96 protein-coding genes and 1 pseudogene (2 of these 97 cut by a window edge) are annotated in these 113,095 nt (G+C 63.7%); 40 read left to right on the top strand and 57 right to left on the bottom strand.

The window, feature by feature from the left end; all coding sequences use genetic code 11:
• From ACZ9C1_RS12865 to ACZ9C1_RS12855, 3 genes and pseudogenes are all read right to left on the bottom strand, one after another.
• Positions 1-454, bottom strand: a pseudogene (locus ACZ9C1_RS12865) (siderophore-interacting protein) (it extends 309 nt beyond the left edge of the window).
• Positions 451-984, bottom strand: a complete 534-nt coding sequence (locus ACZ9C1_RS12860; RefSeq protein ID WP_046854428.1) for a PadR family transcriptional regulator — start codon at positions 982-984, stop codon at positions 451-453. Before ACZ9C1_RS12860 ends, ACZ9C1_RS12865 begins: the two are co-directional and overlap by 4 nt.
• Before the next feature lie 103 nt (positions 985-1,087).
• On the bottom strand, positions 1,088-4,207 hold the full coding sequence (locus ACZ9C1_RS12855) for a biosynthetic peptidoglycan transglycosylase (protein ID WP_277501766.1): 3,120 nt from the start codon (positions 4,205-4,207) through the stop codon (positions 1,088-1,090).
• 426 nt (positions 4,208-4,633) lie between these two features.
• On the opposite strand from ACZ9C1_RS12855, the gene ACZ9C1_RS12850 reads away from it, so the two are divergent.
• Both ACZ9C1_RS12850 and ACZ9C1_RS12845 read left to right on the top strand, forming a co-directional pair.
• A complete protein-coding gene (locus ACZ9C1_RS12850; protein WP_110701926.1) occupies positions 4,634-6,052 on the top strand; it encodes an amino acid permease in 1,419 nt (472 codons plus the stop codon).
• Positions 6,053-6,370: 318 nt separating this feature from the next.
• Positions 6,371-7,867, top strand: coding sequence for a glycosyltransferase family 39 protein (locus tag ACZ9C1_RS12845; protein ID WP_198755493.1), 1,497 nt, complete (start codon positions 6,371-6,373; stop codon positions 7,865-7,867).
• 57 nt (positions 7,868-7,924) lie between these two features.
• On the opposite strand, the gene ACZ9C1_RS12840 is transcribed toward ACZ9C1_RS12845, so the two are convergent.
• Positions 7,925-9,535, bottom strand: coding sequence for an FMN-binding glutamate synthase family protein (locus ACZ9C1_RS12840; protein WP_476254046.1), 1,611 nt, complete (start codon positions 9,533-9,535; stop codon positions 7,925-7,927).
• Between the two features lie 181 nt (positions 9,536-9,716).
• On the opposite strand from ACZ9C1_RS12840, the gene ACZ9C1_RS12835 reads away from it, so the two are divergent.
• A complete protein-coding gene (locus tag ACZ9C1_RS12835; RefSeq protein ID WP_102685177.1) occupies positions 9,717-9,974 on the top strand; it encodes a type B 50S ribosomal protein L31 in 258 nt (85 codons plus the stop codon).
• An 11-nt stretch (positions 9,975-9,985) separates the two neighbouring features.
• Here ACZ9C1_RS12835 and ACZ9C1_RS12830 read toward each other — a convergent pair whose 3' ends face one another.
• Positions 9,986-14,269: an Lhr family helicase gene (locus tag ACZ9C1_RS12830; RefSeq protein ID WP_476254045.1), complete on the bottom strand. Its 4,284-nt coding sequence runs from the start codon at positions 14,267-14,269 to the stop codon at positions 9,986-9,988.
• A 163-nt stretch (positions 14,270-14,432) separates the two neighbouring features.
• Here ACZ9C1_RS12830 and ACZ9C1_RS12825 point away from each other — a divergent pair, with 163 nt between their 5' ends.
• Positions 14,433-14,846 carry an NUDIX hydrolase gene (locus ACZ9C1_RS12825; protein ID WP_139669247.1) on the top strand — a complete coding sequence of 138 codons (414 nt, stop codon included), beginning with the start codon at positions 14,433-14,435 and terminating at the stop codon, positions 14,844-14,846.
• Here the strand turns inward: ACZ9C1_RS12825 and metR are convergent.
• On the bottom strand, positions 14,830-15,747 hold the full coding sequence (gene metR / locus ACZ9C1_RS12820) for a transcriptional regulator MetR (RefSeq protein WP_110701935.1): 918 nt from the start codon (positions 15,745-15,747) through the stop codon (positions 14,830-14,832). The genes ACZ9C1_RS12825 and metR overlap by 17 nt on opposite strands.
• 117 nt (positions 15,748-15,864) lie before the next feature.
• Positions 15,865-21,255, bottom strand: coding sequence for a hypothetical protein (locus tag ACZ9C1_RS12815; RefSeq protein ID WP_476254044.1), 5,391 nt, complete (start codon positions 21,253-21,255; stop codon positions 15,865-15,867).
• 197 nt (positions 21,256-21,452) lie between these two features.
• Here ACZ9C1_RS12815 and ACZ9C1_RS12810 point away from each other — a divergent pair, with 197 nt between their 5' ends.
• Positions 21,453-22,442 carry an alpha/beta fold hydrolase gene (locus tag ACZ9C1_RS12810; RefSeq protein WP_476254043.1) on the top strand — a complete coding sequence of 330 codons (990 nt, stop codon included), beginning with the start codon at positions 21,453-21,455 and terminating at the stop codon, positions 22,440-22,442.
• Between the two features lie 17 nt (positions 22,443-22,459).
• Here ACZ9C1_RS12810 and ACZ9C1_RS12805 read toward each other — a convergent pair whose 3' ends face one another.
• The 7 genes from ACZ9C1_RS12805 to ACZ9C1_RS12775 all read right to left on the bottom strand — a co-directional run bounded on the left by ACZ9C1_RS12805 (position 22,460) and on the right by ACZ9C1_RS12775 (position 29,335).
• Positions 22,460-22,795: a GlpM family protein gene (locus tag ACZ9C1_RS12805; RefSeq protein ID WP_102685429.1), complete on the bottom strand. Its 336-nt coding sequence runs from the start codon at positions 22,793-22,795 to the stop codon at positions 22,460-22,462.
• A gap of 27 nt (positions 22,796-22,822) precedes the next feature.
• Positions 22,823-24,151 (bottom strand): two-component response regulator AauR, encoded by a 1,329-nt coding sequence (gene aauR / locus ACZ9C1_RS12800; protein WP_476254042.1) that lies wholly within the window; start codon positions 24,149-24,151, stop codon positions 22,823-22,825.
• The gene (gene aauS / locus ACZ9C1_RS12795) at positions 24,148-26,052 is read right to left on the bottom strand and encodes a two-component sensor histidine kinase AauS (protein WP_476254041.1); all 1,905 of its coding nucleotides are present in this window, start codon (positions 26,050-26,052) and stop codon (positions 24,148-24,150) included. Before aauS ends, aauR begins: the two co-directional genes overlap by 4 nt.
• Before the next feature lie 68 nt (positions 26,053-26,120).
• Positions 26,121-26,855 (bottom strand): amino acid ABC transporter ATP-binding protein, encoded by a 735-nt coding sequence (locus tag ACZ9C1_RS12790; protein ID WP_038706667.1) that lies wholly within the window; start codon positions 26,853-26,855, stop codon positions 26,121-26,123.
• Complete coding sequence (locus ACZ9C1_RS12785) at positions 26,852-27,523, bottom strand: amino acid ABC transporter permease (RefSeq protein WP_023629013.1); 672 nt, start codon at positions 27,521-27,523, stop codon at positions 26,852-26,854. Before ACZ9C1_RS12785 ends, ACZ9C1_RS12790 begins: the two co-directional genes overlap by 4 nt.
• Entirely contained in the window at positions 27,524-28,270 is a 747-nt protein-coding gene (locus tag ACZ9C1_RS12780) for an amino acid ABC transporter permease (protein WP_110701949.1), read from the bottom strand. It lies immediately after the preceding gene.
• A gap of 147 nt (positions 28,271-28,417) precedes the next feature.
• A complete protein-coding gene (locus ACZ9C1_RS12775; protein WP_277501759.1) occupies positions 28,418-29,335 on the bottom strand; it encodes a glutamate/aspartate ABC transporter substrate-binding protein in 918 nt (305 codons plus the stop codon).
• Positions 29,336-29,670: 335 nt separating this feature from the next.
• On the opposite strand from ACZ9C1_RS12775, the gene ACZ9C1_RS12770 reads away from it, so the two are divergent.
• Entirely contained in the window at positions 29,671-33,993 is a 4,323-nt protein-coding gene (locus ACZ9C1_RS12770) for an NEL-type E3 ubiquitin ligase domain-containing protein (protein ID WP_476254040.1), read from the top strand.
• Between the two features lie 27 nt (positions 33,994-34,020).
• On the opposite strand, the gene glpD is transcribed toward ACZ9C1_RS12770, so the two are convergent.
• From glpD to ACZ9C1_RS12750, 4 genes are all read right to left on the bottom strand, one after another.
• Entirely contained in the window at positions 34,021-35,559 is a 1,539-nt protein-coding gene (gene glpD / locus ACZ9C1_RS12765; RefSeq protein ID WP_476254039.1) for a glycerol-3-phosphate dehydrogenase, read from the bottom strand.
• 235 nt (positions 35,560-35,794) lie between these two features.
• Complete coding sequence (glpR, locus tag ACZ9C1_RS12760) at positions 35,795-36,550, bottom strand: DNA-binding transcriptional repressor GlpR (RefSeq protein ID WP_023629017.1); 756 nt, start codon at positions 36,548-36,550, stop codon at positions 35,795-35,797.
• 148 nt (positions 36,551-36,698) lie between these two features.
• Positions 36,699-38,198, bottom strand: a complete 1,500-nt coding sequence (gene glpK / locus ACZ9C1_RS12755) for a glycerol kinase GlpK (protein WP_277501756.1) — start codon at positions 38,196-38,198, stop codon at positions 36,699-36,701.
• Between the two features lie 79 nt (positions 38,199-38,277).
• Positions 38,278-39,129 carry an MIP/aquaporin family protein gene (locus ACZ9C1_RS12750; RefSeq protein ID WP_102684758.1) on the bottom strand — a complete coding sequence of 284 codons (852 nt, stop codon included), beginning with the start codon at positions 39,127-39,129 and terminating at the stop codon, positions 38,278-38,280.
• 305 nt (positions 39,130-39,434) lie between these two features.
• On the opposite strand from ACZ9C1_RS12750, the gene ybaK reads away from it, so the two are divergent.
• Together ybaK and ACZ9C1_RS12740 are read left to right on the top strand one after the other, a co-directional pair.
• Positions 39,435-39,905: a Cys-tRNA(Pro) deacylase gene (gene ybaK / locus ACZ9C1_RS12745; protein WP_139669261.1), complete on the top strand. Its 471-nt coding sequence runs from the start codon at positions 39,435-39,437 to the stop codon at positions 39,903-39,905.
• A 98-nt stretch (positions 39,906-40,003) separates the two neighbouring features.
• Positions 40,004-40,783 carry a PhzF family phenazine biosynthesis protein gene (locus ACZ9C1_RS12740; RefSeq protein WP_476254038.1) on the top strand — a complete coding sequence of 260 codons (780 nt, stop codon included), beginning with the start codon at positions 40,004-40,006 and terminating at the stop codon, positions 40,781-40,783.
• A gap of 77 nt (positions 40,784-40,860) precedes the next feature.
• Here ACZ9C1_RS12740 and ACZ9C1_RS12735 read toward each other — a convergent pair whose 3' ends face one another.
• Both ACZ9C1_RS12735 and argF read right to left on the bottom strand, forming a co-directional pair.
• Positions 40,861-41,970, bottom strand: a complete 1,110-nt coding sequence (locus ACZ9C1_RS12735) for an ABC transporter ATP-binding protein (protein WP_476254037.1) — start codon at positions 41,968-41,970, stop codon at positions 40,861-40,863.
• A complete protein-coding gene (gene argF / locus ACZ9C1_RS12730; RefSeq protein ID WP_476254036.1) occupies positions 41,967-42,887 on the bottom strand; it encodes an ornithine carbamoyltransferase in 921 nt (306 codons plus the stop codon). The genes ACZ9C1_RS12735 and argF overlap by 4 nt, the downstream gene beginning before the upstream one ends.
• Positions 42,888-43,251: 364 nt before the next feature.
• Here argF and ACZ9C1_RS12725 point away from each other — a divergent pair, with 364 nt between their 5' ends.
• Together ACZ9C1_RS12725 and grxD are read left to right on the top strand one after the other, a co-directional pair.
• A complete protein-coding gene (locus tag ACZ9C1_RS12725) occupies positions 43,252-45,360 on the top strand; it encodes a molybdopterin oxidoreductase family protein (RefSeq protein WP_476254035.1) in 2,109 nt (702 codons plus the stop codon).
• A gap of 91 nt (positions 45,361-45,451) precedes the next feature.
• Positions 45,452-45,787: a Grx4 family monothiol glutaredoxin gene (gene grxD, locus ACZ9C1_RS12720; protein ID WP_139669271.1), complete on the top strand. Its 336-nt coding sequence runs from the start codon at positions 45,452-45,454 to the stop codon at positions 45,785-45,787.
• 70 nt (positions 45,788-45,857) lie between these two features.
• Here grxD and bfr read toward each other — a convergent pair whose 3' ends face one another.
• Positions 45,858-46,331 carry a bacterioferritin gene (bfr, locus tag ACZ9C1_RS12715; protein ID WP_046854451.1) on the bottom strand — a complete coding sequence of 158 codons (474 nt, stop codon included), beginning with the start codon at positions 46,329-46,331 and terminating at the stop codon, positions 45,858-45,860.
• Between the two features lie 201 nt (positions 46,332-46,532).
• On the bottom strand, positions 46,533-46,754 hold the full coding sequence (locus ACZ9C1_RS12710; protein ID WP_046854452.1) for a bacterioferritin-associated ferredoxin: 222 nt from the start codon (positions 46,752-46,754) through the stop codon (positions 46,533-46,535).
• 213 nt (positions 46,755-46,967) lie between these two features.
• On the opposite strand from ACZ9C1_RS12710, the gene ACZ9C1_RS12705 reads away from it, so the two are divergent.
• Positions 46,968-47,570, top strand: a complete 603-nt coding sequence (locus ACZ9C1_RS12705; protein ID WP_003254945.1) for a peroxiredoxin — start codon at positions 46,968-46,970, stop codon at positions 47,568-47,570.
• Positions 47,571-47,639: 69 nt separating this feature from the next.
• Here the strand turns inward: ACZ9C1_RS12705 and rnt are convergent, their stop codons facing one another.
• Entirely contained in the window at positions 47,640-48,251 is a 612-nt protein-coding gene (gene rnt, locus ACZ9C1_RS12700) for a ribonuclease T (protein WP_225933324.1), read from the bottom strand.
• A 59-nt stretch (positions 48,252-48,310) separates the two neighbouring features.
• Positions 48,311-49,357 (bottom strand): dihydroorotase, encoded by a 1,047-nt coding sequence (gene pyrC / locus ACZ9C1_RS12695; protein WP_198755605.1) that lies wholly within the window; start codon positions 49,355-49,357, stop codon positions 48,311-48,313.
• A 130-nt stretch (positions 49,358-49,487) separates the two neighbouring features.
• On the opposite strand from pyrC, the gene ACZ9C1_RS12690 reads away from it, so the two are divergent.
• Both ACZ9C1_RS12690 and ACZ9C1_RS12685 read left to right on the top strand, forming a co-directional pair.
• Positions 49,488-50,468 (top strand): flagellar protein MotY, encoded by a 981-nt coding sequence (locus tag ACZ9C1_RS12690; RefSeq protein WP_476254034.1) that lies wholly within the window; start codon positions 49,488-49,490, stop codon positions 50,466-50,468.
• Positions 50,469-50,596: 128 nt separating this feature from the next.
• Entirely contained in the window at positions 50,597-51,814 is a 1,218-nt protein-coding gene (locus tag ACZ9C1_RS12685; RefSeq protein WP_102684766.1) for an argininosuccinate synthase, read from the top strand.
• A gap of 43 nt (positions 51,815-51,857) precedes the next feature.
• On the opposite strand, the gene ACZ9C1_RS12680 is transcribed toward ACZ9C1_RS12685, so the two are convergent.
• Positions 51,858-52,193, bottom strand: coding sequence for a hypothetical protein (locus ACZ9C1_RS12680; protein WP_476254033.1), 336 nt, complete (start codon positions 52,191-52,193; stop codon positions 51,858-51,860).
• 500 nt (positions 52,194-52,693) lie between these two features.
• Between ACZ9C1_RS12680 and ACZ9C1_RS12675 the strand changes: the two genes are divergently transcribed.
• Positions 52,694-53,320, top strand: a complete 627-nt coding sequence (locus ACZ9C1_RS12675; protein WP_102684768.1) for a response regulator transcription factor — start codon at positions 52,694-52,696, stop codon at positions 53,318-53,320.
• 45 nt (positions 53,321-53,365) lie between these two features.
• Here ACZ9C1_RS12675 and ACZ9C1_RS12670 read toward each other — a convergent pair whose 3' ends face one another.
• The 7 genes from ACZ9C1_RS12670 to metG form a co-directional block, all read right to left on the bottom strand.
• Positions 53,366-53,542 carry a PA3496 family putative envelope integrity protein gene (locus ACZ9C1_RS12670; protein ID WP_023630757.1) on the bottom strand — a complete coding sequence of 59 codons (177 nt, stop codon included), beginning with the start codon at positions 53,540-53,542 and terminating at the stop codon, positions 53,366-53,368.
• A gap of 104 nt (positions 53,543-53,646) precedes the next feature.
• Positions 53,647-54,285 (bottom strand): endonuclease III, encoded by a 639-nt coding sequence (gene nth / locus ACZ9C1_RS12665; protein ID WP_102684769.1) that lies wholly within the window; start codon positions 54,283-54,285, stop codon positions 53,647-53,649.
• A 4-nt stretch (positions 54,286-54,289) separates the two neighbouring features.
• A complete protein-coding gene (locus tag ACZ9C1_RS12660; protein ID WP_102684770.1) occupies positions 54,290-54,814 on the bottom strand; it encodes an Rnf-Nqr domain containing protein in 525 nt (174 codons plus the stop codon).
• A complete protein-coding gene (locus tag ACZ9C1_RS12655; RefSeq protein WP_102684771.1) occupies positions 54,811-55,422 on the bottom strand; it encodes an RnfABCDGE type electron transport complex subunit G in 612 nt (203 codons plus the stop codon). Before ACZ9C1_RS12655 ends, ACZ9C1_RS12660 begins: the two co-directional genes overlap by 4 nt.
• Entirely contained in the window at positions 55,419-56,390 is a 972-nt protein-coding gene (locus ACZ9C1_RS12650) for an RnfABCDGE type electron transport complex subunit D (RefSeq protein WP_102684772.1), read from the bottom strand. Before ACZ9C1_RS12650 ends, ACZ9C1_RS12655 begins: the two co-directional genes overlap by 4 nt.
• A gap of 78 nt (positions 56,391-56,468) precedes the next feature.
• Entirely contained in the window at positions 56,469-57,017 is a 549-nt protein-coding gene (locus ACZ9C1_RS12645; RefSeq protein ID WP_476254032.1) for an Rnf-Nqr domain containing protein, read from the bottom strand.
• A 101-nt stretch (positions 57,018-57,118) separates the two neighbouring features.
• Entirely contained in the window at positions 57,119-59,161 is a 2,043-nt protein-coding gene (gene metG / locus ACZ9C1_RS12640; protein ID WP_102684774.1) for a methionine--tRNA ligase, read from the bottom strand.
• A gap of 158 nt (positions 59,162-59,319) precedes the next feature.
• Between metG and apbC the strand changes: the two genes are divergently transcribed.
• Positions 59,320-60,414, top strand: coding sequence for an iron-sulfur cluster carrier protein ApbC (gene apbC / locus ACZ9C1_RS12635; RefSeq protein ID WP_102684775.1), 1,095 nt, complete (start codon positions 59,320-59,322; stop codon positions 60,412-60,414).
• Between the two features lie 123 nt (positions 60,415-60,537).
• On the opposite strand, the gene ACZ9C1_RS12630 is transcribed toward apbC, so the two are convergent.
• Entirely contained in the window at positions 60,538-60,747 is a 210-nt protein-coding gene (locus ACZ9C1_RS12630) for a cold-shock protein (protein ID WP_012273869.1), read from the bottom strand.
• 327 nt (positions 60,748-61,074) lie between these two features.
• On the opposite strand from ACZ9C1_RS12630, the gene dcd reads away from it, so the two are divergent.
• Both dcd and ACZ9C1_RS12620 read left to right on the top strand, forming a co-directional pair.
• Entirely contained in the window at positions 61,075-61,641 is a 567-nt protein-coding gene (dcd, locus tag ACZ9C1_RS12625; RefSeq protein ID WP_023630764.1) for a dCTP deaminase, read from the top strand.
• Between the two features lie 97 nt (positions 61,642-61,738).
• Positions 61,739-61,981 (top strand): hypothetical protein, encoded by a 243-nt coding sequence (locus ACZ9C1_RS12620; protein ID WP_102684776.1) that lies wholly within the window; start codon positions 61,739-61,741, stop codon positions 61,979-61,981.
• A gap of 6 nt (positions 61,982-61,987) precedes the next feature.
• Here ACZ9C1_RS12620 and ACZ9C1_RS12615 read toward each other — a convergent pair whose 3' ends face one another.
• From ACZ9C1_RS12615 to ACZ9C1_RS12590, 6 genes are all read right to left on the bottom strand, one after another.
• Entirely contained in the window at positions 61,988-63,103 is a 1,116-nt protein-coding gene (locus ACZ9C1_RS12615; protein WP_102684777.1) for a succinylglutamate desuccinylase/aspartoacylase family protein, read from the bottom strand.
• A gap of 170 nt (positions 63,104-63,273) precedes the next feature.
• Positions 63,274-65,709: a penicillin acylase family protein gene (locus ACZ9C1_RS12610; protein ID WP_476254031.1), complete on the bottom strand. Its 2,436-nt coding sequence runs from the start codon at positions 65,707-65,709 to the stop codon at positions 63,274-63,276.
• 192 nt (positions 65,710-65,901) lie between these two features.
• Complete coding sequence (locus ACZ9C1_RS12605; RefSeq protein ID WP_029613223.1) at positions 65,902-66,099, bottom strand: SEC-C metal-binding domain-containing protein; 198 nt, start codon at positions 66,097-66,099, stop codon at positions 65,902-65,904.
• 7 nt (positions 66,100-66,106) lie between these two features.
• On the bottom strand, positions 66,107-66,583 hold the full coding sequence (locus ACZ9C1_RS12600; protein WP_476254030.1) for an LEA/WHy family protein: 477 nt from the start codon (positions 66,581-66,583) through the stop codon (positions 66,107-66,109).
• A 2-nt stretch (positions 66,584-66,585) separates the two neighbouring features.
• Positions 66,586-67,062: a YchJ family protein gene (locus ACZ9C1_RS12595; protein WP_102684780.1), complete on the bottom strand. Its 477-nt coding sequence runs from the start codon at positions 67,060-67,062 to the stop codon at positions 66,586-66,588.
• Positions 67,063-67,066: 4 nt separating this feature from the next.
• Positions 67,067-67,561, bottom strand: a complete 495-nt coding sequence (locus ACZ9C1_RS12590; protein WP_198755598.1) for a DUF6231 family protein — start codon at positions 67,559-67,561, stop codon at positions 67,067-67,069.
• 160 nt (positions 67,562-67,721) lie between these two features.
• Here ACZ9C1_RS12590 and ACZ9C1_RS12585 point away from each other — a divergent pair, with 160 nt between their 5' ends.
• The 4 genes from ACZ9C1_RS12585 to ACZ9C1_RS12570 all read left to right on the top strand — a co-directional run bounded on the left by ACZ9C1_RS12585 (position 67,722) and on the right by ACZ9C1_RS12570 (position 70,346).
• Positions 67,722-68,414 carry a PA1041 family peptidoglycan-binding anchor lipoprotein gene (locus tag ACZ9C1_RS12585; RefSeq protein ID WP_457378807.1) on the top strand — a complete coding sequence of 231 codons (693 nt, stop codon included), beginning with the start codon at positions 67,722-67,724 and terminating at the stop codon, positions 68,412-68,414.
• An 89-nt stretch (positions 68,415-68,503) separates the two neighbouring features.
• Positions 68,504-69,223, top strand: coding sequence for a PA1041 family peptidoglycan-binding anchor lipoprotein (locus ACZ9C1_RS12580; RefSeq protein WP_102684783.1), 720 nt, complete (start codon positions 68,504-68,506; stop codon positions 69,221-69,223).
• 96 nt (positions 69,224-69,319) lie between these two features.
• Entirely contained in the window at positions 69,320-69,595 is a 276-nt protein-coding gene (locus ACZ9C1_RS12575; protein WP_102684784.1) for a DUF1145 domain-containing protein, read from the top strand.
• Positions 69,588-70,346, top strand: a complete 759-nt coding sequence (locus ACZ9C1_RS12570) for a collagen-like protein (RefSeq protein ID WP_476254029.1) — start codon at positions 69,588-69,590, stop codon at positions 70,344-70,346. Before ACZ9C1_RS12575 ends, ACZ9C1_RS12570 begins: the two co-directional genes overlap by 8 nt.
• A gap of 914 nt (positions 70,347-71,260) precedes the next feature.
• Here the strand turns inward: ACZ9C1_RS12570 and ACZ9C1_RS12565 are convergent.
• The gene (locus ACZ9C1_RS12565; protein ID WP_277501744.1) at positions 71,261-71,725 is read right to left on the bottom strand and encodes a CopD family protein; all 465 of its coding nucleotides are present in this window, start codon (positions 71,723-71,725) and stop codon (positions 71,261-71,263) included.
• A gap of 98 nt (positions 71,726-71,823) precedes the next feature.
• Between ACZ9C1_RS12565 and dinG the strand changes: the two genes are divergently transcribed.
• The 5 genes from dinG (at position 71,824) to pdxH (ending at position 79,252) form a co-directional block, all read left to right on the top strand.
• Complete coding sequence (gene dinG, locus ACZ9C1_RS12560) at positions 71,824-73,968, top strand: ATP-dependent DNA helicase DinG (protein ID WP_476254028.1); 2,145 nt, start codon at positions 71,824-71,826, stop codon at positions 73,966-73,968.
• An 81-nt stretch (positions 73,969-74,049) separates the two neighbouring features.
• Positions 74,050-76,266 carry a beta-galactosidase gene (locus ACZ9C1_RS12555; RefSeq protein WP_277501742.1) on the top strand — a complete coding sequence of 739 codons (2,217 nt, stop codon included), beginning with the start codon at positions 74,050-74,052 and terminating at the stop codon, positions 76,264-76,266.
• 97 nt (positions 76,267-76,363) lie between these two features.
• A complete protein-coding gene (locus ACZ9C1_RS12550) occupies positions 76,364-77,509 on the top strand; it encodes a serine hydrolase domain-containing protein (RefSeq protein WP_457378862.1) in 1,146 nt (381 codons plus the stop codon).
• 99 nt (positions 77,510-77,608) lie between these two features.
• Positions 77,609-78,586 carry an OmpA family protein gene (locus ACZ9C1_RS12545; protein WP_102684678.1) on the top strand — a complete coding sequence of 326 codons (978 nt, stop codon included), beginning with the start codon at positions 77,609-77,611 and terminating at the stop codon, positions 78,584-78,586.
• 18 nt (positions 78,587-78,604) lie between these two features.
• Positions 78,605-79,252, top strand: a complete 648-nt coding sequence (pdxH, locus tag ACZ9C1_RS12540; RefSeq protein WP_476254027.1) for a pyridoxamine 5'-phosphate oxidase — start codon at positions 78,605-78,607, stop codon at positions 79,250-79,252.
• A gap of 30 nt (positions 79,253-79,282) precedes the next feature.
• Here the strand turns inward: pdxH and ACZ9C1_RS12535 are convergent, their stop codons facing one another.
• Positions 79,283-79,513: a hypothetical protein gene (locus ACZ9C1_RS12535; protein ID WP_139669330.1), complete on the bottom strand. Its 231-nt coding sequence runs from the start codon at positions 79,511-79,513 to the stop codon at positions 79,283-79,285.
• Positions 79,514-79,659: 146 nt separating this feature from the next.
• On the opposite strand from ACZ9C1_RS12535, the gene ACZ9C1_RS12530 reads away from it, so the two are divergent.
• On the top strand, positions 79,660-80,124 hold the full coding sequence (locus ACZ9C1_RS12530; RefSeq protein WP_023632818.1) for an outer membrane lipoprotein: 465 nt from the start codon (positions 79,660-79,662) through the stop codon (positions 80,122-80,124).
• A 75-nt stretch (positions 80,125-80,199) separates the two neighbouring features.
• Here the strand turns inward: ACZ9C1_RS12530 and ACZ9C1_RS12525 are convergent, their stop codons facing one another.
• From ACZ9C1_RS12525 to ACZ9C1_RS12490, 8 genes are all read right to left on the bottom strand, one after another.
• Entirely contained in the window at positions 80,200-81,813 is a 1,614-nt protein-coding gene (locus tag ACZ9C1_RS12525) for an NAD(P)/FAD-dependent oxidoreductase (RefSeq protein WP_139669332.1), read from the bottom strand.
• A 103-nt stretch (positions 81,814-81,916) separates the two neighbouring features.
• Positions 81,917-82,594 carry a COG3650 family protein gene (locus tag ACZ9C1_RS12520; protein WP_046854484.1) on the bottom strand — a complete coding sequence of 226 codons (678 nt, stop codon included), beginning with the start codon at positions 82,592-82,594 and terminating at the stop codon, positions 81,917-81,919.
• Between the two features lie 136 nt (positions 82,595-82,730).
• A protein-coding gene (locus ACZ9C1_RS12515) for an IS3 family transposase (protein WP_476254026.1) occupies positions 82,731-83,950 on the bottom strand; the annotation gives its coding sequence in 2 pieces (ribosomal slippage) (positions 82,731-83,602 and positions 83,602-83,950; 1,221 coding nt in all).
• Between the two features lie 91 nt (positions 83,951-84,041).
• Positions 84,042-84,743, bottom strand: a complete 702-nt coding sequence (locus ACZ9C1_RS12510; RefSeq protein ID WP_102684682.1) for an ABC transporter ATP-binding protein — start codon at positions 84,741-84,743, stop codon at positions 84,042-84,044.
• Positions 84,744-85,511, bottom strand: a complete 768-nt coding sequence (livG, locus tag ACZ9C1_RS12505) for a high-affinity branched-chain amino acid ABC transporter ATP-binding protein LivG (protein ID WP_023631159.1) — start codon at positions 85,509-85,511, stop codon at positions 84,744-84,746.
• Positions 85,508-86,764: a high-affinity branched-chain amino acid ABC transporter permease LivM gene (locus ACZ9C1_RS12500; RefSeq protein WP_102684683.1), complete on the bottom strand. Its 1,257-nt coding sequence runs from the start codon at positions 86,762-86,764 to the stop codon at positions 85,508-85,510. The genes livG and ACZ9C1_RS12500 overlap by 4 nt, the downstream gene beginning before the upstream one ends.
• Entirely contained in the window at positions 86,761-87,684 is a 924-nt protein-coding gene (gene livH, locus ACZ9C1_RS12495) for a high-affinity branched-chain amino acid ABC transporter permease LivH (RefSeq protein ID WP_046854487.1), read from the bottom strand. Before livH ends, ACZ9C1_RS12500 begins: the two co-directional genes overlap by 4 nt.
• Positions 87,685-87,921: 237 nt before the next feature.
• A complete protein-coding gene (locus tag ACZ9C1_RS12490) occupies positions 87,922-89,037 on the bottom strand; it encodes a branched-chain amino acid ABC transporter substrate-binding protein (RefSeq protein ID WP_476254025.1) in 1,116 nt (371 codons plus the stop codon).
• Between the two features lie 359 nt (positions 89,038-89,396).
• Here ACZ9C1_RS12490 and ACZ9C1_RS12485 point away from each other — a divergent pair, with 359 nt between their 5' ends.
• Positions 89,397-89,702, top strand: a complete 306-nt coding sequence (locus ACZ9C1_RS12485) for a DUF2288 domain-containing protein (RefSeq protein WP_046854488.1) — start codon at positions 89,397-89,399, stop codon at positions 89,700-89,702.
• Positions 89,703-89,862: 160 nt separating this feature from the next.
• On the opposite strand, the gene ACZ9C1_RS12480 is transcribed toward ACZ9C1_RS12485, so the two are convergent.
• Positions 89,863-91,944, bottom strand: a complete 2,082-nt coding sequence (locus tag ACZ9C1_RS12480) for a hypothetical protein (RefSeq protein WP_371918144.1) — start codon at positions 91,942-91,944, stop codon at positions 89,863-89,865.
• 295 nt (positions 91,945-92,239) lie between these two features.
• On the opposite strand from ACZ9C1_RS12480, the gene ACZ9C1_RS12475 reads away from it, so the two are divergent.
• On the top strand, positions 92,240-93,127 hold the full coding sequence (locus ACZ9C1_RS12475) for an NAD(P)-dependent oxidoreductase (protein WP_277501729.1): 888 nt from the start codon (positions 92,240-92,242) through the stop codon (positions 93,125-93,127).
• On the opposite strand, the gene ACZ9C1_RS12470 is transcribed toward ACZ9C1_RS12475, so the two are convergent.
• The gene (locus ACZ9C1_RS12470) at positions 93,027-95,291 is read right to left on the bottom strand and encodes a putative bifunctional diguanylate cyclase/phosphodiesterase (RefSeq protein ID WP_102684687.1); all 2,265 of its coding nucleotides are present in this window, start codon (positions 95,289-95,291) and stop codon (positions 93,027-93,029) included. The genes ACZ9C1_RS12475 and ACZ9C1_RS12470 overlap by 101 nt on opposite strands.
• A 257-nt stretch (positions 95,292-95,548) precedes the next feature.
• Entirely contained in the window at positions 95,549-98,395 is a 2,847-nt protein-coding gene (gene rapA / locus ACZ9C1_RS12465) for an RNA polymerase-associated protein RapA (RefSeq protein ID WP_277501728.1), read from the bottom strand.
• Between the two features lie 124 nt (positions 98,396-98,519).
• Between rapA and ACZ9C1_RS12460 the strand changes: the two genes are divergently transcribed.
• The 7 genes from ACZ9C1_RS12460 (at position 98,520) to ACZ9C1_RS12430 (ending at position 103,362) form a co-directional block, all read left to right on the top strand.
• Positions 98,520-99,212 (top strand): M949_RS01915 family surface polysaccharide biosynthesis protein, encoded by a 693-nt coding sequence (locus ACZ9C1_RS12460; RefSeq protein ID WP_277501727.1) that lies wholly within the window; start codon positions 98,520-98,522, stop codon positions 99,210-99,212.
• A 112-nt stretch (positions 99,213-99,324) separates the two neighbouring features.
• Complete coding sequence (locus tag ACZ9C1_RS12455; protein WP_198755480.1) at positions 99,325-99,651, top strand: aspartate-semialdehyde dehydrogenase; 327 nt, start codon at positions 99,325-99,327, stop codon at positions 99,649-99,651.
• A 59-nt stretch (positions 99,652-99,710) separates the two neighbouring features.
• Positions 99,711-99,872, top strand: coding sequence for a hypothetical protein (locus tag ACZ9C1_RS12450; RefSeq protein WP_172670873.1), 162 nt, complete (start codon positions 99,711-99,713; stop codon positions 99,870-99,872).
• Between the two features lie 135 nt (positions 99,873-100,007).
• Entirely contained in the window at positions 100,008-100,124 is a 117-nt protein-coding gene (gene ccoM, locus ACZ9C1_RS12445; RefSeq protein ID WP_023629476.1) for a cytochrome c oxidase subunit CcoM, read from the top strand.
• Positions 100,125-100,308: 184 nt separating this feature from the next.
• On the top strand, positions 100,309-102,297 hold the full coding sequence (locus ACZ9C1_RS12440) for an FUSC family protein (protein ID WP_476254024.1): 1,989 nt from the start codon (positions 100,309-100,311) through the stop codon (positions 102,295-102,297).
• Positions 102,284-102,490, top strand: coding sequence for a DUF1656 domain-containing protein (locus ACZ9C1_RS12435; RefSeq protein ID WP_102684692.1), 207 nt, complete (start codon positions 102,284-102,286; stop codon positions 102,488-102,490). The genes ACZ9C1_RS12440 and ACZ9C1_RS12435 overlap by 14 nt, the downstream gene beginning before the upstream one ends.
• A gap of 11 nt (positions 102,491-102,501) precedes the next feature.
• Positions 102,502-103,362: an efflux RND transporter periplasmic adaptor subunit gene (locus tag ACZ9C1_RS12430; RefSeq protein ID WP_457378865.1), complete on the top strand. Its 861-nt coding sequence runs from the start codon at positions 102,502-102,504 to the stop codon at positions 103,360-103,362.
• A 123-nt stretch (positions 103,363-103,485) separates the two neighbouring features.
• Here ACZ9C1_RS12430 and ACZ9C1_RS12425 read toward each other — a convergent pair whose 3' ends face one another.
• Positions 103,486-104,214 carry an SDR family oxidoreductase gene (locus ACZ9C1_RS12425; protein WP_277501723.1) on the bottom strand — a complete coding sequence of 243 codons (729 nt, stop codon included), beginning with the start codon at positions 104,212-104,214 and terminating at the stop codon, positions 103,486-103,488.
• 101 nt (positions 104,215-104,315) lie between these two features.
• Here ACZ9C1_RS12425 and ACZ9C1_RS12420 point away from each other — a divergent pair, with 101 nt between their 5' ends.
• Positions 104,316-105,095: a LysR family transcriptional regulator gene (locus tag ACZ9C1_RS12420; RefSeq protein ID WP_476254023.1), complete on the top strand. Its 780-nt coding sequence runs from the start codon at positions 104,316-104,318 to the stop codon at positions 105,093-105,095.
• Between the two features lie 21 nt (positions 105,096-105,116).
• On the opposite strand, the gene ACZ9C1_RS12415 is transcribed toward ACZ9C1_RS12420, so the two are convergent.
• Complete coding sequence (locus tag ACZ9C1_RS12415) at positions 105,117-105,875, bottom strand: SDR family NAD(P)-dependent oxidoreductase (RefSeq protein ID WP_457378867.1); 759 nt, start codon at positions 105,873-105,875, stop codon at positions 105,117-105,119.
• 113 nt (positions 105,876-105,988) lie between these two features.
• On the opposite strand from ACZ9C1_RS12415, the gene ACZ9C1_RS12410 reads away from it, so the two are divergent.
• A complete protein-coding gene (locus tag ACZ9C1_RS12410) occupies positions 105,989-106,906 on the top strand; it encodes a LysR family transcriptional regulator (protein ID WP_102684696.1) in 918 nt (305 codons plus the stop codon).
• On the opposite strand, the gene ACZ9C1_RS12405 is transcribed toward ACZ9C1_RS12410, so the two are convergent.
• Positions 106,845-108,059 (bottom strand): GAF domain-containing sensor histidine kinase, encoded by a 1,215-nt coding sequence (locus ACZ9C1_RS12405; RefSeq protein WP_476254022.1) that lies wholly within the window; start codon positions 108,057-108,059, stop codon positions 106,845-106,847. The two genes, ACZ9C1_RS12410 and ACZ9C1_RS12405, sit on opposite strands and share 62 nt — an antisense overlap.
• A gap of 183 nt (positions 108,060-108,242) precedes the next feature.
• Here ACZ9C1_RS12405 and ACZ9C1_RS12400 point away from each other — a divergent pair, with 183 nt between their 5' ends.
• Complete coding sequence (locus tag ACZ9C1_RS12400) at positions 108,243-108,563, top strand: DUF2025 family protein (RefSeq protein ID WP_110704414.1); 321 nt, start codon at positions 108,243-108,245, stop codon at positions 108,561-108,563.
• A gap of 16 nt (positions 108,564-108,579) precedes the next feature.
• On the opposite strand, the gene ACZ9C1_RS12395 is transcribed toward ACZ9C1_RS12400, so the two are convergent.
• Entirely contained in the window at positions 108,580-111,162 is a 2,583-nt protein-coding gene (locus ACZ9C1_RS12395) for a bifunctional diguanylate cyclase/phosphodiesterase (protein ID WP_476254021.1), read from the bottom strand.
• A gap of 52 nt (positions 111,163-111,214) precedes the next feature.
• The gene (locus tag ACZ9C1_RS12390) at positions 111,215-112,291 is read right to left on the bottom strand and encodes a diguanylate cyclase (RefSeq protein WP_139669353.1); all 1,077 of its coding nucleotides are present in this window, start codon (positions 112,289-112,291) and stop codon (positions 111,215-111,217) included.
• 125 nt (positions 112,292-112,416) lie between these two features.
• Here ACZ9C1_RS12390 and ACZ9C1_RS12385 point away from each other — a divergent pair, with 125 nt between their 5' ends.
• Positions 112,417-113,095: the 5' portion of an MBL fold metallo-hydrolase gene (locus ACZ9C1_RS12385; protein ID WP_277505484.1), read on the top strand. The gene runs 416 nt beyond the window's last position; the window shows 679 of its 1,095 coding nt (coding positions 1-679); the start codon lies at positions 112,417-112,419; the stop codon falls past the right edge of the window.

Here is a 113,095-nt window from a genome sequence, read left to right as displayed (position 1 = left end):
GGGCGATGGCCGGGATTGCGGTTTCGTCACCGATCAGCAGGTAGCTGTCGAAGATGTCCGGTACCACCATCGACGCGCGTGGGCCGGCAATGTCCAGGGTCTGCCCTGGCGCTGCCTGCGCGGCCCAGGTGGAGGCGGGGCCGTCGCCATGCAGGACGAAGTCGATATCCAGTTCAAGGTTCGCCAGGTCGATACGCCGTGGCGTGTACTCGCGCATGGTTGGTCGGGCGCCGCCGTCGCGGCCGAGGTTGCGGGCGTCGATGGCCTGCTGTTCTTCGGGCGTGCAGGCGAACAGCAACTTGATGTGGTCGTCGCTGCCGACGCTGGCGAAGCCCGCCAGCTCCGCGCCACCCAGGGTGATGCGGCGCATGCGCGGGGTCAGGTCGGTGACCCGCAGCACGTCGAGGCGGCGTTGGCGGATCTCGTGGTTGACGCGATGGATCGTGGCACTCATGGGGTGTTCTCCGTAACAGGGATGGCCGGCCCGGAGGCGATGGCCTTGGCGGTGTCGTTGAGCAGGTTGCGCACCCGCTCGATCTCTTCGGCGCTCCAGCGGCCGCTGTGCATGTGCAGGGCATGGCGCAGGTTGCCGACGGCTTCATGGATTTCTGCGGGGCGGTCATGGCCGCGCAAGGCACGCTTGCTCACCTCGATGCGCATGCGCACGCCGTCGAGGGCGACGGCCTGTTCTGCCAGGGCGCTGCGACCGGCGTCGGTGATGGCGTAAAGGCGCTTGCTGCCCTGGATGGCGCCGGTGACCAGCTCGGCTTCCTCGAGGTAGCTGAGGGTCGGGTAGATCACCCCGGGGCTGGGGCTGTAGCTGCCGTCGAAGAGGCTCTCGATCTGACGGATCAGGTCGTAGCCGTGCCCCGGTTGCTCGGCCAGCATCGACAGCATCAGCAGTTTCAGGTCGCCCGGGGCGAATACCCGTGGGCCACGTTCGCCGCGGCCGGGGCGGCGTTCGAAGGGATCATGGTCACGCATGGAGAGGGCTCCGTCTGTTTAGATATATCGCAAGATATTACTCAAGATATATCTTAAGACAAGCCTTCAAATGCAGATGATTATCATCTAATTTTTTGATGATTCACGACTGGCCCGCCACCTGTGGCGCCTTGCAGGCGGTTGGGTTGCCTGGTTCCAGGTACGGCATGAGGATCGGCGCCATGCCCTTGAGCACCTGCACCGGCAGTGCCGAAGTGAAGGTGAAGGCTTCGGCCGTGCGCCCTGGAACGAATGCGGTGAGGGTGCCGAAGTGGTTGTCGCCGAGGAAGAACACGAAGGTGGCGGTGCGGTTCAGCGAGCGCGAGCCGATCAGCCGGCCGCCGGCGCCGAAGCTTTCGATGCGGTTGTCGCCGGTGCCGGTCTTGCCGCCCATCACCAGTGGCGTGCCGTCGTGCAGTTTGAAGCTGCCGGAGATACGACGCGCGGTGCCGGCATCGACCACTTGCGACATCGCGCCCTTGAGCGCCCGGGCGACCTCGACGGGCAAGATCCGCTGACCGCGGTCCGGGTCGCTGATCAGTTGCGTTTCGTACGGGGTGTTCTGGGCGAAGTGCAAGGTGTCGATGCGCAGGGTCGGCAGGCGCACGCCATCGTTCTGGATGATCCCGACCAGTTCGGAGAGGGCGGCCGGCCGGTCGCCGGAGCTGCCGATGGCAGTGGCTAGCGACGGTACCAGGTGGTCGAACGGATAACCCACGCGCTTCCAGCGCTGGTGGATGTCGGTGAACGCCTCGATCTCGACCATGGTGCGGATGCGGCTGTCGCGAGCGCCCTGGTGGCGGCTCTTGAACAGCCAGCTGTAGACCTCCTGGCGTTCGAAGCGGCTGGCGTTGAGGGCGTCCTTGAGCGAGGCGCCAGGGTTTTTCAGCAGGTAGCCGAGCAGCCACAGGTCCAAGGGGTGGACCTTGGCGATATAGCCCTGGTCGGGCAGGTCGTACTTGCCCGGACCATAGGCCTCGTACATCTCCACCAGGCGGCCGTCGGTGAGCTTGGCCATGGCCTTCTTGTCGTCCTTGCTGTGGGCGCGGACGAAGGCGTTGAAGGTTTCCTGGCCGGCCTCGGGGAACAGGTAGCGGTGCACTGCAGCCAAGCGCTGCGGGGTCACGCGCATGCTGTCGAGGAAGGTGTCCAGGCGCTGCTGCGAGGTCTTGCGCTGGTATTTCTTCCAGAAACGCATGGTGTAGTTGGAGCCTTCGCGGTCGGCGAAACGCGCCAGGTATTCCTGGCGGCGTGGGTCGCTGTCGTCCCTTAGCAGCGGTTCGCGGTTGAACGGCTGCTGGTAGGTGACGTAGCGCACGATGTCGCGCATCAGGCGGATGAACGGCAGGTTGATCGATTCGCGCAGGGCGTCCTTGAGGGTCGGGTTGCGGTTGTTGTCTTCCTTGCGGAAGTTGTTGAACACATGCATGCCGCCACCGGTGAAGAAGGCCTCGCCGGTGTTGGCCGAGTACTTGCGCTCAAGGGCGGCGTCGAGCATGGCGTCCAGGCTCTGGTTCTTGCCATTTTGCATCAGCCATTCGAGTGACCACTGGCTGATGCGGTCGAGCTCGGCCACCGGGACTTTCTTCAGTTCGGCGGCGGGTTTGCCAGCGTACTTGTCGTGCAGCTCGGCAACGATTTCCAGGTAGGTGGTAAGCACCCGCAGCTTGGCGGTGGAGCCCAGCTCGAGCTTGCTGCCTTCGTTGATGTCGAAGGGCTGGTTGGTGCTGTCGGTCTGCACCCGCACCCGCGAGCCGTCGGCGGTGCGTTCGAACAGGGTGAAGCTGTAGCTGACCTGGTCGGTGGTCTTGCTGGTCAGCAGGCGTTCGCCGATCAGGCCAAGCTGTGCGGCGAACGCCGGGTCGGCGAGGTTCTTCAGGTACTGACTGACCTGCACCTGCAGGTCGGCCTGCAGGGTGCTGGTGGCCGACAGGTCGAGGCGGTCGAGGTCGTACAGCGGCCGGTTGAGCATCGCCGCCAGGCGGTTGCGGGCCAGGCTGATGCCCTTGTTGGTGATGATCGGCACTATGGTCGGTTGGGCCACCCAGTCGCGGTACACCGCCTTGCTGGCCAGGGCGGCGTCGGCCAGTGGACGGTCGATGACAGCGTTGGCGGCGAGTACCCGGATGTGCGAATCAGTCAGTTCCGCCAGTTCGATGCGGCCCTTGGACAGGTAATGCGAAGGGCGGCGCTGGGCGATCATCAGCGACAGCACCTGGCGCAGGGCCAGGCCGCGCTCGGCCATGCTCTTGTCATCGGTGGCCGTGGAGGTGAGCGCCTGGTTGACCTGATCGAAGTCGGCGCCGTACCACACCCGCAAGCCTTCGGCCATGCCGTGCACCTCACCGTGGCCGGGGACCGCCGACAGCGGCACGCTGTTGAGGTAGTCGCGCACGATGCGCTCGCGGGCCTCGGTGGTGTCGGGGCCGCCCTGGTAGGCGCGCACACTGGCGGAGATCATCTGGCGGATTTTCTCGGCGCCGGAGACGGTCAGCCCGTCCGGCGAGTGGCGATATTTTTCCAGCTGGGTGGCCAGGGTGCTGCCACCGGCCGACTGGCCGGGCAGGGCCAGGTACTTGGCCACCTGGCTGTAGGCCGCCTTGGCGAAGCGTGGCCAGTCCACCGCCGGGTTGTTTTGCGGGTCCTTCGGGTCGAGCAGGTCGCGGTTCTCGATGAACAGCAGGCTGTTGACCATCACCGGCGGGATCGCTGCGAAGTTCGGGTACAGGTGCTGCGGGTAGTTGTACTGGTAGAGCATGTCGCCGCGGCAGTCGGTGATCGACAGGCCGGCCTGGATTTTTTCCACGTATGGCACGAACAGGCCGTGATCGACGTAGTTCATCAACGCCGGGGAAAAGCGCACCTGCTGGTTGATCAGGTAGTCGCGCTTGAGCAGCCGTGGCAGGAACTCGCCCAGGGCGCTGTAGCCCAGGCGTTTGTCGAACGGGCCGTCGCCCGGGTAGACGATGGCATCGCTCGGGCCGGGCTCCAGGGCATAGGTCAGGGTACCGGCCAGGCGGCTGAATTCACGGGACTGCAGGCGCGAGGTCTGGAATTCGTCGTAGGCGGCCATACCTATCGCCACCAGTGCCACCAGCAGGATAAGCAGGATCAGGCGCCACCACAGACGGCGCTGACGTGGGGTCTTGGACAAGGGGGCTTCAGCCTGAGCTTCTTTGGGTGCTTCCGTTCTGGTTGGTTCCGATTGCCACAGTGCGCCCATAGTCTTGAGTCCGGCCAGGTGTTTTCGCGTTGCTTGTCTGAAGCTTAGACGGTGGCCGAGTTTGGTGAAAAATTTGTAAGAAGCTTCGGGGAATCACGCATGAACATGCGCCTTTGGTGCGGCTTCCATTCTTCGGCAATGTTGCTAAGGTAGCTGCCCCATTCCTGTGCATGGGCGGAGCGAGGCTAGGATGCCCCTCCGGTAAAGGCTATCTGGCCGAGAATTCTCGCCAAATTTCCTGCTGTATATAGTGAAAAGCCCTGCAAGCGGCTTCCTATACTGCTCGCCCCCTTCGACCCGTCGGCGCCCTTGGCCCCGGTGGACAGGCCGGTCCACAAGGCCGCCTGGCAAGACGACGCCCCGCCTATCGGCAGGGCCGGTGCTGCACGAAGGTCAAATCCAATAACAAAATGAGGTTGTATTGCTATGCCAGTCGGCAACCACCCTGCCCAAGGCGAGTCCGCCCAGGGCGGCCCGCTCAAGCGCGAGCTGGGCGAACGGCACATCCGTCTGATGGCCCTCGGCGCCTGTATCGGCGTCGGCCTGTTCCTCGGTTCGGCCAAGGCCATCGAAATGGCCGGCCCCGCCATCATGCTCTCCTACATCATCGGTGGCCTGGCCATCCTGGTGATCATGCGCGCCCTTGGCGAGATGGCCGTGCACAACCCGGTCGCCGGGTCGTTCAGCCGCTACGCCCAAGACTACCTCGGCCCGCTGGCGGGCTTTCTGACCGGCTGGAACTATTGGTTCCTGTGGCTGGTGACCTGTGTCGCCGAGATCACCGCGGTGGCCATCTACATGGGCATCTGGTTCCCCGACGTGCCGCGCTGGATCTGGGCGTTGATGGCCCTGGGCAGCATGGGCGCGATCAACCTGATCGCGGTCAAGGCGTTTGGCGAGTTCGAGTTCTGGTTCGCCCTGATCAAGATCGTCACCATCATCGCCATGGTGCTCGGCGGCATCGGCATCATCGCCTTCGGCTTCGGCAACGACGGTGTGGCCATGGGCGTCTCCAACCTGTGGAGCAACGGCGGTTTCATGCCCAACGGCGTGACTGGCGTGCTGATGTCGCTGCAGATGGTGATGTTCGCCTACCTGGGCGTGGAGATGATCGGCCTGACCGCCGGCGAAGCGCGCAACCCGCAGAAGACCATCCCCCAGGCCATCGGCTCGGTGTTCTGGCGCATCCTGCTGTTCTACGTGGGCGCGCTGTTCGTGATCCTGTCGATCTACCCGTGGAACGAGATCGGCAGCCAGGGCAGCCCGTTCGTGATGACCTTCGAGCGCCTCGGCATCAAGACTGCCGCCGGCATCATCAACTTCGTGGTGATCACCGCCGCGCTGTCGTCGTGCAACGGCGGCATCTTCAGCACCGGGCGCATGCTCTACAGCCTGGCGCAGAACGGCCAGGCCCCGGCCACCTTCGCCCGCACGTCGAAGAACGGCGTGCCGCGCAATGCGCTGCTGCTGTCCATCGCCGCGCTGCTGCTAGGTGTCCTGGCCAACTACCTGGTGCCGGAGAAAGTGTTCGTCTGGGTGACCTCCATCGCCACCTTCGGCGCGATCTGGACCTGGGTGATGATCCTCTTGGCGCAGTTGAAGTTCCGCGCCGGGCTCACCACCGCCGAGCGTAATGCGCTGAAGTACCGCATGTGGCTGTGGCCGCTGAGCTCGTACCTGGCGCTGGCGTTCCTGGTGCTGGTGGTGGGCCTGATGGCGTACTTCCCGGACACCCGCGTGGCCCTGTACATCGGCCCGGCGTTCCTGGTGCTGCTGACGGCGCTGTACTACACCTTCCGCCTGGCGCCTAAAGAGGCGCAGGGTGCGGTGAGTACCGCCTCCTGATGAACGAAGCCCCGGCCAGTGCCGGGGCTTTGTTTTTGCGGTGGAGTCATCGTGGCGCAACCACGGATTCACTTGCATCGGCATTCATTCGGCCAAGATCCAACCGTCTACTGGCATTTTTGTCAGTAGCTGATCTTCCATGCCCGGCCTAAGGTAGCAGCAGGGCGATGCGAAAGAGCATGGTCGACTCGCAGCCGGACAGCTTTCCTCACGGACTATCGCTTTCTTTTTTTGCCAACTTCCGGTGTGCGTTCAATGCATGCATCGCGCTCGCCCTCGGGCGTTCGTCAAGTACCCGATAATGTTCAAGGAAGACGTATGACCGTTTCGCGACGCTGGCCTGATGCGGGAACAAGGACCTTGGTGGTCCTGGCAATTTTGCTGATCAGCACAGCGTTGCGGCTGCACCATGTCACGCTGCCCGTCATCTGGCTGGATGAAGCATTCAGTGCGTTAATCAGCCGCTTGCCACCTGAGCAGATCCTGTTTCACACCGCCCGGGATGTTCACCCGCCTCTGTATTACCTGATCCTGCATTACTGGATGCAAGGGTTCGGCGATGCTCCCCTGGCGCTGCGCAGTTTCAGCGTTTGCGCGGGAGTTGCCACCGTCGGTATCGGCATGTTGTTGGCGCGACAGTTGGCGTCATGGCGAGCCGCAGTGATAGCAGGGTTGTTACTGGCGTTTTTTCCCATCGGTATACGCTACAGCCAGGAAGTGCGGATGTATGCGTTACTGGGGCTGTTGCTCATGACGGCCCTGTACACACTTTGGCAATGGGTCAATAGGCAAAACATCATCTATTTGATGGCCTACTGTCTGTTGATGGTTGCCGCCATGTATACCCATTATTTATCGATCTTATGCGTGATGGCCAACTGGCTCTACCTGTCGTTGACCAAAGACACGCACGGCAGGCTGCATGTGCTGTCTCGCGCATGGTGGGTCGGGCACCTGGTCATGATCATTATCTACCTGCCTTGGCTGCCGATGCTGTATCAGCAGATGGGGCATCGCGAACTGGTCGGTTGGATTGCCAACTTCCCCACTTCCCTCATGAGTATTGCGCAATCGTTCTGGAGAGCTTTTACACTAAGTGTCGTCTCCCGCTATTCAGATGTTCTGAGCCTATTGCTGGCGCTTTTCATTGCGATGGCTTCATTGCGTGTACTACGACGTGTCGTGAAACCAAGCCAGCCGAGCGTCCTGCTGCTCAGCTACTGCTTTGTCCCCATACTCGTGCTTTGGCTAGCTTCGTACGGCATGCCGCTGTATATCAATCGTTATCTATATTTCGCGTTCTTGGGACTACCGCTTGTCCTGGCGATCGCCATGGACACTCTGCGAAAGCGGGCGTTGCTCCTATCGGTCGCCGCTTGCCTGTCCCTCGAACTGGTCGGCTTGGCTGTTTTTTACGATTATCAGGCCAAGCCAGGCGGTGATCTGGGCACCGTTATGGCGCACGTGAATGAACAGTGGCGACCGGGGGATGCACTGCTGGGTGATCGCAGGAGGTCATACTTGTCGATCGAGTACTACAATGCCACCGGCCGTCCGGCATTTTTCTACACGAAGATTCAACCCGATACGAGCGGCCAGGCAGCAAAGACCTACGGTACATTGACGCTGTTCTACCAACGGTCGAATGAACTCTACGTCGCCACGCCACAGGTGCTTGCCAAGCGCTACAAGCGGCTGTGGCGGGTGACCGAGCCATCCTCGGTGTACACACCCGACATGCCGACCGATGGCTGGGTTAAAGTAGATGAGTTCACCGAAGGCTCGTTCAAGGCAGTGCTTTATACGGTGCCTTGACCAGCCAGTCGGTGGTGTGGTGTTGCTGAAAGACCATTGAAAATCGGGTGGCCGGCTTCAGGCCGCTTGTGGCTCGAAACTGTCCGCTCGTGCCATCTGCCACATCCGCGAATAGAACTGCCCGTTCACCTCGCCGGTGAGCAACTCACCCGGCTTGAGGAACACATGCATCTGCGAGAACAGCTTGATCTCGGTAGCCGAGATGCGCCGCACCAGGTGCTTGGCCTCCAGTTGCGCGGGGTGTTCCAGCCCTGCGGCGGCGAGCATTTCGGCCAGGGCGCGCAGGGTGTTGTGATGGAAGTTGAACACCCGCTGGGCCTTGTCCGGCACCACCAATGCGCGCTGGCGCAGGGTGTCCTGGGTAGCCACGCCGGTCGGGCACTTGTTGGTGTGGCAGCTTTGCGACTGGATGCAGCCGATGGCGAACATGAAGCCGCGCGCCGAGTTGGCCCAGTCGGCGCCGATGGCCAGCACGCTGGCGATGTCGAAGGCGCTGACGATCTTGCCGCTGGCGCCGAGCTTGATCTTGTCGCGCAGGTTCAGGCCCACCAGGGTGTTGTGCACGAACAGCAGGCCTTCGCGCAGCGGCACGCCGATATGGTCGGTGAACTCCACCGGGGCGGCGCCGGTGCCGCCTTCCTTGCCGTCGACGACGATGAAGTCGGGCAGGATGCCGGTTTCCAGCATGGCCTTGGCAATGCCCATGAACTCCCACGGGTGGCCGAGGCAGAACTTGAAGCCCACCGGCTTGCCACCGGACAGTCCACGCAACTGGGCGATGAACTGCATCATTTCGACCGGCGTGGAAAAGGCGCTGTGACGCGACGGAGAAATGCAGTCCTCGCCCATGAGGATGCCGCGGGTCTCGGCGATCTCCTGGGTCACCTTGTGCTTGGGCAGGATGCCGCCGTGGCCGGGCTTGGCGCCCTGGCTCATCTTGATCTCGATCATCCGTACCTGCGGGCTCTGCGCCTGGGCGGCGAAGCGCTCGGGGTCGAAACGGCCATCCGCGGTGCGGCAGCCGAAGTAGCCACTGCCCAGCTCCCAGACCAGGTCGCCGCCGTGTTCGCGGTGGTAGGGGCTGATGCTGCCTTCGCCGGTGTCGTGGTGGAAGTTGCCCAGCTTGGCGCCCTGGTTCAGGGCCCGGATGGCGTTGGCGCTGAGCGAGCCGAAGCTCATGGCCGAGATGTTGAAGATCGACGCGGAGTACGGCTGGGTGCATTGCGGGCCGCCGACCACGACGCGAAAGGCGGCCGGGTCGGCCAGCGGCGCGGGGCGCATGGAATGGCCGATGAACTCGAAGCCCGACTCGTACACATCGATCAAGGTACCGAAGGGTTTGTCCGAGGCCTCGTTCTTGGCCCGGGCATACACCAGCGAGCGCTGGGCCCGGGAGAAGGGCAGCGCATCGCTGTCGGACTCCAGCAGGTACTGGCGGATCTCCGGGCGGATGCCCTCGACCAGGTAGCGGATATTGCCGAGGATCGGATAGTTGCGGCGTACCGCGTGGCGCTGCTGCAGCAGGTCGAACACGCCGATCAGGCTCAGTACGCCGGTGGTCAGGGCGAACGGCCACAGCCAGTCGTGGGCGAGGAAGGGCAGGCTGGCGAAGGTGAACAGCACGCAGGCGGCGAAGAAGGCGTAACGGCTGAGAAGTGACAGGCTCATACGGGGTCCTTGCGGATGGCTCGGTCAGGCTCAGGGGCCTGGGCAAAGGCCGACCATAGCCCGGTTGGGCGGCGTTTTGCCAGCGTGCCGGGCGGCACAAAAATGAAAATTCGGGTATCGAAAATCATTCGCATTATGATATGTTATAAAGTATCTAATGTGCTTCCCAGGAGATTGCGTCATGAAAGCTGGCATTCATCCCGATTATCGCCCGGTGCTGTTCCACGACACGGCTGCCGATGTGTACTTCCTGATCGGCTCTACGGTGAATACCGACCGCACCCAGGTGCACAGCGATGGCCAGACCTACCCCTACGTCGCGCTGGATGTGTCCAGCGCTTCGCATCCGGTGTACACCGGGCAGCAGCGCAAGACCACGGTGGAAGGGCGGGTGGCCGGGTTCAACAAGCGCTTCGCCGGTTTTCAGGCCAAGGGCTGAACCGCCGCTCCCTAGGTTGCTGCATCGCGCAACAGAAGCTGGTGCCAATGGTCCTGTTCGCTGGCCGATGCTTCGACCGCAAACAGGTACTTCCCTGCCACGCGACTGGCGACTGGCACCCCATCGCGGTACAGCAGCCGATTGCCCGCCACTGCCGGCACTTTCGTTCCCGGCAGCAGTGTGCCGACCAGGTTAAGGGGATCGCAGCCGCTGACCACCACCAGTTCCCCGCCCAGCGCGCGGTTGCGCACCTGACGCAGCAATCCTACCGCTTCGGGCAGGGCGAACTGCTCGCCCGCCAGCCCGGCAATGAAGCGCCCCCCGCGGATCTCGCCTCGTGCCTCGAGACGCTGATAGCAGCGCAGCAGTGCGCGCCACGCGGGCAGCACATCGCTCTCGCGCTCCAGCAGGCGCCAACACACCACGCCATAGCGGCGCAGCAGGCTGCGGGCCACATGTTCCAGGCGCTGGTCGCTGTCGACCGTGGTGGCCGAGCGGCGCAGCAAGGCCCAGCGCCCGGCATGGGCCATGCTGCTCGACAGCGCAGGGTGCCCGCGCCGGCTGGTGCGCGGCCTGCGCCTGGCCGCTGGGCTGATGAGGCTGCGCAGGCCGCTGAAACCGTCGGCGCTGGCGAGGCCCGAGCCCACCAGTTCCTGCAGCGCCGATTCCAGTTCACTGGGCAGCAGGCGGGCTTCATGGGCCAGTTCGTCGAAGAACAGCGCGCCTTGCTCCTGCAAGGTCTGCAGGACCCGCTGCGCGCGGGCACCCAGCTGTTCGAAGTCGGGCGTGGGGGTGAGGCTGCGCCACAGCATCAGGTGCTCGCGCGGCAGCAGCACCAGGGGCGTGCTGGCCAGGGTGCTGGCCGCCAGTGTCGCCGCCAGCCGACTCCAGGCCCACTGGCCGCTGCGACAGGCGTCATCGAGCCAGTGGGGGCTGTAGTCCTTGATCCGCGCCGGCAGCAGGTCGCTTTCCCAGGCCCCGGCGGCGGCGGGAAAGCCTTGCAACTGGGCGAGCACCTCGGGTAACGCCTGCGGCCCACGCAGACGGGTTTCGCCGCTCACATGCTGCCAGTCGAACAGGAAGCGCAGGTAGTCCTGCAGGCTGACCGGTTCGATCTCCTGGCGCAGGCGTTTGACCGTGTAGCGATGAATGCGCGCCAGCAGGTGCCGTTCGCACCATTGCAGGCGCGTCTGGCCGGGGCTGAAATGGCCACGCATCACGAGGCCCTGGCCCTCCAGGCGGGCCAGGGCCTGTTCGCAGTCGCCGGCCTTCAGCGCCAGAGGTGTCGCGATCTGCTCCAGCGTCATCGGGCCAAAGCCATCGAGGCGGCAGCGCAGCAGTTCCGTGAGGGCGGTATCGCTATCGACGGGGGCGTCATAGCCCGGCAATAGCGGCATGTCCGGTTCCAGGCGAGCATCCTGGTACAGCGTCAACAGGGCCTGCTGGCGCTCGCGGGCCAGCCACAGACGGTGTTCGCCCGTATCCAGCTGACAAGCCCGGCCCGCCTTGGCCAATTGCTGCAACAGGTCGCGCCAGGCGTCATTGGCATCTACTTCGTCCTCGGTCACGGCCCCCAGGCTCATCAGCGCCTCATGCATTTCGTCGGCGTTGCCGGCACGTGGCCAGGCTTCAGCCCGCACCGCGGCAATGGCGTCGGCGTCCAGCGCGCCCAGGTCGTCGGCGTTGTGTACGTCGCTCCAGCGTCGGTTGAGCACCGCCTGGGTGCGCCGTTCTTCCAGCGGCGCATCGTCGAGGAAGGTGTAGGGGCGGGCATTGAGAATCGCCGAGGCCAGCGGCGAGGGGGCTGGCAGGTCGCGGCTGAGCAGGTCTACTTCTCCGCGCTCCATGCGCCGCAGCAGCGCCAGCCAGCCTTCGCTGTCCATGGCCTCGTGCAGGCAGTCGTCGAGGGTCTGCTCGACCAATGGATGATCGGGGATCTGCCGCTCGCCGACGATGTTCTCCAGGCAGGCGAGCTGGTCGGGGAACACCGAGGCCACCAGGTCCTCGCTTTTCATGCGCTGGATCTGCGGCGCCACCTTGCGACCGCCCACGTAACGCGGCAGGGCCATGGCCACGGCGGCATTCCAGCGCCAGCGCACGCCGAACAGCGGGGCGTCGAGCAATGCCTGGACCAGGATCGCTTCGGCACTGCGGCTGTTCAGGTAGCGCCACACCTCGTCCAGGTCGAAACTGTGGCTGGTGGACAGTGACAGCACGATGGCGTCCTCGCTGGCCGCCGCCTGCAGTTCGAAGTTGAAGGTGCGGCAGAAGCGCTTGCGCAGGGCCAACCCCCAGGCGCGGTTGATACGGCTGCCAAAGGGTGAGTGGATGATCAGTTGGGTACCGCCGGACTCGTCGAAAAAGCGCTCCATCACCAGTGTCTGCTGCGAGGGCAGGGCGCCGAGCACCTGCCAGGTGCGGCCGAGGTAGTCCAGCAGTTGGCTGGCGCAGGCTTCGTCCAGTTCATAAGTTGCCTGGAGCCAGGCCAGCACCTGTTTAGCGTCGCCGGCCTGCAATTGCTGGTCGATGCGCTGCTGCAGCCGGGCCACCGCGGCGGACAGCTCGTCGCTGCGCCCGGGCGCCTCGCCGAGCCAGAACGGGATGGTCGGCGGCAAGCCGTGGGCATCCTCGACCCGCACCCGCCCAGGCTCGACGCGCAGGATGCGGTACGATGCGTTGCCCAGCTGGAAGATATCGCCGGCAATGCTCTCGACGGCGAAATCCTCGTTAACGCTGCCGATGTTCAACGCCTGGGGTTCGAGCAGCACGGTGTAGTCGGCGGTTTCGGGGATGGTGCCGCCGCTGGTCAGCGCGGTCAGCTGGCTGCCGCGACGCCCACGCAGGGTGCCGTTCACCGCATCGCGGTGCAGGTAGGCGCCGCGCACCCCCTGGCGGCCGTTGTAGCCCTCGGCGAGCATGCGCAGCAAGGCCAGGTAATGGCTCTCGTCCAGCTCGGTATAAGGTGTGGCCTGGCGCAGCAGGTCGAACAAGGCGCGCTCGGCCCACGGCTGGTTGCTGACTTCGGCGACGATCTGCTGGGCCAGCACGTCCAGTGGCGCGTGGGGAATGTGCAGTGCGTCCAGCTCGCCCTGGCGCACGCAGTCGAGCAACGCCACGCATTCGATCAGGTCATCCCGCGAGGTGGGGAACAGGCGGCCTTTGGGGATGCCCTCGACCTGGTGGCCGGAGCGTCCGACCCGCTGCAGGAACGCGGCAATCGAGCCGGGCGAGGCGATCTGGCAGACCAGGTCGACATCGCCGATATCGATGCCCAGCTCCAGCGACGCGGTGGCCACCAGCACCTGCAGTTCGCCGGCCTTGAGCCGCTGCTCGGCAGCCAGGCGATGCTCCTTGGCCAGGCTGCCGTGATGGGCGGTGACCGCGTCGTTGCCCAGGCGTTCACCCAGGTGGCGCGTCAGGCGCTCGGCCAGGCGTCGGGTGTTGACGAACACCAGCGTGGTGCGGTGCTCGCGGGCGAGGACCGCGAGGCGGTCGTGGACCAGGCTCCAGACATCGGTGGCCATCACCGCGCCCAGTGGCACGGGCGGCACTTCCAGAGCCAGGTCGCGTTTGCGGACATGGCCGATATCGACAATGGCGCAGGGCCGTTCGTGGCCAACTAGAAACTGCGCCACGCGCTCCACAGGCCGCTGGGTCGCCGACAGGCCGATACGTCTCAAAGGTCGGCCAGCGAGGGCTTGCAGGCGTTCCAGGGTCAGCGCCAGGTGGCAGCCACGCTTGTTGCCGGCCAGGGCGTGGATCTCGTCGACGATCACCGTGTGCACACTGGCCAGCCCCTGGCGGCCGGAGGCCGAGCCCATCAGCACATACAGTGATTCCGGTGTGGTCACCAGGATGTGCGGTGCCAGCTTGCGCATGGCGGCGCGGTCTTTCTGGGGCGTGTCGCCGGTGCGCACGGCGGTGGTGATGCGCGGGGCCTCGAGACCGAGCTGTGCCAACTGGTGGCCAATGCCCGTGAGCGGGGCGTCGAGGTTGAGGCGAATGTCATTGGACAGCGCCTTGAGCGGCGACACATAGACCACCTGGGTTTGCGCGGGTAGCGCGCCGCCGTGTTCCAACCCTTGGCGGAACAACTCGTCGAGCACCGCGAGGAAGGCGCTGAGGGTCTTGCCCGAGCCGGTCGGCGCGGCCAGCAGCATCGACTGGCCGGCATGGATCAGCGGCCAGGCGCCGGCCTGGGCCTCGGTGACCGTGGCAAAGCGCTGGCGGAACCAGGTGGCGACGGCGGGGTGGAACAGGTCGAGCACCGGGTGGAACTGGGCGGGCAGGTTCATGGGTTGGTTATGGCGGGTAAGCAGAGGAATGACAAGGGGCCGTTCGTCTGCCTGTTCTGGCCCTGTCGAGTACTCGTGGGAGCAGCGGTTCGCCGCTGCGACTTGCCCCGCGACAGGGCCCTGTCAGGTATCCTGCGCAACCTCAGTAAACCGAGTGTCCAGCATGCCCAAGACCATCCGAATCGCCGCCGCCCTGCTCATCGACCCCCAAGGGCGGACGCTGCTGGTACGCAAGCGCGACACCCTGGCCTTCATGCAGCCGGGTGGCAAGATCGACCCGGGCGAGTCGCCGGCGCAGGCGCTGGTGCGTGAGCTGCACGAGGAACTGGGGTTGCATGTCGATCCCGCCCAGGCCCTCCACCTGGGCCGCTTCAGCGCCCCGGCCGCCAACGAACCGGGATTTGAGGTCCAGGCCGAACTGTTCCGTGTCGAGTGCCGCGAGGCGGTGGCTCCGGCGGCGGAAATCGAAGAGGTCATCTGGCTGGCCCTAGACCAGGCGAACACGCTGAACCTGGCGCCGCTGACCCGCGACCTGATCCTGCCGCTGTGGCGCGCAGGGCTCAACGCACCGCGCTGACCCCGTCGAGGGTGGCGAACGAGGTGTCCTTGGCGGTCAGCAGGAAGTCACGCATGTACGGCGCATCGAGCATGTCGGTGCGCACCGCTGCATAAAGCGTGGCAAACAACCCTTTGTCGCCCAGTCGTTTGCCCTTCACATAACCCCGCGAGCTGTACTCGTGCAGGGCCCAGTGCGGCATGCCGCATACGCCACGACCGCTGGCCACCAGTTGCATCATCATCACCGTCAGCTCCGAGGTGCGCACCGCGGCCGGCTCGATGTCGGCCGGCTCCAGGAAGCGGGTGAAGATGTCCAGGCGGTCGCGTTCCACCGGGTAGGTGATCAGGGTCTGGTCGAGCAGGTCCTCGGGCACGATGTATGGCTTGCCGGCCAACGGGTGCTGGTTGGCCACGGCGAGCATGGCTTCGTAGGTGAACAATGGCACGTAGGTGATGCCGGCCAGGTCCACCGGATCGGACGTCACCACCAGGTCGAGGTCGCCACGGGCCAGGGCCGGCAACGGGGCGAAAGCAAAGCCCGAGGCCAGGTCCAGCTCCACTTCCGGCCAGGCGTCGCGGAACTGGTCGATGGTCGGCATCAGCCACTGGAAGCAGCTGTGGCACTCGATGGCCATGTGCAGGCGCCCGGCGGTGCCGCCGGCCAGGCGGGCGATATCACGCTCGGCGCCACGTAGCAGGGGCAGGGTGGCGTCGGCCAGTTGCAGCAGGCGCAGGCCGGCGCTGGTGAAGCGGATCGGCTTGGTCTTGCGCGCGAACAGGGGCAGGCCGAGGCGTTCCTCCAGTTCCTTGAACTGGTGGGAGAGCGCCGATTGCGTCAGGTGCAACCGTTCAGCGGCCTCCACCAGACTGTCAGCTTCGCGCAGGGCGTGAAGGGTTTTCAAGTGACGTATTTCCAGCACGGTGAAACTCCAACGATATTCGGGCGCAGACTGCTCAGAAATGTTGAGTTTCCCTCATGTTGATGGTGTCTGTCGATGTATGGCGCGAGGGGCCTGGGCCGGGCCCCTCGCGGTCGATCAGAACAATGCCGTGAAGTGCTTGCGAGCGATGACACGCGTCAGTTCACCGCGCCAGATCTGCTCGACGTGGCTGTCCTGCCATTCCCGCCCAAGGCGCCGTTGAGGGACGGTCTTCAAGTGCGCCTTGACGAAATCGTCGAAGGAGGGATTGGCCTTGTTGAAATGGAAGTGGGCATACCACAGTGGACGTGGCGGGGTTTCACGGGTATCGAGTACCACGAACTCCTGCAGGAAGTCCCTGCGGCCCTCGCTGGTTTTTCGCAGCTCTACCAGTGCGCCCTCCTTCTCGATCCGGACCAGGCCCGCTTCGTGCAAATAATCAAGCTGCCCGCCATTCGGTTGGTGAGTACCCATGATGTAGCTGACGCGCAGTGCCTTGCCATGCCGCGTCGACTCCCGTGCCATGTCGCGCAACCGTTGCACCAGGCTGTCGTCGCTCGCCTGCTCAGCGATTCGCGAGGCCAGGTTTTCCAGGTCGGTAGCCTTGAACTGCATGAGATCGTCAAGACTCGCACCTTCCATGCCTTGATTGGCGTACTGCTGCACCTTGCCTCGATACGCTTGCAGTTCGTCCAGCTGACGCCTGGCCTCGGTATGCAGCTCCTTCAGGGATACGGTACGGCCAACGCTGGGAGCGGTGTCCGGGTTGGTCAGGGTGAATTTTCCCGAGCGATCCTGAAGATAGATTTCGGTCCGCCCGTTGACCCCGGTGATGCGGTACACGTTGGGGCTATGCTGGTCTGGCTCACCGACCAGCAGGCGGTTGTCGGTGGTCTCGAAGACGCGGGGCTGTTGGGTACCTTTCTTGCTGGACAGCGGCGCTGGCTTGGTTTTATTGAGCAGCAGCCCTTTGAAATGCGCTTCATAGGCCGTCAATGATGTCTCCAGGCGCTGCGCGGCAGCGGGTTCGATACACGGAGCATAGCTATCGAGCCAATATTTCAACTGATGACGAAAACGTTCGGAGTGCTGTAGCGACGTCGTCATGATGGCGACACGTTGTACGGCGGAGGCTTTTGTTTCACCCAGCTGATGCAGGGCATACAGTGCGCGGTCCAGTGTTGCTCGCGGTTCTTTCATCAACAATTGCAGATGGATGCCGGCGCCGCTCAAGGCCTGACCCGGTTTGACCAACAACGCAGTCAGTTGGCCGACAGCCATGTAGTTCAGGACAGGATCGGTGAAAGCGCTCAGGGTGCCGTCGATGGTGTTCAGCATGTCCCGATGTTCGCCCACCTGTCGTACCTGCTTGCGCCAGGTTCGTAGATGGGTGACTTGCTCGCGGATATCGTCTACAGCCGCCAGTGCGTTTAGTCGGGCCTGGTTCATGTTGACCCTCAGCGAGGACAACTGCTGGGCGATGATCAGGAACTGCTCGTCGTCGAGGTCCGTCGCGAGTTTGTCGGATTTTTGCTGAAGACGTAGCTTGAGATTATCTACTTCATCCATCGCGAGGGTGAGTTGGGTACCGGCTTCTCTGCTGAGGCGTTGACGACCATTGCAAATGAGTATGGCCAGGTCGTTCGCCTGATCTTGCGCCCTTTTGCGAATCCGCCCGGCGGCAACCTGCTGGAATGCCTGGCAATCACGGTGGATGCGTTCTGCGTCGGCGAGGGTGCTTTTCAGCGAAGCCTTCAGTGGCGCGTCGAGCTTTCCTTGTTGTTCCAAGGCGCGCTTCATTTGCTGATTGAGCTCGTTGGCACGAGGTTGCAGTAACACTAGGTCGCGGCTAATGCTGTCGCGCAAACGGTTGTGCTGGCGATAGGCGTGGTCTCGCCACCAGCGTGGCAAGCGTTCGCGTATCGCCGCGGGCCAGAGTGGTTCGAGCGTATCGGCGACACGCACTAGGGCTTGTCCGCCACCGCTGCCTGCCCCCTGGCGGTGTACACCATAGAGCGCGAAGTGCGTATCCCACTGGCCGTGCTCGTCTTGAGCAATGGCGCGTTTCCACTTGTGGCGGGTGTTGCCATCCAACTGCCAGGTGTGGGCGGTCGTGTCCCAGCTCACTTTGTAGGTTTGCTTGCCGACCCGGATGAAGTTGCCTTCGGTATGCCGATAGATGCCTCGGTATTTGCCATGGGTGGCCGGTTGCAGTCCCTCCAGTGACAGTGGCTGCTCATACTCCAGCCCGGTGAAGCGGTCGAGGCTGCGTTGGGGCGATGAATCCTGGCGCAGGTGTACGGTCCCTTCACCCTGTCCATGGATACGACGCATCCTGGCCGCTCGACGCAGGGATGCGGTATTGAGGCCAATACCGACACCGAGAGCGTCCATTGCGACATCGACCAGCGAGACGATCAAGTCGTTGATAGCTTGCAGGACGTCACTGGGCGAGCCTTTGGAAAGCGCTTTCACCACCTCGGTGGCACTGACGAATGCGTCGTAGGCGCTGATCGGCAGCCCCAGGAACGGGATCGCCCCCAGGGCGATCTTGAACCCTATCAGCACGCCAGCGCTCTGCCCGGCCAAATGCTCGAAGAACAGGTCCAGGTTGGAGCGCGACGTCGCGCGATGTTCCATCACCAGGCGCCCTCGATGGGCCTCGAGCAGGTGGGCGGCCAGTGAGGTGGTGGCGGGCCAGGCGGTACCTACTCCTATCATGCGGTCGAAATGGCGAATGCGCGCTTCGCGCAGCCGTGTGCGATGGGCGCCAGGGTTTCCGCTCAGTGCCCGGCTGACGAGGTAGTCGTCGCGTTCATCGAACAGCGCCAGCCGCGCTTGTTCGAGACTGTCGTACTGGCGCAGCCCGTGGGTCGGGTGATCGGGACGATAGAGCAAGGTGACCTTGCTGGCGCGGTCCTCAATGAACGTCACCCCCGACAGTGTCGTGGATTGCTCGTCGGTATCCTTGCCGCCAGCCGTCAACTGGGCGGGCAACAATTGAATGTCATGGCCGTCGGCCTGGAAGGCCGATCGGCTGTCGGCATCGATTGCCACGCAAAGGATCGCGTGACCGACGCTATCCAAGTCCCCTCGCTGGTGATACAGCAGGTTTTGCAACTTCAGCATCAAACGGTGAGGGGCGATCAGGCACTCTCGGCGGTAGGCATGGGCATATTCCGACTCAGTGGGGTCGCTGAATGCGGCATGGAGCGCCGATTCGTAGCGCCCAGCGAGGTCCAGGCGGTGTGCCAGGCCTTGCAAGTATTTGCGATCGAGGCCTTTCTCGATGGACTGCCCTGGCGGCTGCCCATCGGCGCGCTTGGGTTTGACGAAATTCAGGCGTTCCAGCATGGTGCTGTCGATGTTTTGCAACAGCAGGCTTTCCAGCGTGACCTCCTCGGTCTCAAGGCTTGCGGTCAGCACTGGCCGGGTCGGTGTTCCTGGAGCGCCACTGCCGACGACCGGATGATTGCGCCAGCTTGTCGATAGCGGGAGTTGCAGAAGAATCCGGCCACCGTCGAAACCATCGAAATCCTGTATCAGGGTTTTCGACACCCATTTCTGGCAGAACGCCTCGCGCTCCGGCAGGTCGCGTTCCATCAGCGCCTGGCTGTCGCGCAAGGCTGCCAAGTAGTCATTGGCCATGGTCTTGAAAGAGGTGCGCACCTCTTCGGTCATCTTGGCGAAGGCGGTGGGTGAGCTGCCTAACCTGCTTGTAAGCTGTTGCTCCTCTTTCAGGTGGGAGAGCGCCGCCTCCCGCGTGCCCTGCCAGGACACCTGCAGGTGTTGGCCCAGGGACTGTCTTGCCTGCGGTAGTTCAGCGGCCGCGGCGTCGAGCCCTTTCTCGTTCTGCAGTGTCTGCCAGGCTTGGCGCGCATGCGTCAGTTGCGTGTCGAGTGCGTAGGCAAGGCTGTCGCCGACGATAGGCTCGAAGCGAAGCGACAGCTCTGTGCCATGTTGGAACAGATAACGAGCGAGTACGCCCTGGTCGTTGCACTGCAACAGCCCTCCGTGCCCACCGAGCCAGTAAATGGCGAAGGGTTGGCGGGTATCGGGAGTGTCCAGGAGCGTGCGCCTGGCGATGACAACAACGTCGTGCAGCACCTGTTCGCGAGGGCTGCCTGACGGGGCTCTTGGGGCCGAGCGCAATACGGGTGAAGCCGTCAGCGCGCTGTCGTCCTGCGGGTTGAACAGTGATTCAACCAACGCGAGTACGTCAGGCGCCAGTTCGCCCAGCAACCGTTTCATTCGGGCATGGGCCAGCAGGGCTTGGCCGTGAGCCGCCAACAAAGCGGGTGGGGCTGTGACCGGGCGAGCGTCGGAGTGCCATTTCGCCGAGGCCAGGATGGCCTCTATCTGGGGCTGGGCGGCCTCACGCGCCTTGAGCAGAACACCTTGTTGGCGCTGGTATTCCTCAAGGTCTTGCTGGGAAAGCTCTGCCAACTTTTCCAGTTGTAGAGCGACCAACTGCACGCGCCTTGACCATTGTGCCTCAATGCCAAAGGGGGCCAGCTCGAACAGTGAGTGGTCGCAGGGATCGTCGTCCTCTGCGGATTCAAGGGCAAACGGCATGGCGAAAACCGTTGGATGGCGCCAGTCGCTATACAGTTGATCAGCCAGCGCCAATGCTGTGGCTGCGTTGCCAAGGCTTTCGCCGGGGTCGTGGTCGAGCGTTGCCAGCAGGCGGCTCTCCAGATTATCGAAGAGGGTATCGAAACCTTTGTCGATCGAGTCCAGTGCGTTGTAGGTGGTATGCCCGAGCTTGGACTCCAGAGCCTGGCGTGACACGTGGTAACTGAGGGTTTCGCTGCTACCGGGGGAGTAGACGGTCAGCGCCGCTTCGCCTTCGATGCTGAAGATCAGCGCTCCTGGCTCGCAGGCGGGTGTTTCGATAAACAGTTGGCGATGATCGATCCGCAGCCACTGCGGATTGTCCATGGCACCTAGCACTGGATGGAGCGCCGCCGCGGAGGGATCAATGGCGAACGCGATATCGACGGTGGACTCGAAATGGCGTCGGTACTGTGCGCGTGCCTGTTCCTTTCGACTCATGGGCGTTCCCGCAGCCCGTTCCCCCCAGTAGCGGCTCCAGCACTGCCGAACGAGGCTGGGGAGATTCAGAGTTGCCAGATGTGCCACTAATTTGCTGGGTGGCCGGGGCAGCGCTCCAAGGTTGCCGGTGATGCGTGCGCAACGGTCAATCGTGGGATGTGTGGCGTGATGTCGGGCCCAGGCAGTCAACGCAACGAGATTGATACTTTGTGGTTGCTGCGCACTTTCAAGCACCAGGTCGACTTGCCCGGGGGCGATGGACAGTGTTTCTTTCAACCAAGTGCCAATGATCTGGCGAACGCCGGGCGCCTGGCGCAGCAGTGTATCGAATGTCCGTCGCTGGTCTTCGCACGCTTTACGTGCTCGATGAACAACCGGGACGTCCGGCGGCACGGCGTCCAGTGGCAGGGGCTTAAGGGCAAAGGGAGGGAGGGGGCGTGTCAGCTCGTGCATCGGTCGATCCTTCTTGAGAGTTGCCGGATACGGCAACGCCATTGAAGGAAAGGGGGGCGCTTGCTGGGTCGTAGTTAATTATCGTATCTCGCCATTCGGCAGGATTCATCAAACTGTCACTGTTTTGTGGCAGCGCGCTGGCAAGAGATTCATCAGACTCGCGCTCAATTGGGGATCTGCATTCTGGTGTTTCTTTCATGCGGGCGTTTTTATTTTTCTTCTTTTTACTGGTCGGGCCGGCGAGCTTTGCCGAGAGCCGTTGTGACGTCCATGTGCCTGTGCAACGGGCCGAGCTGGGTGAGTTGAGCCTGGTCTACCAGAGTGTCGGGGCGCCCCGCGATCCTGTGCTTCTGTTGGTGATGGGCCTGGGCGGGCAATTGATCCACTGGCCGGATGATGTGGTCGAGGCCTTGTGTCGCCAGGGCTTTCGGGTGATCCGCTACGACAACCGCGATGTCGGCCTGTCGCGCTGGAACCAAATGCCGGCTTCGGCGAGCCTGACCCTCGAATTGCTGCGCTACAAGCTGGGGTTGCCGGTTTCTGCACCCTACAGCCTGTCGGACATGGCCAATGATGGCGTACGCCTCATGGATGCGCTCGAGGTTCGCCAGTTTCACGTGCTGGGGGTGAGCATGGGCGGCATGATCGCCCAGCATATAGCCGCGATGGCGCCGCAGCGGGTACGCAGCCTGACACTGGTTATGTCCAGTTCGGGCGCCGTTGGCCTGCCAGCCCCGGCCCCGGCCCTGGTACAACTGCTGGCGCGGCGCAGTGCACCGAGTCGTGAGGTGGCCATCGAGCAGCAAGCCGACTTGCTGGCGGCGTTAGGCAGCCCCGAGGTCCATGATGACCGCGCTACCCTGATCGAGCAGGCCGCCTTGGCCTATGACCGGGCGTTCAATCCGGAGGGTGTGAAACGCCAGATCATGGCGATCCTCGCCGAACCCAGCAGGGTCGAGTTGCTGAACCAACTGCGGGTGCCGACATTGGTGGTGCATGGAACGGCCGACCCGTTGTTGCCGGTGATGCATGGGGTGCATCTGGCGGCGCACATCCAGGGTAGCCAGTTGCGGCTGATTCCGGGGCTGGCGCACCGGTTCCAGGAGCCGTTCAAGGCGCCGCTGCTGGGGGCGGTACTGCCTTACCTGCAGTCGAACCGGCAGGATACGCATATCGCCGGGCTTTAGAGCGAATCACGATGGCTTCAGTGCATCCGCACCCACAGGGTCACCAGCACGGTGGCCGCCACCAGCCAGGCCACCGTGGCCAAGGCCAGCGAGGCCTCCAGGCGCATGCGCTCGACCAGCAGGTACAGCGTGGCCAGGTACACGAAATAGGGAATGATTGACCACATCCCGAACAGGATGGTGGTCTTCAGATCCGCCAGTGAGCGGCCCTTGCCGACGATGTAGTGGGCAATCAGGGCGAAGGTGGGGAACAGCGGCACCAGTCCGGCGATGTAGTAGTTACGGGTTTTCGACAGAATCGCCAGGAGCACCACCACGCCGGCGCCAAGGCCCGCTTTGAATACCAAGTCCACGTTGTCTTTCCAGGTTTGGGTTGCAGGTCAGCCGAGGCCGTATTTCTTCACTTTGTCGAACAGCGTGGTCTTGGCCATGCCCAGCTCCTGGCTGGCTTGGCTGAGGTTGCCGCCTGTGCGTTGCAGAGCATCGCTGAGCAGGTTGCGCTCGAATGCCTCCACCGCTTCGGCGAAGCCAAGCCCCTGGCTGGCGCCGGCACTGGTGCCCTTCTTGAATGCGGGCAGGCCCAGGGCATGGCGCTCGGCGACGTTGCGCAACTCGCGCACGTTGCCTGGCCAGTCATGGGCCATGAGCTGCGACAGGGTCTGGCTGTCGAGGGTCGGTGCTTCGCGGTCGAAGCGTAAGGCCGACTGCTGCAGGAAGTGTTCGAACAGCTGCAGGATGTCTTCGCGACGCTCGCGCAGCGGTGGCAGCTCGAGGGTGACGACGTTGAGGCGGTAGTACAGGTCGCTGCGGAACTGGCCGTTCTGGCCCAGGGTGGCGAGGTCGGCCTTGGTTGCGGCGATCACCCGGCAGTCCACCGGGATGCTCTGGTTCGAGCCCAGGCGCTCCAGGGTGCGCTCCTGTAGCACGCGCAGCAGCTTGATCTGCAGGTTGATCGGCATGCTCTCGACCTCGTCGAGGAACAGCGTCCCCCCGTTGGCGTGCTCGATCTTGCCGATGCGGCGCTTGCCCGCGCCAGTGAAGGCGTTGGCTTCGTGGCCGAAGATCTCGCTTTCAAACAGGTTCTCCGGCAGGCCGCCGCAGTTCAACGCCACGAAGGGTTGGCCCTGGCGTCGGCTGAAGTCGTGCAGGCAACGGGCGACCAGTTCCTTGCCGGTGCCGGTTTCACCTTCGATCAGCACGTTGGCCGAGGTGTCGCCGACGTTGGCGATCAGCTCGCGCAGATGTTCCATGGCCGGCGAGCGGCCGATGATGCGACCTTCCAGGCTGCTCTGTTCGGCCAGCTGGCGGCGCAGCGCGAACACTTCGCGGGACAACCCGCGTTGCTCCAGGGCGCGGCGCACCACATCGACCAGGCGCTCCGGCGAGAAGGGCTTTTCCATGAAATCGTAGGCGCCGTTGCGCATGGCGCCGACCGCCATGTCGATATCGCCGTGGCCGGTGATCAGCACCACCGGCAGGCTGCGGTCGCGGGCCTTGAGGCGGTTTAGCAGCTCCAGGCCATCGATGCCCGGCAGGCGAATATCGCTGACGACGATGCCGGCGAAGTCGTCGCCGATGCGCTCGAGGGCCTGTTCGGCGCTGCCGACGCCTTCACAGGCGATATCTTCCAGGGCCAGCGCCTGCTGGCAGCCGAGCAGCACGTGCGGGTCGTCTTCGACGATCAGGACGGTGAGAGGTGCTTGATTCATAGAGGCTCAGCCAATTCGCTAGGGGGCGTGACCAGGGGCAGGGCAAGGACGAACGCGGTGCCGCCACCGCTGGGGTGTTCGACGCTCAGTGTACCCTTGGCCGCGGTGGCAAGGCTTGCCGACAAGGTCAGGCCCAGGCCCAGACCATGCTCGCCCGGTTTGGTGGTGAAGAAGGGTTCGAACAGGTGCTTTCGCGCCTCGGCGTCGATGCCGTGGCCATTGTCGAGCACCCGCAGGCGGTACTTGTCGCCCTGTGTTTCGCCTTCGAGCCACAGTTGCGGCAAGGGCTGGGTGGCCATGGCGTCGAGGGCGTTGCCGATCAGGTTGACCAGGATCTGTTCCAGGCGGGTCTGGTCGATGGCCAGCAGCGGGTCATCGAACTGGCGGTGTAGTTGCAGGTGGCAGGCACTGATGCGGTTGGCCAGCACTTGCAACGTGGCTTCCACGGCCTTTTCCAGAGACGCCTGGCCGCTGTCGTCGCCGCGTCGGGCGAACGAGCGCAGGCTCGCGGTGATGCGGCCCATGCGATCGATCAGGTCGTTCATGGTGCGCAGGTTGGTGCTGGCGGTTTCCAGCGCGCCACGCTCGAGGAAGCGTACCGTGTTGCCGGACAGGGTGCGCAACGCCGCCAGCGGCTGGTTGAGTTCGTGGGCGATGCTGGTGGACATCTGGCCGATGGCCGCCAGCTTGCCGGCCTGGACCAGCTCGTCCTGGGCGTGGCGCAAGGTCTGTTCGGCATGGCGGCGCTCACGGATCTGGCCCTTGAGGCGTTCGTTGCTGGCGCGCAGGTCGGCAGTGCGCTCGGTGATCTTGCGCTCCAGCTGGCTGTTGGCCTCTTCCAGTGCCTCGCGTGCCGCCAGGCGGGTGGCGATCACCTTGCGTCGCTCATTCCAGGCGATGGCCAGGATCGCCAGCAGGGCGAAAGCCACCCCGACCAGAATGCCCTGCACCATCGACTCGCGGCGCAGGTCCTGCAGGGGGGTGAGCAGGGTGAAGTGCCAGGGCGTGTCGGCCAGGCGGCGGGTCTGGGCCAGGTAGGAGACGTCGCGCTGCTTGCCGTGCTCGGTCTCGCTGTTGGCCGGAAAGGTCAGCTTCTCCACGCCATCGGCGAGGGTTTCCCGGGCCAGCGGCTGCAGCTCGTTGAGCGGCCACCAGTAGTACTGCAGGCTGCGCGCCAGGCGCTCCTTGATCTGTGGGTTAAGCGGGCGCACCGATTTCAAGCGCCGGGACGGGTCGCTGGAAAGGATGATGATGCCGTTCTCGTCGCTGACAAAAGCCTCCAGGCGGGCACGCTGCCAGCGCTCCTCGAGGGTGTCGAGGCGCACCTTGATCACGGCCACGCCGATGATCTTGCCGTGTTCCTCCAGGCCGTGGGCCAGGTAGTAGCCGGCCTCGCCGGTGGTGCTGCCGATACCGTAGAACCGCCCGGGTTCGCCGCGCACGGCGACCTGGAAGTAGGCGCGGAATGCCAGGTCCTCGCCGAGGAAAGAGTCGGCGTCGCGCCAGTTGCTGGTGGCCTGGACCCGGCCATTGGTATCGAGGACGAAGATCGCCCGGCTGCGGCTGCGCCGGTTCAGACCTTCGAGGTATTCGTTGACGGCCTGGCGGTCACCGGCATCGGGGTCGGTGAGCAGGCGCGAGACACTGTCTTCCAGCTCGAGCAGGCTGGGCAGGTAGGTGTACTTGCTTATTTCGCTTTCGACGGTGCGCGCATGCAGCTCCAGCTGGCGCTCGCCGTTTTCACTGAGCGTGCGGATACCGTTGCTTTCGCTGATCAGGAAGCCAGCCATCCCTAAACCGACCATCAACAGGATGACCAGGGGGGGGAGGAGCAATTGGCGAATCAGGCGGGTTTTCACGGTGGGCTGGGCGGGGCGAAGGAGCGAAGGGTCGCATTTCATCACAGTGGCCTTGTCACGACCAGCTTCCGCTGCCCGGCAGGTGGCCGGGCAGCGTCACTGTGGCCGACTTAGTGTTGCAGGATCTTGCTGAGGAAGTGCTGGGTACGCTCGTGGCGGCCTTCGGGGTTGCCGAAGAAGTCTTCCTTCTGGCAGTCCTCGATGATGTTGCCCTTGTCCATGAAGATCACCCGGTTGGCGACCTTGCGGGCGAAGCCCATCTCGTGGGTCACGCACATCATGGTCATGCCTTCGTGGGCGAGTTCGACCATCACGTCCAGCACTTCGTTGACCATTTCCGGGTCCAGTGCCGAGGTCGGTTCGTCGAACAGCATGACGATCGGGTCCATCGACAGGGCGCGGGCGATCGCCACGCGCTGCTGCTGGCCGCCGGACAGCTGGCCGGGGTGTTTCTTGGCGTGGGCGCCGAGGCCGACGCGGTCGAGCAGGGCAAGGCCCTTCTTGGTGGCTTCCGCCTCACTACGACCGAGCACCTTGCGCTGGGCGATGGTCAGGTTCTCGGTGATCGACAGGTGCGGGAACAGCTCGAAGTGCTGGAATACCATGCCCACCCGCGAGCGCAGCTTGGGCAGGTTGGTCTTCGGGTCTGCGATGGAGGTGCCGTCGACCACGATGTCGCCCTTCTGGAACGGTTCAAGGGCGTTGACGCACTTGATCAGCGTCGACTTGCCCGAGCCGGACGGGCCGCACACAACCACCACTTCACCTTTCTTGACCTCGGTGCTGCAGTCGGTCAGTACCTGGAAGTCCCCGTACCACTTGTTGACGTTCTTGATGGAAATCATACGGCGATCCTTTTTTGCAGGCGCTTGACCAGCCAGGAAGCGGAGAAGCTGATGAGGAAGTAGACGACACCGGCGAAGATCAGGAACTCGTGGGAGCGCCCGATGATGTCGCCGTTGGCGCGGGCCGAGTTGAGGAAGTCGATCAGGCCGACGGTGTAGACCAGCGAGGTGTCCTGGAACAGGATGATGCTCTGTTGCAGCAGCAGCGGGGTCATCTTGCGAAACGCCTGGGGCAGGATGATCAGGCGCATGCACTGGCCGTAGCTCATGCCCAGCGCTTGCGCGGCGCCCATCTGGCCCTTGGAGATCGACTGCACGCCGGCACGCACGATTTCGCAGAAGTACGCCGCCTCGAACATCATGAACGCCACCACGCAAGAGGTGAACGCGCCCACGGGGGTGTCTTCACCGGTAATCCAGCGCAGCACGAAAGGCACCGCCAGGTAGAACCAGGTGATCACCAGCAGCAGCGGGATGGAGCGGAAGTAGTTGACGTAGGCGCCGGCGACGTTGGCCAGCAGCTTGCTCGACGACAGCCGCATCAGGGCCAGGACGGTACCCAGGGCGATACCGCCAACCACGCCCATGACCATCAGTTGCAGGGTCAGCAGCATGCCGTCCCACAGAGCGGGCAGCGCGGGGATGATTTCGCTGAAATCCATTTCCATTTACTTGCCCCCCACGGAAATCAGGCCAGGCACGGCGACTTTCTTCTCGACCATGCGCATGAGCAGCATCAGGCCCATGTTCAGGGTGAAGTAGATCAGCGTAGCCAGGGTGAACGCCTCGAACAGGTTGGCGGAAAACTCGGCGGTCTGCTTGGTCTGCGCCAGCAGCTCCATCAGGCCGATCAGCGAGGCCACCGAGGAGTTCTTGAAAACGTTCAGGAATTCCGAAGTGAGCGGCGGAATGATGATCCGGTAGGCCTGGGGCAGCAGCACGTTCATGTAGATTTGCGGCAGGCTGAAGCCCATCGCGCGCCCGGCCGACTCCTGGCCGCGGGGCAGCGCCTGGATGCCGGTACGCACCTGCTCGCAGACACGGGCGGCGGTGAACAGGCCCAGGCAGATGACCACGCTGATCAGCGCCGAGGTGGTCGGGTTGAGGTCCTGCTTGAACCACTCCTGCAAGCCTTCGGGCAGCAGGTCCGGCACCAGGAAGTACCAGATGAACAGCTGCACCAGCAGCGGCACATTGCGGAACAGCTCGACGTAGGCGGTGGCGATCCCTGACACCAGACGATTGGGTACGGTACGCATCACGCCGAGCAGCGAGCCCAGCAGCAAGGCGATGATCCAGGCGGTGATGGCGATGGTGATGGTCCAGCCCAGGCCGGTGATGTACCAGTCCAGATAGGTTTCGCTGCCCACGCCGGTGGACTTGAAGAACACGCCCCAGTCCCAGTTGTAATTCATCGGGATTTCCCCTCAGACGGTTGTTTCACGGGCACCTCGATACATCCGGGGGCGTTCGACGCCCTCGGATGTAAAGGTTAGACACTAACTAAGTGGCCTGTCGGATGGATTCGCGCGGATGCGCTTCAGGCCACTATTTGCCGGAGATCAGGACTTCTTCTCGTCCGCTGCCTTGTCGGTCGGCTCGGCGATCAGCTTCTTCAGCTCGTCGCTCATCGGGAACTGCAGGTTCAGGCCCTTTGGCGGAATTGGCTGCTGGAACCACTTGTCGTAGCTCTTGTTGACTTCACCCGACTTGAAGTAGGCGACGATGGCTTCGTCGACCGCTTTCTTGAACGCAGCATCCTCCTTGCGCACCATGCAGCCGTAGATTTCGTACGACTGTGGCGTGCCGGTGATGACCCAGTCGCCAGGCTTTTTGGCCTTGGCCATTTCACCGGCCAGCAGGGCGTCGTCCATCATGAAGGCCACGGCGCGGCCGCCTTCGAGCATGTTGAAGGCTTCGCCGTGGTCCTTGGCGGAGATCACGTTCATCTTCATCTGCTTGTCGGCGTTCATCGCCTTGAGGATGCGCTCGGAGGTGGTCCCGGCGGTGGTCACCACGTTCTTGCCGGCCAGGTCCTGGAAGTCTTTATAGGACGGTTGACCATCCTTGACCTTGGTCAGCAGGCGTGTGCCGACTTCGAAGATGCCTACCGAGAAGCCGACTTGCTGCTGGCGCTCGACGTTGTTGGTGGTGGAGCCGCACTCAAGGTCCACGGTGCCGTTCTGCACCAGCGGGATGCGGGTTTGCGAGGTTACCAGGTTGTACCTGACCTTGATGTCGGTGCCCAGTTGCTTTTTCAGGGCTTCGACGACGGCCAGCTGGATGTCGTGGGAGTAACCGACCGGTGTGGTGCTGCCGGCCAGGTAGGAGAACGGAATGGAAGAGTCACGGTGGCCCAGGGTGATGGTGCCCGAATCCTTGATCTTCTTCAGAGTACCGGTCAGCTCTTCAGCCATGACCGGCGATGCGATGACTGCAGCCGCGATGGCGGCGCCCAGCAATTGACGAACGATACGCATCAAATTTTCCTCGACGTGTTTGTTTTTTTTATGGAGCCGTTGGCGGACTCTTTCGTTCAACGAATACAGCATGAAGCGGTGTGCATTCGGCTTCCAAGTGTAGAGCATGACTCGTGCCAAGCCATGCTGTCGACCTTAAACCACGTGTATTGCTCGCGCTTGACAGTCTAGAGATCCCAGTAGCGTTCGTTTTGCCGAATGAATGCTGCTTTCCCGTTCGGTTGTCCGAACGCATTGCGCTACAACACCTTGCGTGTGTGCATGCGGTAACTAGGCAGTGCCCGGTACATGCTTGGGCGTAGTGAGCTGTCCTCTTTGCCTGGAGAGCTCCGCAGATGTCACCGCACCAGCCCCCGAAAGGCTCCATCGATAGCCTGATTGCCCAGAACCTGCCCCGATGGCTAGTCGACCACGCGCAACCGGAAAGGCTCGATGCGTTACGTAACGCCCTGCGCCGACAGGCGAACTGCAATGCTCGGCTTGGCCCGATCCTCCAGGCCATCCCTTCTCTGCAGGCCTACACAGCAGCGTTGCTCACAACGAAACTGCGCAACAGCGGCATCAGCAACCCGGATGTGAACAGCTGCAAGGTGCGGATCTCGAAGCGGTTGTTGCTGCCCAGCGCTTCGCCTGCTCTGCTGCGGCCAACCTATGTTCGCCGCTCCAGGCGCTCTTTGCTGGCGGCGGCGCTGCATAATTATCATCGCAAGGAAACGCGCCCCGCGCTGATGCTCAAAGGTGAACTGGTCGATGGCGACGGCAAACGCCTGCCAATGAGCTTCCATGCGTTTGCCTCCGCGTGTCGTGAAATCGATGCCGGTGGCAAGTACCAGGCGTTGCTCACCCACCATCTGCAGCCTGAAGATGGCCCCCAGGATGAGCCGGGCCAGGCCACCGCTCGCTTGCACGGGCAGTTCGAGGCGAGTTTCAGGGCCAATTTCGAGGTGGCGATGCGGATCGCTGTGTTCAAAGGCGAAATTGACGAGCGCACATATTGGTTGTTGTTGCCGCTTGTTGCCGAAAAGCCGGTGGTGCCTGCGCGGGTTGGTACTGTTGTACCCCGACAGCTGTACCTGCTGGGCCGCCCGATTCAAGGTGTGCTGACGCTGGAAGTGCGTCCCTCGACGGATGGTGCAGTCGAGTCGGTGGTGCTTTGGATACCCGGTGACCCGCTTGCGCCTGTCTCCGGCCATGCCAGCTGGAACGCCCTCGACACCTACCTCGGAAAGCGCTTTCTCAAGCCGGCATATCGTCGCTTTTTCGCACGCTTCATTAGCGAGCGAGAGCGGGTCAATTTTTATCGTGTATTGAACGAACGGGTCGCACAGGCACAGGCCGCTGGGGTAGAACTTGACGCCCGTTGCGCAGCGATCACTGATGCGCCGTTTGCCCACCTGCGCCGGCAATTCATCGCCAAGATCAGGGATGACGCCAAAGTGCTCGCCGTGCCCACCGATGTCGAGGATGACGAAGACCGCGAAGCGCGCATGCAGGGCTACAAAGAGCTGGGTATGGACTTGCTGAACGTGGTGGGGTTCTTCGTGCCGGTGCTGGGTGAAGTGTTGCTGGTGGCCAACGCGGTACAGCTGGCTGATGAAGCGTATGAAGGGTACGAAGATTGGCGCATGGGGGATCGCGAAGGGGCGTTGAACCACCTGTTCAACGTTGCCGAAAACGTTGTGGTAGGCGGGATGATCGCCGCTGGCAGCAAAATTGCCGTGCGCGCCCTGGAGCGTGTGGCCTTCGTGGATGAATTGGCGCCGGTATGCCACGCTGCTGGCAAGGTCAAGCTCATGGCCACGGACCTGCCAGGTTACGATACCCAACCGGTGCGTGGTGTCGGCGCGCAGGAATGGCTCTGGCACCTCAATGAGGGGCGTTACAGGGTGATGGAGGATCCTCAGGATGGCCGCTCCAGGATCCTGCATCCTGATCGTCCCAGTGCCTACCGGCCGCTGATCGAACAGGACGGAGCCGGCGGCTGGCGCCATGAACTCGAAGCTCCCCAGGGCTGGGAAGGGCGGGCCAATCTGGTACGCCGCTTGAGTACACCGCTGGCACAACTACCGGCGCAGGCATGCGACTACCTGCTGCAGGTGACAGGGCTGAGTGAAGCACAGATTCGCCGTTTGCACGTCGAACACACGGGCGCACCTGCACGGTTGCTCGATGCCTTGGAGCTCTATCAGGCACATGAGCGCAATCCGGACTTCAGCGCACCGCAACTGGCGCAGCACGTCGCTGCTCGGCAAGTGCGGCCCAACGGCATCGAGCGGCTGGTGCAGCACACTTTTCCGGGCCTGTCGGCTCGCTGTACGCATGAGCTGCTCAAGCACTGCAGCGGGGCGCAGCTCGATACGCTCAGCGCCACGCAGCGGATCCCTTTGGCGGTGGCCGAGCGCGCACGGTGGTCACTGCGCGAGAGCCGTCTGGACAGGGCATGCGCCGGTTTGCGTCTGCCGCGCTGCGTCAATCCCGACACCGAACGCCTGGCCTTGGGTTTGCTGAAGCGTCAAGTGAAGTGGCCGGACACCTTGCGCATAGAAGTGCGCGACAGTAGCCCTGATGGCCGGTATCTGACTGGCATCGGCGCCGAGGCTGCAGAGGACGTACGGTGTATCGTGCGCCGCAGCGACGGCTACCACTACGTCGGCCAAGCCACGTCCGGTTCATATCTTGCGGCACTGTTGGCTGCGCTGGATGAGACGCAGACAGCCGATCTTGGCGACGCCGCGGCCAGTCCTGACGCCTTGGGCACGTTGCTGATCGAGGCCGCTGCCGGTGACCGTACCCAGGCGGCCGAGCTCTGTGGCATGCCCCGGCTGGGCGTTGGCCTGCGCCCCCCGAGCCGTTTGGGGGATGGGCGTCTCGGTTATGTCTTGAGTGGGCGAGGCGAGAGCAGCCGGCGTGCGATCGGTCGGGGTATTCACCAAGTGTTTCCGACAATGACTGACGGAGAACTGCAAGCCTATCTGCTCGACCTCATGGAGCGGCGAGTCGGGTTGTGGGAGCACTATAGCCAGCTCATGGATCAGCTCACGCGCCTGCGTCAGGGCCTGCGCCAGTGGCGCAGGGACGCCAGTAACCCGCTGGACGCGCTACGCCGCCGCCGGGTCGCCACCGCCGTAAGGCGCAGTTGGCGGCGCAAGATTACCGACGAGGCCGGGGACTACGCGCTGATCATCACCGGAGAGCGTGTCGGTACCCTGCCCAATTTACCGGAGGGGGTGAGCTTTGATCATGTGCGACGGCTGATCCTCAGTGACTTGAGCCTTGGTGAAATCAATGGGGACTTTCTTCGGCGCTTTCCCAATCTGGTTGAGCTCGACCTGTCTGGCAATCGCCTGACTGCTGTTCCTCAGGGCATTGAACGGTTGCCCCGTCTGCGGCATTTGAACCTGCGCCGCAACAGGGTAGTGATGGACGAGGCCGGTGAATTGCGTCTGGCTGGGAGTGGCGCCCTGCGGTACCTGGACCTGAGCCAAAACCCGTTGGGAAGGGCGCCGATACTCACTCGCCTGGGCAATCTGCGTGAAGTCAACCTGCGCGCCGCGGGCCTGGAGGTGTTGCCTGAGCGAATTTCGTTTCGTGCCCACGTGGACTTGCGTAACAACAACATCCGCACACTGCGCCAGGAATTGCACCAGTTGCGCTTGCAGGTGCACCAGTTGTCCTTGCATGACAATCCACTGAGCGAAGCTGACGGATTGCTGCTGGATGAGGCACGAGGTGTGACGCCGGGGCATTGGGGGTCAGCGTCCGCACGCCACCGTGCAATCGACAGCGATCTGTTCGACAACTGGGCCAACCGTGCAGGCGACGGCGAACGTGATCGCCAGCAGGCAATATGGACAGCACTGCGTGGGGAACCAGAATCGGAAGGATTGTTCCGCTTTCTGGCGGACTTCGCCATTACCGAGGACTTCGAACAGCACCCAGGGCATTATCGCAGCCGTATCTGGCGGATTCTGGACGCGTGCGAGCAGCACGAGCGGTTGCGCCAACAATTGTTTCTCGAGGCCTCTGGCCGACGCAGTTGTGTAGACCGGTTATTGATTCTGCTGGAGCAGATGGAGCTTGGCGTTCTGGTAGTGCGTGCTGTCGAAGATACCCATGGCAACCGGATCGAAGCCCGTTTGCTGAACCTTGGGCGCGGATTGTTTCGACTGGACGAGGTCGACCGCCTGGCGACGCTGCACGTGCAGCGCATGCGTGCCGAGCACGCCCCACTCATCGATGAGATCGAGACCAGGCTTTTCTATCGGCAGCGTCTTGCCCGCCCGCTGGGCTTGCCTATCGAGATCGACGAAATGCATTTTCCCGGTTTTGCAAACATCACTACCAGTGACCTGCTGCGGGCGCAGGACACGGTGCTGCAAAATGAAACGACAGATGCCTTGATTACCGCTTTGGCACAGCGGCCTTTCTGGGAGCAATACGCGCGGGAGTCCTATGCACAGCGATTTGAAGCGTTGCTGCAACCACTCCACGAGCGCATGGAGGCCGTGCAGGCTCAGGTCGATGAGCAAGTGATCAACGAAAGCGAGTTTCTACAACGCTGTGAAGCCCTGAGGACTGATTACGAACGCAGCGAGCGGGCGTTGCTGGTGCGTTTGGCGCGCGAAGCCCACGAGCGTTGGCCGGGTACGCCCTCTTGAACCATTAAGAGGGCTTCACGGTCACTGTCAGGCTGCGCGGCTATTGGCACGCAGCTTGCGGGCTTGCTGCAGATACGCCTCCAAAGCCATCTGCTCCTGCGCGGTCAGCGACAGGCCCAGCTTGGTACGACGCCAGAGGATGTCAGCGGCTTGCTCAGCCCACTCTTCCTTCAGCAGGTAGTCTACCTCGCGGGTGAAAAGCCCGGCCCCGATAGCCTGTCCTAACCCCTCGGGCCCATCGATGCCATCGAGCAGCCGCCACACACGGCTGCCGTAGGTGAGCACCCAGCGTTTGGCGATGTCGGCAGGCAACCAACCGCAACGTGCCAGTACGGCATCGATCAGCGCCTGCACCGTTGTCATCCCTTCAGCGCCTGGCAGTGGCGCGTCGGCAGTCCAGCTGCCGCGCATCTGGGTAAAGAAGGGCTTGAGTTCAGCCATGGCCGATTCGGCCAGCTTGCGGTAGGTGGTGAGCTTGCCGCCGAACACTGACAGGAGCGGCGCCTGGCCTGTTGGGGCGGAGAGGGCGAGCGTGTAGTCGCGGGTCACTGCCGACGGGTTGTCCGACTCGTCGTTGCACAACGGCCGCACCCCGGAGTAGGTATGCAGGATGTCGGCTTGGCTCAGTTGATGGTTGAAGTGCTCGTTGACGACCTTCAGCAGGTAGTGGGTTTCCTGCTCGGTGATCGCTACCTTGGCCGGGTCGCCGCTGTACTCGCGATCGGTGGTGCCGATCAGGGTGAAACGGTCCAGGTAAGGGATGCAGAAGACGATGCGTTGGTCTTCGTTCTGCAGGATGTAGGCGTGGTCGCCTTCGTACAGGCGCGGCACGATGAGGTGGCTGCCCTGGATCAGGCGAATGCCGTACGGCGCGTCGAGCTTGAGGTCGTCCTTGATGAAGCTGGCGACCCATGGGCCGGCGGCGTTGACCAGGGCGCGCGCACGAATGGTCTGCAGGCTGCCATCGGCGTGTTGCAAGTCTACCTGCCAGAGGCCATCGACACGTTCGGCCCGCAAGCAGCGGGTGCGGGTGAGAATGTCGGCACCGTGTTCGCGCGCGGCCATGGCGTTGAGCACGACCAGGCGGGCGTCATCGACGGCGCAGTCGGCATATTCGAAGCCGCGGGTAATGGTGGGTTTTAGCGGGTAGCCAGGGCCGAAGCGCAGGCTGCGCGAAGCGCCCAGGCGCTTGCGCTTGCCGAGGTGATCGTAAAGGAACAAACCGGCGCGGATCATCCAGGCCGGGCGCAGGTGCGGGCGATGAGGCAGCACAAAACGCATGGGTTTGACGATGTGCGGTGCCTTGGCCAGCAGTACTTCGCGTTCGGCCAGCGCTTCGCGCACCAGGCGGAACTCGTAGTGCTCCAGATAGCGCAGGCCGCCGTGGATCAGTTTGCTGCTGGCCGAGGAGGTGTGCTGGGCCAAGTCGTCCTTTTCGCAAAGGAACACCTTGAGGCCGCGCCCGGCGGCATCGGCAGCAATGCCCACGCCATTGATGCCACCGCCGATAACGGCGAGGTCGTAGCAGTCTTGGAGGGGTGGCTGGGACGAAACGGGCTGGGACACGGGCAAGGCCTCCTGGGGCTGTTCACATCGAATGTGAACATCAATGTTCGTTTCCGAAAATAGTAGCGTAATGAACAGGCGGCTGCCAGTCAGTCTTCATAGAAAAAACTGATCGGATGACAGGGAAATGAACATTTGCGAAAAGGCAGGGTGTCGATTTGCAAGGCAGAGATCAAGTGCCGCCGGGACGGTACTCGACCCAGCGGTACGCAAGGGGCGGGGCGAGCCCTTGGACTCAAACCACGTCGAGGCGGATCTTGTACTGGTTGAGCAGCTGGGTCAGGGCCGGGGAAGGCGCCTGGTCGGTCACCAGGCAGTCGACCAGGCTGATCGAGCCCAGGCGAACCATGGCATTGCGGCCGAACTTGCTAGAGTCCGCGGCCAGTAGCACCTGGCGAGCATTGGCGATGATTGCCTGGGATACCCGTACTTCCTGGTAGTCGAAGTCCAGCAGGCTGCCGTCCTCATCGATGCCGCTGATGCCGACCACGGCGAAATCGACCTTGAACTGGTTGATGAAGTCGACGCTCGCCTGGCCGACCACGCCACCGTCGCGGCGTACCGTGCCGCCGGCCACCAGCACTTCGAAGTCGTCCTTGGCCGCCAGGATCGCCGCCACGTGCAGGTTGTTGGTGATGACTTTCAGGTGATTGTGGTTGAGCAGGGCGCGGGCGATGGATTCGGTGGTGGTGCCGATGTTGATGAACAGCGAGGCATGGTCGGGAATCTGCCGGGCCACGGCGTCGGCGATGCGTTGCTTCTCGTCGCGCATCTGGTCGGCGCGCATGGCGTAGGCGGTGTTTTCGATGCTCGAGTCGTAGGCGGCGCCACCATGGTAGCGGCGTAACAGGTTGGCTTCGGCGAGCTGGTTGATATCGCGGCGGATGGTCTGTGGGGTGACGACGAACAGCTGCGCCATTTCCTCGATGCTGACATAGCCGCGTTCGCGGACCAGCTCGAGGATTTGTTGTTGGCGTGGAGGCAGATTCATGGGCGGTCCTTTGGGGCAGCCGGACAAATTCTGCAATGATGCCGTAGGTCGTGGTGTAGGACCAGTCTGGTTAATGCGTAAAGGCTTACCGCGGGGCAAGTCGCATCGACGGTACGCCGCTGCGACTTGCCCCGCGATGTTTGTGGGATCAGTCGTCGTGATCTTCCCAGTCGCGGGTGCGATCGACAGCCTTGCGCCAGCCCTTGTACAGCTTCTCTTTGGCCGTTTCGTCCAGTTGCGGGCTGAACTCGCGCTCGATGATCGCCTTGTCGCGCAGCTCGTCCAGGCCGCTCCAGAAACCGCAGGCCAGGCCCGCCAGGTAGGCCGCGCCCAGCGCTGTGGTTTCGCGCATTTTCGGACGCTCGACGCAGGTGCCGAGAATGTCGGCCTGGAACTGCATGAGGAAGTTGTTGGCCACCGCGCCACCGTCCACACGCAGTTCGGACAGGCGCTGGCCGCAGTCCTGCTGCATGGCGTCGAGCACGTCGCGGGTCTGGTAGGCGATCGACTCCAGGGCGGCACGGATGATGTGATCGACCTTGACGCCACGGGTCAGGCCGAACAGCGCCCCCCGGGCATACGGGTCCCAGTAGGGCGCGCCCAGGCCGGTGAAGGCCGGCACCAGGTAAACGCCGTTGCTGTCCTTGACCTTGCTGGCGAAGTATTCGGTGTCGTAGGCGTCGTTGACGATCTTCAGTTCGTCGCGCAGCCACTGCACGGTGGAGCCACCGTTGAAGACCGCGCCTTCGAGGGCGTAGGCCACTTCGCCACGCGGGCCGCAGGCGATGGTGGTGAGCAGGCCATGGGACGACTGCACCGCCTTGTCGCCGGTGTTCATCAGCAGGAAGCACCCGGTACCGTAGGTGTTCTTGGCCTGGCCGGGCTCCACGCACATCTGGCCGAACAGGGCCGATTGCTGGTCGCCGGCGATACCGGCGATGGCGATGCCGCTCTTGGTATGGCCGTAGACTTCGGACGACGGACGAACCCGGGGCAGCATCTGGCTTGGGATGCCGAGGATATCGAGGAGCTTGTCGTCCCATTGCAGGCTGTGGATGTTGAACATCAGCGTGCGCGAGGCGTTGGTGTAGTCGGTGACATGCACCTTGCCGCCGGAGAACTTCCAGATCAGCCAGGTATCGATGGTGCCGAACAGCAGCTCGCCACGCTCGGCGCGTTCACGCACGCCCTCGACGTTATCGAGGATCCACTTGAGCTTGGTGCCGGAGAAGTACGGGTCGGTGACCAGGCCAGTGGCCTCGCGGATGTACTGCTCATGGCCGTCGCGCTTGAGCTGGGCGCAGATCTCGGTGCTGCGCCGGCATTGCCAGACGATGGCGTTGTACACCGGGCGCCCGGTTTCCTTGTCCCAGACGACGGTGGTTTCGCGCTGGTTGGTGATGCCGATGGCTGCGACCTGGGCGTGGCTGATGCCGGCCTGGGCCAGGGCCTCGACCATGGTCGCGCTCTGGGTGGCGAAGATTTCCATCGGGTCGTGCTCGACCCAGCCCGCCTGTGGGTAGTGCTGGGCGAACTCACGCTGCGAGGTGCCCACCACGTTGGCGTCGCGATCGAAGATGATGGCGCGCGAACTGGTGGTGCCCTGGTCCAGGGCGATGATGTAGTTCTTGTCCAGGGTATCGGTCATGTCGGTGGCCTTGCACGAATATGGGAGTAGGTCAGGGCGTGGCGGGCGCCGGCCTTGCGGTCCGGGCCCGGCGCTGGCATCAGGAAACCTGGGTGTCGCCCTGAGGATTATCGTCTGTCTGCTGGGTCACGGCTTGTGTCGTCGGCAAGTTGCGGGCGATCAGCCCGCGGTACAGGGCCGCGCCCAGGCTGGCACCGAGGATCGGCGCGAACACCGGTACCAGGAAATACGGAATATCGCGCCCGCCGGTGAAGGCGATTTCGCCCCAGCCGGCCAGGAAGGTCATGAGTTTAGGCCCGAAATCGCGCGCCGGGTTCATCGCAAAGCCGGTCAGCGGGCCCATCGCGCTACCGATCACGGCGATCAGCAGGCCGATCAGCAGGGGGGCGGTGGCGCCGCGGGGCAGGCCATTGTTGTCGTCGGTCAGGGCCATGATCACCGCCATCAGGATGGCGGTAATGATCACTTCGACCAGGAAGGCCTGCCCGGTGGACAGCGCCGGATGCGGGTAGGTGGAGAACACCGAGGCCAGCTCGAGACTGGCCTGGCTGCCACGCAGCATGGCGTGGCTTTGTTCGAAATCGAAGAACAGGTTGCTGTACAGGAAGTACACCAACGCGGCGCCGCAGAATGCGCCGCACACCTGGGCGAGCATGTAGAACGGCAGCTTGCGCTTGTCGAAGCCGGCGAACACGGCGAGCGCAATGCTGACCGCCGGGTTCAGGTGCGCGCCGGACACGCCTGCGGTGAGGTAGATCGCCATGCTCACCCCGACCCCCCAGATGATGCTTATCTCCCACAGGCCAAAGCTGGCACCGGCGACCTTGAGCGCGGCGACACAGCCGGTACCGAAGAAGATGAGCAGGGCAGTGCCGAGGAATTCGGCCAGGCACTGGGCAGATAGCGTGGGTTGTCGTAGAGCAGTCGTCATGTATGACCTCGGTTCTTGTTGTTGTGAGGCGCTGGGCGCTCGACAGCAAAAAGCCCGGAGTCGATCCCCATTGACGCCGGGCGGGTACAGGAAGCGCACCTTATAGGTGCACCATTTATTCATAAACGAAAAAATATAGACAAGAAACGCTGATGTCAAAGGTCGAAAATGAACGCATGGCCACATTCTGACTGCCATGCCGCGCCGTGAATCCCTGGCCGCTGCTCTAGCCTGGGTCGTGCACTGGCTGCCCCGGCGGATTTACCCTAAAGTACCGAGCGACTTATGATCGCCTGGAGCCGTTGATGACCCCCGCCCTGGACCTGCTGAAAAAGGCGCGTGCCGAGCACCGCGTGCACAGCTACGAACATGATCCGAAATCTGCGTCGTACGGCCTGGAAGCGGCGGAAAAGCTCGGCCTTGACCCATTGCGGGTGTTCAAGACGCTGCTTGCCAGCAGCGAAAAAGGCGAGCTGCTGGTGGCGGTGGTGCCGGTGGGCGGGACGCTCGATCTGAAGGCGTTGGCCCATGCGGCCGGCGTGAAGAAGTGCGAGATGGCCGACCCGCAGGCTGCCCAGCGTGCCACGGGCTACCTGGTTGGCGGGATCAGCCCGCTGGGGCAGAAGAAGCGCCTGCGCACTTTTATCGACCAAACCGCGCAACAACATGAAACGATTCATGTGAGCGCTGGCCGCCGTGGCCTCGAAGTGGAGCTGGCGGCAACGGTGCTCGCTACCCACACCCAGGCACAGTTCGCCGAGATCGGCCGCGGTTAACATCTGTACTGATTGAAAATCCACGACGCTGTCACTGTCGGCCGCTGGCGGCATGTCGCATGCTCGGGCGGTTGACAGCCCAATACAGGAGTCGTGGCATGCAGTTGCATTATCATCAGGTGGACGCCTTCAGCGATCGCCCTTTTGCCGGCAACCCGGCCATCGTCTACCGCCTGGAACAGTGGCTTGACGGCAGGCTGATGCAGCAGATCGCCGCCGAGCACAACCTCGCCGAAACCGCGTTCGTGGTAGCTGAAGGCGCGGGGTATCGGATCCGCTGGTTCACTCCTGGCACCGAGGTGCCCTTGTGCGGCCACGCCACCCTGGCCAGTGCCCACGTGCTGTTCGAGGTCTATGGCGTAGACGCATCGCACCTGGATTTTCACTGCCAATCCGGCCGGTTGGGCGTCAGTCGTGAGGGCGGGCGCCTGTGGCTGGACTTCCCACGCGTCGACCCGCAGCCGCTGGCTGAGCCGGTCCCGGTGGCCGAAGCGCTGGGCTGTGAGGTTCGGGAGGTTTACCAGGCCCGCGAGCTGCTGGTGGTGCTCGGCTCGGAGCAGGCGGTGCGCGCCTGCAGGCCGGACATGGCGGCGCTGGCCCGCTTGCCGGGGCCGGGGGTGATCGTGACGGCGCCGGGCGAAGAGCATGATTTCGTGTCGCGCTATTTTGCGCCGGGTATCGGTATCCCTGAGGATCCGGTCACCGGTTCAATCCACTGCTCGCTCATTCCTTTCTGGGCGGCACGCCTGGGCAAACCGCAGCTGCACGCGTTCCAGCGCTCGACACGCGGTGGCGAGCTGTTCTGCCGGCTGGAAGGGGAGCGGGTGAAGATCGGTGGACAGGCCCGCCTGGTGGCCTCTGGTACTTTGAGGGTGTGATGCAAAGCGATCAGGGCAAGCGCGCCCACGCCTGCGACAGGCGCGGGAGCGGGCTTGCCCCGCGATGCTGTCGAACCTCAGAGCGCCGAGCTGATGCGACGCACGCCGTTCTCCTGGCGCGGTAGCTGCGCAGCAACGCTACCGGGGACCGGGAACAGCACGAGATGATCGGCGGCCACGGCGATGCCGACGTCCTGGCCGAGCGAGTGGTCGTTGTGGCTGGGGAAGATCGCTTCTAGCTGGCTGCCGGTGGGAAGCTGCAGGCGATACAAGGTCGAAGCGCCGAGGAAGCTTTTGCCGATGACCTGTGCCCGTAGCGTGCTGTCGGGGGCATGGATGATATCGTCGGGGCGCAACAACACGTCCACCGAGCTTCCGGGCGCCATGGTATAGGCCCGGTTGCCGCGCAGCTCGCCGAGTTCGGTGGTCACTGCCTCGTGGCCGCTCATCTGGCCGCGAATGAAGTAACCCTGGCCGATGAAGCTGGCGACGAACGGCGTTTGCGGCTCGTGGTAGAGGTTGTAGGGCGTGTCCCACTGTTCCAGGCGCCCCTCCTTGAACACCCCCACGTGGTCGCTGACGGCAAAGGCTTCTTCCTGGTCGTGGGTGACCAGGATGGCGCTGGTGCCGCGGCTCTTGAGGATGTCGCGGACCTCATGGCTCAAGCGTCGGCGCAGCTCCACGTCGAGGTTGGAGAAGGGTTCGTCAAGCAACAGCAGCTGTGGCTTCGGTGCAAGCGCCCGGGCCAGGGCCACGCGTTGCTGCTGGCCGCCCGACAGCTCGTGCGGGAAACGGCCGCCGAGGCCAGCCAGCTTGACCAGTTCGAGCATCTCCTCGATCACCATGGCCTGGTGCGGGTGCTTGCCGATGCCGAAGGCGATGTTCTGCGCGACGGTCAGGTGGGGGAACAGCGCGTAGTCCTGGAACACCATGCCGATCCGGCGTTTCTCCGGCGCCAGGGTGAACCCGGCGCGGGAGATGACCTCGCCGCCCAGCTGGATCTCGCCTTCGTGCACCGGCTCGAACCCGGCGATGGCGCGCAGCGTGGTGGTCTTGCCGCAACCGGAGGACCCTAGCAGGCAACCGATGTCGCCCGCGTTGAGGTGCAGGTTGAGGTTCTGGACGATGCGCTGGTCGCCATAGCCGCAGGCCAGGTTGCGCAAGTTGAGCAGTAGCTGTTGACTCATGCGTGGTGGTAAGCCGGTTCTACAAGGAATTCCAGAAGGGCCTTCTGCGCATGCAGGCGGTTCTCAGCTTCGTCCCAGGCGACCGAACGGGGGTCGTCGAGCAGGTCCTGGCTGATCTCCTCGCCACGGTGGGCGGGCAGGCAATGCATGAACAGGGCGTCGGGTGCCGCCAGGTCGAGCAGTTCGCGGGTGACCTGGTAAGGCGCGAAATGCGCCAGGCGCCGTGCAGTTTCCTCTTCCTGGCCCATGGAAGTCCAGACATCCGTGGTCACCAGGTGGGCGCCGCGAACAGCTTCCTTCGGGTCGCGGACGATCTGCACGCGGTCGCCACCCAGTTGCAGGAAGCGCGGATCGGGCTCGTAGCCTTCAGGGCAAGTGATGCGCAGCTGGAAATCGAACTGCACGGCAGCTTCGATATAGGAGTTGCACATGTTGAAGCCGTCGCCGACCCAGGCCACGGTCTTGCCCTGGATCGCGCCACGGTGCTCGAAGAAGGTCTGCATGTCGGCCAGCAGCTGGCAGGGGTGCGATTCGTCGGACAGGCCATTGATGACCGGCACCTTCGAGTTGGCGGCGAATTCGGTGAGGGTGCTGTGGGCGTGGGTACGGATCATCACCGCGTCGACCATGCTCGACAGCACGATGGCGCTGTCGGCGATCGGCTCGCCGCGGCCCAGTTGGGTGTCGCGCGGCGACAGGAAGATCGCCTGGCCGCCAAGCTGGATCATGCCCGCTTCGAAGGACACTCGGGTACGGGTCGAGGATTTCTCGAAGATCATCCCCAGCACGCGGTTCTTCAACGGCTCGAACAGCACGCCTCGTTTACGCAGGTCCTTCAGCTCGATGCCGCGACGGATCACGCCGAGCAATTCGTCAGCGGTGAAATCCAGCAGGGAGAGAAAGTGCCTAGCGCTCATGATTGACTACCTTATCTGCAACGTTTTGCAGGTCGACCGTATGGGTTTTGTTGACAACGGGAGTGACCTGCGGCGTAAGCCGCACGGGGCGGACGGAATAGGGAAAGGCGCAATACTATAATTAAATGTCGCCTGAAACCAAGAGGGGAAACAGCGCCTCTGTGTCAAAGGGTGTCGTAAGCCTTTGGCGAGCAGCTGTTTTTTATTTGCTACAGCGGTTGTACACGGCTCGATGCGCGTTTGGCAAACCTGTTGTCGTGAACCGTCTGCCTGATGTCGTCCGATTCACGCTGCGAACCTCGCTGGCGGGCATCGGTTGGCCGGCGCATAGTCGAGCCTTGCGAACAACAAGGCAGAGGCGGCCATGACCAAGACCCTGCATCACCGAGCCTGTCACCTGTGCGAGGCCATTTGTGGCCTGAACATCGAAGTTACCCATGGGGCGGAAGGGCCGCCGCGGATCAGCTCGATCAAGGGCGATCCGCAGGATCCGTTCAGCCGCGGCCATATCTGCCCGAAGGCGGTCGCCCTGCAGGACATCCAGGAAGACCTTGACCGCCTGCGCCAGCCTCATCGGCGCATCGGTGACCAGTGGCAGGCGATTGGCTGGGATGAGGCCTTCGCCTTCGCCGCACAGCGGCTGTGGGCGGTGCAGCAGGCCCATGGGCGCAATGCTGTTGCGGTCTACCAGGGCAACCCCAGCGTGCACAACTATGGCTTGATGACCCACAGCAATTACTTCCTCGGCCTGCTCAAGACCCGCAACCGCTTCTCGGCCACCTCGGTGGACCAACTGCCGCAGCACCTGACCAGCCACCTGATGTACGGCCATGGTCTGTTGCTGCCCATCCCGGACATCGACCACACGCAGTTCATGCTGATCCTTGGCGGCAACCCCCTGGCTTCCAATGGCAGCATCATGACCGTCCCCGACGTGGAAAAGCGCCTGAAGGCGCTCAAGGCCAGGGGCGGGCAGCTGGTGGTGGTGGATCCGCGGCGCAGCGAGACGGCGTTACTGGCCGACCGGCACCTGTTCATCCGCCCCGGCGGCGACGCAGCGTTGCTGTGTGGGCTGTTGCATACCCTGTTCGTCGAGGGCCTGGCCCGTGGCTCGCACTTGCCGATCAATGGCTTGGAGCAGGTGCGCGAGGCGATCCTGCCGTTCGATGCCGCCAGCATGAGCGCGTTGTGCGGCATCCCGGCCGAGGACATCCGCCGATTGGCGCGGGACTTCGGCGCTGCCGACAAGGCCGTGTGCTACGGCCGGATGGGGGTATCGACCCAGGCCTTCGGTTCGTTGTGCCACTGGTTGGTGCAATTGATCAACCTGGTCACCGGCAACCTTGATCGAGTGGGTGGTGCGTTGTGCACCGAGCCGGCTGTCGATCTGGTCGCCAGCACATCGGGTGGCCACTTTGACCAATGGCGCAGTCGTGTCTCGGGATTGCCCGAATATGCTGGCGAGCTGCCGGTCTCGGCCTTGGCCGAGGAGATCCTCGAGCCCGGTGACGGGCAAGTGCGGGCGTTGGTGACCGTGGCCGGCAACCCGGTGTTGTCCACGCCCAACGGGCGGCGCCTGGACCAGGCGCTGGCCGGCCTGGAGTTCATGCTCAGCATCGACCTCTACATCAACGAGACCACGCGTCATGCCGACCTGATCCTGCCCTCCACCTCGGCGCTGGAGAATGATCACTACGATTCCACCTTCAACCTGCTGGCGGTGCGCAATGTCACCCGTTTCAACCGGGCGATCCTGCCCAAGCCGGAGGGGGCACTGCATGACTGGGAGATTTTCGTGGGCCTGGCCGAAGCCTTTGCCCAGCGTGCGCAGGCCGAGCTCAAGGCCACCCTGCCACCGGCACGGATGATCGACTTTGCCTTGCGCAGGGGCCCTTATGGTGACGAGTCGTCCTGGAAGCTTTCCCTGCAGAGGCTCGATGAACACCCCCACGGCCTGGATCTAGGACCACTGGCGGCCAACCTTGCGCCGCGCTTGCGCACGACCAGCCGCAAAGTCGAAGCCGCACCGGCGGTGCTGCTCGGTGATCTGCAACGCCTGGCCCGGCAGGCAGCGCCGACGGTGGACCAGTTGTTGCTGATCGGCCGCCGCCATGTGCGCAGCAACAATTCGTGGATGCACAACTATCATCGGCTGGTCAAAGGCAAACCGCGGCATCATCTGTTGATGCATCCGGAGGATCTGCGCCACCGTCAGTTGGTGGACGGGCAGATGGTGCGAATCCGCTCACGCACCGGCGTGATCGAAGTGCCTGTCCAAGCCAGCGAGGAGATGATGCCAGGAGTGGTCAGCCTGCCCCATGGCTACGGTCACGGGCGCCAGGGCGCGCGCTTGCAGGTAGCCAGTGCACAGCCAGGAGTGAGCGCCAATGACCTGACCGACGAGCACTTGCGTGATGGCGTATCCGGCAACGCCGCCCTCAATGGCGTACCTGTGCAAGTGGAGGCCGCCTGAGCATCGGCAAGGCCGAGCACGCCGCTCGGCTTTCCGATACAATGCGTCACCGTGCCGACGACCCAGTCGGAAAGTTCAGCCGAGGTGCTTCATGGATATCATCGATACAATCAAAGAGCAGATCGCCAACAACACCATTCTGCTTTACATGAAAGGTTCGCCGAATGCGCCGCAGTGCGGTTTCTCGGCCAAGGCTTCGCAGGCCGTGATGGGGTGTGGCGAGAAGTTCGCTTATGTCGACATCCTGCAGAACCCGGAAATCCGCGCCAACCTGCCCAAGTACGCCAACTGGCCTACCTTCCCGCAACTGTGGGTGGCGGGTGAGCTGGTCGGCGGCAGCGACATCATGATCGAGATGTTCGAAAAGGGTGAGCTGCAGGCGCTGATCAAGGATGCGGCCGCCAAGGCCAAGGCTTCCGAAGCCTGATTCCGGCGTTCTTCGCCAGCATGCAAAAGCCCCGCAATAGCGGGGCTTTTTGTTGTCGTCGATCGAGCAGTTACTCTTCGCCCATCTGCGACTGCAGGTAGTTCTCGATAGTGATCTTGTCGATCAGGCCCAGCTGAGTCTCCAGCCAGTCGATGTGCTCTTCCTGGTCTTCGAGGATGTCCTCGAGCACGTCACGCGAACCGAAATCGCCAGCGGTTTCGCAGTGGGCGATGGCGGCTTTCAGGTCGGCGTGGGCCTTTTTCTCAAGCTTCAGGTCGCAGTCGAGCATTTCCTTGGTGTGCTCGCCAATCATGAGCTTGCCCAGGTCCTGGACGTTGGGGATGCCTTCGAGGAAGAGGATGCGCTTGATCAGCTTGTCAGCATCCTTCATCGCCTGGATGGACTCTTTGTACTCGAGTTTGCCGATCTTGTTCAGGCCCCAATCTTCGTACATGCGCGCATGCAGGAAGTACTGGTTGATTGCGACCAGCTCGTTTCCGAGGACCTTGTTGAGATGCTGGATGACGCTTACGTCGCCTTTCATGATGGGGTCTGCCCTGTAGAAGTTGAGCCAATGCAAACAAGTTTGAGCCTCGCAACTATCTATGTCAAACCTAAGTTATTGAATAATAAATGAAAATTAATCGGAATAAGAATGTTTGTGAACTGCGTTCGAACGCTAACTTATTGAATTGCAGGCATAAAAAAACCGGACACCAGGTCCGGTTCTTCAAATTTGGGGACATTACGCCGCGTTGAATTCAACGGGGTAGGGCAGGGCGGCCTGCTGGCTCAGTTGCAGCTCGGTGAGGGTTTCGCGCACCACCTGCTTGGCGAGGCAGGCGCACTTGCCGCACTGGCTGGCGACATTGGTGGCGGCTCGAACTTCCTTGTAGCTGCAGCATCCTTCGTAGATCGCATCGCGGATCTGTCCGTCGGTGACACCGACACAAAGACACACATACATAAAGGCTGACCATCGCGGGTTGATTCGATGGATTGGAGAGTAATGGTAATGAGAATGCTTGTCAAAACACATTGTGTAAGGTGCGTTCCAGAGCGACCGGCGGTTGAGATTCGGCCTGTCACGCAAAGCTGTGTATGATGGTCGGCCTTTGCTGGATCCGGGGGACGTGTTCCGCCCGGGCAAGGTTTTTCACCCCTCATCAGGAGAGATCGAATGAGCGTACTCGTTGGCAAAAAAGCCCCGGACTTCACCGTTCCAGCCGTGCTGGGCAACGGCGAGATCGTCGACAGCTTCAACCTGGCCTCGGCCATCAAGGGCAAGTACGGCCTGGTATTCTTCTACCCGCTGGACTTCACCTTCGTCTGCCCGTCCGAGCTGATCGCCCTGGACAACCGCATCCCTGACTTCCAGGCGCGCAACGTGGAAGTGATCGGCGTGTCGATCGACTCGCACTTCACTCACAACGCCTGGCGCAACACCCCGGTCAACAATGGCGGCATCGGCCAGGTCAAGTACACCCTGGCAGCCGACATGACCCACGAAATCTGCAAGGCCTACGACGTCGAGTCCGAAGGCGGCGTGGCCTTCCGTGGTGCCTTCCTGATCGACACCAACGGTGTTGTCCGCTCGCAGATCGTCAACGACCTGCCGCTGGGCCGCAACATGGACGAGCTGCTGCGCCTGGTCGACGCCCTGCAATTCCACGAAGAGCACGGCGAAGTCTGCCCGGCCAACTGGAAGAAAGGCGACAAGGGCATGAACGCTTCGCCGGAAGGTGTCGCGGCTTACCTGAGCGAGAACGCTGGCAAGCTGTAAATTGCCAAGCGCATGAAAAAACCGGCCCTGGTGGCCGGTTTTTTTATGCTTCAAGCTACAAGCGTGTGATCAGTCGTTGAAGTCGCGCCAGCCGCCCATCTCTTTCCAGCGATTGACGATGCCGCAGAACAGCTCGGCGGTCTTCTCGGTGTCGTAACGCGCCGAATGCGCCTCACGGCCGTCGAAGTCGATGTCTGCGCTCTGGCAGGCTCGGGCCAGCACGGTCTGGCCGTAGGCAAGGCCAGCGAGGGTGGCGGTATCGAAGCTGGAGAACGGGTGGAACGGGTTGCGCTTGATATCGTTGCGCGCCACCGCAGCATTGAGGAAACCCAGGTCGAAGCTGCTGTTATGCCCCACCAGGATCGCCCGCTTGCAGCCATTGGCCTTCAGCGCCTTGCGCACGCCGCGGAAAATATCGGTCAGCGCGCTTTCCTCGCTCACCGCCATGCGCAGCGGGTGATCGAGCTTGATGCCGGTGAACTCCAGCGCGGCGGCCTCGATATTGGCGCCCTCGAACGGTTCGACCCGATGGAAGTAGGTGTGCTCGGGGAACAGGAAGCCCTTTTCATCCATGCCGATGGTGACGGCGGCAATCTCCAGCAGCGCGTCGGTAGCGCTGTTGAAGCCACCAGTCTCGACATCCACCACCACGGGCAGGTAGCCGCGGAAACGCTCGGCCATCGGATGGCGCGAGCCGCTGCTGACCTGGCTGTCCTGGTCGTCTTCGTACAGATCTTCGCTCACGCGTTGTCCTCCTGCAGGCGCCAGCGCAGTGTTTCACCAGCGCGCAGGGGAATGACGGTGGTGTCACCGAAGGGCAGGCTGTCCGGCGCTGTCCATTGCTCTCTCACCAGGGTGATGGTGTCGGTATTGCGCGGCAGGCCGTAGAAGTCAGGGCCATGCTTGCTGGCGAAGCCTTCGAGCTTGTCCAGCGCATTGCGCTGCTCGAACGCCTCGGCATACAACTCGATGGCGGCGTAGGCGGTGTAGCAGCCGGCGCAGCCGCAGGCGGCTTCCTTGGCATGCTTGGCGTGAGGCGCCGAGTCGGTACCGAGGAAGAACTTCGGGTTGCCGCTGGTCGCGGCATCCAGCAACGCAACCTGGTGGGTGTTGCGCTTGAGGATCGGCAGGCAATAGAAGTGCGGGCGGATACCGCCGACCAGCATGTGGTTGCGGTTGTACAGCAGGTGCTGGGCGGTGATGGTGGCACCGACGTTGGCCGGCGCCTCGGTGACGAACTGCGCGGCGTCGGCGGTGGTGATGTGCTCGAACACCACTTTCAGGGTCGGGAAGCGCTCGACCAGGCGGCGCATGTGCTCGTCGATGAAGCGCTTCTCGCGGTCGAACACGTCGATTTCACTGCGCGTGACCTCACCATGCACCAGCAGGGGCATGCCGGTTTCGGCCAGGGCCTCGATTGCCGGGAAAATGTTGTCGATGCTGGTCACGCCCGAATCGGAGTTGGTGGTGGCGCCGGCCGGGTAGAGCTTGGCGGCGAACACGATCCCACTGGCCTTGGCGGCGCGGATGTCTTCCGGGCTGGTGCGGTCGGTAAGATACAGCACCATCAGTGGCTCGAAACGGCTGCCGGCGGGGCGTGCGGCAAGGATGCGGGCGCGGTAGGCATCGGCCTCGACGGCGTTGCGCACCGGCGGAACCAGGTTGGGCATGATGATGGCGCGGGCGAAGGTACGCGCCACGTCACCGACGGTGTGAGGCAGGACGGCACCATCGCGCAGATGGATGTGCCAGTCGTCGGGGCGCAGGAGGGTCAGGCGATCGGACATTGGAGATTCCAGGCGGGTCGAACTCAGAAGCCAATGCTACCGGAAAACCCCTGTTCGAGCACGGCTATCAAGTTTTCCGACGGGCGTCCGATAGCATTCAGGTAAGCCGTCAGAATCAGTGGAGCCGACCGTGCGCCAGCGTTACCTAGCCCTGTTCACCCTTGTCGCCAGCCTGCCGGCCGGGGCCATGACCTTCCAGACCCGCGTGGAGAACGTCGCCTGGAAAGTCGAGGGTGATCAGTTCGAATGTCGCTTGATCCAGCCGATCGACGGTTTCGGCAGCGGCGAGTTCGTGCGCCGTGCCGGCGAACAACCGACGTTCCAGCTGCGTTCGGACAGCAACGTCCTCGGCGCCGGTTCCGCCACCTTGCTGGCCGCCGCAGCCCCCTGGCAGCCAGGGCGGGGCGATATCAACCTTGGTGCGGTGCACATGGCCCGCACTGGCGTGCTGTTCACCTCCAGCCAGGGGCAGGCCAGCCGCCTGATCAATGGCCTGCTCGATGGCCGTAGCACGGTGGTGCGCAACTACCGGGGCGAGGGTGGCCGGCCGATGCAAGTGCAGGTGATGCCAGTCAGCTTCGCCAAGGCCTACAGCGACTACCAACTGTGTGCTGCCAAGCTGCTGCCGATGAACTATGACCAGATCCGTCAGACCCAGGTCGGCTTCCCCGGTGGCGGTATCGAGCTGGACAGCTCGGCGCGCGCTCGCCTGGATGTGCTGCTCGATTATCTGAAGGCCGATCCGACGGTCAACCGCATCGAGCTCAACGGCCATTCCGACAACAGCGGCAACCGTCTGACCAACCGTGACACCTCGCGTCGACGGGCGCTGGCGGTTGCCGACTACCTCAAGGCCCATGGCGTGCCGGAAGAGCAGATCACCGTGCGGTTCCACGGCGAGCGCTATCCACTGGCGAAGAACAACTCTGTCGCCAACCGGGCGCGAAACCGCCGGGTGAACATCCAGCTCGAGCGTGTGACACCGGTCGAGAAACCGCTGGAGAAGCCGGCGCCACCGGTTGCGCCGGCGGCTCCGGCACCCGCGGCTACCGCACCTGCGCCTGCGACGCCTGCGGCCGCTGCCACCCAGCCCGCGCCTGCGAAATCCTGAGTGCGACAGCGGGTCGCGCTCTCGACAATTCCTGTCGCTTTGTCGTCACAAGCTGTCGCCCCATTGTAAATTTTTCGGCAAGGCCGGTAGAATCATCGGCTTTCCGTACAACCCCGTGGAGTGATGGCATGGCGGACGTAAAAAAGGTCGTATTGGCGTATTCCGGCGGCCTTGATACTTCGGTGATTCTCAAGTGGCTGCAGGACACCTACAACTGTGAAGTGGTGACCTTCACCGCTGACCTCGGCCAGGGCGAGGAGGTCGAGCCGGCCCGCGCCAAGGCCCAGGCGATGGGCGTGAAAGAAATCTACATCGACGACCTGCGCGAAGAGTTCGTGCGTGATTTCGTTTTCCCGATGTTCCGCGCCAACACCGTCTACGAAGGCGAGTACCTGCTGGGTACTTCCATCGCCCGCCCGCTGATCGCCAAGCGCCTGATCGAAATCGCCAACGAAACCGGCGCCGATGCCATTTCCCACGGTGCCACCGGCAAGGGCAACGACCAGGTGCGTTTCGAGCTCGGTGCCTATGCGCTCAAGCCTGGCGTCAAGGTCATCGCGCCATGGCGTGAGTGGGATCTGCTGTCCCGCGAGAAGCTGATGGACTACGCCGAGAAGCACGGTATCCCGATCGAGCGTCACGGCAAGAAGAAGTCGCCGTACTCGATGGACGCCAACCTGCTGCACATCTCCTACGAAGGCGGTGTCCTGGAAGATACCTGGACCGAGCACGAGGAAGACATGTGGAAATGGAGCGTCTCCCCGGAGAATGCCCCGGACCAGGCCACCTACATCGAGCTGACCTACCGCAACGGTGACATCGTCGCCATCGACGGCGTCGAGAAGACCCCGGCCACCGTGCTGGCCGAGCTCAACCGCATTGGCGGCGCCAACGGCATCGGCCGCCTGGACATCGTCGAGAACCGCTATGTCGGCATGAAGTCGCGCGGTTGCTACGAGACCCCGGGCGGCACCATCATGCTCAAGGCTCACCGCGCCATCGAGTCGATTACCCTGGACCGCGAAGTCGCTCACCTGAAGGATGAGCTGATGCCCAAGTACGCCAGCCTGATCTACACCGGCTACTGGTGGAGCCCGGAGCGTCTGATGCTGCAGCAGATGATCGACGCCTCGCAGCTCAACGTGAATGGCGTTGTTCGCCTGAAGCTGTACAAGGGCAATGTCACCGTCGTGGGGCGCAAGTCGGACGATTCTCTGTTCGATGCCAACATTGCGACCTTCGAGGAAGACGGCGGGGCTTACAACCAAGCCGATGCCGCGGGCTTCATCAAGCTCAATGCATTGCGTATGCGTATCGCGGCCAACAAAGGCCGTTCGCTGCTGTAAGCAGCCACGAGCGTACGAAAAACCCGGCCTTGGCCGGGTTTTTTCATGCCTGGGTTTCTGCTTCGGTGGCGGTCGCGGTCTCGTCATCCTGCATGGGCACGGCTGAGAGATGGATACAGGTGCGCGTATCCAGGTTGTACAGCACCCAGCGTCGTTGTCGCCCGTGGGGGCGATCGATCATTCGCAGTACATGGTTTTCGATGATCTTCTGACTGTCGGCTCCGGAAATGGCGATGATCATCGCGCCTTTGCTCCCTGAGACAGGTGTGCGTAAAGGCTTGCGGGCGCTGCGGGCATTGCTGTCAGGTGCAAACAGCGAGCGAGTGTTGAAGTTGAGGGTAAGAAAGAACAGTACGGTGAGGAAGAACGGGAAGCCCACCAGGAACCAGGTGTACAGGGTCCTGGCTGTCTTCGCTGAGGAACGGGAGTGATGCCAGGGCAGACGCTTCGATCACGCCGGCAAAGACAGCGATAAGGGTCAACGGACTGATGGGGTCGCGGTTCATGATGAGGGCCTGGTGATGCTTTGCCCATCTGTAGCGTGTTTTCCCCACTGTAATTAAGCGTGCCTCGTTTCCCTCCCTGGCCAAGTCGCCGCGTTCGACGCCTACCTTTATCCAGTGTGTACAGTCGAATTTTCCCGCGTGAAGTGTGACTCAATGGCACTTGGATCCAATTCTTCCGGCTGTTACTTTCTGAATCGTTGCGACGAACCTGTATCTATTACATTTTGTGAAAGGGGTAGTGCGTAGGAAGAGTCTCTATTAATTGTAGGCCGCTTCTTTCGGTGAATTTACCAGGGAAACCGCTGCATAAATAATCGTTATGCTCGGGTGTGGTGGTCTATCGAACTAAAAATAACGTATCAATGGGAATCGCATGAATAAAGTGCTGATCGTGGATGATCACCCGGTCATTCGCCTGGCCGTACGCATGCTGATGGAACGGCATGGCTACGAAGTGGTGGCGGAGAGTGACAATGGTGTGGATGCCCTGCAACTGACGCGGGAGTATCTGCCGGATATTGTCATTCTGGATATCGGGATCCCCAAACTGGATGGGCTGGAAGTGATTGCGCGGATGACGCTGGCGAGCCCGGCGAGCAAGGTGTTGGTACTGACTTCCCAGGCCCCGGGGCACTTCTCGATGCGCTGCATGCAAGCGGGGGCGGCAGGTTATGTCTGCAAGCAACAGGAGTTGACCGAGCTGCTCAGTGCCATCAAGGCCGTGATGTCCGGCTACAGCTATTTCCCCAACCAGGCATTGCACAAGGGGCGCTCGGGCACGGGAGGCGCCACGGAAATGGAGATGGTCGAGCGGCTTTCCGGCCGGGAGATGATGGTGCTCCAGCAACTGGCCCGGGGCAAGAGCAACAAGGAGATCGCCGACAGCATGTTCCTCAGCAACAAGACAGTCAGTACCTACAAGACTCGCCTGCTGCTCAAGTTGAATGCCCGCTCGTTGGTGGACCTGATCGAACTCGCCCAGCGCCATGGGCTGGCCTGAGCCCTATTGAAAAGCCTCCGTTCAGGAGGCTTTTGCATGTCTGCGTTACAGATCGTAGTCGAAGTCGGCCAGCTGTTTCTGCAGGCGTCGCTCCTCGAGCATGTTGTCGATGGTGCGGCGCTTGCTGAGGTTGGTCTTGGCCGGTTCGGCCTGCGGCTCCACGTCGTCGTCCGTACTTTGGAAGTCGTCATCGTTTGCCAAGTCTTCTTTATCGGTGCTCATGCGTCACTCCAAGCCAAAGGGCCATTGGCCGTCCTTATAACGGGAATCGCAGAGCGGGTAAAAAAGATTTTTTCAATCGCCTTGTGCTGTTGTCAGCTATTGCTTCAATCGTCCGAGGTCTTGAACTTGTATTCGCACAGGTCCTCGATTCGGCAGCTGCCACAGCGCGGTTTCCGAGCCTGGCAGACATAACGGCCATGCAGGATCAGCCAATGGTGGGCGTCGAGCAGAAAGTCCTTGGGCACGAACTTGAGCAATTTCTTTTCGACGTCTAGAACAGTCTTGCCCGGCGCGATACCGGTGCGGTTGCTGACCCGGAAGATATGCGTATCGACGGCCATGGCCAGTTGGCGAAAGGCAGTGTTGAGCACTACGTTGGCGGTCTTGCGCCCAACGCCGGGCAGGGCTTCCAGCGCTTCGCGGCTCTGCGGGACTTCACCTGCGTGCAGTTCGACCAGCAGGCGACAGGTCTCGATGACGTTCTTGGCCTTGCTGTTGTACAGCCCGATGGTCTTGATGTACTCGCTCAGGCCTTCAACACCCAGGGCGTGGATGGCCTGCGGGGTATTGGCGACCGGGAACAGGCGAGCGGTAGCCTTGTTGACGCCGACGTCCGTCGCCTGGGCCGAAAGGATCACGGCGATCAGCAGTTCGAAGGGGGTGGAGTAGGCCAGTTCGGTCTTGGGTTCGGGATTGTCTTCATGCAGCCTGCGAAAGATCTCCAGGCGTTTGGCGGCATTCATGGGGTCAACGGCTTCCTTGACGGCTAGGGGAGGTGGTCGATGGGCGCAGGTGATTGTACAAGCCCAGCAGCAGGCCGAGCAGTATCAAGGCGCCTGGGGCTAGCGTGGCAATGTGCAGGCCGAGATCGTCGGCGAGCACTTGTCGACAGGCACCCAGGGCAAGGCCGGCCACCAGGAGCCCGCCCAGGCCGCGACACAGTTGGCGATAGCGGTACTGCTGTGGCAGCAACTGTTCGCAGGCCAGGCAGGGCAGGGCCAGTAACAGCGGGTAGGGGGCAAGCTCCTCGGCCAGGGGCAGGGTCCACGCCCGCAGCCCGAGGTGCAGACAGGTTACCAAGCTGGCCGTCATCACAGCGCTCGCCCACAGGCTGGCACCCTGAGCAAGGTGGCGACGCAGTGGTGCCATCAGCGCCTGATGCAGGCCTGTCAGCAGGCAAGCGCAAAGGCTGATGGAGATCGCCTGGACAATGGTCCGGGTTGCGCCGAGCAGCGGTACCAGGCTGATCATCAGTAGCCAGAACCTGCTCATGGGCGCGCCTCGCCGAGCAGTGCGGGGCGGTGGTCGTCGAAATAGCGCAGCGCATCCTGGATCGCCGCGATGACTGCTCGAGAGGTTACCGTCGCCCCGGCCAGTTGATCGAACGCGCCCTGGTCACGTTTGATCGCCCAGGCCTGCTCGGGTGTATTTTCCTGTGCCCGGCCGATGAACTGGTCGAGCCATTGACGCGCCGGGTCTGCCAGTTGGTCGCCCAGGCCTGGGCTTTCCTGTTGCTCGAGCACACGCATGCCCACCAGGCGGCCCTGGGTGTTGATGGCGATGACCATTTCGATGGCGCCGCCATAGCCCAGGAACCTGTTGTGCAGCAGGATGGCGGTTGGGGCTCCCGCCAGCGTGGCGCGATAAGCGGCCAACAGGCGGCTATGGCGCAGGCTGGTATCTGCCAGGGCCAAGGCTGTTTGCAAGGGCTGGTTGTCATAGCTGCCTGGTGGCAGCACTGCCAGCCACTGCTGTTCATGCCACTGGCGCTGGGCCTGCGCAATAGGTTTGGCAGTGAAGCGTTGCCAGGCTAAAGTCGTGACAACGGCCAGCACTGCCAGCAGTAACAGGCACGCGGCGCTGCGCCAGCGGGCACTCACGGGCAGGCCTGCTGGCGACGCTCCGCCCAGCGATCCAGGGACGGTGCGGCAAGGTTCATCAGCAGAATGGCGAATGCCGTGCCATCGGCAAAGCTGCCCCACGTACGGATCAGGTAGATCAGCAGGCCGGCGCTGGCACCGAACAGCAGACGGGCCAGTGGCTGCCTGCAACCAGATACCGGTTCGGTGGCGATGAAGAACGCGGCCAGCATGGTCGAGCCTGACAGCAGGTGCAGCAATGGTGAGCCATTGGAGTCGGAGCCTGAGCCGTTCCAGCCCAGCAGGCTGAACAGAAACAAGGCGCCGAGCAAGCCGATGGGCGCGTGCCAGGTGAAGACCTTGCGTTGTATCAGAAATAGCCCGCCGAGCAGGAAGGCGAGGTTGACCCATTCGCTGGCGCTCCCACCGATATGGCCAAAGGCCGAATGGCTGGCAAACAGTTCGTCGATGGTCAGGCTGCGGTTATGGCGCAGCACGTCGAGTACCGTGGGGCTGGCCCAGGCATCGATGCGATCGCCGGTACCCAGGCTCAGGTTCAGGCTGTCCAGCAACCCGGCGGTCTGGCCAGGCCAGTGGTTCATCTGCAAGGGGAAGCTCAGCAGGACGAACGCATAGCCCACCATGGCCGGGTTGAACAGGTTGCGTCCCACTCCCCCGAAGGCTTGTTTGCCCAGGCCAATGGCAACACAGGCTGCCATCAGCGGCAGCCACCAAGGGGCGTGGATGGGCAGGGCGGCAGCCAGCAGGACGGCGGTGACCAGCGCGCTGCCATCGCCCAGGGCCGAGACCACCGGCAGCTTGCGCCAGCTCAGCAGCAAGGCCTCGGTGGCCAGCGCCGCGCAACTGCTCAGCAGCAGGTTGATCAGCACGCCCCAGCCATGCAGCCAGAACAGCGCCAACAGGCCAGGGGTGCAGGCCAGCAGCACCAGTTGCATGGCGCTGCGCAGGCGCGGATCAGGTGGCGGCATGGGCCTGCAGCTCCTCGAGGTATTGCCGGGCAATGTTTTGCAGGGCCGGCAGCAAGACGTCGATGTGTAGAGACAGATTCATTGGGTGAACAGTCCGTTGAGTCCCGAAAACGCCATGGCCATCACCCCGGCACCGATCAGTTGAATAGGCAGGCCGCGTAACGCTGCGGGTACCTCGGCTTGGCGGCTGCGCATATCTAGGTCCGCATACAGCACCAGCGCGAGCCAGAAGCCCAAAGCGGCAACGAGGGGCCACGCCAGCAGGCGCCAGCCGCGCATGTCGTCATGGGACAGTTGCACCAGCAAGCCTAGCACCACGGCATTTGCGCTCAGCAGGCCCGACAGGCCTTGTGTGGGCCAGTCCGGGCGCAGGCGCTGGAGCAGGTTCGGCAGCGCCCAGGCCAATGCCGCCAGCAACGGCAGGAAGACCAAGAGCTGAAGGTCCTGCAACTGCAATGGCACGAGCAGTTGTTGGCACAGCCAGGCGCCGATTGGCAGTGCCATGAGGATCAGCAGGGCGATGCACAGGCCCAGCGCATGCAGGCGCACACGCTCGACCGGCTCTGCCTGCAGGACCAGGTGATTGACCAGCGCGGCGCTGACCAGGACCAGAACGTAGTCACTCATGGAGGTGCCGACGGCGGGACGATGGCGCCATTATCCGGCAGCGGGCGGCAGATGCAAATGCCCCGGCCAGGGGGCCGGGGCATATTGGTTGCCTGATTTGGTTACTTGATGCGCTGGCCTGGCTTGGCACCGCTGTCGGGGCTGAGCAGGTAGATCTCCTCGCCGCCCGGGCCGGCTGCCATGACCATGCCCTCGGAAACACCGAAGCGCATCTTCCGTGGCTTGAGGTTGGCCACCATCATGGTCAGGCGGCCTTCCAGCTGGGACGGATCCGGGTAGGCCGACTTGATGCCCGAGAACACATTGCGACGCTCGTCACCGATGTCCAGGGTCAATTGCAGCAGCTTGTCGGCACCCGGCACGGCTTCGGCTTTGACGATCAATGCCACGCGCAGGTCGACTGCGGCGAAGGTGTCGAACTCGATCTCGGCCGACAGCGGGTCTTTGGCCAACTCGCCATTGCCCGCCGGGGCGGTGTTGGCCTCGGCGGCCAGCAGGTCTTCCTTGCTGGCGGCGATCATTGCTTCGACCTTGGCCGGTTCGATGCGGCTCATCAGCGCCTTGAACGGCTTGAGCTGGTGATTTTCCAGGCGCGACTGGTGGTCGTTCCAGGTCAACGGCGCGACATTGAGGAAGGCCTCGGCGTCGCTGGCCAGCACCGGCAGGACCGGCTTGAGGTAGATCACCAGCTGGCGGAACAGGTTGACGCCCTGGGCGCAGATGGCCTGTACCTCGTCCTGCTTGCCTTCCTGCTTGGCCAGCGACCACGGGGCCTTGTCGGCGATCCAGGCGTTGGCGCGATCGGCCAGGGCCATGATCTCGCGCATCGCGCGCCCGAAATCGCGGGCTTCATAGGCCTCGGCAATCGACGGGGCGGCCGCGAGGAAGGCTTCGGTCAGCTCCGGCGCGGCATCACCGGCGACCATCACGCCGTCATTGCCCTTGTGGATGAAGCCGGCGCAGCGGCTGGCGATGTTGACCACCTTGCCGACCAGGTCGGAGTTGACCTTCTGCACGAAGTCCTCGAGGTTCAGGTCGAGGTCGTCGACGCCGCGGCCCAGCTTGGCGGCGTAGTAGTAACGCAGGTATTCCGGCTGCAGATGATCGAGGTAGGTGCGCGCCTTGATGAAGGTGCCGCGCGACTTGGACATCTTCGCGCCATTGACGGTCAGGTAGCCGTGCACGTTGACCGCCGTCGGCTTGCGCAGGCCCGCGCCTTCGAGCATGGCCGGCCAGAACAGGGCGTGGAAGTTGACGATGTCCTTGCCAATGAAGTGGTACAGCTCGGCCGTGGAGTCTTCTTTCCAGAAGGCGTCGAAGTCCAGTTCCGGCCGGCGCGCGCAAAGGTTCTTGAAGCTGGCCATGTAGCCGATTGGCGCGTCCAGCCAGACGTAGAAGTACTTGCCAGGCTCGCCCGGGATCTCGAAACCGAAGTACGGGGCGTCGCGGGAGATGTCCCATTCCTGAAGGCCAGCGTCCAGCCACTCGGCGAGCTTGTTGGCTACGGCGTCCTGCAGGGTGCCGCTGCGGGTCCACTGTTGCAGCATGGCCTGGAAGTCGGGCAGCTTGAAGAAGAAGTGCTGGGAGTCACGCAGCACCGGCGTGGCGCCGGAGATTGCCGACTTGGGGTTCTTCAGCTCGGTCGGGGCGTAGGTGGCGCCGCATTTTTCGCAGTTGTCGCCGTACTGGTCCTCGGCCGCGCACTTGGGGCAGGTGCCCTTGATGAAGCGGTCGGCGAGGAACATGCCCTTTTCAGGATCGAAGTACTGGGTGACCGAACGGGTGGCAATATGCCCGGCATCGCGCAGGCGCGTGTAGATCAGGCTCGACAGCTCGCGGTTCTCTTCGCTGTGCGTGGAGTGGTAGTTGTCGAAGTCGACCAGGAAGTCGGCGAAGTCGGCGCTGTGCTCGGCCTGGACGTTGGCGATCAGTTGCTCGGGCGTGATGCCTTCCTTTTCAGCGCGCAGCATGATGGCCGAGCCGTGGGCGTCGTCGGCGCAGACATAGATGCACTGGTTACCGCGCAGTTTCTGGTAGCGCACCCACATGTCCGTCTGGATGTATTCGAGCATGTGACCAAGGTGGATCGATCCATTGGCATAGGGCAGGGCGCTGGTGACGAGAATCTGACGTGGCTCGGACATGGTGGCTCGGCTACTTATCTGGCTACGGGGTAAAAATGAGGGTGATCGGCCACTATAAAGGGCTGGCGAATATATTTCACCCCAACAACGCATCCGCTGACGATTGACGGGTTAGCATAGGCACCTGTTTCGTATTCAGTTTGCCAATGGGAGCCTCCATGAGTGCCGTTACCCGTGCCGCCGTCGAAGGCGTGCTTCGCCAGTACACCGACCCCTACCTGAACCAGGATCCGGTCAGCGCCGGTTGCGTGCGCGCCATCGATATCCAGGGCGGGCAGGTCAATGTGCAGTTGCAGTTGGGTTATGCCGCCGGGCTGTTCAAGGGGGGCTGGGCGCAGGTGCTGCAAACTGCCATCGAGAACCTCGACGGCGTGAGCTCGGCCTCGGTCGGCATCGATTGTGTGATCGCCACCCACAAGGCCCAGGCTCAGGTGCCGGCCATGGCCAACGTCAAGAACATCGTCGCCGTGGCCTCGGGCAAGGGTGGGGTCGGCAAGTCGACTACTGCCGCCAACCTGGCCCTGGCCCTGGCCCGCGAGGGTGCCCGGGTGGGGATACTCGACGCCGACATCTATGGCCCCAGCCAGGGTGTGATGTTCGGCATCCCCGAGGGCACCCGCCCGCAGGTGCGCGAGCAGAAGTGGTTCGTGCCGATCAAGGCCCATGGCGTCGAGGTCATGTCCATGGCCTTCCTCACTGATGACAACACGCCCATGGTCTGGCGCGGCCCGATGGTCTCGGGCGCGTTGCTGCAGCTGGTGACCCAGACCGCCTGGGACGACCTCGACTACCTGGTGATCGACATGCCGCCAGGCACTGGCGACATCCAGCTGACCCTGGCGCAGAAGGTGCCGGTGGCGGGCTCTGTCATCGTCACCACCCCGCAGGATCTGGCGCTGCTGGATGCCAAGAAGGGCGTGGAGATGTTCCGCAAGGTCAACATCCCGGTGCTGGGTGTGGTGGAGAACATGGCGGTGCACATCTGCTCCAACTGCGGCCATGCCGAGCACCTGTTCGGCGAAGGTGGCGGCGAGAAACTGGCGGCCCAGTACGGTGTCGAACTGCTGGCGTCGTTGCCGCTGTCGATGCTTATCCGCGAGCAGGCCGACAGTGGCAAGCCGACCGCGATTGCCGAGCCGGAGAGCCAGATCGCCATGGTCTACCAGGAGCTGGCGCGGCAGGTGGGGGCACGAATCGTGTTGCAGGAAGCGGCGGCGCCGGCGATGCCGAGCATCACCATCAGCGAGGACTGAGGTTCAGGCAATCATGTGGGGGCGGGCCAGCTCGCTTCCACGATGGTGTACGGGCGATTGACTCAGGCACAAAAAAACCCGCCAATGGCGGGTTTTTTTTGAAAGCTAGGAAGCGAGATCGACTTAGGCGATCTGAACTTCTTCAGCCTGCATGCCTTTCTGGCCGCGGGTAGCGACGAAAGTAACAGCCTGGCCTTCTTTCAGGGTTTTGAAGCCGTCAGCTTGGATGGCTTTGAAGTGCACGAACAGGTCGTCACCCGACTGAGGGGTGATGAAGCCGTAGCCTTTCTCATCGTTGAACCACTTAACGGTACCGTTTTGACGGTTGGACATGTTTCTGTCTCCTTGGACAAAGTTGATTACGGTCAGGAAGTACCCTGCCCGGGACTGAGTGCAAAGAGAGCAGAAAATTCAGCGATGGGCCGATGATAATCGTGCATCAAACTAGAGATTCTCGGTGTCACGTGCAGCACAGTGGCGCCACCTTAACCCACTTTCCACGACCTGCCAATGGTCAAGGAGCGCTTTGATGAATTTCGGATCGGCGGCCGGCGCAGGCCCCGTCTGGCGCGGGATGGGCAAGGAAACTTTAACCTGCGCGCCGGGACCGGTAAGATGCGCATCTCGTTTTTCACCTTGCACTCTTCAGGACACCCCGCCATGAGCATCAAATCGGACAAGTGGATTCGCCGCATGGCGCAGGAACACGGCATGATCGAACCGTTCGTCGAGCGCCAGGTGCGCGGCGAGCACGACAGCCGGGTCATCTCCTTCGGCGTCTCCAGCTACGGCTACGACGTGCGTTGCGCCGACGAATTCAAGGTGTTCACCAACATCAACTCGGCCACCGTCGACCCGAAGAACTTCGATGCCGGCAGCTTCGTCGACATCAAGAGCGACGTGTGCATCATCCCGCCAAACTCCTTTGCCCTGGCCCGTACCGTCGAGTACTTCCGTATTCCGCGTGACGTGCTGACCATTTGCCTGGGCAAGAGCACCTACGCGCGCTGCGGCATCATCGTCAACGTCACTCCGCTCGAGCCCGAGTGGGAAGGCCATGTGACGCTGGAGTTCTCCAACACCACCACGCTGCCGGCGAAGATCTACGCCAACGAAGGCGTGGCGCAGATGCTGTTCCTGCAGTCCGACGAGGAGTGCGAAGTGTCGTACAAGGACCGCGGCGGCAAGTATCAGGGCCAGCGCGGCGTCACCTTGCCGCGCACCTGAGCCGACAAAGCGCGGGAATTGTTTCCGCGCCCGGCACTCCAACGAGTGAACAGTTCCGGCGCGCATGACGTGCGCCGGCTCTCGTCAGGAGCCCCCCATGAAAATCGATCCCGCAATCAGTGCCAAGCTGGCCGTCCTGCAGCCGAACCAGATCGGATTGCTAGCCTGGTCGCTGCTGGCCCATCCGCCGACACACACGCCACTGCCCATGCGCGCAGGCGGAGTGCCTCACCAGCCTGATCCCGACACGCCCCAGCCGCCGCAGCCTGGCGAGCAGCCACCGATGGAGCCGGGCGAGCCGACCCTGCCCGATGAGCCGCCTCCCGCTCCTGTGGCCTGACGCCGCTCAGTTGCCCAGCAGGTAACCGCTGCGGCAAACCTGCTCGCCTGCCACATGGGCGACCACCATGCCCGCGGTGGCCATGCGCCTGATGCTGCGGGCATAGAGCAGCCCGGCCTGGCTATTGCGCAAGGGCGTTACGCGGTCGCTGAGCGGGTCGATGACCTCGGCGATCAGCGCTCCGGCTTGCAGGTACTGCCCGGGGCTGGCATGGAACACCAGCAACCCGCCAAGCGGAGCCATGACCGGTTCCACCGCCGCCAGCGGCGTGGCCGGATGGCGCAAAGCGGGCAAGGGCGCCGGTTGGCCTTCGATGACGCCGGCGTGGGTCAGGAAGTCGAGGATCGCCTGGCAGTCCTGGGTGGCCAGGGCGTGGCTGACATCGGCCTGGCCGCGCAACTCGATGGTCACCGAAAAACTGCCCTGGGGGATCGGGAAGCGTTTGCCGAAGCGCTGCTGCAACTGCCACCACACCAGGCTGAAACACTCATCGAACGATTGCCCGCCCGAGTCGGTGGCCAGCAGGCTGGCCTGGACGCCCAGGTAGCGGGCCAGCGGTTCGACCTCGGGCCAGGCCTCGGGCGTGGTGTACAGGTGTTCGACGGCTTCGAAGTCGCAATGCAGGTCGAGCACCATGTCGGCGTCGCAGGCCAGGCGCTGCAAGGTCAGGCGTTGGGACTGCAGCGGCGTGTGCGCGGGGTGGGCATCCAGGCCCCGGCGCAGGTATTCACGGATCAACGCCAGGTTGTGGGCCGGGTCCTGGGAGAGGTGGCCTTCGATCTGGTCGCCGATGCTGTCCGACAGGTCGACGAACCTGCGGTTGAAGTTCTCGCCGCTTTGCAGCTCGAAACGCCCCAAGGGCGCGTCCAGCAATACCTGCTCGAGGCCGACCGGGTTGGCCACCGGCACCAGGATGACCTCCTTGCGCAACCGCCCCTGCTGCTCCATGTCCGCGAGCCGCTGCTTGAGGTGCCAGGCCACCAGCATGCCCGGCAGTTCGTCGGCATGCAGCGAAGCCTGGATGTACACCTTGCCGGCGCCACGTGGGCCGAAATGGAAGCTGTGCAACTGGCGGGCGATACCCGGGACAGGGGAGAGCAGGTCGTGGGTCGAGTGGTGCATGGTGGTCCTGATGTGAGCGCTGTGCGGCAAGGGCTGGGATCAAGGATAGAAGCATAACTTCGGGGGCGGCGCACTATTCACATAGGAGAGCGCAAGAGGATGGGGCAGTGACCATGAGATCGAGCACCGCGCGCGCGGCGCTCGATTTTGCTGGCTCTGGTCTCTGAGACCTATTTGCCAGGCACCAGCGTCAACCGCTGGCTGCCGTAGGCCCGGGCAAAATTCTGCGGTTGCAGCGGCAGGCTGGTGAAGCGGCCCTTGAACCAGGCATCGAGCCCATCGCTGTAATGGAGGCTGGCCGGATTGCCGGACTGGCCGTTGCTGGTCAGCAGCTGCAGCGGTTCGGTCTGCCCGAAATCAACGATCATCCGCGCCGAGGCCGGCAGTTGGGTGTCGAAGCTGCTCCCCCAGGCATAAGGCGTCAGGGCCAGGGTGCTGAAGTCACCGCCTGCCGCCAGGGGCGCGCGCTCGAGTTTGTCGCCCAGGCCGTGATAGGCCGGTGCCGGCCAGCGGTACTGATGCAGCTTGCCCCACTGCCAGGCGCGGCGGTCGGCGCCAAGTTGTGTGGTGCCGGCATCCACCGCCGCAGCCAGGCTGCGGGCGAGGATGGTGGGCTTGTCTTCTTTTTGCGGCGTGCCGCGATCATCCCAGAACGGGCTGTCCTCGCGTCCCAGCAGGTGGTCGGCCTGGGCGGAGTAGGAAAGCTTGGCATTGCCGATGAACGCTTGCCATGCCGGGCTGGATTCCGGGCCCAGTTCATCGAGGAAAGTCTGGCGAGTGACCGCCTGGAGGAACAGTTCGTACAGCGCGGCATCGGCCGACACCGGGCTTAGCCGGCCATCGAAGGCCTTCAGCCGCGCCAGGGCGTCGCGAGCCTTGTCGCGCTGGGCGCCAGGCAGGGCGTCGATGGCCTGCTTGAGCGGCTGGGCCATGCCGGGGGCGTCGAACATCTGCTTGAGCTTGTCGGCCAGCAGAGTCACCTGATCGTTCTGCAGAGCCATCAGGCTGCGGCTGTCGTGGCGACCGTTGCCGGCCAGTTGGGCCATGCGCTCGGCGCGCTCGGGGTAATACCAGCTGCTCGACAGCTGCATGCCATAGCCCTTGGGCAGGCTGCGCTGGTTGGCGTGGCCGATGAAGCCGGCGGGCGGGTCCTGATCGTAGGGGTGCAGCATTGCATCGGCGTAACCATCCCAGTCATAGCGCCCGTCCCAGCCCGGCGAGGGCAGCAGGCCCTGGCCTTCACGGCGGTTGGGATAGCGTCCGCTGACCTGCCAACCGATATGCTGGGGCTCGGCGAACACGAAGTTCAGCGCTGCCGCACCGACCTCGCGGGTGCTGTCGAAGGCACGCTCGATGTTTTGCGCGCGGGTCAGGTCGAACAGCGCATCGAGGCTGCGATCATCCTTGAGCAGCGGTAGATGCAGGGCCAGGGCCAGGCTGCCATGCCCCGGCAACAGGGTGCCGTGGCGGGTGTCGTACATCACCTCGCGCTGGGGGCGCTGGCCGCGAACGAAGAAGGTCTCGTTGCGGGCACGCGCCGGTTGCCACTTGCCGTCGGCGAGGTAGGTCAGCTGGGTGCCCTGGCGGCGCACCTGCTCGAGGAACAGGTCCTGGTTGTCGGCCATCACCGCGCTGCTGCTCCAGGCCAGCTTGCCGTTGTAGCCGGCCAGCACGATCGGCAGCCCTGGCAGCGACAGGCCGGCGACCTGATACTTGCCGGTTTGGATCTGCACCGGGCTCAGTGCCCAGGCGGCGCGGCTGTCGCTGGCCAGCAGGCTCTTGCCGGCACGGCTGCGCTGGGGCGACAGCGCCAGGTTGCTCGAGCCGGGGGCACCCAGCAGGCCGAGGTCGGCCAATTGCTGGCCAGTGGCGGTGAGCGCGCCCAGGCCCGGCAGCTGGCTGGCCAGGTTCAGGCCCTTGAGTTTGTCGACTTCGCTGTCGGCCAGGGGTTCGTCCGGAGCGCCGGGCAGCAGCCAGGCCAGCTTGTCGGCACCGACCTTCTGCGCCAGGGTCAATGCCGACAGTTCCTCCTGCAGGTTCACCGACTGGCTGAAGGCGTAGAGGCTGAAGATCAGCGCCGAATCCTCGGGTTTCCAGTATTCCGGGCGATAACCGCTGCGAGCGAGTTCGCCCGGCAGCTTGTCGCGATAGCGGAACAGGTAGGCGTTGACCCCGCGGGCATAGACTTCGAAGAAGCGCTTCAGGCGCGGCGAGGCATCGGCATACAGCTGGCCGGCACTCTGCTTGAGATTGGCCGCGCGCATCAGCCGGTCGATCGCCAGGGCGTCGGCTCCCGCCAGCTCGGCCAGGCGCCCTTGGGCCAGCAGGCGCATGGCGACCATCTGCTCGATGCGATCCCCGGCATGCAGGTAGCCCAGGCTGAACAGCGCATCATGGAAGTTGCCGCTTTCGATCAGCGGCGCGCCCATTGCGTTACGCCGTACCGAGACGTTCTGCGCCAGACCCTTGAGCGGTTGCACGCCGCTGTTGGGCAGGACGCTGTCCTGGTAGCCACCCATCTGGCAGCCGCCCAGCGCGAGCAGGCCAAGCAACGCGGCAGCACTGCCGAGGCGGAGAGGGAAGGGTGGAAGGACGGGGGCGGCCATGGCTGGATTCCTGCAGGGTGTGGCGGGGTTCTGAAAGGCGCTAAGGTAGTGAGCGCGCAGTCGCCGTGCAAGGTGCCGGGGAGCTTTATTTACCAGTGGTCATGCTGGAGCGGGTTGATCATGGGCCAAGCCCGTTCCCGCGACGATTTGCCTGGGAGTGGGCTTGGCCCTGAACACGTGCGCTGACGTTGATCAGGCGCCGTGGCACTTCTTGAATTTCTTCTCGCTGCCGCATGGGCAAGGGTCGTTGCGGCCGACGTCCTTCAGGGCGTTGCGCACCGGCTCCTGGTGGCCGTGGTTGCAGTGCGGGCCATGCACATGGCCGTGGTCGTGGTGATGGTCGTGACCGTGATCGCAGTCGGGGCCATGGACATGGGGTTGTTGGGTCATTGCAGCGTTACTCCGGTTTAAGATCGCCGGGGATTATCTCACCCATTTGCCTCAAGTACAGGTCCCGATGCACGATCAGCCCGGTGGCCAGCTCGCCCCGCAGTTGGTATTGCACGGGTTGTCCGCTCTTGAGCAGCTTCGCCAGGGGCTTGAGGTGCTGCCAGAGATTGGTCCGCACGGTGACCTTGAAGGTGCGCCGGGCATGGCCGCCAACGCTGCGCCACAGGCTGGCCTCGTCTTCGGCCAGCAACAGGTCGCCGAGGCGTACAGAATAGGCCAGGTGGCGTATGAACAGGCGGCTGTCGTTGGGGTTGTCGACGCGCAGGTGCAGAACGAACTCCTGCTGGTGCAGGCGCACCTTCACCGGTTCCACCTCGAGCAGGTGCAACTGTGGTTCGCGCCAGGTATCAGCGCCCCAGCTGGCGCAGCCCGCCAATCCGCCCAGTAGCAGGCTGAGCGAGAGCAGGCGAGCCAGGGTGCGCATGCTCAACTACCGAAGTAACTGGCGCAGCATTTCTTGAACTTCTGCCCGCTGGCGCAGGGGCAGGGGTCGTTGCGTCCGGCCTTGAGGGGCGCGGTCGGGTCGATGAAATACCAGCGTCCGGCATGCTGGACGAATGCCGAGCGCTCGCGGTGCTGGTGATCGCCCTCAAGGTCGTGCCAGCGCGCGGTGAACGTGACGAAGGCATGCTCGGGCTGTCCGCCCAGCACCTCGGCGCCCTCTACCTCCAGGCCCAGCCAGGTGCTCTGCGCGCTCCAGGCCGCCATGGCGGCGCGGTCCAGGCCTGGGCGCTGGGCCGGCAGGGTGGTAGCCACCAGGTAATCCACCAGGCCCAGCACATAGGCGCTGTAGCGTGAACGCATCAGCGTCTGGGCATCCGGCGCTGGTGTTCCACTGTGATAGTGCCCGCAGCAGGTATCGAGCAGGTTGCCACTGCCGCAGGGGCAGATCGAGACACTCATTCGGTCACCACCAGTACTTGCCGAAGTTTTCGGGGTTGGCCCAGAACTTGGCATTGAGCCAGTCCGGGACTTGTTTGTAGTCATGCAGATCATAGGTGAACAGGCTCAATACCTGTTCATCGCGCTGGAACTGCTCGCTGGCCGAGAGCGCCAGCGAGTAGAAATCGGTGGGCTGCCAGCCGCAGGCGGTCAGGTCGGCCAGCACTGCGACGCGGCTGGCGTTGAGGTTGCGGATGCCGCCCAGCAGCTCCAGGCCGGTGCGCTTGGGCAGGTGCTCCAGGCAATCGACCAGTACCGCCAGGTCGAAGCGCCGGGCTGCCTGTTCGGCAGGCAGCGGGCCGGGTGCGGCAACTTCGATGCGGGTATCGGGATGGGCGGTGGCGAAGGCTTCCAGGGCAGGGAAGCGGCTGCCCACCAGCAGCAAGTGGCGCGGGGTGAAGCGTTCCAGCAGGGCGGCCAGGGCCTGCTGGGGCGTGCGTTGGGAGAAAGCGTCGGTCATTGCCATTCCTCGTTCAGGTCGCTCAAGACTAACGGTCCCAGGCCAGCGGGCAAAGGGGCGCGCGGCTGCGGCGTGGCTTATTGCTGGCAGAGCGGGAAGCGCCGGTCTTTACTCCCAGAGCATCGGTTTTCTACCGATTCCCCCTAGGAGAAGCAACAAGATGAGCATAGTACGCACAGCGATACCCCTGGTTCTGCTCACCAGTGTGTTGACTGGTTGTGCAGGTTTGCAGAAAACCGACTGGCCGAAGTGTGCTGCCGTCGGGGGCGTGGGCGGCGCGGCCCTGGGCGCGATCGAGAGCTCCAGCTGGGCCGGCTGGGGCGCCTTGCTCGGTGGCGGCCTGGCGGCGGGTTACTGCTGGGCCCATGGCGACGGTGACGAAGACGGCGACGGCGTACCGGACAGCCGCGACAAGTGCCCGGGCACCCCGCGCGGCGTGCAGGTCGACGCCAATGGCTGCCCGCCGGAGCCGGTGCCGGTGGTCGAGGAAGTCGTGGTACAGAAGGAAGAAGTCATCGTCATCCGTGACGTGCATTTCGAGTTTGACTCGGCACGCCTGACGGCCACCGACAAGGAGCGCCTGAACACCATCGCCACGAGGCTCAAGCAGGAAGCCCCGAGCGCGCGCCTGAGCGTTTCCGGCCACACCGACAGCGTCGGTTCCGACAGCTACAACCAGAAGCTCTCCGAGCGCCGCGCCCAGTCGGTGACCAACTACCTGGTCGAAAGCGGTGTGCCGCGTGCCGGCTTCGTCTCGGTGGTGGGGGCGGGTGAAACGCAGCCGGTCGCCGACAACGCCACCGCCGACGGGCGTGCCATGAACCGTCGAACCGAGATCAAGATCCAGCGTTGATGGCGACGTGCCCGCGCCTTGAGAAGTGGCGTGGGCACGTCTTTACTCCTGTGTGACCGGTAGCGGCCGGTGACACAGGAGCATTCACCATGCGTGTTTTGTCGAAAGCGGCGCTGCCGTTGGTGGTGGCCACGAGCCTGCTGGCAGGTTGCGCCACCCACAGCGATGGCAGCGCGCCCCTCAATCAAAGGACCTGGCCCATCTGCAGCCTGCTTGGCGGCCTGGTCGGTGGCGGCCTGGGCGCCATCGAAAGTTCCAGCTGGGCGGCTGGTGCCGGCGTTGCCGGTGCGATTGCCGGTGGCCTGATCTGTTATGCCCAGGATGGCGACGAGGATGGCGATGGCGTTTTCGACCGCCGCGACCGCTGCCCGGATACTCCGGCCGGTACCCAGGTCAACCATATGGGCTGCCCATTGCCGCAGTATCCAGCCGCCGCACCGCAGCCGGAGCCTGCGGCGACCTCGGAAGTGATCACGCTCGATGATCAGGGCCAGGTGCTGTTCGCCTTCGATTCCGCCGAACTCACCCAAGGTGCACAGCAGCGCCTGCAGGGCTTGCTGCCCAAGCTCAACGACCCCAGTGTGGCCAGTGTCAAGGTGATCGGTTTCACTGACAGCGTGGGCTCCGACAGTTACAACCAGCGCCTGTCCGAGCGCCGTGCCAGCGGTGTTGCCGAGTACCTGATCAGCCAGGGCCTGGCGCCGAACAAGGTGACCAGCCAGGGCCGTGGCGAGAGTGAGCCGGTGGCCGACAATGACACCGATGAAGGCCGCTCACGCAACCGACGGGTGGAACTGCACCTGAACTGACCCCTCTGGCGCATGCCCCGGCAGTAGGGTTACTGTTGCCGGCACGGTCCGCTCGAACGGACCGTCCCGGCATAACAAAAATCATGGGGGCGGGGTATGAAGTTCATCCTGGGCCTGGGCAAGGCTCTGACAGTGGCGTTCTGGGGTGTGGTGCTGTTCAACCTGTTCATGCCACAGCCATTGCCGCTCAATCTTCTGATCAATGCCGCAGGTATCGTCCTGCTGTCGCTGCATGTGCTCGAGGTGCTGTTCTTCAATGGCAGCTTGCGTGGGCGCAGTCACCGCTGGTTCGACCGCTTGCAGATTCTGTTGATCGGCATCTTCCATGTCATGTCCATCCCCCGGTCGCAGGAGGCGCCGAGCCATGCGTAAACTGATTTTGCTGGCCGTACTGGCCACACCCTTGGCCCAGGCCGAGAGCCTGGAGGTTGCTGCCCATTCGATGCTGCGCCTGCCGAACAAGGCGGCCAGCGTGCACCTGGAGCACCTGCGAGTGGCCGACTCGGCGACCTTGTTGCTACCGGCCAGCCTTACCGAGCTGAAGATCGACCGGCTCGAACTGGGGCGCGATGCGCGCATCGCCATCGCGCCGGCCGAGCGCGACCTGAGCATCGAGGCGTTGACGGCTCGGCTGGGCGAGGGTAGCGAATTCAGTGCGCCTGGGGCGCCCGGAAGCTACGAGCGGCCCGCGCGGCCGGGGCGTAACCTGGATCTGCGGTTGCAGGCGCTGGAAGCGGATCGGCTATCGATCGACGCCCGGGGTGGGGCTGGGGCGCCGGGGTATGTCGGGCTCGACGGCGCCAATGGCAAGCCGGGGGGCTGCACCTGGGGGCAGGCCAGTCGTGGGGCCAATGGTGATGATGGTGGCAACGGGCATGATGGGGCCCCCGGTGGGCGAGTTCGTCTGGCGGTGCCTGAAGGGTTTGCGCAGGAGCGGATTGTGGTGCGACTTGATGGTGGTGCGCCTGGTAAGGCGGGGGCTGCCGGGAAGGCTGGGGCAGGTGGGGCTAGTAAGGGGTGTCTGGTTTATCGGACCGATGCTGGGGGGAATGGGCGGCCTGGGCAGGCCGGGCAGCCTGGGTTGGCTGGGGCCTCGGGGGAGTTGATTCTTCAGCGGCTTTGAGTTTTTGGGGTAGCGTTGTTTGGTTGTTTGGTTGTTTGGTTGTTTGGTTGTTTGGTTAGTTGGTGTTGAAAGTTGTGTGCGCATTCATTTTCGATGTCGACGCTTATTCACCTTTCCGCCCTTACGGCGGGTCCCTTTTTGAAGGATCAAAAAGGAACCAAAAAATCCTCGCTCCATTCATCCGGCCCTCCGCTTCGCTCCGGGTTCCCTCACTCCGGCCTTGCTCCCGGGAGGACCGCGCTGAACGCCCCATCCTGGGGCGCAGCGCTTGACGGGCATCCATGCCCGTCACCTCCCTCCGCAAGACCTGCGTTCGGCCTCCTGAAGTCGCGAAGTTACGGGCGGCGCCTGCACTAACGCAGCTAGTCGCTAGTTGCCATCGTGGGAACTCTAGATCAACATCGCGGGGCAAGCCCGCTCCCGCCATAGTTTGACTACTTAATTCAACGTGAGAGCGGGCTTGCCCCGCGATAGCGTAATGAAGAACAACATTACAGCCACTAACAAAACCGACATATCTGCTCTTGATCTGCTCTTGATCTGCTCTTGATCTGCTCTTGATCTTGCTTCTAAGTGCGCGATAGTTCAGGCGCCACCAATTGCGACTTCAGGAGGCCGAGTGGAGTTCTTGCGTAGTGGGGCGACGGCCATGGATGGCCGTCGAGCGCTGCGCCCCAGGATGGGGCGTACAGCGCGGTACCCACGGGAGCAAGAACGGAGCGAGGGAACCCCGGAGCGAAGCGTAGGGGCCGTATGAACGGAGCCGAACGGTTTTGCCGACTTTTGCCACGACAAAAGTCGGCCGCCGTAAAGGCGGAAAGGTGACGAAATGTCGACATCGTCTACGAATGTGCTTGCAAATACAAAAACAATCTATCGAGCCGAAGCCGAAGCCGAAGCCGAAGCCCAACCCCTCAAACCAAAACCCGCGAACTCGCCACCCCCACCACCACAACGCCAATCAACAAATTAACCCCAACCAACCGCCGAATCCGCCCCAGCACCCCAGCCCCCGAAGCCCAATCCCCTGCCTCCACCGCCGCACGCAACTCAGGCAACAACAACCCCTGAACCCGCATGAACAACGCAAACATGACAATCCCCCCGCCAATCATCACCTGCACATAACGGGGCGCGGTCTCGAACCCGGCAAACCGAAGGTGAATCATCCCGACCCCGCTGACAGCCAACACCGCCACCGCCAGCCAGACCCATCTGAAGAACCGCTGGAAAACCTCCACCCACAAACGCAGCCGCGCAGGCCCTTCCAGCGCTGCAACCGTGGCCGGCCGCAGCACCAGCCAGGCGAAGAACATCCCGCCGACCCAGACGAGGGCGGCCAGGACATGCAAGGTGTAGGGCAAGGTAAAGGCAAGCATCGGGATCTCCATGCGGCACAAAGGGCAATAGCGGGGTATGATAGCCGGCCCATGCGAAACACTGAAAATATATCCAGCCCTCCGGGCGCCTGCAGACCATGATCAGCAACGAACTCAAAGCCACCATCCAGGGCGCCTACTCGCGTTTCCTCGAAGCCAAAAGCCTCAAGCCGCGTTACGGCCAGCGCCTGATGATCGCCGAAGTGGCCAAGGTGCTCGGCGACATCGCCAGCGATGATGAAGGCCGCCGTGCCGGCGAGCCCGCGGTGGTTGCCGTCGAGGCCGGTACCGGTACCGGCAAGACCGTCGCCTACAGCCTGGCCGCGATCCCCGCCGCCAAGGCCGCCGGCAAGCGCCTGGTGATCGCCACCGCGACCGTGGCGCTGCAGGAGCAGATCGTCTTCAAGGACCTGCCCGATCTGATGCGCAACAGCGGGCTGAACTTCAGCTTCGCCCTGGCCAAGGGCCGTGGCCGTTACCTGTGCCTGTCCAAGCTCGACGTCCTGCTGCAGGAAGGCCACGCCCAGTCGGCCACCGCCCAGCTGTTCGAGGAGGAGGGCTTTCGCATCGAGGTCGACGAGCGCAGCCAGAAGCTGTTCAACAGCATGATCGAGAAGCTCGCCGGCAACCGCTGGGACGGCGATCGCGACAGCTGGTCGGAGGCCATCGAGGACCAGGATTGGGCGCGCCTGACCACCGATCACAGTCAATGCACCGGTCGGCACTGCCCCAACTTCCAGCAGTGCGTGTTCTACAAGGCCCGTGAAGGCATGGGCAAGGTCGATGTGATCGTCACCAACCACGACATGGTCCTGGCCGACCTGGCACTTGGCGGTGGCGCCGTGCTGCCCGACCCGCGCGATACAATGTACGTGTTCGACGAAGGCCACCACCTGCCGGACAAGGCCATCGGCCATTTCGCCCACTACTCGCGGCTGCGCTCCACCGCCGACTGGCTGGAGCAGACCGCTAAGAACCTGACCAAATTGCTGGCCCAGCATCCATTGCCGGGCGACCTCGGCAAGTACATCGAGCAGGTGCCGGAGCTGGCCCGCGAGGTGCGTACCCAGCAGCAGTTCATGTTCACCCTGTGCGAGCAGGTGGCGGACTTCCGCGCCGGCGAGGACATGGAAGGCCGCGACCGCCCGCGCTATCGCTTCGAGGGCGGCGTGGTGCCGGAGCAGATCCGCGAAGTAGGCATCGAGCTCAAGAAAGGCTTCGCTCGTCTCAACGACCTGTTCACCCGCCTGGCCGACCTGCTCAAGGAAGGCATGGACGGCGAAAACAACATCGGTATCGCCAGCCACCAGGCCGAGGAGTGGTACCCGCTGTTCGGCAGCCTGGTGACCCGGGCCCAGGGCAACTGGGAGCTGTGGACCGCCTTTACCGCGGAAGACCCCGAAGACAACCCGCCCATGGCCCGTTGGCTGACCCTTGCCGAAAGCGGCGCGCTGTTCGATATCGAGGTCAACGCCAGCCCCATCCTGGCTGCCGAGATGCTGCGCAAGAGCCTGTGGAACGTCGCCCATGGCGCCCTGGTGACTTCGGCGACGCTCACTGCGCTGGGCAAGTTCGACCGCTTCCGCATGCGTTCGGGCCTGCCACGCGACGCGGTGCAGTGCGTGGTGCCCAGCCCGTTCGTGCATGGTGACGCCGGGCTGCTGCGGGTGCCCGACCTGGGTGCCGATCCGCGCGACGCCACGGCGCACACCGCGGCGATCATTCGCGAGCTGCCAGCCATCGTCGAGGACGCCCGCGGCGCGCTGGTGCTGTTCTCCTCGCGCAAACAGATGCAGGACGTGTTCGACGGCCTGGACCGCGACTGGCGCAAGCTGGTGCTGATCCAGGGCAACCTGTCCAAGCAGGAAACCCTGAACAAGCACAAGGCGCGGGTCGACGACGGCCAGCACAGCGTGCTGTTCGGCCTGGCCAGCTTCGCCGAGGGTGTCGACCTGCCGGGCGCCTATTGCGAGCATGTGGTGATCGCCAAGATCCCCTTCGCGGTGCCGGACGATCCGGTCGAGGCCGCGCTGGCCGAATGGATCGAAGCCCGTGGCGGCAATCCGTTCATGGAAATCGCCGTGCCCGACGCCTCGCTGCGCCTGATCCAGGCCTGTGGCCGGCTGCTGCGTACCGAGCAGGACCGTGGCGTGATCACCTTGCTCGACCGCCGTCTGGTCACGCAACGCTATGGCAAGGCTATTCTCAATGCGCTGCCACCTTTCCGACGGGAAATCGGCTGACTGCCGGAGCAACACGCACAACCCGTTGTCCATTACTCGATTGCGAGCCCATGACGGGTTCCGAAGGAGAGCCACCGCCTCATGATCCGCCGCGCCTTGCCTGTTGTGTTCTCCATGTTGTTCAGTGCGCCTTTGCTGGCCGGGCAGCAGACCCTGTTCAGCTTCGTGCGCCCGGCCTCGGTAGTGAATGTCGTCACCCAGGACGCCAGCCTGCCGCAGTACAACGCGGAGCAGACAGCCGAAGGCGAGGTGTTGCGGCGAGTGGTGTTCAACCCGGTGGCACAGCCGACACTGCGCCTCGCGCCGCAGAGCGGTGCGTGGGACTGGTCTGCCGGCCAGGCGCTGACTCTTCGCCTGCAGAGTGGCATGGACTGGGCGCTGACCGTCGATGTGGTGGTGCAAAGCAGCGACGGGCGCACGCTCACCAGCCGCATCGACCTGCCGGCAGGGCCTGCGCAGACCGTGATGATTCCGCTCAAGGCCAGTTCACCACTGAGTCAGGGCATGCGTGCCGGGCCGCCGATGCCTTGGACCTACGAAGGCCAGCGCCTGTTGCTGACTAGCAGCGAAGGAGGAGCTGACCTGGCGCAGGTCACTTCGGTCAGCTTGAGCATCCCCGGCCCCAAGGTGGCGCAGAGCCTGTTGATCGAGAAGGTCGGCCTGCAGGATGACGATCAGGCGTTCAAGGCCGCCTACGCCGAGCTGATCGATGGTTATGGGCAATCGACCCGTGGCCGCTGGCCGGAAAAAATCGTCAACGACGAGCAGCTCAAGGCTGCCGACAGCCGTGAACAGGCACAGCTCAAGGGCTGGCTGGCCGAGCGCGACAAGCTCAAACTGGACACCTATGGCGGCCTGCTGGAGGGGCCTGCGTTCGACGCCAAGGGTTTCTTCCGTACCGAGAAACGCGACGGACGCTGGTACCTGGTGACGCCGGAAGGGCATCCGTTCTATTCGCTCGGCGTCAATGCCGTCGCCGCCGATGGCGGGCGTACCTATGTCGCCGGCCGTGAGGGCATGTTCAAAGCCTTGCCGGGAGAAGGCGACACCCTGAGTGCCTTCTATGGCGAAGGCAACAACGATGACGGCAATGCGTCGTCCCAGGGCCGTGGTTTCAAGCAGGGACGCTGGTTCGACTTCTACGCGGCCAATCTTCAGCGCACCTATGGCAAGCCTTGCCCGCAGGGAGAGGTGGCGTGCCCGGTGGCGGTGCTGGATGCCCAGCGCTGGCAGGCCCATACCCTGGATCGCCTGCAGGCCTGGGGCTTCAACACCCTCGGCAACTGGAGCGATGCGGCGCTCGGGCAAGCCAAGCGCCTGCCGTACACCTTGCCGCTGTCGATCGTCGGTGACTACGCCAGCATCAGCACCGGCATGGACTGGTGGGGGCGCATGCCCGACCCGTTCGACCCGCGTTTCGCCATGGCCACCGAGCGTGCCGTGGCCATTGCTGCGCGGGATCACCGTGACGATCCCTGGCTGATCGGTTACTTCGCCGACAACGAACTGGCCTGGGCCGCGCCGGGGGACGACCCCAAGGCACGTTATGGCCTGGCCTACGGCACCTTGCGCCTGACCACCGATGTGCCGGCCAAGCGCGCTTTCCTCAAGCAACTGCGCGACAAGTACCGCAACCAGCAGGGGCTGTCGAAGGCCTGGGGTATTGAGCTGACCGCCTGGGAGCTGATGGAAGACCCGGGGTTCGAGGCGCCGTTGCCCAACCCTGAGCATCCGGAAATCGAGCGTGACTACCAGTATTTCCAGCAGGTGTTTGCCGAAACCTACTTCAAGACCATTTCCGATGCGCTGAAGTGGCATGCGCCCAACCACTTGCTGCTGGGTGGCCGCTACGCGCTCAGCACCCCCGAGGCAGTGAAGGCCTGCGCCGAGTTCTGCGATGTGCTGAGCTTCAACTTCTATACCTTGAAGCCTGACGACGGCTACGACTTTGCGCGGTTGGCCGAGCTCGACAAGCCGGTGCTGGTCTCGGAGTTCCAGTTCGGCTCGCGCGATCGTGGCCCATTCTGGCCCGGGCCGCTGGAAGTGGCCCGCGAGGAAGACCGTGGCCCGGCGTATGCCAACTTCCTCAAGGCGGCCATGGCCCAGCCGATGATCGTCGGTGCGCACTGGTTCCAGTATCTCGATCAACCCGCCAGCGGGCGCCTGCTCGATGGTGAGAACGGCCATCTTGGCCTGGTCGCTGTCACCGATGTGCCCTATGCGGGGTTCATCGAGGCGGTGCGCCGCAGCAACCTGCAAGCCCTTGGGCATTTGCGCACAGCGTTGGACAAGCCGTAGTTCCTGATAACCACCCAGCCATCTTCAGTAGGCAAATCGCCCAACTACTGAAACAATGCACCCCTTTGCAAGCCAGGCAGTAAAGAGAGGTAGTCGGGTGCAGATCCAGGGTCACTATGAGCTGAAGTTCGAGGCGGTGCGCGATGCTTTCGCCGCGTTGTTCGAGGATCCCCAGGAACGTGGTGCGGCGTTGTGCATCCAGGTCGGCGGAGAAACCGTGGTCGACCTGTGGGCCGGCAGTGCCGACAAGGATGGCCGCGAGGCCTGGCACAGCGACACCATCGCCAACCTGTTCTCCTGCACCAAGACCTTTACCGCCGTCACCGCCTTGCAACTGGTGGGCGAGGGCAAGCTCGCCCTCGACGCGCCGGTGGCGCGCTACTGGCCGGAGTTCGCCCAGGCCGGCAAGGACCAGGTCACCCTGCGCCAACTGCTCAGCCACCGTGCCGGCCTGCCGGCCATCCGCGAGCTGCTGCCGGCCGAAGCCCTGTATGACTGGCAGGCCATGGTCGATGCCCTCGCCGCTGAAGCGCCCTGGTGGACGCCCGGCAGCGAGCACGGGTACGCGGCGATCACCTACGGCTGGCTGATTGGCGAATTGATCCGCCGCGCCGATGGCCGTGGTCCGGGCGACTCCATCGTCGCACGCACCGCCAAGCCGCTGGGCCTGGACTTCCACGTGGGCCTGGCGGATGAAGAATTCCACCGCGTGGCGCATATCGCCCGCGGCAAGGGCAACCCTGGCGATGCCGCCGCCCAGCGCCTGCTGCAGGTGACGATGCGCGAGCCCGAGGCCTTGTCCACTCGGGCCTTCACCAACCCGCCGGCGATCCTCACCAGCACCAACAAGCCTGAATGGCGGCGCATGCAGCAGCCGGCGGCCAATGGCCATGGCAATGCCCGCAGCCTGGCGGGCTTCTATGCCGGCCTGCTCGATGGCAGCCTGCTTGAGTCCGAACTGCTCGACGAGCTGACCCGCGAGCACAGCCTCGGCCAGGACCGCACCCTGCTCACCCAGACCCGTTTCGGCCTGGGTTGCATGCTTGACCAGCCAGAGGTGGCCAACGCCACCTTCGGCCTTGGCGCGCGTGCCTTCGGTCACCCCGGCGCCGGCGGCTCGGTCGGTTTCGCCGACCCCGAACATGACGTGGCCTTCGGCTTCGTCACCAATACCCTCGGCCCTTACGTGCTGATGGACCCCCGCGCACAGAATCTGGTGCGGGTGCTTGGCAGTTGCCTTTGATCGGGTAACGCGGGTATTGCCACGTCCCTTTGACTATCCTCAATGCCAACGCCTGAAGCGTATGGGCAAAATTTCTTTCTATTTCATGGTGTATCGCTGATGTCTTCACATAAAACCTTAGCACTCGCCCTGTGCCTGGCCATGACCGGTTGTGCCAGCCACTCCCCGGACGCCGCAAAGGACGGTGGCCTGAACTGGTGGCCATTTGGTTCGGACAAGGTCGCTGACAAGGAAGTGAAGGAGGCTGTCGTCGAGAACGTGGCCAAGGCCGACGCCAAGTCCGAAAGCGGCAGCCGCTGGTGGTGGCCGTTTGGCAGCGATGAGAAGAAGGACAAGGTCGCGGCGGTGCCGAAGATCGACCATAAGGCCACGCAGGCCTGGCTTGACCAGTACGAGCCGAAGGTCCGCGAAGCGATCAAGGGCAGCAAGTTCGAGCTGGAGCGCCGCGAGGATTTGCTGGCGGTGACCATCCCGGTCGACAGCTCCTACAACCCTGATCGCCCGAACATGCTGCTGCCCGCGACCCTTGGCCCGATCACCCAGGTTGCCAAGGTCATCGAGACCGATACCAAGACCGCTGTGCTGATCCTCGGCCACGCCGACACCAGCGGCGCCATGGCCGCCAACCAGAAACTCAGCCTCGAGCGCGCCGCTTCGGTGTCGGCGATCTTCCGTCTCAGCGGCCTGCAGCGCGACCGCCTGATGCTCAAGGGTATGGGCGCGGTGATGCCGCGTGCCGCCAACGACAGCGCTGAAGGCCGTGCCTTGAACCGCCGAGTCGAGCTGCTGCTGACCCCGCAGAACACCATGGTCGCGCTGCTGGCCAAGTACCAGCAGGCTGCCCCGTCGCCGGCTCCGGCGGCGATGGTTGCCACCCAGGACGCCAAGGCCCCGGCCGCCAAGCCTGTCGTCAAGGCCGCCGCCAAGCCGGCTGCGAAAAAACCTGCCACCAAAGCCAAGGCGCCAGCCAAGGCCAGCACCGTCGCGAAGAAGAAAGCCGCTGCGGCCAAGCCAGCCGCGAAGAAGGCCGCCACCGACAAGAAAGTCGCCGCCAACAGCCCTGCGAAGACCAACTGATCGTCAAGGAAACGCAGCATGACCCAATCCCTGGCCGATATGCGCCGCGACTACACCCGTGATGGCCTGGCCGAAGCCCAGGCTCCCGGGGAGCCGTTCGCGCTGTTCCACCACTGGTTCGCCGATGCGGTGAAGACCGAGCAGCTACCGGTGGAAGCCAACGCCATGACCCTGGCCACCGTTGATGCCGAGGGGCGTCCGCATTGCCGGGTGTTGCTGCTCAAGGCGCTGGATGCACGCGGATTCACCTTTTTCACCAACTATGAAAGTGCCAAGGGCCAGCACATTGCGGCCAACCCTCATGCGGCGATGACCTTCTTCTGGCCGGCGCTGGAGCGCCAGGTGCGGATCGAGGGACGGGTGGAGAAGGTCACGGCCAAGGAGTCGGACGACTATTACCAGGTGCGCCCGCTGGGCAGCCGGCTAGGGGCCTGGGCGTCGCCGCAGAGCCGGGTGATTGCCGATCGCGAGGAGCTGGAAGGCCTGGTCAGGGCCACCGAGGCGCGCTTTTCCGACAGCCAGCCGCATTGCCCGGAGCATTGGGGCGGTTACCGCTTGCTGCCCGAGCGCATCGAGTTCTGGCAGGGGCGTGCGAGCCGCTTGCATGACCGCCTGAACTACCGCCTGGTCGATGGCCAGTGGGCGCGCGAGCGTCTGGCGCCCTGACAAGAATGGGGCCGCGACGCGGCCCCATCATCAACGAGACCCCGTCGCTTCCCGCTCCAGCCACGCCGCCAACTCCTTGCGCCGCACCTTCTCCACCCGCGCCCGCTCCAGCAACTTGAGCATTAAGACCTGCTTCGCCGGATCCTCCCCGGCCAGCGACAGCGCCAGGTCCCGGTCCATCCAACGGCGCATGCGCACATACAGCCACCCGTGAAAATACAGCCCGGCGACCGTCACGACGACGACGATGAAGTAATCCATGGCTATCCTTGGTCTCATCTGTAGGCCCGCAATTCAGCCAGCAACGGCTGTACCTGAGCTGAATGAAAACAATTTTATAACGTTTGCGCCGTGACACTTGTCAAGGCGCGGAGTCTAATGGACACCTGTCTTATGGAGATTGTCCCATGCGTAAATCCGCTTTGCTGCTGGCCAGCTTCACCACCGTGTCGCTGCTGCTGGGCGGCTGCCAATCGTCGCTGACCGGCGACAGCTACTCCCGTGATGAGGCCCGTCGCGTGCAGACCGTGCGCATGGGTACCATCGAATCCCTGCGTCCGGTGAAGATCGAAGGCACCAAGACGCCAATCGGTGGCGGCGCTGGCGCCATTGTCGGTGGTGTCGCCGGCAGTGCCGTCGGTGGTGGCCGTGGCAGTATCGTTGCCGCAGTCATCGGTGCCGTGGCCGGTGGCCTGGCGGGCTCCGCCGCTGAAGAAGGCCTGACCCGTACTCAGGGTGTCGAAATCACCGTGCGTGAAGACGACGGCAGCATGCGTGCCTACGTGCAGCAAGTGCAGCAGAACGAGATCTTCCGTGTGGGTGAGCGTGTTCGCATCATGACTGTCGACGGCACCAGCCGCGTCACTCACTGACAGCACGCTTGAAAAGAAAACCCCGACCGGCTTGGCCGTGTCGGGGTTTCTTTTTGTCTGCAAAAGGCGATCGGGTTAGTCGTTCAGCCCGAGGATATCCCTTGCCACCGCTTCGGCGATGCGGATCCCGTCGACACCGGCAGACAGGATGCCACCGGCGTAGCCTGCGCCTTCACCTGCCGGGAACAGACCCTTGAGGTTGAGGCTCTGGAAGCTGGCGTCACGCGTGATGCGCAGTGGCGACGAGGTGCGGGTTTCGATGCCGGTCAGCACCGCGTCGTGCAGGTTGTAGCCCTTGATCTGGCGGTCGAAGGCCGGCAGCGCTTCACGGATCGCCTCGATGGCGAAGTCCGGCAGGCTCGGTGCCAGGTCGCCCAGGGTCACGCCCGGTTTGTAGGAGGGCTCGACGCTGCCCAGCGCTGTGGATGGGCGCCCGGCGACGAAGTCACCAACCAGCTGCGCCGGTGCCTGGTAGTTGCTGCCGCCCATCACGTAGGCATGGGCTTCCAGGCGCTCCTGCAGCTCGATACCGGCCAGCGGGCCACCTGGATAGTCGCGCTCGGGGTCGATACCGACGACGATGCCGGAGTTGGCGTTACGTTCATTGCGCGAGTATTGGCTCATGCCATTGGTGACCACGCGGCCAGGTTCGCTGGTGGCGGCAACCACGGTACCGCCCGGGCACATGCAGAAGCTGTAGACCGAACGACCGTTCTTGGCGTGGTGCACCAGCTTGTAGTCGGCGGCGCCGAGTTTCGGGTGGCCGGCGTATTTGCCCAGGCGCGCCTTGTCGATCAGCGACTGCGGGTGCTCGATACGGAAGCCGACCGAGAACGGCTTGGCCTCCATGAACACACCCTTGGCGTGGAGCATGCGGAAGGTGTCGCGGGCGCTGTGCCCCAGGGCCAGTACCACATGGCGCGAGTGCAGCTGTTCACCGCTCTGCAGCACCACGCCCGTGAGCTGCTCGCCATCCACCAGCAGGTCGGTGACCTTCTGCTCGAAGCGCACCTCACCGCCCAGGGTGATGATTTCCTCGCGCATCTTCTCGACCATGCTGGTCAAGCGGAAGGTGCCGATATGCGGCTTGTTGATGTAGAGGATCTCGTCGGGCGCACCGGCCTTGACGAACTCTTCCAGCACCTTGCGACCGTGGTGATTCGGGTCCTTGATCTGGCTGTACAGCTTGCCGTCGGAGAAGGTGCCGGCGCCGCCTTCGCCGAACTGTACGTTGGATTCGGGGTTGAGCACGCTCTTGCGCCACAGGCCCCAGGTGTCCTTGGTACGCTGGCGCACCTCTTTACCGCGCTCGAGCACGATCGGCTTGAAGCCCATCTGCGCCAGCAGCAGCCCGGCGAAGATGCCGCAGGGGCCGAAGCCGACCACGACCGGGCGCGCAGGCAGCTCGGCCGGGGCCTGGCCGACGAACTTGTAGCTGACGTCCGGAGCCACGCCGATCTTGGCGTCGCCTTCGAAGCGGCGCAGCAGTTCGTCTTCGTTGCTGGTTTCAAGGTCGATGGTGTAGATGAACAGCAGCTCGCTGTTCTTCTTGCGCGCATCGTAGCTGCGCTTGAACAGGGTGAAGCCGAGCAGTTGCTCATCGCTGATGCCCAGGCGCTGGACGATGGCGGCGCGCAACTCGTCGTCGGAGTGGTCCAGGGGCAGCTTCAGTTCGGTGATTCGTAGCATGGCAGGGTCCAGTATCCCGGCCATGGGCGGCCGGCGGCTTTACACAAACCGCCAAGTATAAGCTGTTAGCCGCCCCGACTGGCAGGATAAAAGCACCCGGTGATCAGAGGTCGCGTGCGCCGCCGTAGTAGGCGCAGCCTTGCAGGGTCTTGCCGTCGATGCGCAGCTCGGCCTTGAGGTGGCGGATGGCGCCGGTGGCGCCGTCGACGCAGCGCTGTGGTGCGACCCACAGTTCGACACGCTGGCCGTTGGCCTCGCTGGACAGGCTCAGGCCGCCGCCGGGCAGCGCTTCTTCCAGGTAAGGCAATGGCAACGGCTCCTGGCCGATGCGGTTGAGCACCATGCCCTTGCCGCTGGCCTTGATGTCCCAGTCCGGCTCGTGGCCGCCGGCGCGGAGGGTCAACTGCTTGAAGTTGGGGTCTTCGCAGCCACGGTATTCGGAGGTGTCGAGGCGGTACAGGCGGGTCACGTCGAGCTGGCCGTCGCTGCCTGCCTGCTTGCTGCCGGCCATGCGCGCACGGACATCGGCGAACAGCTTGTCACCGGCGTCGTCGGCCAGGGTGGCGGCTTCTTGCAGGATGCCGGTGCCAGCAGCGTCGTTGACGATGAAGCGGCGGCTTTCGTTACAGGGTTTGAACAGCAGATGGCCGCCGGCCGCGCTCAGTTCGCCTTGAAGGCGGGTAGTGCCCAGGTTCGGGTCGACCGGTTTTTCGGCCAGCATCTGGCAGCCTGCGAACAGCGGCAGCAGGGCAGTGAGCAGCAGGGAAGGGGTGAGGCGCATCAGGCGGGCTCCGGTGTTCGGGCAAAAAGTGCCGGTCACGTTACCGAGCCTGCCGGGCCTCTACAAGAGGCACGGCCTCATCGCGGCTGTCTAGTCCTGAAATAGGTTTACACCTGTTCAGGTAGGCCGACAGGCCTCAAAACGCCCGATGCACCGCATCGGGCGTTTTGTTTTTCAGGGCCATATGGGGCCGTTCTGTGTTGTAGATCTGCACTGCCTCATCAACCATCTTCCTCGCCTGTTCAAGATCTTCAGGACACCTCAACAGCAGCTCCGTCTTGAGGATTCCGTTGATGCGCTCCGCCAGCGCGTTCTGATAACAGTCATACCCATCAGTCATGGAGCACTGAACGTCGTGCCGTTGGTGCAGTGACTGGTACAGTGTCGAGCAGTATTGGATGCCTCGATCCGAATGATGGACTAATGGCTGGCGACGGCGTCGCTTTCGTAAGGCCTGCTTGAAGGCTTGCGCCACTGACTCGGCATGCAGGCTTTCATGGACGTGGTGGCCAACAATTTTCCTGGAGTACGCATCCGTTACCAGGCTCAGATACAGCGGGCCGTTACGTGCGGGCAGATAAGTAATGTCGGCAACCCAGATGTGCTCTGGCCTTGTCGGTACGACTTGCCTTGGGCCGGGCTTAAGTAAGTTGGGATGACGGTAGAAGCGATGAAAGCTCTGCGTTGTCTTGTGATACGCCCGCTTAGGCAGCACTAGCAAGCGGCGCTCACCCAAGACCTGGAAAAGCCTGTCTCGGCCGACCTGGACTCGTCTATCAGGCTGGCAGTGCAGCAGATAGTGCAGCTTGCGTGTACCCAGACGAGGCTGGCGCATCCGGATTTGCTGTACGAACTCAACCACTCGATCCGTCTGGCGCTCTTTGTCATCAGCGGCTTGGTTGCGCTTGTAGTATGCCTGTCGACTGATGCCTAGAAACTGACAAGCCCTGGCAATGCTCAGTCCTGCGACTTGACCTTGCGTGAGGACTTGCCGGATCGCTTTTTTACGACCGATACACCGTAGTCATTTTTCAGAACATCAACGACCGTCTCAAAGAACTGAGCCTTCTGACTCATCAGCTCAAGCTGCTGCTCAAGCTCTTTGATTCGCTGCTCTGGAGTGAGCGTTTTGGGGTCAGACATCGCGCAGCTCCTCTCGTCGCGGATCGAGGCCCCCTGGCTCCAATCCTGCCGACCGTGCTTACGCAACCATACCAGAACCGTAGATTTTCCTTGGATGCCGTACCGCTCCCGGGCCTGGGTGCAGGTCAGCTCGCCTTTTTCGATCTGATCGACCACTGCCAATTTAAAAGACAGCGAGTAATCACGCTGTGTGCGCTTTACACCTTGATCCATCTGACTCTCCGGAAATTCGGGATGGGAGGTGTAAACCTTATTTAGGACGGGACAGGCGCAAGAAAAAAGGGCCCGAAGGCCCTTTGATCATTCAACCCCCGAGGTACGCATCGCGTACCTTCGGGTCGGTCAGCAATGCTTCACCGGTACCCTGCATCACCACCTTGCCGTTCTCCAGCACATACGCCCGATCGGCGACCTTCAGTGCCTGGTTGGCGTTCTGCTCCACCAGGAACACGGTCACGCCATCGCGGCGCAGCTGTTCGATGATGTCGAAGATCTGCTGGATGATGATCGGCGCAAGGCCCAGCGATGGTTCGTCCAGCAACAGCAGCTTGGGCTTGCTCATCAGTGCCCGGCCGATGGCCAGCATTTGCTGCTCGCCACCGGACATGGTGCCGCCACGCTGGATGTAACGCTCCTTCAGGCGCGGGAACAACTGCAGGACCTTGTCCAACTGCTCCTGGTAGTCGCCCTTGTTGGTGAAGAAGCCACCCATGGCCAGGTTTTCCTCGACGGTCAGGCGGGCGAACACACGGCGGCCTTCCGGCACCACCGCGATGCTCTTGCGCATGATGTGCGAGGACGGCTGGCCGACCAGTTCCTCGCCCAGGTACTTGATGCTGCCGCTGCTCGCCTGGGGTGAGCCGCACAAGGTCATCAGCAAGGTGGACTTGCCGGCGCCGTTGGCGCCGATCAGGGTGACGATCTCGCCCTGGTTGATCTCGACGTTGACGCTGTGCAGCGCCTGGATCTTGCCGTAGAAGGTGGAAACGTTCTCGAACTTCAGCATTTACGCCTCCCCCAGGTAGGCCTTGATCACATCAGGGTTGCCGCGAATCTCTTCCGGCGTACCGTCGGCCAGGGGCGTGCCCTGGTTGATCACCACGATGTGGTCGGAAATGCTCATCACCAGCTTCATGTCGTGCTCGATCAGCAGCACGGTCACGTTGTGCGATTCGCGCAGGTAGGCGATGAGGGCCTTGAGGTCCTCGGTCTCCTTGGGGTTCAGGCCGGCGGCCGGTTCGTCGAGCATGATGATTCGCGGTTGGGTCATCATGCAGCGGGCGATTTCCAGGCGCCGTTGCTGGCCGTAGGCCAGGGTGCCGGCGGTACGGTTGGCGAACTCGGTCAGGTTGACCTTCTCCAACCAGTACTGGGCACGCTCCATGGCCTCTTTTTCGCTGCGGCGGAAGCTCGGGGTCTTGAACAGACCGGCGAAAAAGTTGGTGTTGAGGTGGCGGTGCTGGGCAATCAGCAGGTTTTCCAGCGCGGTCATTTCCTTGAACAGGCGCACGTTCTGGAAGGTTCGCACCACGCCCTTGCGGGCGATCTGATGGCCGGCCAGGCCCTGGATCGGCTGGCCGTCGAGCAGGATGGTGCCGCCGCTGGGCTTGTAGAAGCCGGTCAGGCAGTTGAACACGGTGGTCTTGCCAGCGCCGTTCGGGCCGATCAGTGCCACCACTTGTTTTTCCTTGACGGTCAGGGCCACGCCGTTGACCGCCAACAAGCCGCCAAAGCGCATGCTCAGGCCGCTGACTTGCAGAATTTCGCGGCTCATCGAGGCAGCTCCATGTGCGGACGTTGCATGGGCAGCAGGCCCTGCGGACGCCAGATCATCATCAACACCATCAGCGCACCGAACATCAGCATCCGGTATTCGCTGAACTCACGCATCATCTCCGGCAGCAGGATCATCACAATGGCCGCGAGAATCACGCCCAACTGCGAACCCATGCCCCCCAGCACGACGATGGCGAGGATGATCGCCGACTCGATGAAGGTGAACGACTCCGGTGTCACCAGGCCCTGGCGGGCGGCGAAGAAGCTGCCGGCGAAACCGGCGAAGCAGGCACCCAGGGTAAACGCCGAGAGCTTGATCACGGTAGGGTTCAGGCCCAGCGCGCGGCAGGCGATCTCGTCTTCACGTAGCGCTTCCCAGGCACGGCCGATCGGCATGCGCAGCAGGCGGTTGATCACGAACAGCGCCAGCAGGGCCAGCAGCAGGGCGACCAGGTAGAGGAAGATGACCTTGTTGATCGAGTTGTATTCCAGCCCGAAGAACTCGTGGAAGGTCTGCATCCCCTCGGCGGCGCGGCGCTCGAAGGTCAGGCCGAAGAACTCCGGCTTGGGGATGTTGCTGATGCCGTTGGGGCCGCCGGTCCAGTCGGTGAGGTTACGCAGGAACAGGCGGATGATCTCGCCGAAGCCCAGGGTCACGATCGCCAGGTAGTCGCCGCGCAGGCGCAGCACCGGGAAGCCGAGCAGGAAGCCGAAGGTGGCGGCCATCAGGCCGGCGATCGGCAGGCAGACCCAGAAGCTCCAGCCCAGGTAGTGGGAGAGCATGGCGTAGCTGTAGGCGCCGACGGCGTAGAAGCCGACGTAACCCAGGTCGAGCAGGCCCGCCAGGCCGACCACGATGTTCAGGCCCAGGCCCAGCAACACGTAGATCAGGATCAGCGTGGCGATGTCGACCGCGCCGCGGGAGCCGAAGAACGGCCAGATCAGGGCGACGACGATCAGGCCCATGATCACCCAGCGCTGGGTTTTCGGCAGGGTCAGGAAGTTGCTCACCGACGACGGTACCAGTTTGCGGTCGGAGCGGCGGCCCATCACCGAGCTCCACTGCTTGTCGAACAGCACGCGCAGGAACATCAGCACCGAGCACGCGGCGATGATGCCGATGGTGAACGAACCCTGGCTATGCACCACCAGGCTGATGCCATCGATGCTGAGTTTCAGGCCCAGCACCGGGAAGGCCACGGCCCAGACCAGCAAGGCGCTGAAGAACGCCTGTTTGAGATTTCTGTTCATACTTTTTCAACCTCCGGGCGGCCCAGGATGCCGGTCGGCCGGAACAGCAGGACAAGAACCAAAAGACCGAATGCCACCACGTCCTTGTACTGGTCGCCGAAGATGTCGGCGCCGAACGCTTCGGCCACGCCCAGCACCAGCCCGCCGAGCATGGCGCCCGGGATGCTGCCGATGCCGCCCAGTACCGCCGCGGTGAAGGCCTTCAGGCCCACCAGGAAACCGGCGTTGGGGTTGATCACCCCGTACTGCATGCTCAGCAGCACGGCCGCCACCGCCGCCAGCGCGGCACCGATGACGAAGGTCAGGGCGATGATGTTGTTGGTGTTGATGCCCAGCAGGTTGGCCATCTTGATGTCCTCGGCGCAGGCGCGGCAGGCGCGCCCCAGGCGGGAACGGGAGATGAACAGGGTCAGGCAGGTCATGGCGACGAGGGTTACCACGAACACCAGGATCTGCATGTACGAGACCAGCACTTCCTCAGCGCCCCCCGGGCCGAACGAGAAGCTGCCGGGGATCAGGTTGGGGATGGACTTGTCTTTCGAGTCCTGTGACAGCAGGACGGTGTTCTGCAGGAAGATCGACATGCCGATGGCGGAGATCAGCGGGATCAGCCGGTTGCTGTTGCGCAGCGGCCGGTAGGCGACCCGTTCGATGCTGTAGCCGTAGGCACTGGTGACGCAGATCGTGGCGACGAAGGCCACGGTCATCAGGATCGGCAACGAGTGGATGCCCATCATGGCCAGCCCGGCGAGGGCGATGAAGGCCACGTAGGAACCGATCATGTACACCTCGCCGTGGGCGAAGTTGATCATGCCGATGATGCCGTACACCATCGTGTAACCGATGGCGATCAGCGCGTAGGTACTGCCGATGGTCAATCCGTTAACCAGTTGTTGTAGGAAATGGTAGATCTCAGGCATTACAGCGCTCCTAAAAACCTGATTTGCATTTCTCTGGCGGGGGATGACCCCGGCCCCTTGTTCTCGTGGTCTTCGCCACGTGATCTTTTTGCGGGCACGGCCAGGAAACCGCGGGTGACGGTTTTAAGATTTTCAGGTGAACCGGCTCCCGGATCACGGGAATCAGGCTCATGAACCTCGTAAAACAAAGCCCACTGCTCGCACAGTGGGCTTCTCGGTCAGCTATTAGTCACGCAGTTACTGAGGGGAGACTTCGGTCTTCGGCTTGCCGAAGTGCCATTCGTAGACCACGAACTTGAAGTCTTTCAGGTCGCCTTTGGCGTCGTAGGACAGTTCGCCGGTCGGAGTCTTGAAGGTGCCGGCGTGGATGGCTTCTGCCACCTTGGCGGTGTCTTCGGACTTGGCGGCCTTGATGCCCTGGGCGATCAGTTCGACAGCCGAGTAGGCCGGGAACACGAACGGACCGCTTGGGTCCTTGCCGTCGGCCTTGATGGCGTCGACGATGGCCTTGTTCTCAGGTGCTGCGTCGAACGACTTGGGCAGGGTCACCAGCAGGCCTTCGGAGGCGCCTTGGGCGATCTGCGAGATGGAGTCGTTACCCACGCCTTCCGGGCCCATGAACTTGGCTTTCAGGCCTTTCTCTTGTGCCTGGCGCAGGATCAGGCCCAGCTCCGGGTGGTAGCCGCCGTAGTAGACGAAGTCGACGTTGTTCTGCTTGAGTTTCTGGATGATCGAGGAGAAGTCCTTGTCACCGGCGTTCAGGCCTTCGAAGACGGCGACCTTGGTGCCTTTGCCTTCCAGGGTGGTCTTGACCGCGGTGGCGATGCCTTCGCCGTACTGCTGCTTGTCGTGCAGCACCGCAACGACCTTCGGCTTGACGTGGTCGGCGATGTAGTTGCCGGCGGCCGGGCCCTGGGCGCTGTCCAGGCCGATGGTGCGGAAGATCAGCTTGTAGCCACGGGCGGTGATTTCCGGGGAGGTGGCGGCAGGGGTGATCATGATCACGCCTTCGTCCTCGTAGATGTCGGACGCAGGCTGGGTGGAGCTGGAGCACAGGTGGCCGATCACGTACTTGACGCCATCGTTGACCACTTTGTTGGCGACGGCCACGGCCTGTTTAGGGTCGCACGCGTCGTCGTATTCCTTGGCTTCGAGCATCTTGCCATCGACGCCGCCCTTGGCGTTGATGTCCTTGATGGCCTGTTTGGCGCCAACGAACTGCATGTCGCCGTACTGGGTCACCGGCCCGGTCTTGGGACCGGCGATGCCGATCTTGATGGTGTCGGCGGCAAACGAATGGCTGGCGACTCCGGCCAGAACCATCGCGGCAAACAGCTTGGAAATCTTGATCATAGTGCTCCACTCATTCTGTTGTAATTCTTATAGTCCTGAGGCCAGGGCTACAGACCGGGCGGGATTCGCGGCCTGGCTACGCCAATGCCGTAAGCCCACCTTCCCCCGGAACATGTCCCGGAACTGTACCGGTACAGTGTAGAGCGCTGTCCGAGCGCTTGAAAAGCGGGCGAAAAGCGTCTGTCTCAAGGGGTGTCGCGTGATCGACATAAAGATACAGAAAAGCGCCATCACTTTGCCTGTATTCCCGGCCCGCCCCCACAAGTTCGGGCCTGATCGACCAAATTACGTATTTGAAACCGGGTTTTTCTGCAAAAATGCCGGCCTTTTTGTTGGCCGATCTTTGCGCAGGTAAACCCATGACTGATCAAGTAAGCACCCTCTATGCCAAACTGCTCGGCGAGACTGCCGTCATCGAGTGGAAAGCCCTGGAGCGTTTCTGGGCCAAGGGTGACCTGATTTGGGTCGACCCCAGCCTCGACCTGATCGCTGTTGCCGAGGCGATGGCCGAGAATCGCGGCGAGATCTTCGCCAAGTGGCGCAATGATGGCACTGTCGGGCCGGTCTCTGCCGAGCAGGCGCTCGACCTGCAAACCCGCGATCCAGAGATCTGGGCGGTGGTGGTTTCGCCGTTCATCGTGATCCAGGCGAAGAAAGCGGAATAAGCGCGGGCTTTTTTAGTGCGTGAAAACGCGCAAACGCTCCGCAATGGTGCGCATTGACGCTCACGTAAGGTGGAAGTTGGTAACAGTGGCGGGGTGATTCGGCGGGGCGGTAACAGTTTACGGGATGCGTAAATGGGGCCGCTTTGCGGCCCCCACTGGATCAGTAATCCACGCGCCCGGTATGGCTGTTCAGCGAAATCACCCGGGTCTTGCCGATGCGGTGCCTGAAGATCTCGCGCAGGTACTTCACCGCCTTCTTCACGCACTCGCGCGACAGGCGGATGTCGTTGATCGAGACGAAACGGCTCTTGTCGTTGATCAGCTCGCGGTACTTCTTCTCGTACATCGGCTTGATCGCGTACCAGTTGGTGTCGAGGATCTTCGCCGGGTTCTCGAACTCGTTGAGCAGGTCGTCGATGCTGTCTTCATCGAAGTGCTCGCTGGTGATGAACTCGAGGATCGCATTGTCCATGGTGTCGTCGAAACGGTACGGGTTGCGCGCGAAGCAACGCTTGATGAACGCCACGATCAGCGTGAGGAAATCGTCCGACAGGCACGGGCTCTTGGCGATCAGGGTGGTCAGCGACAGGTTGGCCGAGGCGCCGATCACCAGCGCATAGCGCTTGAGCGTGGTGTTGGGGAACAGGCTGTTGAGGTGGGTCTTGAGCCGGTTCAGGTCCATGTACGACAGTTTGTAATCCTTGGGCAGCGACACGATCGACACCACCGACGAGCAGTTCTTGAAGAAATGCAGGTCGTGCAGCGCCGCGGCGTCGTAGCCCGAGGCCTGGTACTGCTCCAGCGCGGCGCGGTAGCGACGCGACTCGATCGGCAGCAGGCTGATGCCTTCGATGGCCTGGGTCTGCTTGTTGAAGTGCGGCAGGTCGATGGAGCGGAAGAACAGGTCGTCGATGTCCAGGCGCGGCTGCTCGCGCTCGAACACCTTGAACTTGTCCGACCCTGCCGGCGGCACTTCCGGCACCACCGACTCGGCATAGGCGATGGCCACGGGGCCAGCCAGGCTCATGAACAGGTCGTTGGCGTCCAGGCGGATGGTCTCGCCAATGTCGATGCCGGCGCGGCGGAAGTAGTTCTGGTCGTAGTCGGTGGTCACCGCCTGGGCGGTGAGGATGTTGAAGATCTGCTGGGAGATGTACTGGTTGGCGTGCTTCTCCATGGCATTGACGTCGATGTTCTGGATCGTGCCGTCGTCGCTCTCCTCGGCGTAGCGCATGATGTCGTTGGAGATCAGCATCATCGCGTTCCACGGGCGGATGCGGCCCATGACGCTGGCTTCGCTGCTGTCTTCATTGTCGAAGTTGTACGAGAAGTCCCATTCCTCCGACAGGTATTTGCACAGCAGGCGCCCGGCGTTGATGTGCAGAGCCTCGGACATTTCGCTGCGGTGATCGGACGCATTGGGCAGCACGCAGATGCCGCTGGTGAAGATCGGCTCGAACACGAACGAATGCCCGCTCTTGCCGTCGTTCTCGTCGGCCGGTTTGGTATCGAATGTCTTGTTCATGTACGAGTACTGCTGGGCCAGGCCGAATTCCGAGGCCATGCCCGAGCCGGTGCCGCCGCCGGCGCTGAAGATGTAGAAGTACAGGCGCGACTGGTTGGCCTTGATGCCGCAGGAGTCGATCAGGTACGAGTGGATCAGCTTCCAGTCGGCGCTGGAGAAGCGCTGGGTGTCCTTGTTGAGGATGATCTTGGCCAGGTACTGGCCGAGGATCGGCGCGTTGCCGGCGCCACCGGCATGCACCTCGGACAGGTCCATGATCTTCATCTTGCTGTAGTCGCGCAAAAAGCCGCCGCGCTCGCCCTTGCGCGAGAAGCGGATGCGCCCGGCGATGTCCTTGTCCAGGTCGCCGAGCATCACCAGCGGCTCGACCAGGAACACCGGCTTGGCCGCCTTGTTCTGTACCAGGCGCAGGTTCTGGCGGATCCAGCGCGCCGGGCTGTAGCCCGCTTCGCCTTTGAAACGGTCCTCGTTGTTGTACTCATTGAGGAAGAAGGTGCGGGCGTTGTACACCAGTTCCGCCACGTCCAGGGCGATGTTCGAGCCGCAGCGGCCCAGGCCGATCAGGCACACCGACGGGAACTGCTGCTCCAGACGCAACTGGTCCTCGTCCTCGACATGCAGGTTGGGCGGAAACACCAGATCGCGCAGGCCGTCGAGGTTGTCGAGGATGCGTTGGATGTCCTGTTCGGTGAAGTACAGGTACTGTTGCGCCGGCATGCTGCGCGCCGCGGGCAGGTCTCGAGCACTGCCGGCAGTCAGCGAGGTGGTGCTGAGGGAGGGCTCGGGAGCCGCATTGGCAGAAGTGATCGTAGAGGTCATAGTGCGCCATTTGCCTGGAGTGGTTGGCTTCCCGGTGATGCATATCATCTAGCCATCACGGAGAAATTTCGCGACTTTATCAGTGCGTCTTTTTCTTATGCGATAGGGGGTTTCCTTAGTCGTTCTAAGGTTTTTCCCTTCTCACCCGCATTGCATCGTCCGTTTGTCACGCTTCTTTAATCTGGAGTTGCTCATGAGTACTGCATTGCCTTCGTTGGGGTTTGCCGGGATCGGCCTGATGGGCCTGCCGATGTGCCGTCGCCTGCTGGCCGCGGGGTATCCGCTGACCGTGTGGAACCGCAGCCCGGACAAATGCGCCGAACTGGTTGCCGCCGGCGCCCAGCTGGCCGGTAGCCCTGCCGAGCTGTGCCAGGCGGCGGACATGGTGCTGCTGTGCCTGGCCGACACGGCGGTGGTGCGCGAAGTGGTGTTCGGTGAGCAGGGCATCGCCCGTGGCGGGCGCAGCGGTCAGCTGCTGGTGGACTTCTCCAGCCTCGAGCCGACCGCCACCCGCGAGATGGCGGCGGAGCTGGCGGCCCTGTGCGGCATGGCCTGGCTCGATGCCCCCGTGTCCGGCGGCACGCCGGGGGCCGAGGCCGGCACCCTGGCGATCATGGTCGGGGGCGAGGCGAGCGATCTGCAGCGGGCGCGGCCGGTGCTGTTGACCCTGGGCCAAAGGGTGACGCACATGGGCGCGGTGGGGGCCGGCCAGGTGACCAAGGCGTGCAACCAGATGATCGTGGCCTGCAACGCGCTGGTGATTGCCGAGGTGGTGGCGCTGGCCGAGCAGTCAGGGGTCGATGCGCGGCTGATCGCCGAAGCGCTGGCCGGCGGGTTTGCCGACTCGAAACCCTTGCAGATCCTCGCCCCGCAAATGGCCGAAAGCCGCTTCGAGCCGGTCAAGTGGCACGTGCGCACCTTGCTCAAGGACCTCGACAGCGCGGTGAAATTCTCCCGCGAGCAGGGCTCGGCGACGCCGCTCAGTGGCCTCGCCGCGCAACTGATGCGCCTGCACGGTAACCAGGGTTATCTGCAAAAAGATCCGGCGACCCTGGTAGCGCTGTATCGCAGCAAGGACTGAGCTCGCCCGGCTGGCGGTCGAGCCGTTCGAGGATCGGCCGCAACTCGGCCAGTGGCACCGGCCGGCTGAGCAGGTAGCCCTGGAGGTAGTCGCAGCCGTGGCTGGCGAGGAATTCGTGCTGCTCGACAGTCTCGACGCCCTCGGTGACCACTTTCAGATGCAGGGTATGGGCCATGATGATGATCGCCTGGACGATCTCGCGGTCTTTCTGGCTGCCGGGCACGTCCTGGATGAACGAGCGGTCGATCTTCAGCACGTCCAGCGGCAGGCGCTTGAGGTAGGCCAGCGATGAATAGCCGGTGCCGAAATCATCGATCGACAACGCCACACCCTGGGCACGGATGCGCTTGAGCAGGCTGATGGTGTGGTGGATGTCACCCATCAGGGCGTTTTCGGTGACCTCCAGCTCCAGCTGGCGCGGCGCCAGGCCGGCCTGGAACAAGGCCATTTCCACCTCGGTGGCCAGCTCCTCGCGGCCAAGGGTGAGGGCCGAGCAGTTCACCGTGACCTTGAGATCGCCATAGCCATGACGATTGAGCTGGGCCAGGTCCTCACAGGCCCGGCGCAGCACCCACAGGTCCAGCTCGGCGATCAGGCCGTTGGCTTCGGCAATACAGATGAAACGGTCGGGGCTGAGCAGGCCATGCTGTGGGTGTTGCCAGCGCACCAGCGCCTCGAGCTTGGCCACCTGGCCGCTGCGCAGGTCGAAGATCGGTTGGTAGTGCACGCACAGGCCACGCTCTTCGAACAGCGCCACGCGCAGTTCTTCTTCCAGTTGCAGCTCCAGGGTGGCGCGGGTCTTCAGGCCGTTGTTGAAGAAGTTCAGGCTGTTGCGCCCGCAGCCTTTGGACTGGTAAAGCGCCAGGTCGGCGTTCTTCAGCAACTCCTCGGTGCTCTGGCCGTCGTCGGGGAAGATGCTGATGCCGATGCTGGTGGTCATCACCATGCGCCGGCCGGCCAGATCGATCGGCTCCTTCATGCGCTGCATGATGCGCTGGGCCAGGTGGCGTGCCTCGTCACGACTGTTGAGGCTGGTAACGATGCAGAACTCGTCGCCGCCGAAGCGGGCCACCAGGTCCTGGCCACGGGTGGCGGCCTTGATGTGATCGGCGATCACCTTGAGCAACTCGTCGCCGGCGGCATGCCCGAGGCTGTCGTTGATCCGCTTGAAGTGGTCGATGTCGAGGAACATCACCGCCAGCATACCGTCATGGGCAGCCTGCTCGGCCAGGCGCTCGGCGAAGACCTGGTTGAAGCCGCGGCGGTTGACCAGGTTGGTCAGGGCGTCGTAGTGGGCGGCCTGCTGCAGCGAGGCGCGGGCCTGGTCGAGCTGGCTGAGCAGTACATTGACGCGGCGCAGGTCGTGCTCCTTGCTCTGCAGCTTCTTGTCGGCCAGCGCCGCGCTGATGCTGCCAGCGCTGATCAGCAGGGTGATGACGGCAATGGTCAGCGCCAGTTGCAGGCTGTTGTCGGCCGAAGGCAGTCGCAGCGCGGTCTCGCTGGGGATCACCAGGGTCATCGCCGCCATGCCGGTAAAATGGGTCAGGACGATACCTGCGGCCATCAGTAGGCTGGCGCCGTACTTGAGCAGCAGGTGCAGGGTGCCGCTGCCCTTGTTGAAATAGCGTGCCATCAGCAGCGCCACCAGGCTGGCGAGCACGGCGATGCCGACGGAGGCAAGCAGCAGGCCGGTCTGGTAGTACTGCAGGGCGCTGGTCTGCAGGGCGGCCATGCCGGTGTAGTGCATGACACTGATGCCCAGGCCGATGAACAGCGCGGTCTGCAGGTAATGGCGCAGGCGCATCTGGCTGCGGTTGAGGCTGTTCATCGCCAGCCAGGCGGCCAACAGCGCCACCAGCAGCGACAGGCCGGTCAGTGGGGCATCGAAGTGGATTTCCAGGGGCGCCTGAAAGGCCAGCATGCTGATGAAATGCATGGCCCAGATGCCCCCGGCCAGGCAGCAGGCACCGAGCACGCGCCATTGCCGGCGGGCGAAGCGGTCTTCGCATTGGCTCTGGCGTTCGCTCATGTCCAGAGTGGCGAAACAGGCGGCGCTCGCCACGATGAAGGCAAGCAGCACCAGGAAGGGGTTGTGTCGGCAGTCGAGGATGATCTGTCCGGTCGCCGGCAGCTCAGCGAACAATTGCAGTCCCAGCCACTCCATTGCAGGCCTCTTCGTCGAGTCTTCACTCGTCCCCAAAAAGCACGGATGGAGACTGTTCCTGCTGGAGTATAGGAACCTGTACCTAAGCCTTCCTGATTAATGGCAATTTGATTTCTACCATTTGGATATGAAGGCAATAGCCAGATGGTCTAAATGGATGGCTTGCAGGACGAAACGAGCGCGGGGCAAGCCCGCTCCCACCAATCCCGAGCCGGAATTGTGGGAGCGAGCTTGCCCCGCGATGGCCTCTATGGCGATCAACCGGCGACGAGCACCCGGATCGCCTCGAGACGCAGTGCCGCTTTTTCCAGCGCCGCCAAACCCTCTTCGCGCTGCTTGCGCAGGGCGTCGATCTCGCTGTCGCGCACGCTCGGGTTGACGGCCTTCAACGCAGTCAGGCGCGCCAGCTCCTCGTCGGCTTCGGCGGTGAGGCGTTGCCGGGCCTGGGCCACGCGCTCGTCGTGGGTTGGCAGGACCTTGGCCTCGCCCGCGGCGATGCGCTTGGCCAGCACGTCGCGCTGGGCCTGGACGAACTTGTTGGCGCTGGCCTTGGGCACGCTTTCGAGCTGGTCGTTGAGGGTTTCGAAGGCCACCCGCGGGCCAAGGTCGTTGCCGTTGGTATCGAGCAGGCAGCGCAGCGCGGCCGGTGGCAGGTAGCGCCCCAGCTGCAGGCTGCGCGGTGCCACCACTTCGCTGACGTAGAGCAGTTCGAGCAGCACGGTGCCGGGCTTGAGCGCCTTGTTCTTGATCAGCGCCACGGCGGTGTTGCCCATCGAGCCGGACAGCACCAGGTCCATGCCACCCTGGACCATCGGGTGCTCCCAGGTGAGGAACTGCATGTCCTCGCGCGACAGCGCCTGGCCACGGTCGTAGGTGATGGTCACGCCTTCGTCGTCACCCAGCGGGAAGCTGGCGTCGAGCATCTTCTCGCTCGGCTTGAGGATCAGGGCGTTTTCCGAGTGATCCTCGCTGTCGATGCCGAAGGCGTCGAACAGGGTTTCCATATAGATCGGCAGGGCGAACTGGTCGTCCTGCTCGAGGATCGCCTCGACCAGCGCCTGGCCTTCGCCAGCACCACCGGAGTTGAGCTCCAGCAGGCGGTCGCGACCGGTGTGCAGCTCGGCCTCCAGGCGTTCGCGCTCGGCTCGGGCCTCGCCGACCAGTTGGGTCCAGCCCTTGTCGTCGCCACCGGCCAGCAGTTGCAGCAGGCGCGGGCCGAACTGATGCTGCAGGGCGTTGCCGGTCGGGCAGGTGTTGAGGAAGGCGTTGAGGCCTTCGTGGTACCACTGGAACAGGCGTTCCTGCGGGCTGTCCTGCAGGTACGGGATGTGCAGTTGGATCGTGTGCTTCTGGCCGATCCGGTCGAGGCGGCCAATGCGTTGCTCGAGCAGGTCCGGGTGTGCCGGCAGGTCGAACATCACCAGGTGATGGGCGAACTGGAAGTTGCGGCCTTCGCTGCCGATCTCGGAACACACCAGCACCTGGGCGCCGAACTCTTCGTCGGCGAAGTAGGCGGCGGCGCGGTCACGCTCGAGGATGCTCATACCTTCGTGGAACACCGAGGCCGGGATGCCGGAGCGCACGCGCAGGGCGTCTTCCAGGTCCATGGCGGTCTCGGCGTGGGCGCAGATCACCAGGACCTTGGTGCGCTTGAGCATCTTCAGGGTGTCGATCAGCCAGTCGACCCGAGGGTCGAAACGCCACCAGCGCTCGTCGTCGCCGGTTTCGCCCTGGGCCTGGAAGGCCACTTCCGGGTAAAGCTCGGCACGCTCGCCCGAAGGCAGGTCGGCGTAGGCCTCGGGGTTGGCCAGCGGGTAGGGGTGCAGTTGGCGCTCGGGGAAGCCCTGGATCGCCGCACGGGTGTTGCGGAACAGCACGCGGCCGGTACCGTGGCGGTCGAGCAGTTCTCGGATCAGGCGCGCGCTGGCCTGGCTGTCGCCATCGCTGACCGCGGCCAGCAGTGCTTCGCCTTCGGCGCCGAGGAAGCCCTGGATGGTGGCGTGGGCTTTCGGCGACAGGCGGCCTTCGTCGAGCAGTTCCTGTACAGCTTCGGCCACCGGGCGATAGTGCTCGCTTTCGGCGCGGAAGGCGGCCAGGTCGTGGAAACGGTTGGGGTCGAGCAGTCGCAGGCGGGCGAAGTGGCTGTCCTGGCCGAGCTGCTCAGGCGTGGCGGTGAGCAGCAGCACGCCGGGAATCACCTGGGCCAGCTGCTCGACCAGCGAGTATTCGGGGCTGGCCTGCTCTTCGTGCCAGACCAGGTGGTGGGCCTCGTCGACCACCATCAGGTCCCAGCCGGCGGCGAACAGCGCGTCCTGGGCCTTCTCGTCCTCGACCAGCCACTCCAGCGCGACCAGCGCCAGCTGGGCATCCTCGAACGGGTTGCTGGCATCGCTCTCGATGAAGCGCTCGGCGTCGAACAGTGCAACCTGCAGGTTGAAGCGCCGGCGCATTTCCACCAGCCACTGGTGCTGGAGGTTTTCCGGCACCAGGATCAGCACGCGGCTGGCACGACCGGACAGCAGCTGGCGGTGGATGACCAGGCCGGCCTCGATGGTCTTGCCCAGGCCTACTTCGTCGGCCAGCAATACGCGCGGGGCGATGCGATCGGCGACTTCACGGGCGATGTGCAACTGGTGGGCGATGGGTTGGGCGCGCACGCCACCCAGGCCCCAGAGCGTGGAGAGCATCTGCTTACTGGTGTGCTGCAGGGTGTTGTAGCGCAGCGAGAACCACGACAGTGGGTCGATCTGCCCGGCGAACAGGCGGTCGCTGGCCAGGCGGAACTGGATGAAGTTGGACAGCTGCGTCTCGGGCAGCGTGCGTGGCTGGTTCTGCGGGTCGATGCCGTGATAGACCATCAGGCCGTCGATGTCCTCGACCTCCTGCACGGTCAGCTTCCAGCCTTCGAAATGGGTGATCAGATCGCCTGGCGAGAAGCGCACGCGGGTCAGCGGCGCATTGCGTAGCGAGTACTGGCGCGTGTCGCCCGTGGCCGGGTAGAGCACGGTCAACAGGCGGCCATCCTGCGCCAGGATGGTCCCAAGACCGAGCTCGGCCTCGCTGTCGCTGATCCAGCGTTGCCCCGGTTGATACTGCTGCGCCATACTGCCAAAACTCCCGCGGTGAAAAAGCTGGCCATGTTACCGGATCGGCTGCGCCAGACCAAAGAATCTCAGTGAGTCTAGCGTGTTCATCGACGAACACCCGTCACGAGGGCCATGCGCCAACATGTTTGCCAAGCACCGCTGGTTGAACGTCACCTTGGGCCTGGGCAGCCTGGCGCTGCTGGCCGCCTGTGAACAGAAAAGTTTCGAGATCCTGCCGCCGATCCCGGTCGAGCAACTGGAAGTGCTCGGCGTGCAGACGCCGATCAAGAGCGTGCATTTCCATGACCGCGAGGGCGAGGGCCTGCTGGTGCTGAGCCGGGTCGATGGCCAGGCCACCGACCCCGATACCGAGGAGGAAGTCGACAAGGTGGTGCTCAAGGCCACCCTGTATGGCCGCGCCGCCAGTGCCGATGTCTTCAAGCCGCGCTGGCAGATCGAGCAGGAGACCACTTGTGCTGGTCTGGACCTCGACGTCGACTTTTATACCGATGTCAGTGATGTCGGCGACCTGAACAAGGACGGTGTCGCCGAAGTGACAGTGGCCAGCCATGCCTTCTGCGGTGGCGGTATCGACCCCCACGACATCGCCATCGAGATGCGTGAAGGCCAGGCGATCTACACCATCACCGGCCAGTCGCTGATCAGCCCGCCAGGTGAAGACTCGTTCGGCGGCGAGCGCGAAGACAGCGCCTCGTTGAAGAACGCCCCGCCAGGGGTGCGCGAACATATGGATGCGGTCTGGCAGCAGGTCTACAAGCGGCCATGGAGCGAGTCGAGCCCTTCACCCGACGATCCGGACGAAGACGCCGAGTAGGCCCGCGCTATACTCCAGCCCGATGCGGCGTTGTGACACGCCGCACACCTTCGACCGCAGGCATTCAAGGCGGCGCGCCATCAGCCGACAACAAGGCTACAGGAGACCTCCCATGCTGCCGCCGATCATCCCGCTCAGTGCCGCCCCCGTGACCTCGCAACACGACCCGGTCAAACCACCGCCGACCATTCCACCGGTGGTGCCCACCCAGCCGACATCCAGCGATGGCACCATCGACCTGAAGAATCATCGTGATCCCGAAGAGCAGGCCTTGCTGCTGCGTGACGAGCAACGCCGCCAGCAAAAAAGGCGCAAGCAGGCTGAAGGCGATCGGTACGAGGCGGTGCCGGGTGAGGAGCTCAATGCCGACAACACCGTGCCGGTGGCGCCGCTGGGCGAGCGCACGCGCCAGGGGTTGCTGGTGGATATCGAAGTCTGACTAGTCAGCGCCCTGGCAAGCCTTCATTATTGGGGCCTCTGCTGTCCGTCGAGCCCACCATGAGCCAAGACAACCTGATCGATTTCGGCGCCGAACGCGCCAAACGCATTCACGACCTCAATGACAAGCGTCTGGACGACATGCGCCAGGCCTTCGAGCAGGCCATGCCGCTGACCCAGGCCAAGAAGAAAAAGCCCAAGGGCAAACCGAAGAAGCGCTGAAACTTGATGCAGGTCAACCCTGCACCCGCCTCCCGCGCCCGGCCCCGGGCGCCATTGACTCCGGTCAATTTTCCCCCTCCTCGCATTGGTTACCTTGCACCCATCGGATGACGGCACATCAAGGGAGGAGCCGACATGTTCTTCGACAACGTGGTTATCGCCGGGGTGGTAACAGTCGGGTTGATGTTGGCCTTCTTCGCCGGTCTGGGCATTTTCATCTGGAAGGACTCGAAAAAGCGCAACCAGCGCTGATCCTTCCCGATTCACGAGCACGCAAGGCATTTAGGGCGACTTCGGTCGCCCATTTTTTTTTGCCTGCGAAAATCTGCCTGCGACTGCTTAGATGATTAGCTAGCTAATTAATCGTTTCCGCTTTATCCTTCCTCCCGTTGTCTATCTTTCTTCCTATTACCCCAGCGCGCCCAAGGTTCGTTTCGTGCCCATCACCTTCCAGGCCCTGTTTGCCCCCAGCAGCCTCGCCCTCAAGTTCGCCATCAAGACCTTGCTTGGTGGCGGCCTGGCTTTGTGGTTGGCGATGCGCTGGGGCCTGGAGCAACCGGCGTGGGCGCTGATGACTGCCTTCATCGTCGCCCAGCCGTTGTCGGGGATGGTGGTGCAGAAGGGCCTGGCGCGGTTGGCCGGCACCCTGGTCGGCACTTGCATGTCGGTGGTGTTCATCGGCCTGTTCGCCCAGACCCCATGGCTGTTCCTGCTGACCCTGGCCTTGTGGCTGGCCCTGTGCACCGCCGCCTCGACCCAGTTGCGCAGCGCCTGGGCCTACGCGTTCGTGCTGGCCGGCTACACCGTGGCGATCATCGCCCTGCCGGCGGTCGACCACCCGCTGCAGGTCTTCGACCAGGCCGTGGCGCGCTGCACCGAGATCTGCCTGGGCATCGTCTGCGCCACCGTCACCAGCGCGCTGCTCTGGCCCATGCGCGTGGAGCAGCAACTGGCCGACCAAGCCCGCCAGGCCTGGCAGAACGGCCTGCAGGCGGCCAACGCCATGCTTGGCGGCGAAGACGAGGCACGCGGCGGCCTGCTCGACAGCCTCGGGCGCATCGTCGCCATCGATGCCCAGCGCGAACATGCCTGGTTCGAAGGCAGTCGTGGCCGCCAGCGCGCCCGGGCGATCAGCGGCCTGAGCCAGACACTGATGGTGCTTTTGCGCATCTCACGCTCGGTGCGCAGGCAGTGGCGCCAGCTTGACGAGGGTGAAGCCAGGCATCTGGCGTCATGGCTGGACGAGGTTCGCGCTCACCTGGCCAGCCCCGAGCAGCCCAGCTTGCTGGTGTTGCGCCAGCGTGTCTGGGACGCCGCCCACGACGAGCGGATCAGCCCCGCCGAGCATTACTGTCTGGCGCGCCTGACCTTGCTGCTGGACTACACGATGGCTTGCGCCCAGGCCCTCGACGACGTCGAGCAGGGGCGGGCGCCGAGGCAGGCGACGCAGAGCCTGGCAACCCATCGCGACTTGTCCCTTGCCCTGCTGTTCGGTTCGCGCAGCGCCCTGGCCTTCCTGGCCATGAGCAGTTTCTGGCTGGCCACGGCCTGGCCATCGGCGCCAGGCGGCCTGGTGCTCACCTGTGTGGTCTGCAGCCTGTTCGCCAGCCGCGAGAATGGCGCGCAGATCGGCCTGAGTTTCCTGCGCGGCATCCTCCTGGCCATCCCGGTGGCGTTCCTGGTGGGGCAGATCCTGCTGCCGCAATGGAGCAGCTTCGCCATGCTCTGCCTGGGCATGGGTGTGCCGTTGTTCTTTGGCGCCCTGGGCATGGCCCACCCGCGTACCGGGGCGACCGCCACGTCCTATTGCCTGCACTTCATCGTCCTGGTCGCGCCGCTCAATGCCATGCATTTCGATGTGGCGACCATGCTCAACAGCGCCCAGGCCATGCTGCTGGGCGTGGGCGCCGCGGTAATGGCGTTCCGCTTGCTGGTACTGCGTCACCCGGCCTGGCTTGGCCGGCGCCTGCGCGCCGCCACGCAAGGCGATCTGGTGCGCCTGACCCGGCGCGACCTGCGCGGCGCCGACAGCTGGTTTGGCGGGCGCATGGCCGACCGCCTGATGCAACTGGCGCGGCATGCCAGCGAATTGCCCGAGGCCGAGCGCAAGCGCTGGGACGACGGCCTGCACGGCCTGGATATCGGTGACGAACTGGTGCACCTGCGCATGTGCCTGGCCGTGGCCAAGGCGCCGCTGGGTAATGCCGAGCGCCAGTACCTGCAGCAGTTGCAGGCGGTCCTTGCCAGCGGCCCGGCGCCGGGGCGTGGCCAGCGCCTGGACACTGCCAGTGAACAGTTCATCGAGGCCCTGCGCCGCCAGCCGCCCAGTGACCCGCTGCGCCTGGCCATCGGCGCGGTGCTGCAATTGCGCAAGAGCTGGGGCAAGTGGTGCCGCTGGCAGGAGGAAACCCATGGGGTTGCGTGAGTGGGCACTGGGCGGCGTGCTGCTCAGCCCGTTTCTGATCTATGTGTTGCTGGCGCTGGTGCTCACCGGGCTGTTGCGTTTCATCGTGCAGGCCACCCCCCTGGGGCGATGGATCTGGCACGAGGCGTTGTTCGACGCTGCGCTGTTCGTCTGTGTGCTGTATGGGGTGGTGCGCCTGTCAGGCCCTTTGTAAGGAGTAAGTCCATGCGTACAGTCGTACGTACCCTGGTCACCCTGTGTGTGGTGATCCTCGCTGTTTTTGCTGGCTATCATCTGTGGCAGTACTACATGCTCACGCCTTGGACCCGGGATGCCCGGGTGCGTGCCGACGTGGTGGTGATCGCCCCAGACGTGTCGGGCTGGGTCAGCGCGTTGAAGGTGCATGACAACCAGCAGGTGAAGGCCGGCGACCTGCTGATGAGCATCGACCGCGAACGCTTCCAGGCCGCCTTCGACCAGGCCACCGCCGTGGTCGAGACGCGTACCCAGCAGTTGCGCCTGCGCGAGCGCGAGGCCGCCCGGCGCACCGCGCTGGGGCCGGAGGCGATCAGTGCCGAGTTGCGCGAGAACGCCCAGATCAACGCCGCTGTCGCCCGTGGCGAACTGCACGAGGCCGAGGCTCAGTTGCAAGTGGCGAAGATCAACCTGGCCCGCAGCGAAGTACGCGCCCCGCGGGGCGGGCATATCACCAATCTGCGCCTGGCCGAGGGCAATTTCGTCAACACCGGGCAGTCGGTGATGGCGCTGGTGGACGATGCCACTTTCTATATCCAGGCGTATTTCGAAGAAACCAAGCTGCCGCGGATTCGCGTCGGCGACCCGGTCAAGGTCTGGCTCATGGGCGCCGGCGACGCGATGCAAGGGCAGGTAGAAAGCATCAGCCGGGGGATCACCGACCGCAACTCGACGCCGGATGGGCAGTTGCTGCCAGAGGTGGAGCCGACGTTCAACTGGGTGCGGCTGGCGCAGCGCATACCCGTGCGCATCCGCCTGGACCAGGTGCCGGAGGGCGTGACCCTGAGCGCCGGCATGACGGCTAGCGTGCAGGTGCACGAAGCGCCGTGAGGGGGCAGGCCAGCTCCCCCTGGGATTGCACATGACTTGAGGCCGGCGCGGTCGGTGTGGGAGCCGGCTCGTCGTGGCGACGAACCGCGGCGAAAGGGGCGCATCACGCCCCGGTACTCAGCCTCAAGGCTGCTGGGCGGTCGCCGCCAGCACGATCTCGCGAATGCACACCTGCTGCGGCTGCTGGTAGGCCCAGACGATTGCCCCGGCGACATCTTCCGCCGACAGCACCACGCCGCCCATGTCATTGGCCTTCCAGGCCTCGTAGTCGCGCTTGACGCCCTCGTCGGTGGTATGCCCGAGCAGCTCGGTCTCCACTGCGCCCGGCGCGATGGTCACCACCCGCACATTGTGCGGCGCCAGCTCCTCGCGCAGGTTTTCCGACAACCCGTGCACGGCGAACTTGCTGCCTACGTAGGCCACATGGTTGGGGAAGGTCTTGCGTCCGGCCACCGAGCTGACATTGATCAGGGTGCCATGGCGCCGCTCGACCATCCCGCCGACCAGCGCGTGCACGCCGTTGAGCAGGCCTTTGACGTTGATGTCGAACATGCGCTCCCATTGTTCCGGGTCCTGTTCGTGCATCTGCCCCAGCAGCATCACCCCGGCATTGTTCACCAAGGCATCGGCGGGCCCGTACACGGCTTCGGCCTCGGCCACGGCGGCGACCAGTGCTGCGCGGTCGCGGATGTCCACGGCGCGGCACAGGCAATCGGGCAACGCCAGCGCCTCCAGGCGATCCAGGCGGCGGGCGACCAGCAACAGCGGATGGCCCGCGGCGGAAAAGCGTTGGGCGGTGGCGGCGCCTATGCCGGAGCTGGCGCCGGTGATGATGATCAGGGGTTTGTTCATGGTTGCCTCCCAGGCATAATCGCTTTCGATGGCCAGGATTCTAGATAGCCCTTTCGGCCATGAAAAACGGCTTATTTCTCTGGCTGGCATCGGTTCTATCTATGGATATCCGTCACCTCAAGGCATTTATCGCGGTCTTCGAAGCGCGCAACATCACGGTAGCCGCCCAGCGCCTGTGCGTGGCGCAACCGACCTTGTCGGTGACCATCCGCCAGCTGGAGGACGACCTGGGCGCCGAGCTGTTCCTGCGTCAGGCCCGTGGGGTCGAAGTCAGCGAGCAGGCGCGTGAGCTGTATCCCCAGGCCTGCCGCATGGTGGCCGAGGCCGACGCGCTGCGCCTGCGCTTTCGCCAGGGGCAGGAGCGGGTGCCTTTGGCCCTGGGCATCGAGGCGGACATCGCGCCGGCCCAGGTCGAGGCTTGCGTGCGCCTGGCCAGCCAGGCGGTTGCGGGCCTGCAATTGACCTTGCTGGCGGGGTGTGACGGGGATGCGCGGCTGGCCGACGAGGCCCAGCGCTGCGAGGACGAACTGTTCCTGCCGTTGTGGGAGGAACAGTTCGTGCTGGTAATGGCGACCGGCAGCCAGCCGGACGGGCGCTGGATCACCTGCCCGCAGCATCCTTCGCACCAGCGCCTGATGGGGTTGTACGGCGAAGGCGAGCAGGTTGGCCAGGCCGGTTCGCTACAACTGGCGCTGGCCATGGTCGCCGCCGGGCTGGGCGCGGCATGGTTGCCGCAGTCCCTGGCCGAGCGCTGTCCCGGGGTCTACTGGCGGCCCGGCAGCGGCTTGGCACTGCGGCGCCGGGTCGGCCTGTGCATCACCCATGAGGCTTTGTCACTTCCTGCCGTCGCTGCGCTGCACCAGGCCTTGAACCGAGCTTGAGCGCATTGCGCAGCGTGCTCCTCAGAGGAACATGCCCCCCGATACCTCCAGCCGCTGCCCGTTGATCCAGCCATTGCCATCTTCCAGCAACAAGGCGATGGCCGCGCCGATATCGTCGGGCAGGCCGACCCGGCCCAGCGCGGTATTGCCGGCGATGTAGTCATTGACCTGCTGGTTGTCACGCACCACGCCCCCGCCGAAATCAGTCTCGATGGCGCCCGGCGCGAGAATGTTCACACGGATGCCGCGCGCGCCCAGCTCCTTGGCCTGGTAGCGGGTCAGTACTTCCATGGCGCCCTTCATGGCCGCATAGGCGGCATAGCCGGGCAGGGCGAAGCGGGTCAGGCCGGTGGAGATGTTGACGATGCGCCCGCCATCGGCCAGCAGCGGCAGCAGGCGCTGGGTAAGGAAGAACGGGCCTTTGAGCTGGATGTTCAGCAACTGGTCGAACTGCGCCTCGCTGGTCTCGCTGAATGGCACGTTCAGGCCGATGCCTGCGTTGTTTACAAGGAAATCCAGCTGATGGCGCCCGAACTGCTGTCCAAGCGTGTCGCCCAGGCGTTCGGCGAAGCCTGCGAAGCTAGCGCTGTCGCTGACATCCAATTGCAACATGGCGGCGCGCCCGCCGGCCTGCTCCAGCGTGGCCGCCACGGCGCGGGCTTCGTCGGCCTTGCTATGGTAGGTGCCGATGATGTCGATGCCACGGGCGGCCAGGTGTTCGGCGGTGTTCCTGCCCAGGCCGCGGCTGGCGCCGGTGATCAGTGCGATCTTGCGAGTCATGTCGGTTACCTTTGGTGGGTGGCTGTGGCTGACAGGTTATTGGTCGGACAGGTGCTGTTAAATCCAGGCGATCCGGAAATACTGTTCGCGCCAATTGGACAATTAGGGGCCGTATGAACAAGTTGGAGCTGCTGCGTACCTTTGTCAGGGTCAGCGAGCTGAGCAGTTTCACCCTGGCCGGCGAAAGCCTGGGCCTGCCGCGCTCGACCGTTTCCGAACAGGTGCGGGCGCTGGAAAACCTGCTCGGCACGCGCCTGCTCAACCGCACCACGCGCCGGGTGCGCACGACCCAGGACGGCGCCTTGCTGTACGAGCGCAGCAAGGACCTGTTGTCGGGCATGGACGAGATCGAGAGCCTGTTCAGCGCCGACGACGCCGAGCTGGCCGGGCGTCTGCGCATCGACCTGCCGACCATGATGGCGCGGCGGGTCATCGTGCCGGCGCTGCCGCGTTTTCTCGAGCGTTTCCCGCGCCTGGATGTAGAGATCAGCTGCACCGACCGCCAGGTCGACCTGTTGCGCGAAGGCTTCGATTGCGTGATGCGCATCGGCGCGCTCAGCGACCTTGACGTGGTGGCGCGCCCGGTCGGGCGCCTGAGCATGCGCAATTGCGCCAGCCCCGCCTATCTCGAACGCCACGGTGTGCCGCGCCGCCTGGAGGACCTGGATAGCCACCGGCTGGTCCACTACGTGCGCAACCTCGGCGCGCGCAGTGCCGGGTTTGAATACGAGCAGGGCGGCGAACTGCGCTTCCAGGCCATGGCCGGCGTGGTCACGGTGAACAACGCCGAGGCCTATTCCGCCGCCTGCCTGGCTGGGCTAGGCCTGATCCAGGTGCCGGCGGTAGGTGTCGATGAACACCTGCGCGCGGGTGAACTGGTGTCGCTGCTCGAGCCCTGGCAGGCGCGGGCCATGCCGGTGTCGCTGTTGTATGCGCGGCAGCGCCATGTGCCGCGCCGGGTCCAGGCGTTCATGAACTGGTTGGCGGTGCTCCTGGAGTCCCAGGTCGATCCTTCGGTAGGCGAAAACTGAACAGGGTGCCGCCCTCGACACTGGAGGTCACCTCCATGCGGCCGCCGTGGGCGAGGGCGATCTGCTTGGCAATGTACAGCCCCAGGCCCAGGCCGGGCTGGGGCGCGCCAGAGATCGGCCGGCTGAAAGGTTCGAACAGCAAGGGCAGGGTTTGCGGGGCGATCGGCGTGCCCTGGTTGTGCACGCTCAGGTCGAACGTACTGTCGCTGAGGCTGGCGCGCACGGTCACCGGGCCTTGTGGGTCGCCATGAAGGAGGGCATTGGCGATCAGGTTGGACAACAGTTGCATGATTCGCTCGCGGTCACACAGCAGGCCGCCGACCTGGCCAATGTCGAGGATGATGCGCCGCTGCGGGTGGACACGCTGCAGCTCGGAGGCCACATGGCCGAGGGCGTCCGGCAGATCGTGGCAGGGTTGCAGGTTCAAGGGGATCCCGGCACCAAGGCGGCCACGGGCGAAATCCAGCATGTCGCGCACCAGCTCGGTGGCCCGCTGGCCGCAGGTGAGGATATGCAGGGCGATGGCCCGTTGCTTGTCGTGCGTCAGGCGCTGGCTGAGCAGTTCGGCACCGGCGGTGATGGCGAACAGCGGGTTGCGCAGGTCGTGGCCGAGCACGGCAATGAACTGCTCGCGCACCTCGGCCATGGCCCGCTCTTTGTGCAGGGCGAGCTCGGTGCGCTGGGCGTTTTCCTCGCTTTCGATCTGGATGGCCAGCAGGCGGGCGAACGATTCCATCATTGGCTGGATCGCCGTGCCCTTGAGCGGCGTTGGTTTGGCGTCCAGGGCGCAGATGGTACCGAAGAAGCTGCCGTCGGTACGTAGCACCGGAACCGAAATATAGCTTTCGAAGCGGTACTGGCGCGGGGCGTGGTGACGGCAGTACTGCTCGTCCTCGCTGGCCTTGTCGATCACGATGGTCTGGCGTGTGCTGCGGATTTCGTGGCACAGCGTGGTGGCGACCTCGAGTTCGCCGCCTACCTCGAGGCCGAATCCCAGGGTGTCGAGCACCGCGCAGGCCGTCCAGCTGCTCTCGGTCACCCGGGCCACGGCGGCAAAGCGCAGGCCAGTGGTCTCGCAGATGACCTGGAGGATGGCCGGCACGGCGTTGATGCGACCAATGATGGCGATGTCGGCGGTGACGGCCTGGGTCATGAGGGGCAGATCCGATAACGACGAAGGGGCTCGAAAATCCAGTCTAGCGGGCCTTGGCGCGAGGGGTGAAAAACCTTGGCGAACGGTCTGGCACTTGGGTTAGGCTGGCACTTGCGCGTTGCCCGCCAGAGGCGACCGCCCCCTCTGCGTGCGTCACTTCCGAATTCTTTGCGAGGTTACGCCATGGCCATCACATCCCAGGACATCTGCATCGCCGCCGACCAGCTCAAGGGCTTCGTCGGCTTTCACGGCAAACGTGGCACCCATATCGTGCGGTTTTCAGAGGACGCGTTCGGCATGGACGTGGCCGACGACAGCATCACCCCCTGCAGCGAGTTCGTCTGGCGGCCCGAGGCCGATGCGCGCATGGCATTGAGCCGGGAGCGCCTGGCGTTGCTGCTGGAGCAGCATGTGGACGATCGGTTGAACATCGGCGAGCCATTGCGCATCTACCTCAACCGTACCGACCTGCCCGAAATCGTCGCCGAGCGTAACCTGCGTTGACGCCAGGGCAGTGCATTCAGGACGCATCCTGGCGAACTTCGCGGTTCGCCAGCAGCGCCTCGAACCCTGCCCGGTCCACGGGCTTGCTCAGGTAGTAGCCCTGCACCTCATGGCACTGCTCCTTGTCCAGCGCCTTCAATTGCTGCTCGGTCTCCACGCCCTCGGCGGTCACCGTCAGCCCCATGGCCTTGCCCAGGTTGATGATCGCCTGGACCACGGCCCGGTCGTTGCCGCTCTGGCTGCTCAACCCGGCGATGAAGCGCTTGTCGATCTTGATGCTGTCGAAGGGGTAGGTGCGCAGGTAGCCCAGTGACGAGTAGCCGGTGCCGAAGTCGTCCATGTTCAGGCGCACGCCCAGTTCCTTGAGTGCGAGCATGGTGCCCAGGGCGCCTTCGATATCGTTGAGCATCACGTTCTCGGTGATTTCCAGCTCCAGGCGCTGGGCCGGGAAGCCGGTGTCCAGCAACACCTGGCGCACATCGGCGACCACATCGCTGCGGGAGAACTGCGCGGGCGACAGGTTGACCGAGACCAGCAGTTCTTCGGGCCAGTCACGGGCATTGCGACAGGCTTCTTCGAGCACCCAGCGGCCCAGCGGGACGATCAGGTCGCTCTGTTCGGCCAAGGGAATGAAAGTGTCGGGCCCGATCAGCCCTTCCTGGGGATGCTCCCAGCGCAAAAGGGCTTCCACCGAAACGATGCGCAGATCGTCCAGGCGGTAGCGTGGCTGGTAGTGCAACACGAACTCGTGCTGCTTGATCGCCCGGCGCAGGTCGTTTTCCAGCTGGCGGCGGTACTGGATCTGCTGGTTCATTTCCGGCGAGAAGTAACGCCAGGTGTTCTTGCCGTCGGCTTTGGCCTGGTACAGGGCGATGTCGGCGCAACGGATCAGTTCGCCGGCGTCGTAGCCTTGGGCCCGGGTCTGGGCGATGCCGATGCTGGCACCGATGTGCAACTGGTGTTCCTCGAAACCGATGGGTTGTTGCAGTAGGTCGAGCAGGCGCGCGCAGAAACGGTCGATTTCACTGCGGTTGTCCAGGCCGTGCAAGACCAGGACGAACTCGTCGCCGCCCAGGCGAGCGACCAGGTCATTGTCGCGGGTGGTGTCGCGTAGACGGCCGGCCACCTCCTGCAGTACTGCGTCGCCGGCCGGATGGCCGAGGGAATCGTTGATGGGCTTGAAACTGTCCAGGTCCAGCAGCAGCAGGGTCAACGGTGGTGAATCGCTGCCGCGCAACAACGCCTGCTCGAGGTGGCGCGACAGTTTGTTGCGGTTGGCGAGGCCCGTCAGGGCATCGTGCATCGACAAGTGCTGGATGCGGGCATGGGCGGCGACCTCGTCGGTGATGTCGCTGGCGGTGCCGCGAAAGCCGGCGAGCTTGCCCTCGTAGACGATCGAGCGCGCCGAGACGCGGCAGTAGCGGTTCTGGCCGCTGGCGTCATCGTAGTTGCAGCGCAGGTTGGCCAGTTGCTGCGGGTTGTCGTCGGCCTGGCTGTCGAGCCACGGCAGCAGGGGCGTGGTGTCGCAGGCCAGCAACTGGTTGAGCGGCTGGCCGAGCCAGTCCTCGATGCGGTAGCCGGTGACGCTGACGAAACGCTGCGACAGGTAGGTCAGGCGGTGATGGCGGTCGGTTTCCCAGATCCAGTCGGAGGCGGCTTCGGCCACTGCGCGAAAGCGCTGCTCGCTGGCTTCCAGGGCGCGGTTGCTCTGCTGCAATCGCAGCAGGCTTTCATCTATTGCCCGGGAACTGCGCAGGGCGTGGCGGAACAGGTAGAGCAGCACCAGGCCAAGTACCAGCAGTACTGCCAGCAGCGGCGGCAGGAAGGCATGAAGCAGTTGGCGGCCCGGCAACGGTGTGTTCCAGACTAGGTGATAACCGGTTTCGCCGAGGGCGATATGCGGTTGCCCGGCCTGGGCAACAGCGTTTTTCTCCAGGCGCATGCCGGCCAAACCCGCGCCTTTGCCCAGCACTGCGAGCTTGGCTTCGGTCAGTTGGTCGACGAACACCATCACCGGCGCCTGTTTTACATCTGCTTCGGTCACTTCCTTGTCCGGGCGTACTGCCGCGGCGCTGAGCACTGCGGGCCAGCCGTTGAAGCGTACGAAGTGGGTTACCTGCTCGCGGGCCGGGGCCGCCTTGCGCGCCGCGTCGATGATTGCCGCCAGGGGGCTGTCGATATGGGCGCTAGCCGGCGAATCGGTGGGTTTGCCCTTGAACAGGGCGTAGGTGGTGCGGCCATCCTCGACCACGAACACGCCTTCGTAGCCGCTGGCGCTGTACAGCGACTCACCGACGTTCTTCTCGTCATACGCCCACTGCCAGTCGACCTTGCCTACCAGATGTTCGTAGGCGACGTCCCAGACGGCGTAGCTGGAGAGGAACTGACGCGAGGCCACCAGCCGCTGCTCCAGCGCCTGGGTGGCCTGGAAGGTGCTTTGCTCCAGCGCCTGGCGGTCCAGCGTGGCGGCGATGTTGAACAGCGCCACCAGGGTGAACACGCAAGCGAGCCCGAACAGCGCGCAGAAACCGCCTACCAGGCGGCGCACCTGCAGGCGCGAGGTGGGGCTGGAGGGTGAAAGGTCGACGTTCCTGTCCATGTACGGGCGACTCCTTCAACTGCTGTCTTGCGCCCGAGGCCTGGGCGAAGGTTCAGTCAGGATAGGCCAGCCTGAGCGTGGCGGCCTCGCCGCGAGCGAAATTGACCTGGTCGCGACCCTGGCGCTTGGCGGCATACAGGGCCTTGTCGGCCTGTTCCAGCCAATGCTCGGGCGAGGCGAGGTCGGGTTGAAAGTCCGCCAGGCCGATGCTCAGGCTGATGCGCAAGCCCGGCAAGTGCGGGTTGCGGTAGGCGGCCACGCGTTCGCGCAGGCGCTCCATGGCCTGGCAGGCCTGGGCTTCGTGGGTGCCGGGGAGGATCACGCAGAACTCGTCGCCGCCATAGCGCCCGGCCAGGTCGTCCTCGCGCAGGGTGCGCTTGAGCTCCTGGCTGAGCTGGCGCAACACGCAGTCGCCGACCACATGGCCGTAGGTATCATTGATGGTCTTGAAGTGGTCGATGTCGATCAGCGCGATGACCGCTGGCAGCCGCTGCTGCTGGCAGATCTGGAACTTGAGCAGCAGCAGGTCTTTCCACGAGCCATGGTTGAGCAGTCCGGTGAGGCTGTCGGTACGGCTCAGGGCGCTGAGGCGGCGCTTGTGTTCGGTCAGCTTGATCGCCAACTGGTAGCACACCCAGCCCAGGGCCAGGGGGTAGAGGGTCAGCATCGGCAGGCAGGCGAGGACCTGCAACTGCGTGGCCTGTGTCTGCAGGCCGGTGCCGAGCAGCGTGGTGGCCAAGAGCATGCCGCACAGCTGCGCCAACAGGCCGCGCAGCAGCACGCGTTTGCCACCGGCGGCGACGTTGTTCATGGTCATCATCGACAGGATGGTGACGCTGGGTAGCGGGTTGAAGTGGATAGCTGCGGCCCAGAAACCGCCCATCAGCGAATCCAGCAGGATGTTGCGCTGCTCGGCCTGGTACGGGGAGGCCGAGCGCAGGGCCCACTGGTAGGCCACGTGTGGCCAGGCCAGGCCATTGAACAGCAGCAGGGCCCAGGCCCAGGGCGGTGGGGTCAGCGGGGCGATGGCAGCCATCACGCTGAACAGGCCGATTCCCAGGCCGATGATGCGCGGCAGGTAGATGCGCCTGACGAAAGAGAGCCCCTTGCCGCTGCGATTGTCGATCATGGTTGTCGTTCTTCTGTGGAGCGCCGTTTATCGCATAAGTAATGTGAATATTGTTGAACAATCGTTCATCGGCGAAAAATGACCTTACAAGCCATTTCACGGTTGATCCGACCCTGTGGAGTAATATGAAGGCTTTCCTCATTTGCGGAGTGCTGTTGCTCATGGTCTCCATGGCTACCCCCGCCGGCGAGCCGGCTCCGTATCGGGACGGGCGCTTTCACAACCAGGTCGAACTGCCCAAGGACGGCGTGCTCAAGAAGTTGCGCATCGGCGTCAAGTACCTGCTGCTGCGCAAGCCACCACAGACCCGGCCAGACGCAGCGCTCAGCCTGCAGCCGATGACCCGCCAGCAGGTGGCTGACGCACCGGATCACAGCTTGTGGCGCCTCGGCCATTCCACTGTGCTGCTCAAGTTGCGCGGGCGCTTCTTCATTACCGACCCGGTGTTCGCCGAGCGCGCCTCGCCGGTGCAGTGGGCCGGGCCGTTGCGCTTCCATGCGCCGCCGCTGGCGCTGGGCGACCTGCCGCCACTGACCGCGGTGATTCTCTCCCACGACCATTTCGACCATCTGGATGAGCAGGCCATCCGCCAGCTGGCACCGCGCACCGAGCATTTCCTCGCGCCGTTGGGCGTGGGGGACTTGCTCGTCGAGTGGGGCGTGCCGCCGGCCAAGGTGCGGCAACTGGACTGGTGGCAGGAAACCGAAGTCGAAGGCGTGCGCTTCGTCGCCACGCCTGCCCAGCACTTTTCCGGGCGCGGGCTGTTCGACAGCAACCGCAGGCTCTGGGCGTCCTGGGTGATGA

This window comes from Pseudomonas sp. TE21435 (assembly GCF_056279265.1).
Note: the sequence above shows the minus strand (reverse complement) of the source record. Positions and strands in the feature narration are given on the sequence as shown.

Coding starts and splice junctions, on each gene's coding strand:
- ACZ9C1_RS12860 (WP_046854428.1), bottom strand. CDS start 984: ATGCGTGACCATGATCCCTTCGAACGCCGCCCCGGCCGCGGCGAACGT.
- ACZ9C1_RS12855 (WP_277501766.1), bottom strand. CDS start 4,207: ATGGGCGCACTGTGGCAATCGGAACCAACCAGAACGGAAGCACCCAAA.
- ACZ9C1_RS12850 (WP_110701926.1), top strand. CDS start 4,634: ATGCCAGTCGGCAACCACCCTGCCCAAGGCGAGTCCGCCCAGGGCGGC.
- ACZ9C1_RS12845 (WP_198755493.1), top strand. CDS start 6,371: ATGACCGTTTCGCGACGCTGGCCTGATGCGGGAACAAGGACCTTGGTG.
- ACZ9C1_RS12840 (WP_476254046.1), bottom strand. CDS start 9,535: ATGAGCCTGTCACTTCTCAGCCGTTACGCCTTCTTCGCCGCCTGCGTG.
- ACZ9C1_RS12835 (WP_102685177.1), top strand. CDS start 9,717: ATGAAAGCTGGCATTCATCCCGATTATCGCCCGGTGCTGTTCCACGAC.
- ACZ9C1_RS12830 (WP_476254045.1), bottom strand. CDS start 14,269: ATGAACCTGCCCGCCCAGTTCCACCCGGTGCTCGACCTGTTCCACCCC.
- ACZ9C1_RS12825 (WP_139669247.1), top strand. CDS start 14,433: ATGCCCAAGACCATCCGAATCGCCGCCGCCCTGCTCATCGACCCCCAA.
- ACZ9C1_RS12815 (WP_476254044.1), bottom strand. CDS start 21,255: ATGCACGAGCTGACACGCCCCCTCCCTCCCTTTGCCCTTAAGCCCCTG.
- ACZ9C1_RS12810 (WP_476254043.1), top strand. CDS start 21,453: ATGCGGGCGTTTTTATTTTTCTTCTTTTTACTGGTCGGGCCGGCGAGC.
- aauR (WP_476254042.1), bottom strand. CDS start 24,151: ATGAATCAAGCACCTCTCACCGTCCTGATCGTCGAAGACGACCCGCAC.
- aauS (WP_476254041.1), bottom strand. CDS start 26,052: ATGAAATGCGACCCTTCGCTCCTTCGCCCCGCCCAGCCCACCGTGAAA.
- ACZ9C1_RS12790 (WP_038706667.1), bottom strand. CDS start 26,855: ATGATTTCCATCAAGAACGTCAACAAGTGGTACGGGGACTTCCAGGTA.
- ACZ9C1_RS12785 (WP_023629013.1), bottom strand. CDS start 27,523: ATGGAAATGGATTTCAGCGAAATCATCCCCGCGCTGCCCGCTCTGTGG.
- ACZ9C1_RS12780 (WP_110701949.1), bottom strand. CDS start 28,270: ATGAATTACAACTGGGACTGGGGCGTGTTCTTCAAGTCCACCGGCGTG.
- ACZ9C1_RS12775 (WP_277501759.1), bottom strand. CDS start 29,335: ATGCGTATCGTTCGTCAATTGCTGGGCGCCGCCATCGCGGCTGCAGTC.
- ACZ9C1_RS12770 (WP_476254040.1), top strand. CDS start 29,671: ATGTCACCGCACCAGCCCCCGAAAGGCTCCATCGATAGCCTGATTGCC.
- glpR (WP_023629017.1), bottom strand. CDS start 36,550: ATGAATCTGCCTCCACGCCAACAACAAATCCTCGAGCTGGTCCGCGAA.
- glpK (WP_277501756.1), bottom strand. CDS start 38,198: ATGACCGATACCCTGGACAAGAACTACATCATCGCCCTGGACCAGGGC.
- ACZ9C1_RS12750 (WP_102684758.1), bottom strand. CDS start 39,129: ATGACGACTGCTCTACGACAACCCACGCTATCTGCCCAGTGCCTGGCC.
- ybaK (WP_139669261.1), top strand. CDS start 39,435: ATGACCCCCGCCCTGGACCTGCTGAAAAAGGCGCGTGCCGAGCACCGC.
- ACZ9C1_RS12740 (WP_476254038.1), top strand. CDS start 40,004: ATGCAGTTGCATTATCATCAGGTGGACGCCTTCAGCGATCGCCCTTTT.
- ACZ9C1_RS12735 (WP_476254037.1), bottom strand. CDS start 41,970: ATGAGTCAACAGCTACTGCTCAACTTGCGCAACCTGGCCTGCGGCTAT.
- argF (WP_476254036.1), bottom strand. CDS start 42,887: ATGAGCGCTAGGCACTTTCTCTCCCTGCTGGATTTCACCGCTGACGAA.
- ACZ9C1_RS12725 (WP_476254035.1), top strand. CDS start 43,252: ATGACCAAGACCCTGCATCACCGAGCCTGTCACCTGTGCGAGGCCATT.
- grxD (WP_139669271.1), top strand. CDS start 45,452: ATGGATATCATCGATACAATCAAAGAGCAGATCGCCAACAACACCATT.
- bfr (WP_046854451.1), bottom strand. CDS start 46,331: ATGAAAGGCGACGTAAGCGTCATCCAGCATCTCAACAAGGTCCTCGGA.
- ACZ9C1_RS12710 (WP_046854452.1), bottom strand. CDS start 46,754: ATGTATGTGTGTCTTTGTGTCGGTGTCACCGACGGACAGATCCGCGAT.
- ACZ9C1_RS12705 (WP_003254945.1), top strand. CDS start 46,968: ATGAGCGTACTCGTTGGCAAAAAAGCCCCGGACTTCACCGTTCCAGCC.
- rnt (WP_225933324.1), bottom strand. CDS start 48,251: ATGGCCGAGCGTTTCCGCGGCTACCTGCCCGTGGTGGTGGATGTCGAG.
- pyrC (WP_198755605.1), bottom strand. CDS start 49,357: ATGTCCGATCGCCTGACCCTCCTGCGCCCCGACGACTGGCACATCCAT.
- ACZ9C1_RS12685 (WP_102684766.1), top strand. CDS start 50,597: ATGGCGGACGTAAAAAAGGTCGTATTGGCGTATTCCGGCGGCCTTGAT.
- ACZ9C1_RS12675 (WP_102684768.1), top strand. CDS start 52,694: ATGAATAAAGTGCTGATCGTGGATGATCACCCGGTCATTCGCCTGGCC.
- ACZ9C1_RS12670 (WP_023630757.1), bottom strand. CDS start 53,542: ATGAGCACCGATAAAGAAGACTTGGCAAACGATGACGACTTCCAAAGT.
- nth (WP_102684769.1), bottom strand. CDS start 54,285: ATGAATGCCGCCAAACGCCTGGAGATCTTTCGCAGGCTGCATGAAGAC.
- ACZ9C1_RS12660 (WP_102684770.1), bottom strand. CDS start 54,814: ATGAGCAGGTTCTGGCTACTGATGATCAGCCTGGTACCGCTGCTCGGC.
- ACZ9C1_RS12650 (WP_102684772.1), bottom strand. CDS start 56,390: ATGCCGCCACCTGATCCGCGCCTGCGCAGCGCCATGCAACTGGTGCTG.
- ACZ9C1_RS12645 (WP_476254032.1), bottom strand. CDS start 57,017: ATGAGTGACTACGTTCTGGTCCTGGTCAGCGCCGCGCTGGTCAATCAC.
- metG (WP_102684774.1), bottom strand. CDS start 59,161: ATGTCCGAGCCACGTCAGATTCTCGTCACCAGCGCCCTGCCCTATGCC.
- apbC (WP_102684775.1), top strand. CDS start 59,320: ATGAGTGCCGTTACCCGTGCCGCCGTCGAAGGCGTGCTTCGCCAGTAC.
- ACZ9C1_RS12630 (WP_012273869.1), bottom strand. CDS start 60,747: ATGTCCAACCGTCAAAACGGTACCGTTAAGTGGTTCAACGATGAGAAA.
- dcd (WP_023630764.1), top strand. CDS start 61,075: ATGAGCATCAAATCGGACAAGTGGATTCGCCGCATGGCGCAGGAACAC.
- ACZ9C1_RS12620 (WP_102684776.1), top strand. CDS start 61,739: ATGAAAATCGATCCCGCAATCAGTGCCAAGCTGGCCGTCCTGCAGCCG.
- ACZ9C1_RS12615 (WP_102684777.1), bottom strand. CDS start 63,103: ATGCACCACTCGACCCACGACCTGCTCTCCCCTGTCCCGGGTATCGCC.
- ACZ9C1_RS12610 (WP_476254031.1), bottom strand. CDS start 65,709: ATGGCCGCCCCCGTCCTTCCACCCTTCCCTCTCCGCCTCGGCAGTGCT.
- ACZ9C1_RS12605 (WP_029613223.1), bottom strand. CDS start 66,099: ATGACCCAACAACCCCATGTCCATGGCCCCGACTGCGATCACGGTCAC.
- ACZ9C1_RS12600 (WP_476254030.1), bottom strand. CDS start 66,583: ATGCGCACCCTGGCTCGCCTGCTCTCGCTCAGCCTGCTACTGGGCGGA.
- ACZ9C1_RS12595 (WP_102684780.1), bottom strand. CDS start 67,062: ATGAGTGTCTCGATCTGCCCCTGCGGCAGTGGCAACCTGCTCGATACC.
- ACZ9C1_RS12590 (WP_198755598.1), bottom strand. CDS start 67,561: ATGACCGACGCTTTCTCCCAACGCACGCCCCAGCAGGCCCTGGCCGCC.
- ACZ9C1_RS12585 (WP_457378807.1), top strand. CDS start 67,722: ATGAGCATAGTACGCACAGCGATACCCCTGGTTCTGCTCACCAGTGTG.
- ACZ9C1_RS12580 (WP_102684783.1), top strand. CDS start 68,504: ATGCGTGTTTTGTCGAAAGCGGCGCTGCCGTTGGTGGTGGCCACGAGC.
- ACZ9C1_RS12575 (WP_102684784.1), top strand. CDS start 69,320: ATGAAGTTCATCCTGGGCCTGGGCAAGGCTCTGACAGTGGCGTTCTGG.
- ACZ9C1_RS12570 (WP_476254029.1), top strand. CDS start 69,588: ATGCGTAAACTGATTTTGCTGGCCGTACTGGCCACACCCTTGGCCCAG.
- ACZ9C1_RS12565 (WP_277501744.1), bottom strand. CDS start 71,725: ATGCTTGCCTTTACCTTGCCCTACACCTTGCATGTCCTGGCCGCCCTC.
- dinG (WP_476254028.1), top strand. CDS start 71,824: ATGATCAGCAACGAACTCAAAGCCACCATCCAGGGCGCCTACTCGCGT.
- ACZ9C1_RS12555 (WP_277501742.1), top strand. CDS start 74,050: ATGATCCGCCGCGCCTTGCCTGTTGTGTTCTCCATGTTGTTCAGTGCG.
- ACZ9C1_RS12545 (WP_102684678.1), top strand. CDS start 77,609: ATGTCTTCACATAAAACCTTAGCACTCGCCCTGTGCCTGGCCATGACC.
- pdxH (WP_476254027.1), top strand. CDS start 78,605: ATGACCCAATCCCTGGCCGATATGCGCCGCGACTACACCCGTGATGGC.
- ACZ9C1_RS12535 (WP_139669330.1), bottom strand. CDS start 79,513: ATGGATTACTTCATCGTCGTCGTCGTGACGGTCGCCGGGCTGTATTTT.
- ACZ9C1_RS12530 (WP_023632818.1), top strand. CDS start 79,660: ATGCGTAAATCCGCTTTGCTGCTGGCCAGCTTCACCACCGTGTCGCTG.
- ACZ9C1_RS12525 (WP_139669332.1), bottom strand. CDS start 81,813: ATGCTACGAATCACCGAACTGAAGCTGCCCCTGGACCACTCCGACGAC.
- ACZ9C1_RS12520 (WP_046854484.1), bottom strand. CDS start 82,594: ATGCGCCTCACCCCTTCCCTGCTGCTCACTGCCCTGCTGCCGCTGTTC.
- ACZ9C1_RS12510 (WP_102684682.1), bottom strand. CDS start 84,743: ATGCTGAAGTTCGAGAACGTTTCCACCTTCTACGGCAAGATCCAGGCG.
- livG (WP_023631159.1), bottom strand. CDS start 85,511: ATGAGCCGCGAAATTCTGCAAGTCAGCGGCCTGAGCATGCGCTTTGGC.
- ACZ9C1_RS12500 (WP_102684683.1), bottom strand. CDS start 86,764: ATGAACAGAAATCTCAAACAGGCGTTCTTCAGCGCCTTGCTGGTCTGG.
- livH (WP_046854487.1), bottom strand. CDS start 87,684: ATGCCTGAGATCTACCATTTCCTACAACAACTGGTTAACGGATTGACC.
- ACZ9C1_RS12490 (WP_476254025.1), bottom strand. CDS start 89,037: ATGATCAAGATTTCCAAGCTGTTTGCCGCGATGGTTCTGGCCGGAGTC.
- ACZ9C1_RS12485 (WP_046854488.1), top strand. CDS start 89,397: ATGACTGATCAAGTAAGCACCCTCTATGCCAAACTGCTCGGCGAGACT.
- ACZ9C1_RS12480 (WP_371918144.1), bottom strand. CDS start 91,944: ATGCCGGCGCAACAGTACCTGTACTTCACCGAACAGGACATCCAACGC.
- ACZ9C1_RS12475 (WP_277501729.1), top strand. CDS start 92,240: ATGAGTACTGCATTGCCTTCGTTGGGGTTTGCCGGGATCGGCCTGATG.
- ACZ9C1_RS12470 (WP_102684687.1), bottom strand. CDS start 95,291: ATGGAGTGGCTGGGACTGCAATTGTTCGCTGAGCTGCCGGCGACCGGA.
- rapA (WP_277501728.1), bottom strand. CDS start 98,395: ATGGCGCAGCAGTATCAACCGGGGCAACGCTGGATCAGCGACAGCGAG.
- ACZ9C1_RS12460 (WP_277501727.1), top strand. CDS start 98,520: ATGTTTGCCAAGCACCGCTGGTTGAACGTCACCTTGGGCCTGGGCAGC.
- ACZ9C1_RS12455 (WP_198755480.1), top strand. CDS start 99,325: ATGCTGCCGCCGATCATCCCGCTCAGTGCCGCCCCCGTGACCTCGCAA.
- ACZ9C1_RS12450 (WP_172670873.1), top strand. CDS start 99,711: ATGAGCCAAGACAACCTGATCGATTTCGGCGCCGAACGCGCCAAACGC.
- ccoM (WP_023629476.1), top strand. CDS start 100,008: ATGTTCTTCGACAACGTGGTTATCGCCGGGGTGGTAACAGTCGGGTTG.
- ACZ9C1_RS12435 (WP_102684692.1), top strand. CDS start 102,284: ATGGGGTTGCGTGAGTGGGCACTGGGCGGCGTGCTGCTCAGCCCGTTT.
- ACZ9C1_RS12430 (WP_457378865.1), top strand. CDS start 102,502: ATGCGTACAGTCGTACGTACCCTGGTCACCCTGTGTGTGGTGATCCTC.
- ACZ9C1_RS12425 (WP_277501723.1), bottom strand. CDS start 104,214: ATGAACAAACCCCTGATCATCATCACCGGCGCCAGCTCCGGCATAGGC.
- ACZ9C1_RS12420 (WP_476254023.1), top strand. CDS start 104,316: ATGGATATCCGTCACCTCAAGGCATTTATCGCGGTCTTCGAAGCGCGC.
- ACZ9C1_RS12415 (WP_457378867.1), bottom strand. CDS start 105,875: ATGACTCGCAAGATCGCACTGATCACCGGCGCCAGCCGCGGCCTGGGC.
- ACZ9C1_RS12410 (WP_102684696.1), top strand. CDS start 105,989: ATGAACAAGTTGGAGCTGCTGCGTACCTTTGTCAGGGTCAGCGAGCTG.
- ACZ9C1_RS12405 (WP_476254022.1), bottom strand. CDS start 108,059: ATGACCCAGGCCGTCACCGCCGACATCGCCATCATTGGTCGCATCAAC.
- ACZ9C1_RS12400 (WP_110704414.1), top strand. CDS start 108,243: ATGGCCATCACATCCCAGGACATCTGCATCGCCGCCGACCAGCTCAAG.
- ACZ9C1_RS12395 (WP_476254021.1), bottom strand. CDS start 111,162: ATGGACAGGAACGTCGACCTTTCACCCTCCAGCCCCACCTCGCGCCTG.
- ACZ9C1_RS12390 (WP_139669353.1), bottom strand. CDS start 112,291: ATGATCGACAATCGCAGCGGCAAGGGGCTCTCTTTCGTCAGGCGCATC.